Source organism: Pseudomonas sp. HD6422, assembly GCF_025377065.1.
GTDB lineage: Bacteria > Pseudomonadota > Gammaproteobacteria > Pseudomonadales > Pseudomonadaceae > Aquipseudomonas > Aquipseudomonas putida_U.
Genome location: NZ_JAHWIW010000028.1, coordinates 1 through 92,746, shown reverse-complemented (window position 1 = coordinate 92,746; position 92,746 = coordinate 1). Strand labels below are relative to the sequence as shown.

Genomic DNA, 92,746 nt, shown 5'->3' with positions numbered 1-92,746 from the left:
AAGCGGTTTTGTGCAACTTTTTCCAAGAAAAAAGTTGCCCGCCGTAAAGGCGGAAGGGGCCAGTAGCGCCGCTACACCCCTCGGATCAGCCACCCAGCCCCAAGCCCCAAGCCCCAAGCCCCAAAGCCCAGCCCCACTAATCCGTAAGCCACGAAAAAGCCCCGGCAAATATGCCGGGGCTTCTTTTACATCGGTGGCCAAATCCATCTGGCCGGCTGGACGTTCCTTATTCGGCTTTCAGGCCGTCAGACATGACGCTCTTGACGCCCTTGATGTTCTTGGTGATGCGTACGGCTTCTTCTTTCTGCGAAGCGGTGACCTTGACGTCCGAGGACAGCGAGACGACGCCCTGGCTGGTTTCAACTTTGATGTCGCTGCCTGGAATACCTTTCTCGGTCAGCAGGTCTGCCTTGACCTTGGTGGTGATCCAGGTGTCGGAGCCTTCTTGCTGAACTTGGTCCACTGTATCGTTAGCAGCCAGCATGACCGGAGCTTGGGTTGGCTGTTGCGCGGCGAAGGCGCCGTTGGCCAGAGTCAGGGTCAGGGCGGTAGCAGTAGCGGCAGCAATGGCAAACTTCTTCATGTGGGTCACTCCTGTTTTTCGAAAGGTCTGCGCCGTGGTTCCTGGCGTCAGGTACAAGAGTAATTGCACGCCCTGTGCCAGCTTTTCCGTTTCGCCTGAAGCCTTATAAATCAATGGGTTAGGCCATTACCGAGGAAGACTCCATCGTGCAATCTGCAATGGCGGCGGAAAAACCCTATGCAAGATGCATGTTCGCAACGTCGCAATTCATTGCAGGAGCAACCATTGCGCCATTCACCAGGCACAAAAAAGGTTCTTCACGGAATTTTGGGTAAGACTGGCTGTGATGGGTCTAGCGGCAGACTGGTGGGAGCCACCAAGTGCTTGGCTTGGGGGTGGAGGCGGCGCTCGATCTCACAGGCGCCAAATACCTTACGGCATTGAAAAAGGGCCCCGAAGGGCCCTTTTCACTACTGCAGTCGCTTAGACGCCGGAGGCCTTGGCCGCAGCTACGTCTTTGATCGACAGCTTGATACGGCCGCGGTTGTCCACGTCCAGTACCAGCACTTCGACTTCCTGACCTTCTTTCAGCACATCGGTCACTTTCTCTACGCGAGCATCGCTCAGCATCGAGATGTGCACCAGGCCGTCTTTGCCAGGCAGGATGTTGACGAAGGCACCGAAGTCGACGATGCGCTCGACCTTGCCCACGTAGATCTTGCCGATCTCCGCCTCGGCGGTGATGCCCAGGATGCGCTGCTTGGCAGCTTCCGCCGCTTCCTTGGTTTCGCCGAAGATCTTGATCGAGCCGTCGTCTTCGATATCGATCGAAGCCTTGGTCTCTTCACAGATCGCGCGGATGGTGGCACCACCTTTACCAATGACGTCACGGATCTTGTCGGTGTCGATCTTCATCGCGATCATGGTCGGTGCGTTGGCCGACAGCTCGCTGCGCGATTGAGCGATGATCTGGTTCATCTGGCCGAGGATGTTCAGGCGCGCTTCCAGGGCCTGGCCCAGTGCGATTTCCATGATCTCTTCGGTGATGCCGTTGATCTTGATGTCCATTTGCAGCGCGGTAACGCCTTTGGCGGTACCGGCGACCTTGAAGTCCATGTCGCCCAGGTGGTCTTCGTCACCGAGGATGTCGGTCAGGACCGCGAACTTGTCGCCCTCCTTGACCAGACCCATGGCAATACCGGCAACCGGCGCTTTCATCGGTACACCGGCGTCCATCAGGGCCAGAGAAGCACCGCAGACCGAAGCCATGGAGCTGGAGCCGTTGGATTCGGTGATCTCCGACACCACACGGATGGTGTAGGGGAACTCGCTGTCGCTCGGCAGCATGGCTTGCACGCCACGACGGGCCAGACGGCCGTGGCCGATTTCACGGCGACCGGCGCCACCCATGCGACCACACTCACCGACCGAGAACGGCGGGAAGTTGTAGTGCAGCATGAACGGATCTTTTTTCTCGCCTTCGAGGGTGTCCAGCAACTGGGCGTCACGCGCGGTACCCAGGGTCGCGACGACCAGGGCCTGGGTTTCGCCACGGGTGAACAGGGCCGAACCGTGGGTCTTGGGCAGTACACCGACTTCGATGTTCAGCGGGCGCACGGTGCGGGTGTCACGGCCGTCGATACGCGGCTTGCCGTTGACGATGTTCTCGCGGACGGTGCGGTATTCCAGCTCGCCGAAGATTTCCTTGATGGCGCCGGCCGATGGACCGGTCTCTTCGTTGGCCAGACGGGCGATGGCTTCGTCACGCAGCTGGCCCAGACGGTTGTAGCGGTCGGCCTTCTGGGTGATGGTGTAGGCCTGCGAAATGGCCTCGCCGAACTCGGCACGTACCAGATTCAGCAGTTCGGTGTTGGCAGCAACCGGCTGCCAGTCCCAAGTCGGCTTGCCAGCTTCGGCAGCCAGTTCCTTGACGGCCTGGATAACGGCCTGGAACTCGTCGTGGGCGAACAGTACAGCGCCCAGCATCTGGTCTTCGGTCAGCTCCTGGGCTTCCGATTCAACCATCAATACGGCCGACTCGGTACCAGCGACGACCATGTCCAGGCTCGAAGCCTGCAGCTGTTCGTAGGTCGGGTTCAGCAGGTAGCCGGTGCTCTCGTGGAAGGCAACGCGGGCTGCGCCGATCGGGCCTTCGAACGGAATGCCGGAAATGGCGAGGGCCGCCGAGGTACCGATCATCGCGGCGATGTCCGGATCGGTCTTCTTGCTGGTAGAGACGACGGTGCAGACGACCTGCACTTCGTTCATGAAACCTTCTGGGAACAGCGGGCGGATCGGACGGTCGATCAGGCGCGAGGTCAGCGTCTCTTTCTCGGAAGGACGGCCTTCACGCTTGAAGAAGCCACCAGGGATCTTGCCGGCAGCGTAGGTTTTTTCCTGGTAGTGGACCGACAGCGGGAAGAAGCCCTTGCCTGGATCGGCCTGCTTGGCGCCGACCACGGTCACCAGCACGGTGACGTCGTTATCGACGGTGACCAGTACGGCGCCGGTCGCCTGACGGGCGATTCGGCCGGTTTCGAGCGTTACGGTCGACTGACCGAACTGGAATTTCTTGATTACCGGGTTCACGGTTTCCTACCTTTTCAGTGGCTCTTGGGGGAACTGGTTTCTTGCGAATTCTTGGGCAGAACGGGGAATCGGCCCCGTTGACCGTCCAGATACAACACGAGGCTGGGAGCCTGGCGCCAAGCGGAAAAACCGCTCAGCACTGCCAGGCTGCCAACCTCGGAGATACGCGTGGCGTGTCCAACCCAAGCGCTGCGAAACCGCGCTTGCGAAGCCTGCGACACGCCATGCACACCACTGGCCAGGCCGCTATTAGCGACGCAGACCCAGGCGACCGATCAGGGCGCTGTAACGAGTGGTGTCTTTGCCCTTCAGGTAATCCAGCAGCTTACGACGCTGGTTGACCATGCGAATCAGACCACGACGGGAGTGGTGGTCTTTGTCGTTGGCCTTGAAGTGGCCTTGCAGCTTGTTGATGTTGGCGGTCAGCAGAGCAACCTGCACTTCCGGGCTACCGGTATCGCCGGCGGCTTGCTGGTATTCGGCAACGATCTGAGCTTTTTCTTCAACGCTGAGGGCCATTTGGCTTCTCCTGATAAACGGATCCCGCAAGCGGGTCCAATAGGCCAGGGACAAATCCCTGTATTAATAAAAAAGGCGTGACCGTGCCTACTAACAGCCACCCTTGGTTCCGCAGGCCTTGGGGTTAGCCTCGGCCTGAGGTTTCGATCATTCCGATCGAATCAGTCGACGTGGCGCAATACGCCCGTCTTCGCTCACTTCACCGATACCGATGAAGCGACCATTGTGATCCTGTACCCGGACCATGCCGAATTGCGGCGCGTCCGGCGCCCGTACTGCCTGCCCATGCAGCCAGTAAAAGGCACTGTGTTCCGACAGGCACACCAGGGGCCAGTCTTGCAGGCCGCTGTCTGCTGGCATCAGGAAGCGATCGAGCGCTTCGTTGCCGCCTTCGGCGTGGGCCTGCTCGAGTTCCTCGAGGGTGACCGTCTGGGCCAGTTCGAACGGCCCAGCTTGGGTTCTACGCAGCTCGGCGACGTATGCGCCGCAGCCCAGAGCCTCGCCGATATCCTCCACCAGGGTGCGGATATAGGTGCCTTTGCTGCAACCGACCGACAACCGCGCACGGGTGCCTTCGCACTCGAGCAACTCCAAGCGGCCAATAGTAACAGAACGCGCCTCGCGCTCCACTACCTCTCCTGCACGTGCCAGCTTGTACAGCGGTTGGCCATCACGCTTGAGCGCCGAGTACATAGGCGGTACCTGGCTGATCGGACCGCGAAAACGCGGCAGCACAGCTTCGATATCGGCGCGACCAACGGTCACCTCGCGGGTCTGCAGCACTTCGCCTTCGGCGTCCGCGGTGGTCGTAGTCTGCCCCAGTTGCATGACCGTCTCGTAGCCCTTGTCGGAATCGAGCAGGTACTGCGAAAACTTGGTCGCCTCGCCGAAGCACAGCGGCAGGACGCCGGAAGCCAGCGGGTCGAGGCTGCCGGTATGACCGGCCTTCTCGGCGTTGAGCAACCAGCGGACTTTCTGCAGCGCTGCGTTGGAGGTGAACCCCAGGGGCTTGTCGAGCAGGATGATGCCGCTGACATTGCGGCGGATACGTTTGACCTGGGCCACCGCTTACTCCTTGGTGTCCGGCTCGTCGGCATCCTTGTGCAGGCGGTCTTCGGCCACCGCACGCTCGATCAGCGCCGACAGGTGGGCACCGCGGCTGACGCTTTCATCGAAATGGAAGTGCAACTGCGGCACGCTACGCAACTGCATGGCGCGGCCCAGGTGCAGGCGCAGGAAGCTCGCGGCGCTGTTGAGGGCCTTGAGGGTCTGCGGCACGGCATCTGCGTCGTCCTGGCCCATGACGGTGATGAACACCTTGGCATGGCCCAGGTCGCGGCTGACGTCGACGGCGGTGATGGTCACCAGGCCGACGCGTGGGTCTTTGACTTCACGGCGGATCAGCTCGGAAAGCTCACGTTGCATCTGATCGCCGATGCGTTGGGTACGGCTGTATTCTTTTGCCATTCTTGCTACCTGTAACGTAAAGCGGCAAACGCCCGGTCAAGCTGAAGCCTGACCGGGCGCTACCTTCAGAGGCGCAGCCAACTGCCTTGCGGCGGGGCCTGCACCACGACTCGGGCCCCTTACAGGGTACGAGCCACCTGGACTTTCTCGAAGACTTCGATCTTGTCGCCGACCTTGACGTCGTTGTAGCTCTTGACGCCAATACCGCACTCCATGCCCGAACGCACTTCGGCAGCGTCGTCCTTGAAGCGACGCAGCGACTCCAGCTCGCCTTCGAAGATGACCACGTCCTCGCGCAGTACGCGGATCGGACGGTTGCGGTACACGGTACCCTCGATGACCATACAGCCAGCGATGGCGCCGAACTTCGGCGAACGGAACACGTCACGTACTTCGGCGACACCCAGGATGTTCTCGCGAACATCGCTGCCGAGCATGCCGGTCAGGGCCTTCTTGACGTCTTCGATGATGTCGTAGATCACGTTGTAGTAACGCATATCCAGACCTTCCTGCTCGACGATCTTGCGCGCACCGGCATCGGCACGCACGTTGAAGCCGAACAGCACCGCGTTGGACGCCAGCGCCAGGTTGGCGTCGCTTTCGGTGATACCACCGACGCCGCCACCGATCACGCGAACCTGAACTTCGTCGTTGCCCAGGCCCGACAGCGAACCCTGCAGTGCTTCCAGGGAACCGCGCACGTCGGTCTTGAGGACGATGTTGAGGGTCTTCTTCTCTTCCTGACCCATGGTCTCGAAGATGTTTTCCAGCTTGCCGGCATGAGCACGGGCCAGCTTGACCTCGCGGTACTTGCCCTGACGGAACAGAGCCACTTCGCGGGCCTTCTTCTCGTCGGCAACCACGGACAGCTCGTCACCGGCTTCCGGAGTACCGTCCAGGCCGAGGATCTCGACCGGGATCGACGGGCCGGCTTCCTTCACAGGCTTGCCGTTCTCGTCGAGCATGGCGCGCACGCGACCATAGTTCGAGCCGCACAGGACCATGTCGCCCTGACGCAGAGTACCGTCCTGAACCAGGATGGTCGCCACTGGACCGCGGCCCTTGTCCAGGCGCGATTCGACGACCACACCACGACCAGGAGCGGTCGGCGTTGCGGTCAGCTCGAGGATCTCGGCCTGCAGCAGGACAGCTTCGAGCAGTTCGTCGACACCGGTACCCATCTTCGCGGAAACCTTGACGAACGGCGTGTCACCACCCCAGTCCTCGGAGGTCACGCCTTCGACGGCGAGTTCGTTGCGGATGCGATCGAGGTCGGCACCCGGCTTGTCGATCTTGTTGACCGCGACCACCAGTGGAACGCCAGCTGCCTTGGCATGCTGAACGGCCTCACGGGTCTGCGGCATCACGCCGTCGTCCGCTGCCACCACGAGGATGACGATGTCGGTGGCCTTGGCACCACGAGCACGCATCGCGGTGAACGCGGCGTGGCCCGGGGTATCGAGGAAGGTGACCATGCCGCGGTCGGTTTCCACGTGGTAGGCACCGATGTGCTGGGTAATACCACCGGCTTCGCCAGCGGCAACCTTGGCACGACGGATGTAGTCGAGCAGCGAGGTCTTACCATGGTCGACGTGACCCATGACGGTCACGACCGGAGCGCGCGATTCGACTTCACCTTCGAACTTCAGCGATTCGGCCAGGGAATCTTCCAGGGCGGTATCGCTGACCAGGGTCACTTTGTGGCCCAGTTCTTCGGCGACCAGCTGAGCGGTTTCCTGGTCGAGCACCTGGTTGATGGTGACCGGGGTACCCAGCTTGAACATGAACTTGACCACCTCAGCGGCCTTGACCGACATCTGCTGGGCCAATTCCGAAACGGTGATGGTCTCGCCGATGGTCACGTCACGGATGACAGGACCGGTCGGGTTCTGGAAGCCGTGCTGATTGCGTTTCTTCAGCTTGCTCTTGCCACCGCGGCCACGGCGTACGCCATCGCTCTCTTCATCGGTGGTGCGCGGTGCGGCGCGAGGAGTCGGAGCCTTTTCCTTCTCCTTGACCTTGACCTTGATCGACACGCGCGGCGCCTCGCCACGACCGCCACGACGGTCTTCGTCGCGGGCACGGCTTTCGTTGCGACGGGTCTCGTCCTTCTTGCGCTCGGCGGCACGGGCAGCGGCATCTTCCGATGCCGGAGCCTCGGCGACGACTGGAGCGGCGGCCTGGGCAGGCGCGGCTTCGGTCGGCGCAGGCGCAGCGGCAGGCGCGCTGGCAGCCGCTTCGGCAGCCTGACGACGAGCCTGTTCCTCGTTGCGCTGGCGCACTTCGGCCTCGACCTTTTCGCGAGCGGCGTTTTCGGCCGCGCGGCGCTCTTCCAGCTCACGCTTCTGCTCAGCCTGGATTTCTTCCGGGCTGCGCTGAACGAATACTTTCTTCTTGCGTACTTCTACGCTGATGCTTTTGCTACCGGCGACACGCAGCGTGCTGGTGGTCTTGCGCTGCAAGGTAATCTTGCGCGGCTCTTCCGCCTTGCTCTTGTGGCTGCTCTTCAAATGGGTCAGCAGCGTCTGCTTTTCATTGTCGGTCACTACCTGACCGGCGTCGGTGTGCGGCAGACCTGCCTCACGCATCTGCTGCAGCAGGCGCTCTACCGGTGCCTCGACCTCTTGGGCCAGTTCTTTCACCGTGACTTGCGTCATGCACTTCTCTCCTCAGGCCGCGCCTAATTACTCGAACCAATGGGCTCGGGCGGCCATGATCAACTTGCCGGCACGCTCTTCGTCGATGCCGTCGATGTCGAGCAGGTCGTCAATCGACTGCTCGGCCAGGTCTTCGCGGTTAACCACGCCGCGCACCGCCAGTTCAGCCGCCAGGTCCTTGTCCATACCCTCCAGGGAGAGCAGGTCTTCGGCCGGGTGGGCGTCTGCCAGTTTTTCTTCGGTAGCGATGGCCTTGGTCAACAAACGATCCTTGGCACGAGCGCGGAGCTCGTCGACGATTTCCTCGTCAAAGCCGTCGATGTTGAGCATTTCTTCCAACGGTACGTAGGCAATCTCTTCGAGGCTGGTAAAGCCTTCGTCGACCAGCACTTGGGCCAGCTCCTCGTCGACTTCCAGTTCCTCGATGAAGTTGCGCAGGATGTCGCCGGTTTCAGCCTGTTGCTTGGCTTGGATATCCTTCTCGGTCATCACGTTCAGGGTCCAGCCGGTGAGCTGGCTGGCCAGGCGAACGTTCTGACCACCACGGCCAATGGCCTGGGCCAGGTTGTCCTCGGCGACGGCGATGTCCATGGCATGGGCATCTTCATCAACGATGATCGCCGCGACTTCAGCCGGCGACATGGCGTTGATGACGAACTGCGCCGGGTTCTCGTCCCACAGGACGATATCCACACGCTCGCCGCCCAGCTCGCCGGATACGGCTTGGACGCGCGACCCACGCATGCCGATACAGGCACCTTGCGGATCGATGCGCTTGTCCTTGGAGCGGACGCCGATCTTGGCGCGCGAACCCGGATCACGGGATGCGGCCATGACCTCGATGAGGCCTTCAGCGATTTCCGGCACTTCGATGCGGAACAGTTCGATCAGCATCTGCGGCGCGGTGCGCGACAGGATCAGCTGAGGACCGCGGTTCTCGGTGCGGATTTCCTTGAGCAGTGCACGCAAGCGTACACCGACACGGAAGGTCTCACGTGGAATGATGTCTTCGCGGGCCAGCAGCGCTTCAGCGTTGTTGCCCAGGTCGACGATAACGTTGTCGCGGGTGACCTTCTTGACGGTGCCGGAGATGATCTCACCCACGCGTTCGCGGTAGGCGTCGACCACTTGGGCACGCTCGGCCTCGCGAACCTTCTGCACGATGACCTGCTTGGCAGTCTGGGCGGCGATGCGGCCGAATTCGATCGATTCGATCTTCTCTTCGATCACGTCACCGACCTTGGCTTCCGGGTGCGTCTCGCGGACCTTGCTCGGCCAGACTTCGATCGCCGGGTCGTCGAGGTCGTCTTCTTCGACCACGGTCCAACGACGGAAGGTCTCGTAGCTACCGGTGTGGCGGTTGATTTCCACACGCAGGTCGACTTCGTCCTCAAAACGTTTCTTGGTCGCAGTGGCCAGGGCCACTTCCAGCGCCTCGAAAATGACGCCGGGCGGTACACCTTTTTCGTTGGATACCGATTCAACAACCAGCAGTACTTCTTTGCTCATCGTACGCCTCGCCTTGCGCAAGCCATTGGGCCCGGATAGTCCGCCGGGCCCGGCACGTCTCAGTCAAAACTGGGAATAATATTGGCCTTGTCGATCGAGTCGATCGGCAACAAGAATTCGTGATTGTCCACCTGGACCACCACGTCCTGCTCCTCCACACCGCGGAGAAGGCCCTGGAAGTTACGACGACCTTCGAAGGGCGTACGCAGCTTGATCTTCACCTGCTCGCCGGCATGCGAGGCAAACTGTTCAAGCGTGAACAGTGGGCGATCCATGCCAGGAGAGGACACCTCAAGGGTATATTCGGAGCTGATCGGATCTTCCACATCGAGGATGGCACTGGCCTGACGGCTGACCGCTTCGCAGTCGTCCACCAGGATCCCGCCTTCCTTGTCGATGTAGATACGCAGTACCGAATGCTTACCTTGGGAGATGAATTCGACCCCCCAGCATTCGTAGCCCAGACCCTCGACAACCGGGGCCAACAAGGCCTGCAACTGTTCTAGCTTGCTCGACACCTGAACCCCCTCGTGCATGCTGTGCAAATAAAAAATGGGCGAAGCGCCCATCCCTGAAAGCGCCGTTGGACAACGACGCCGATAACTGTTCGGCTAGCAAAAAGCCCCTGAAAAGGGGCTCCGCTGAAGCTGGTTGCGGGGGCTGGATTTGAACCAACGACCTTCGGGTTATGAGCCCGACGAGCTACCAAGCTGCTCCACCCCGCGACAAAGCTGGGGCGAAAGTATAAGACCGAACCCTCTGCAGGGTCAATCCGAGACCTCCACCTGCAAGAAAGCCCGCTAAAGCGGGCTCTCAAGCTTTAATTGGTACCGAGAAGGGGACTCGAACCCCTACACCCTATGGGCACAACCACCTCAAGGTTGCGTGTCTACCAATTCCACCACCTCGGCAATACTACTACTTGAAACCCGTTACTTCTGCTCTTCAACCGGAGGAGGTACATCACCTTGAGGGGTGGTTTCACTCTTCTGTTGCTGGAGCACCGGTACATCATCATTTACTGCCGGCTTCTGCTCTTTCACTTCCAACACTGCTGGATCTGGCAGACCTGCTTGAGTCAGCTCGTGAGCTTTCTCCTTTGCGAAGTATCCTAACCCAAGTGCTGTCAAAAAGAAAGTGGCAGCGAGTATAGCAGTAAACTTACTTAGGAAGGTAGCAGAGCCCTGGCTTCCGAACACAGTATTTGAAGCACCTGCGCCGAAAGATGCACCTGCTTCCGCACCTTTACCCTGTTGCAGCAACACCAGCACTACCAGCGAGAGCGCTGCCAACAGATGAAAAATAACGATAACTGTTTCCAGCATTTGTTCAGTTTCCTGCGGCGCGACAAATTGCACCGAATTCGTCTGCGTTCAGGGACGCTCCACCAATGAGCCCCCCATCGATATCCGGCATGCCGAACAGTTCGGCCGCATTGGCCGCCTTCACGCTGCCGCCGTAGAGAAGCTGCACGCACTCGGCAACTTCGGCGTCCTGCGCCGCCAACTGGGCACGGATGGCTGCATGCACATCCTGCGCCTGTTCAGGCGAGGCCGTCAAACCTGTACCAATGGCCCAAACAGGCTCATAGGCAATAACTGCATTGGCAAAAGCGGCAACACCGAACGCGTCGATGATACTGCTTAGTTGACGCCCTACAACTTCCAGCGTCTTGCCTGCCTCGCGCTCTTCGAGAGTTTCCCCTACACAGAGCACCGGCTTCAAACCACTTGCCTGAGCGGCTGCAAACTTGCGATTGAGCACTTCGTTAGTTTCACCAATAACCTGGCGACGTTCCGAGTGACCGATCAACACCAACTTGCACCCTGCTTCGGCCAATTGACTCGGAGCAACTTCCCCGGTCAACGCACCCTGATCGGGCTGTACAGCAGAATTCTGTGCGCCGACGATAATTTCCGTTCCAGCCAGGGCATCGACGACATCGTTGATGAACAAGGCAGGCGGGAACACCGCGACTTCCACTCCGCTCGGCAGGGCCAGATTGCTCAGGCCTCGGGTCAGCTCAGCGACGCTGGCGCGGGTACCGTGCATCTTCCAGTTACCAGCTACCATGGGGCGACGCATGCTTTACCTCGTCGGTCAAAGTGGGCGCAGATAGTACCCAACCCTATCTGCGCTGGCAAGGCCCTTTCAGACACAAACTTCAGCAACCAGTTTGGCCAGGGCTTCAGCATGGCCACGTACCTGGGTTGCGTCGTCGCCTTCGACCATGACTCGCACCAGCGGCTCGGTGCCCGACTTGCGCAGCAGCACCCGGCCGCGGCCCGCCATGTCCTCGGTGGCCTTGGCACTGGCTTCCTTGACCGCCGGATGCTCGAGCGGGTCGACGGTGCTCGCGCCGAAGCGCACGTTGATCAGCACCTGCGGGCACTTGCGCACGGCCTGACGCGCCTGGGCAAGGGTCTCACCGCGGCGCTTGAGGCCCATCAGCACCTGCAGTGCAGCGATAATCGCATCACCCGTCGTGGTGTGATTGCAGCAGACGATGTGGCCGGAGTTCTCACCACCGATCTGCCAGCCACGCTCGAGCAACTCGGCCATCACGTACCGGTCACCGACCTTGGCGCGCACGAATGGGATATCCAGCTCCTTCAAGGCCAGCTCCAGCCCCAGGTTGCTCATCAGGGTACCCACCGCCCCGCCGTCGAGCTTTCCACGCTCGTGCAGGTCGCGGGTGATGATGTACAGCAGCTCGTCACCGTCGACTATAGCGCCGGTGTGATCGACCATCAGCACCCGGTCACCGTCGCCGTCGAAGGCGATGCCCATGTCGGCATGCCCCACCAGCACGGCGGCCTGGAGCGATTCGATATGGGTCGAGCCGCAGCTTTCGTTGATGTTCAGACCGTCGGGCTGGGCGTGCAGCACGGTCACCTCGGCACCCAATTCGCGGAACACGCTCGGCGCGACCTTGTAGGTAGCGCCGTGGGCACAGTCGACCACCAGCTTGAGCCCCTCGAAACTGGTGCTACTGGGCACGCTGCTCTTGCAGAACTCGATGTAGCGGCCGGCCGCATCGTTGATACGCGAAACTTTGCCCAGCTTGCTCGACTCGACCACGGTCATCGGCTGGTCGAGCAGCTCTTCGATCATCAACTCGATCTCGTCGGGCAGCTTGGTGCCCTGCCCCGAGAAGAACTTGATGCCATTGTCATCGTGCGGATTGTGCGAGGCACTGATGACGATACCGGCTTCGGCGTGGAAGGTACGGGTGAGGTAGGCGATGGCCGGCGTCGGCATCGGCCCGAGCAGGAGCACGTCGGCGCCTGCAGCGGACAACCCGGCCTCCAGCGCGGATTCGAACATGTAGCCGGAAATCCGCGTGTCCTTGCCGACCAGCACCTGGCACTTGCCCTGCTTGCGGAAGGCCATGCCCGCTGCCCAGCCGAGCTTGAGCATGAAGTCCGGGGTGATCGGGTATTCGCCGACGCGGCCACGGATGCCGTCGGTACCAAAGTATTTTCTGCTCATAACGACTCCAATGTGCTTATTCGGCGTTCTGGACCGCGGCGATCATGCGCACCACGTCGACCGTCTCGGCCACGTCGTGGACCCGCAGGATGCTCGCGCCCTTGGTCATCGCCAGGGCGGCCAGGGCCAGGCTGCCATACAGCCGCTCAGCCACCGGGCGATCCAGGGTGAGGCCGATCATGCTCTTGCGTGAGACGCCCACCAGCAGCGGGCGGCCCAGGCGATAGAGCGCTTCCATGTGTTTGAACAGGCTCAGGTTGTGCTCCAGGGTCTTGGCAAAACCAAAGCCCGGGTCGAGAACGATGCGCTCGGCACCGATTCCTGCAGCGGCACAGGCAGCCATGCGCTGTTCAAGATAGCGTGTAACGTCGACCGTCACATCGTCATAGTGTGGAGAATCCTGCATGTTGCCCGGCTCGCCACGCATGTGCATCAGGCACACCGGCAGGCCAGTGTCGGCGGCGGCATCCAGGGCGCCATCACGCTCCAGGGCGCGCACGTCGTTGATCAGCCCGGCACCCAGGCGGGCGGCCTCACGGATCACAGCGGGCGTGGAGGTGTCGACCGAGATGACCACGTCCAGACGACCGTTGATCGCCTCGACCATGGGCGCCACGCGCTCAAGCTCTTCGGTGACCGAGACCGCGCGCGCACCTGGGCGCGTCGACTCGCCGCCGATATCGATCAGCGTGGCACCTGCGGCAACCATGGCCTCGGCATGGCGAAGGGCCTCGTCGCGCCGATTGAAGCGCCCGCCGTCGGAGAAGGAGTCGGGGGTGACATTGAGGATACCCATGACATGGGTTCGGGAAAGATCAAGAACCCGGTTGCCGCAAGGCAACCGGGTCGGGTACTGCTTAGAGCTCATAGATGCCCTTAGTGTTGAGCCGCTGGGCCGCCAATCGGCGATTCCGGGCGATCACCCTGGGGTGCCGAGGTGCCCGAAGCGGAATCGTCATCCCAGTCGCGAGGTTCGCGAGGGGTACGGCCGGCCATGATATCGTCGATCTGCTCGGCGTCGATGGTTTCGTACTTCATCAGCGCTTCGGCCATGGCATCGAGCTTGTCGCGGTTGTCGGTGAGCAGTTGCTTGGCCGTGGCATAGCACTGGTCGATGATGCTGCGCACTTCGACGTCGATCATCTTGGCGGTTTCACCGGAAACGCTGGCGTGCTGGCTGCCGGCACTGCGCCCCAGGAACACCTCGCCTTCTTCCTCGGCATACATCAACGGGCCAAGCTTTTCGGACAGGCCCCATTTGGTGACCATGTTCCGGGCGATCTGGCTGGCACGCATGATGTCGTTGGAGGCGCCGGTGGTCACACCATCGAAGCCCAGGGTCATTTCTTCGGCGATACGACCGCCGTACAGCGAGCAGATCTGGCTGATCAACGCGCGCTTGGACAGGCTGTAGCGGTCTTCCTCAGGCAGGAACATGGTCACGCCCAGGGCTCGGCCACGGGGAATGATCGACACCTTGTAGACCGGATCGTGCTCGGGCACCAGGCGACCGACGATGGCGTGACCGGCCTCGTGATAGGCAGTGTTCTGCTTCTCTTTCTCGGACATGACCATGGTCTTGCGCTCGGCACCCATCATGATCTTGTCCTTGGCCAGTTCGAATTCCTTCATCTCGACCAGGCGTTTGTTGGAGCGAGCGGCGAACAGCGAAGCCTCGTTGACCAGGTTGGCCAGGTCGGCACCGGAGAAGCCTGGGGTACCACGGGCAATCACGGCGGCGTTGACGTTGTCGCCTACCGGCACCTTGCGCATGTGGACCTTGAGGATTTGTTCACGGCCACGGATGTCCGGCAGCCCTACCACCACCTGGCGGTCGAAGCGACCGGGGCGCAGCAGCGCCGGGTCGAGCACGTCAGGGCGGTTGGTGGCGGCGATGACGATGATGCCGTCGTTCATCTCGAAGCCATCCATCTCGACCAGCAACTGGTTGAGGGTCTGCTCGCGCTCATCGTGACCGCCGCCCATGCCGGCGCCACGGTGGCGACCAACGGCGTCGATCTCGTCGATGAAGATGATGCACGGCGCGTGCTTCTTCGCCTGCTCGAACATGTCACGGACACGGCTGGCACCCACGCCGACGAACATCTCGACGAAGTCCGAACCGGAAATGGTGAAGAACGGCACCTTGGCTTCGCCGGCGATGGCTTTGGCCAACAGGGTCTTACCGGTACCTGGTGGGCCGACCATCAGCACGCCACGCGGGATACGGCCGCCCAGGCGTTGGAACTTGCCCGGATCGCGGAGGAACTCGACCAGCTCGCCGACTTCTTCCTTGGCTTCGTCGCAGCCTGCGACGTCGGCCAGGGTAGTCTTGACCTGATCCTCGGACAGCAGGCGCGCCTTGCTCTTGCCGAAGCTCATGGGGCCGCCCTTGCCACCTGCGCCGCCTTGCATCTGGCGCATGAAGAACATGAACACGGCGATGATCACCAGGATGGGGAAGCTGGCAACCAGCAACTGGGTCCAGATGCTCTGCTGCTCAGGCTGCTTGCCCTCGACGGTGACGTGATTGTCGACCAGATCGCCGATCAGGCCATTGTCGGTGATGGCCGGACGCACGGTCTTGAAGTTGTCGCCATCGGTGCGCTTGCCGGTAATGATGTAGCCGTCGACGGTCACGCGCTCGACTTTCCCGTCTTTTACCTGCTGGATGAAGTCGGAGTAGTTGAGGGTCTGCGGCTCGTTAGGGCTGGAGAAGTTGTTCATCACCGTCACCAGGACAGCTGCGATGATCAACCACAGGATCAGATTCTTTGCCATGTCGTTCAATTCGCTACCCTCTGAGGCCGGCGCACGACGCAGCCGTTCCTCGCATGATATTCATCGCCCTAACTTACTACATTACCTACGCATCCGCAGGCACCGTCTGTAACCCTTTGTGAAACCTAGACTACACGAAGATCGGACGATCCTGACGGCGTAGCCGATTGGAAATAACTATCGGCCACCCCGCTACACGCCTCATGCTCCCTTGTATCCCCGGGCCAGCAGATACTGCTCGCGAGAGCGATCCCGCGATGACGAAGGCTTGCGCATCTGCACCTTGTCGAACTTGCTACGCACGTCCTTGAGGTACACATCGAAGCCTTCGCCCTGGAAAATCTTGATCAGGAAGTCGCCGCCGGGCTTGAGCACGCGGGTCGCCAGATCGAGGGCCAGCTCGCAGAGGAACATGGCACGCGGAATGTCCACCGCGGGCGTACCACTCATATTGGGGGCCATGTCGGAAATCACAAGGTCTACGTGCGAATCGCCGACCGCTTCGAGAATGCGTTGCAACACCTCATCCTGGGTGAAGTCCCCTTGAATGAAGGTCACATCAGCGATCGAGTCCATTTCCAGGATATCGGAAGCGATCAGACGACCCTGCCCACCAATCAGACGACTGGTCACCTGGGACCACCCGCCTGGGGCCGCACCGAGGTCGATTACGCTCATGCCGGGACGGATCAGGCGGTCTTTCTCCTGAATCTCCAGCAGTTTGTAGCTCGCACGCGAGCGGTAGCCATCCTTCTGTGCCTGTTTCACAAAAGGATCGTTGAAATGTTCTCGCAGCCAATTTGCGCTGCTTTTGGAACGTTGTACCACGGGGCACCTCGATGATATGCGTCGTGATTGACTGGGCGGAGCCGGTGGCCCTCGGGTAAAATGCCGGTCAATTTTACAGAATCAGACGGAAAGGGTCAGATTATGCCGCTCAATAACGAGCAGAAGAAGCAATACAAGTCCATTGGTCATGACCTGAAGCCGGTCCTGATCGTTGCTGGCAATGGTTTGAACGAAGGCGTGATCGCCGAATTGGAGCGCGCACTGGCCGACCACGAGCTGATCAAGGTCGAGATTCGCTCGGAAGACCGCGAAGAGCGTGCCGCCGCCATTGCCGAACTGTGCAAGGCAGGCCGTGCCGAGCTGGTACAGACCATCGGCAAGAAGGCACTGATCTACCGCAAGAACCCACAGCCGAACAAGCAGCTGTCCAACATCCACCGCTACAAGTGACGGTGACTCCGCTCAGTGGCGCGCCTGGCGCGCCCTGACCGGGACCGGTTGGGCCACCAGCACGATGCCGGAGAAGCCCAGCACCAGGAAGCAGAACATCTGCCAACGCTCGCCGACCGAAATACCGTAGCGCAGCGTGTAATACCCCACGCAGGCGCCAAAGCCGAGCAACAGCATCTGGCCGCGGAACTGTCGCCACCAGGCCGCCAGGCCATCCACCCTCGCCAGCACCGCCAGCTGGGTCAACAGCCCGAGCATGGCCACACCGATCAACCAGCGGTCGATCTGCCCGGCCACGTCCTGCACCAGCAATGGCGCCAGCCCGCTGACCTTTAGCGCCGGCACCAAGCCCACGTGGAACACCCACAAGCCCCCGACCCAGAAAACCTGGGCCAGTTGCCAGAGGATGCCCTCGAGGGATGGCGCCCGCAGGCGCCGATCAGATGTGCTTGACTTCGACAATCTCGTACTCGACCGTACCGCTTGGCGTCTTGACGACAACGGTATCACCTTCTTCCTTGCCGATGATTGCACGTGCGATCGGGGCGCTGTTGGAGAGCTTGCCCTGTTTCACGTCGGCTTCATCCTCGCCGACGATCTGATAGGTCACCTCATCATCGGTTTCGGTGTTGGCCAGCACCACGGTGGTGCCGAAAATCACCTTGCCGGTATGGGCGATGGTGGTGACGTCGATCACCACCGAGTTCTGCAGACGGCCTTCGATGTCGCGGATACGCGCCTCGACCATGCCCTGCTCCTCGCGGGCAGCATGGTACTCGGCGTTTTCCTTGAGATCGCCCAGCTCACGCGCTTCGCCAATGGCCTGGCTCAGGCGCGGGCGCTCGGTCTTGCTCAGAAAGGTCAGCTCGTCCTCCAGGGCGCGAGCGCCCTGGACGGTCATCGGGTACTTGGTAATGCTCATGCTTTGAGTCCTGCATGCAGATCCTGCAAGCGACGAACGGTCTTCTCAGGGCCGAATTTCAGCGCTTCGCAGATGGCTTCACCGGCCGCAATGGTAGTGGTGCAGTAGATCTTGTGCTGCAACGCATTGCGACGAATCGAGTACGAATCAGCGATCGACTGGCGGCCTTCGGTGGTGTTGATGATCAGCGACACTTCGTCGTTCTTGATCATGTCGACCACGTGCGGGCGACCTTCGGTCACTTTGTTCACACGGCGCACTTTCAAGCCGGCCGCTTCGATGACCTTGGCGGTACCGGCAGTGGCGACCACTTCGAAGCCCAGGGCGATCAGGTCGCGGGCAACGCCAGCCACTTGCGGCTTGTCGTCGTCGCGCACGCTGATGAAGGCGGTACCGCCGGTCGGCAGCACTTCGCTGGCACCCATCTGGGCCTTGGCGAAGGCTTCACCGAAGCTGTCGCCGACACCCATGACTTCACCGGTCGATTTCATCTCAGGGCCGAGGATCGGGTCAACCCCTGGGAACTTGGCGAACGGGAAGACGGCTTCCTTGACGCTGTAGAAGTTCGGGATGATTTCCTCGGTGAAGCCCAGCTCCTTGAGGGTTTTACCGGCCATGACACGGGCCGCGATCATCGCCAGGGAGGTGCCGATGCACTTGGAGACGAACGGCACGGTACGCGAGGCGCGCGGGTTGACCTCGATTACGTAGATCTTGTCGCCCTGCAGGGCCAACTGCACGTTCATCAGGCCGACAACGCCGAGCTCCAGGGCCATTTTCTTGACCTGTACACGGACTTCGTCCTGCACTTCCTTGCTCAGCGAGTAAGGTGGCAGCGAGCACGCCGAGTCACCGGAGTGAACACCGGCCTGTTCGATGTGCTGCATGATTGCGCCGATGACCACGTCGGTGCCGTCGCAGACCGCATCCACGTCCATCTCGATGGCGCAGTTGAGGAAGTGGTCGAGCAGCACCGGGCTGTCGTTGGACACCTGGACCGCTTCACGCAGATAGCGCTTGAGCTCGTCCAGCTCGTAGACGATCTCCATCGCGCGGCCGCCCAGAACGTAGGACGGACGCACCACCAGCGGGTAACCGATGTCGCCAGCGGCGCGGATGGCTTCGTCTTCGCTGCGCACGGTGGCGTTCGGCGGCTGACGCAGGTTCAGGCGCTGAACCATCTGCTGGAAGCGCTCACGGTCTTCGGCGCGGTCGATCGCGTCTGGGCTGGTGCCGATGATCGGTACGCCGGCTTCTTCCAGGGCGCGGGCCAGTTTCAGCGGGGTCTGGCCGCCGTAGTGGACGATCACGCCTTTCGGTTTCTCGACGCGGCAGACTTCCAGCACGTCTTCCAGGGTCAGCGGCTCGAAGTACAGGCGGTCGGAGGTGTCGTAGTCGGTGGAGACGGTTTCCGGGTTGCAGTTGACCATGATGGTCTCGTAACCGTCGTCACGCAGCGCCAGAGCAGCGTGTACGCAGCAGTAGTCGAACTCGATCCCTTGGCCGATACGGTTCGGGCCACCACCGAGGATCATGATCTTGTCACGGTTCGACGGGTTGGCCTCGCACTCTTCCTCATAGGTCGAATACAGGTAGGCTGTGTCGGTGGCGAACTCGGCGGCGCAGGTGTCGACGCGCTTGTACACCGGGAACACTTCCAGCTTGTGGCGGTGACGGCGCAGGTTCTTGTCGGTGATGCCGAGAAGCTTGGCCAGACGCTGGTCCGAGAAGCCCTTGCGCTTCAGACGCAGCATGTAGTCCTTGTCGATGGCCGACAGGGCGAGGGTCTTGACCTTCTCTTCTTCCTTGATCAGATCTTCCATCTGCACCAGGAACCACAGGTCGATGCCGGTCAGTTGGAAGATCTCTTCGATGGTCATGCCCGAACGCATGGCGTCGGCGACATACCAGATACGCTCGGCGCCCGGTACGGTCAGCTCGCGCTTGAGGATGCTGCTGGCATCGGCGCTGGTCAGGTCGACTTTCGGATCGAGACCGCATGCGCCGACTTCCAGGCCGCGCAAGGCTTTCTGCAGGGACTCCTGGAAGGTCCGGCCGATGGCCATGACTTCACCCACAGATTTCATCTGGGTAGTCAGGCGGGCGTCGGCTTTCGGGAATTTCTCGAAGGCGAAGCGCGGCAGCTTGGTGACGACGTAGTCGATCGACGGTTCGAACGAAGCCGGAGTGCGACCGCCGGTGATGTCGTTCTGCAGCTCGTCGAGGGTGTAGCCGACGGCCAGCTTGGCGGCGATCTTGGCGATCGGGAAGCCGGTAGCCTTGGAGGCCAGGGCCGAAGAGCGCGACACGCGCGGGTTCATCTCGATCACGACCATCCGGCCGGTGTTCGGGCAGATACCGAACTGCACGTTGGAACCACCGGTTTCGACACCGATTTCACGCAGCACCGCCAGCGAGGCGTTGCGCATGATCTGGTATTCCTTGTCGGTCAGCGTTTGCGCGGGGGCAACGGTGATCGAGTCACCGGTGTGCACGCCCATCGGGTCGAAGTTCTCGATGGAGCAGACGATGATGCAGTTGTCCTTCTTGTCGCGGACCACCTCCATCTCGTATTCCTTCCAGCCGATCAGCGATTCGTCGATCAGCAGCTCCTTGGTCGGCGACAGGTCGAGGCCACGGGCGCAGATTTCTTCGAACTCTTCACGGTTGTAGGCGATACCGCCACCGGTGCCGCCCATGGTGAAGGACGGACGGATGATGCACGGGAAGCCCAGGCGCTCGAGAACGGCGTTGGCTTCTTCCATGCTGTGAGCGATACCGGAGCGCGGGCACTCCAGGCCGATGGCCTTCATCGCCTTGTCGAAGCGCGAACGGTCTTCGGCCTTGTCGATGGTGTCGGCATTGGCGCCGATCATTTCCACGCCGAACTTCTCCAGCACGCCGTGGCGCTCGAGGTCCAGGGCGCAGTTCAGGGCAGTCTGGCCACCCATGGTCGGCAACAGTGCGTCAGGACGCTCTTTTTCGATGATCTTGGCCACCGATTGCCACTTGATCGGCTCGATGTAGGTGGCGTCGGCCATGGCCGGGTCGGTCATGATGGTGGCCGGGTTGGAGTTCACCAGGATGACGCGGAAACCTTCCTCGCGCAGTGCCTTGCAGGCCTGGGCGCCGGAGTAGTCGAATTCGCAGGCCTGGCCGATCACGATCGGGCCAGCGCCGAGAATCAGGATGCTTTTGATGTCTGTACGTTTTGGCATGGTTGTCACTCAAATCCGCGGGTCAGTCGGCAAGCCGTCTTGAACAATCTGGGTCAGGCGCTTCCGGGCGCAGCACATGCCGCCCCGGGGCCTTGATGCAGGATGCTCAGCGGCGCTTGGCCATGGCATCGATGAAACGATCGAACAGTGGCGCGACGTCGGTCGGGCCTGGGCTCGCTTCAGGGTGGCCCTGGAAGCTGAACGCGCTCTTGTCGGTGCGCTCGATGCCCTGCAGGGTACCGTCGAACAGCGACTTGTGGATGGCGCGGACGTTGCCCGGCAGGGTGGCTTCGTCGACGGCGAAGCCGTGGTTCTGGCTGGTGATCATGACCACGCCGGTGTCCAGATCCTGGACCGGGTGGTTGGCACCGTGGTGGCCGTGGCCCATCTTCACGGTCTTGGCGCCGGAGGCCAGGGCCAGAAGCTGGTGGCCGAGACAAATACCGAATACCGGGATCTCGGTCTCGAGGATTTCCTTGATCGCCTGGATGGCATAGTCGCAAGGCTCGGGATCACCTGGGCCGTTGGACAGGAACACACCGTCCGGATTCAGCGCCAGCACTTCGCTGGCCGGGGTCTGCGCCGGTACCACGGTCACGCGGCAGCCACGGGCGACCAACATGCGCAGGATGTTCAGCTTGACGCCATAGTCGAAGGCGACCACGTGGTAAGGCAGGTCGGCTGCGTCGATGGTCGGGTGGCTGTCGGTTTTCAGTTCCCACACGCTGGAACGCCATTCGTAGCGCTCGGTGGTGGAGACGACCTTGGCCAAGTCCATGCCCTTGAGGCCTGGGAAGGCCCGGGCGGCGGCGATGGCCTGCTCTTCGGTGATGTCGTCACCGGCGAGGATGCAGCCGTTCTGGGCGCCTTTTTCACGCAGGATACGGGTCAGGCGACGGGTGTCGATGCCGGCGATGGCAACGACGTTGTTGGCCTTCAGGTACTCAGGCAGCGACTGGGTATTACGCCAGTTGCTGGCCAGCAGCGGCAGGTCGCGAATGACCAGACCAGCGGACCAGACTCGGTTCGACTCAGCGTCTTCCGGGGTGGTGCCGGTGTTGCCAATGTGCGGGTAGGTCAGGGTAACGATTTGCTGGGCGTAGGAAGGGTCTGTAAGGATTTCCTGGTAGCCGGTCATAGCAGTGTTGAACACCACCTCACCAACGGTCTGACCGTCGGCACCGATGGCTTCACCGCGAAAAATACTGCCATCGGCAAGGGCGAGTATGGCTGGCTTTGTCAAGAAGACCTCCCGTAAATCAAGCATGAAAGGGCGATCGCAGGTTGCAAAAAAGCGGAGTGACGTATGGACACGTCACCCCGCTTTCATGTGCTGAATTCAATTCGCTGCGCGCTTTTAGTGGACACACTAAAGCTGTAGCTTACAGAAAAGAGCGTTTCCGGTCTACCGCAAATGCGACAGAGGGTTACTGCGCCAACCCTCAACGCAGCTCGAGCACGTCCTGCATGTCGTACAACCCCGGCTCACGACCATCGAGCCACAGCGCCGCACGCACGGCGCCCTTGGCGAAGGTCATGCGACTGGAGGCCTTGTGGGTGATCTCCACGCGCTCGCCTTCGGCAGCGAACAGCACCGTGTGGTCGCCAACCACATCGCCGGCACGCACGGTCGCGAAGCCGATGGTCTGACGATCACGCGCTCCCGTCTGCCCTTCACGGCCATATACGGCCACTTCGCGCAGATCACGCCCCAGCGCCTGGGCAACCACTTCACCCATACGCAGCGCCGTACCCGACGGCGCATCGACCTTGTGCCGGTGGTGCGCTTCGAGAATCTCGATGTCCACATCGTCACCCAGCACCCGCGCCGCCGTATCGAGCAGCTTCAGGCACAGGTTGACGCCGACGCTGAAGTTGGCGGCGAAGACGATCGGGATTTCCTTGCCAGCCTCGACCAGTTGCTCTTTCTCTTCCGGCGTGAAACCGGTGGTGCCAATGACCATGGCCTTGCTCGCCTTGCGGCAGAACGCCAGGTTCTTCAGGGTGACCGAGGGGTGGGTGAAGTCGATCAGCACGTCGAACTCGTCGGCGACCTTGGCCAGGTCGTCGGAGATCGGCACGCCGATACGGCCCAGCGCCGCCAGCTCGCCGGCATCGGCACCGACCAGGGTACTGTCCGGGCGGTCGATCGCCGCCGTCAGGCCTGCCTGGGGCGCTTGTTGCTGCACAGCCTCGACGAGGGTCTTGCCCATCCGCCCGGCCGCGCCCATCACTGCAATACGTCGCATAACCTGTTCCTTGTCAGAGATCGCCAAAGAAGCGCTTCACACCTTCGAACCAGCCACTGGCCTTGGGCGAATGGGAACTGTCGCTGTCCAACGAGTCGCGGAACTCTTCGAGCAGTTCGCGCTGGCGACGACTGAGATTGACCGGGGTTTCCACCGCCACGCGGCACAGCAGATCGCCCGCAGCCCCGCCACGCACAGGGGCTACGCCCTTGCCACGCAGACGGAACTGCTTGCCGGTCTGGGTACCTTCGGGAATTCTGAGCTTGACGCGACCATCGAGGGTCGGGACCTCGAGCTCGCCACCCAGGGCAGCATCGGTGTAGCTGATCGGCACTTCGCAGTACAGGTGCTTGCCGTCACGCTGGAAGATGGCGTGCTCGCGCACGTTGATGACCACGTACAGGTCGCCGGTCGGGCCACCATGGGTCCCCGCCTCGCCTTCGCCGGACAGGCGAATGCGATCGCCGGTATCGACACCGGCCGGCACCTTGACCGACAGAGTCTTGTACTCCTCGACACGACCTTCGCCATGGCACGAAGTGCAAGGGTCGGTGATGATCTTGCCCTGGCCATGGCAGCGCGGGCAGGTCTGCTGCACTGAGAAGAAGCCCTGCTGCATACGCACCTGGCCGATGCCGCCGCAGGTCGGGCAAGCCGCCGGGGACGAGCCTTTCTTGGCGCCGGAGCCGTCGCACGGCTTGCATTCGACCAGCGTGGGAACGCGGATATTGACCGTCGTGCCACGCACCGCCTCTTCCAGGTTCAGCTCCAGGGTGTAGCGCAGGTCGCTGCCGCGCTGGGCGCCGCCACGCGAGCCGCCACGGCCACCACCGAAGAAATCGCTGAATACATCGCCGAAGATGTCGGAGAAGTTGGCGCCACCGAAACCGGCACCGCCGCCACCCATGTTCGGATCGACGCCGGCATGGCCGTACTGGTCGTAGGCCGCGCGCTTGCTCGCATCGGACAGCACTTCATAGGCCTCGTTGGCCTCCTTGAAATGCTCTTCCGACTCCTTGTCACCGGGATTGCGGTCGGGGTGGTACTTCATCGCCAGGCGGCGATAGGCCTTTTTGAGATCACCTTCACTGGCGCCACGCTCGACACCCAGCACCTCATAATAATCACGCTTTGCCATAGGTCATTTGCACTCTTGAGGGCGTTCGGCATACCTCTGCGCTATGCGCTGTGCCGCAACACCTGCCAACCTCCGAGAGGCTCTGACAGATGCTGTAAAAATTCTCGTATTCCAGACACACCAACGCGGGAGCAAGCCCCCGCGCGGCGACATCCTACCAGCTCACCGCCAAACGGCGGTGGCTGACCGACAACATGCAGGCATTACTGCTTGTTGTCTTTCACTTCCTCGAACTCGGCGTCAACCACGTCATCGTGCTTGGCTTCCGGCTCGGCCTGCTGGGCGCCGCCCTGAGGCTGTTCGGCCTGCTGCTCGGCGTACATCTTCTGGGCAACCGGCGCGGAGACTTTCGACAGCTCTTCGACCTTGGCGTCGATGGCGGCCTTGTCGTCGCCTTTGACAGCCGCTTCCAGGGCAACCACGGCAGCCTCGATGGCGGTTTTCTCTTCCGCGGTGACCTTGTCACCGGCGTCAGCGACCATCTTGCGGGTCGAGTGAACCAGCGCGTCGCCTTGGTTACGGGCTGCGGCCAGCTCTTCGAACTTGCGGTCTTCCTCGGCATTGGCCTCGGCGTCACGCACCATGCGCTCGATTTCGTCATCCGACAGGCCGGAGTTGGCCTTGATCACGATCGACTGCGACTTACCGGTAGCCTTGTCTTTCGCGCTGACGTGCAGAATGCCGTTGGCGTCGATGTCGAAGGTCACTTCGATCTGCGGCACACCGCGTGGAGCCGGCGGAATGTCGGCCAGGTCGAACTTGCCCAGCGACTTGTTCTGCGCAGCCTGCTTACGCTCACCCTGCAGCACGTGGATGGTCACGGCGCCCTGGTTGTCGTCGGCAGTCGAGAACACCTGCGACTTCTTGGTCGGGATGGTGGTGTTCTTCTCGATCAGCGGGGTCATCACGCCGCCCATGGTTTCGATACCCAGGGTCAGCGGGCTGACGTCCAGCAGCAGTACGTCTTTCACGTCACCGGCCAGGACCGCGCCCTGGATGGCTGCACCCATGGCGACAGCTTCGTCCGGGTTGACGTCCTTGCGCGCTTCCTTGCCGAAGAAATCGGCAACCGCTTTTTGCACCAGCGGCATACGGGTCTGGCCACCGACCAGGATCACGTCGTCGATCTTGCTGGCGTCGATGCCGGCGTCTTTCAGGGCGATGCGGCATGGCTCGATGGTACGCGAGACCAGGTCTTCGACCAGCGACTCCAGCTTGGCGCGGGAAATCTTCACGTTCAGGTGCTTAGGACCGGTGGCATCTGCAGTGATGTACGGCAGGTTGACGTCGGTCGACTGAGCGGAGGACAGCTCGATCTTGGCTTTCTCAGCGGCTTCTTTCAGACGCTGCAGAGCCAGGGGATCGTTCTTCAGGTCCATGCCGGACTCTTTCTTGAACTCGTCGACGAGGTAGTCGATCAGGCGCATGTCGAAGTCTTCGCCACCCAGGAAGGTGTCGCCGTTGGTGGCCAGTACTTCGAACTGGTGCTCACCGTCGACTTCGGCGATTTCGATGACCGAAACGTCGAAGGTACCACCACCGAGGTCATAGACGATGACGGTGTGGTCGCCCTTGGCCTTGTCCATGCCATAGGCCAGCGCAGCGGCGGTCGGCTCGTTGATGATGCGCTTGACGTCGAGACCGGCGATGCGACCGGCATCCTTGGTAGCCTGGCGCTGGCTGTCGTTGAAGTAGGCCGGAACGGTGATGACCGCTTCGGTGACAGGCTCGCCGAGGTAGTCTTCGGCGGTCTTCTTCATTTTCTTCAGGACTTCGGCGCTGATCTGCGGCGGAGCCATCTTCTTGTCGCTGGCCTCGACCCAAGCGTCACCGTTATCGGCCTTGACGATCTTGTAGGGCACCAGCTTGATGTCTTTCTGCACGACGTCTTCTTCGAAGCGGCGACCGATCAGGCGCTTCACTGCGAACAGCGTGTTGTGCGGGTTGGTGACGGCCTGGCGCTTGGCCGACTGGCCGACCAGGATTTCGCCGTCGTTGGCGTAGGCCACGATCGACGGAGTGGTACGCGCGCCTTCGGCGTTTTCGATGACCTTGACGCTACCGTTTTCCAGGATGGAGACGCACGAGTTGGTGGTCCCCAGGTCGATACCGATGATTTTACCCATGTTAACTCTCCCGAAACTTGAATGGGGTGGCAGCCGCTACTTTGGGCAACTGCGGTAATACTTGAACGCTTGACACCTAGATGGGGATGCCCCGAAGGATTTCAAGCCTGCTCGTCGATAGAAGGTTGCGGAGCAACCGGCGCCTTGCTGACCACCACCATCGCGGGGCGCAGCAGGCGACCATTGAGCAGGTAGCCCTTCTGGAACACCTTGAGCACGCTGTTGGGCTCGACCTCTGCGCTTTCCTGCATGGCCATGGCCTGGTGGTGCTCGGCGTTGAATGGCTCGCCGTGCGGATCCAGCGGCTCGAGGTTGTAGCGCTTGAGGGTGTCGTGGAACATTTTCAGGGTCAGCTCGATGCCTTCACGCATCGGCTTGATGTTCTCGTCGTCGGCGCTGGACAGCTCCAGGCCACGCTCCAGGCTGTCGATCACCGGCAGCAGGTCACCGGCGAACTTCTCCAGGGCGAACTTATGGGCTTTCTCGACATCCTGCTCGGCGCGGCGACGCACGTTCTGCAGGTCGGCGACAGCGCGCAGGGATTGATCCTTGGCCGCGGCCAGCTGCTCCTCGAGCTCTTGAACGCGGGCATCGGTGTTGTCTGCGCCAGCTTCTTCGGCGTTAAGGTTCTTCTCATCCAGCTGTTCGTCAGCCATTGGGGTTCTCCTTCGCAATTTCTGTAGGGCGAGCCAAGCTCGTCGTGTCTGCCGGCTATATGGGGTCGGAAAAATCAGGTTCAAGGGCTGACCGCCCGACGACGGCCCAGGAGATTCTCCGGACGGGCCTTGGCAGAGTCGAAAAAACTACTGTATAAATAACCAGACACGATCTTCGGGAGCCGCCCTCATGCTGGTGCACCTGTCCATCCATAACTACGCCATCGTCGAACACCTCGATCTCGAACTTGACCGCGGCATGTCCGTCATCACCGGCGAGACCGGTGCGGGCAAGTCGATCATGCTCGACGCCCTCGGCCTCGCCCTCGGCGACCGTGCCGACAGCGGCGTGGTGCGCCCCGGCGCGGACAAGGCAGACATCCTCGCCACCTTCGACCTCGCGGACATTCCCGAGGCAGGCACCTGGCTGGCCGAGCGCGACCTGGCCAACGACGGGCCGTGCATCCTGCGCCGGGTGATCACCGCCGAAGGCCGCAGCCGTGGCTACATCAACGGCACCCCCTGCCCACTGGGCGACCTGAAGGCGCTGGGCGAGCTGCTGATCGACATCCACAGCCAGCACGAACACCAGTCGCTACTGAAGACCGACACCCACCGCCGGCTACTGGATGAGTACGCCGGTGCCATCGACCTCGCGCGTCAGGTGCAACTGGCCGCCAAGCGCTGGAACCAGACGCGCCTGGAGCTGGAACGGCTGACCAACTCCGGTGACGAGCAACGCGCCCGTCATCAGTTGCTCAGCTATCAGCTCGAAGAGCTCGACAACCTCGGCCTGGGCGAAAACGAGCTGGAACAGCTCGAACAGGAGCACAAGAACCTGACCAACGCCGAGGCCCTGTTCGGCATTTGCCGACAGGTCATCGACCAGTGCAGCGAAAGCGATTCGGGCAACGTGCTAAGCGCCCTCACCTCAAGCCTCAATCGCCTGGGCGCCGCAGCCAATGCGCCCAAGGCACTCGGCGAAGCGGCCAACATGATTGCCAGCGCGCAGATTCAGGTCGAAGAGGCGGTCGGCGAACTCAACCGCTTCCTCGACAATTTCGACGCCGATCCCATGCGCCTGCAGGCCCTGGAAGAGCGCCTCGACACGATCTACACCCTTGCCCGCAAACACCGGGTGCACCCGACCGAGCTGCCACACCTGCAACAGCAGTTGATGGATGAACTCGAAGGCCTCAACGCCAGTGACGAAGCGCTCGAACGCCTGGCCGATGAGCAAGCGGCTTTCGCCCAGCATTACCAGGCCAAGGCCGCCGAGCTGAGCGCCTTGCGCCGACAGGCCGCCCAGCAACTGGCGGTCGCCGTGGAGCAGGAGGTGCAGCGCCTAGGCATGCCGGGCGGTCGCTTCTGCATCGAACTCACGCCCAACGAAGGCACCGATCTCTCCCCTCACGGCCTGGAGCAGATCGAGCTGTTGGTCAGCGCCAACCCGGGGCAACCGCTGAAGGGCCTGGCCAAGGTCGCCTCCGGCGGGGAACTGTCGCGTATCAGCCTGGCGATCCAGGTCATCACCGCGCAGACTTCACGCATCCCGACCCTGGTGTTCGATGAAGTGGATGTGGGCATTGGTGGCCCCACGGCGGAAATCGTCGGCCAACTGCTGCGTCGACTGGGCGAGCGTGGTCAGGTGCTGACCGTGACCCATTTACCGCAGGTAGCCGCCCAGGGACATCACCACCTGTTCGTGCACAAGGTACGCAACAGCGATACCACGCACACCGCCGTGGCAAGCCTGGGCAAACGCGAGAGGGTCGAAGAGGTGGCAAGGATGCTGGGCGGCATCGACCTGACCAAGGAATCACTGGCCCATGCGCGCAAGATGGTGGTGAGCAGCAAGGTATAGAGCCAGCTCGAACACCAACGCAGAAAGCACAAAGGCGACCCGAAGGTCGCCTTTGCTATTTATAACGATTTAATCGTTACTTTTTCTTACGCACATAGAGGACCAGATTGTGGTCCACCAGTTCGTAGCCATGCTCGGCCACGATCTCTTTCTGACGACGCTCGATTTCAGCATCCATGAACTCGATGACCTCGCTGGTCTCCACGTTGACCATATGGTCGTGGTGACCGCCATCTGCCAGCTCGAACACCGCATGGCCGCCGTCGAAGTTGTGGCGAACCACCAGGCCTGCCGCCTCGAACTGGGTCAGAACGCGGTAGACGGTTGCGAGACCGACGTCCTCGCCAGCCTCCATCAGCGCCTTGTAGACATCCTCGGCACTCATGTGGCGTTGCTCGGTCGAATCGAGCATTTGAAGGATCTTGACTCGAGGCAGGGTCACCTTGAGACCGGCTTTGCGCAATTCGCTATTTTCAACCATGGTCAGCTTTCTCGCCGATGCTGCTTCGCAGCTTCTCTTAATACGGGTATGATCGGTGTTTACGTTGTCCAGCCAAGATAGTGGAAGTCGCCCACCGATGCAAAACACCAAGCTCTTGCTAACCAGCCTCACGTTCGTGGGACTGCTCGCACTCGCCGGTTGCTCGTTTCCCGGGGTTTACAAAATCGACATCCAGCAGGGCAATGTCGTCACGCAAGACATGATAGACCAATTACGCCCCGGAATGACCCGTCGGCAAGTAAGGTTTATCATGGGTAACCCCCTCCTCCAGGACACCTTCAACACCAATCGGTGGGACTACCTGTACAGCCTGCAGCCAGGCGGCGGCAAACGCCAGCAGGAGCGCATGAGCGTGTTCTTCAACGACAGCGACCAACTGGTCAGCCTGTCGGGCGACTTCATGCCGGGCGTGAGCCGCGACCAGGAGATCCTCGGCGGCAGCGGCGACACTACCGTCAGCCCAGCAACCGAAGGCCAGGCGCCAGCTCAACCGGAAGAAAAGCCGGCCAAGCCAGGCTCCACCGAAGAGTCGATCCAGCGCGAGATCGACACCATCGAGACCACCCCTGTCCCGACGCCGGCACCGCTGGAAACTTCACCGCAGTAATTGCAGCCGTATACAGAAAAAGCCCGGGCCATGGCCCGGGCTTTTTTGTGGATGCTGCTGAAACCTCAGCCGTGTAGCTGCTTGGCGCGCTGACAGAAGGCATCGACCAGGGTATTGGCCGCCTGATTGAACAGCGGACCGAGGGTAGCGCGCACCAACGGGCCTGCGTAATCGAACGACAGGTCCAGGCTGATCTTGCAGGCCTTTTCGCCCAGCGCCTTGAATACCCACACCCCATGTAACTGGGTGAAAGGCCCCTCCTCCAGGTTCATCTCGATCGATTGCCCAGGCACCAGCGAGTTGCGCGTGACGAACTGCTGGCTCATTCCGCCCTTAGCCACTTCAAGCTTCGCGCGCATGTGCGCGTCGCTGGCTTCGAGCACCGTGGAGTCCGAGCACCAAGGCAGAAACTGCGGGTAGCTGGCCACATCGTTGACCAGATCGTAGAGCGCCTGGGCGGGGTACGGCAGCAGGGCGGAGCGTTGAATATGGGTAGTCATCCAGGCATCACTTCCAAGGCTGGGTGGCGGCGCTTCGCAGCGTGCCGAAAACAGGTTCTGTACATGTGACAGGTTTTGTATTGTCCGGTATTCATTGCAGTGGCTCAAGCACACTGAAATCCCGTAGCCGACGACGCGGCGACTGCCTATAATGCCGCCCCTATGGCTAAGCAAAAGAAACATCCGACCGGGACCATCGCGCAAAACAAGAAAGCGCGACACGATTACTTCATCGAACACAAGTTCGAGGCCGGACTGGTCCTGTCCGGTTGGGAAGTAAAGAGCCTGCGGGCCGGCAAGGCGCACCTGACCGACAGCTACGTGCTGCTCAAGGATGGCGAAGCCTGGCTGTTCGGCAGCCACATCACCCCGCTGACCACCGCCAGCACCCACGTCATCGCCGACCCGATCCGCACCCGTAAGCTGCTGCTGAACAAGCGCGAACTCGAGCGCCTGGAAGCGGCTGTCGCGCAGAAGGGTTATACCTGCGTGGCACTGGCGCTGTACTGGAGCAAGCACCTGATCAAGTGCGAAATCGCCCTTGGCAAGGGCAAGAAGGAGTTCGACAAGCGCGATGTCGTGCGCGAACGCGACTCCAACCGCGAGCTGCAGCGTGCGGTGCGCAACAAGGGCAAGGAAGACTGAGTCTTCTCTAGCCTGCTGCGGCCCTTTCGCGGGACAAGCCCGCTCCCACAGGATCTGCGCTGACCGACGCTCGGCACAGATCCTGTGGGAGCGGGCTTGTCCCGCGAATGACCCAATACAGCTTTCAGCGCCCGCTGCGCCGCTCCGCCCGCGCCACTCGCTGGGCCTCGTCCTGGGCTTCCTCGAGCACTTCCTGCACATACAGAATGTGCCGGCTCGACACCTCCCGCGCCTCCTCTGCCCGACCCTCGACGATCGCCTGATACAACTCGCGGTGCTGACTGATCAGCATGTCGCGCGTCTCCGCGCGCTGTTGATACATGCCGCCGATGTTGGTCACCACATTACGCTTGAGCAAATCGAACAACCCGCGGATGGTGTGCAACAGCACCGCGTTATGGCTGGCCTCGGCAATCGCCAGGTGGAAGCGTGCATCGGCTGCGCCTTCCTCTGCCCGAGTGACTTCGTCGGCCCTGGCGTAACAATCCTGCAGGGTGTCGAAGGCTGCCTTCAGGCGCGCGCGGTCAGGCTCGGTAGCGCGCAGCGCGGCGTAGTAGGCGCAGGAGGCTTCCAGGGTATGGCGAAATTCCAGCAGGTCGCGCTGGGCCTCGGCACTGTGCTCCAACAGCTGCAGCAGCGGATCGCTGAACGTCGAGCCGAGCGACTCGGCGACAAAATTGCCACCCCCTTGGCGACTGACCAGCAAGCCCTTGGCCACCAGCTTCTGGATCGCCTCACGCAGTGACGGGCGGGACACGCCGAACTGCTCGGCGAGGACGCGCTCGGCCGGCAGCCGCTGTCCCGACGTCAGCGTGCCTTCCAGAATCATCCCTTCCAACCGGTCGACGATATCGTCCGACAGGCGCCGTTGGCGGACCTGATCAAAAACCATCACATGCTCTCCACAAACCCCTGCTGAATTCGGGGTCGGCCATTCTCACTGATTCGGGCCGTGCCAGCACCCATCAGTTAGGTTTTTTTGCAGCCGTTCAGCCACCGCTCATCGCCGCTCGACCAAAGTTTCAGCCAGGACAAATTGACACAGGCATCAGCGCGCTTTTAACCTAGCGTCCAGCCATTGTAAATTGGTCTTACCAATTATCCAATGCCAGTGCTGACCAACAACAATTAGGGGCTACCCCATTATGCAAACCTGGCAACAACTCTATACCCCCCTTGGTAGTCTGGGCCTGTCTGCCCTGGCAGCCGTCATCCCGATCGTGTTCTTCTTCCTCGCCCTGGCCGTGTTCCGCCTCAAAGGCCACGTGGCCGGCAGCATCACGCTTGGCCTGTCGATCCTGGTGGCGATCTTCGCCTTCCAGATGCCTGTCGACATGGCCCTGGCTGCCGCGGGCTATGGCTTCCTCTATGGCCTCTGGCCAATTGCCTGGATCATCGTCGCGGCGGTGTTCCTGTACAAACTCACGGTCAAGAGCGGCCAGTTCGAAGTGATCCGCAGCTCGGTGCTGTCGATTACCGACGACCAGCGCCTGCAGGTGCTGCTGATCGGCTTCTGCTTTGGTGCCTTCCTCGAAGGCGCGGCCGGCTTCGGCGCGCCGGTGGCGATCACCGCCGCCCTGCTGGTGGGCCTGGGCTTCAACCCGCTGTACGCCGCGGGCCTGTGCCTGATCGCCAACACCGCGCCCGTGGCTTTCGGCGCCCTGGGCATCCCGATCATCGTGGCCGGCCAAGTCACCGGCATCGACGCCTTCCACATCGGCGCCATGACCGGTCGCCAACTGCCGCTGCTGTCGCTGTTCGTGCCGTTCTGGCTGGTGTTCATGATGGACGGTCTGCGCGGGGTGAAGGAAACCTGGCCTGCCGCCCTGGTGGCCGGCCTCAGCTTCGCCGTGACCCAGTACTTCACCTCGAACTTCATCGGTCCGGAGCTGCCGGACATCACCTCGGCGCTGGCCAGCCTGATCTGCCTGACCCTGTTCCTCAAGGTCTGGCAACCGAAGCGCTCGTTCGCCGAGGCCAAGGGCAGCGTAGGCGCCGCCGTGGTCCAGCCAAGCGGCAGCCAGCCGAGCCCATACAGCTTCGGCGAGATCTTCAAGGCCTGGTCGCCGTTCCTGATCCTCACCGTACTGGTGACCATCTGGACCCTGAAGCCGTTCAAGGCGGCCTTCGCCCCAGGCGGCGCGATGTACAACTTCGTGTTCAACTTCGCCATCCCGCACCTGGACCAACTGGTGGTCAAGACCGCGCCGATCGTCGCGACACCGACCGCCATGCCTGCAGTGTTCAAGCTCGACCCGATCTCCGCCACCGGTACCGCGATCTTCCTCTCGGCGCTGATCTCGATGGCGGTGCTCAAGATCAACTTCAAAACTGGTCTGACCACTTTGAAGGAGACCTTCTGGGAGCTGCGCTGGCCGATCCTGTCGATCGGCATGGTCCTGGCCTTCGCCTTCGTCACCAACTATTCCGGCATGTCCTCGACCATGGCGCTGGTCCTGGCCGGCACCGGCGCGGCGTTCCCGTTCTTCTCGCCGTTCCTTGGCTGGCTGGGGGTGTTCCTGACCGGCTCCGACACCTCGTCCAATGCCCTGTTCAGCTCGCTGCAGGCGACCACCGCGCACCAGATCGGGGTCAACGACACCCTGCTGGTGGCTGCCAACACCAGCGGCGGCGTGACCGGCAAGATGATCTCGCCGCAGTCGATCGCCGTGGCCTGCGCCGCCACCGGCCTGGTCGGCAAGGAATCGGACCTGTTCCGCTTCACCGTCAAGCACAGCCTGTTCTTCGCCACCATCGTCGGCCTGATCACCCTGATCCAGGCCTACTGGCTGACCGGCATGCTGGTTCAACACTAAAGTGAAAGGGGCCGGGCGCTCGGGCGCCCGGCATCTCCTTCAACCCACGCTGCGAGAATCCATGATCATTTCCGCCTCCACCGACTATCGCGCCGCGGCCCAACGCAAGCTGCCCCCTTTCCTCTTCCACTACGCCGACGGCGGCGCCTACGCCGAATACACCTTGCGGCACAACGTCGAGGACCTGGCGAGCATCGCCCTGCGCCAGCGCGTGCTGAAGAACATGTCCGAGCTGAGCCTCAAGACCGAGCTGTTCGGTGAAACCCTGAACATGCCAGTGGCCCTCGCTCCGGTCGGCCTCACCGGCATGTACGCCCGCCGTGGCGAAGTGCAGGCGGCACGCGCAGCGGCAGCCCATGGCATTCCGTTCACCATGTCCACCGTCTCGGTGTGCCCGATCGAGGAAGTCGCTCCGGCCATCGACCGGCCGATGTGGTTCCAGCTGTACGTGCTCAAGGACCGCGGCTTCATGCGCAACGCGCTGGAGCGGGCCAAGGCCGCCGGCGTGAAGACCCTGGTGTTCACCGTCGACATGCCAGTGCCCGGTGCCCGCTACCGCGACGCCCACTCCGGCATGAGCGGCAAGAACGGCCCGATGCGCCGTGTGCTGCAGGCCATGACCCACCCTGAATGGGCCTGGGACGTCGGCGTCATGGGCCGTCCGCACGACCTGGGCAACATCTCCACCTACCGCGGCAACCCGACTGGCCTTGCCGACTACATCGGCTGGCTGGGCGCCAACTTCGACCCGTCGATTTCCTGGAAGGACCTGGAGTGGATCCGCGACTTCTGGGATGGCCCGATGATCATCAAAGGCATCCTCGATGCCGACGACGCCCGTGACGCAGTCAAGTTCGGCGCCGACGGCATCGTCGTCTCCAACCATGGCGGGCGCCAGCTCGACGGCGTGCTGTCCAGCGCCCGGGCCTTGCCGGCCATCGCCGACGCGGTCAAAGGCGATCTGAAGATCCTCGCCGACTCGGGTATCCGCAGCGGCCTGGATGTGGTGCGCATGATCGCCCTGGGTGCCGACAGCGTGCTGATCGGCCGCGCGTTCCTATGGGCCCTGGCGGTGCATGGCCAGGCCGGAGTGAAGAACCTGCTCGAACTGTTCGAGAAGGAAATGCGCGTGGCCATGGTGCTCACCGGCGCCAAGTCGATCGGCGAAATCACCCGCGACTCGCTGGTCCGCGAACTGGGCGCTTGAGCGCGCCTACCTTGAGTAACACCGCCTGAATGACCGGGGCACAACGGCGCACCAGACGCCGTGGCCCCGCGAGGAGATTGCATGAGCCTGCCCGCCGCGTTCCTGCGTGATGTCGAGCGCCTGATACCCGCCGAACGCCGTTTCGACGACCCCACTTCGACCCTGGCTTTCGGCACCGATGCCAGTTTCTACCGGCTGATTCCGAAGCTGGTAGTACGGGTCGAATCCGAGGACGAGGTGGTCGGGCTGATCCACCTGGCCCAGCGCGAGCGCGTGCCGGTTACCTTCCGCGCCGCCGGTACCAGCCTTTCAGGCCAGGCCATCAGCGACTCGCTGCTGATCGTGCTCGGCGACAACTGGAATGGCCGCGAGATCCGTGGCGCTGGCGAGCAGATCCGTCTGCAACCCGGCGTGATCGGAGCCCAGGCCAATGCCTGGCTGGCCCCCTTCGGGCGCAAGATCGGCCCTGACCCCGCTTCGATCAATGCCTGCAAGATCGGCGGTATCGTCGCCAACAACGCCAGCGGCATGTGTTGCGGCACGGCGCAGAACACCTACCACACCTTGGCCGGCATGCGCCTGGTACTGGCTGACGGCACCCGCCTGGACAGCGAAGACCCGGCCAGCGTCGCCGCCTTCGAGCGCAGCCATGCCGACCTGCTCGAGGCGCTTGCCCGGCTTGGTCGCGAAACCCGCGCCAACACCGAACTGGCCGACCGCATCCGGCATAAATACCGCCTGAAGAACACCACTGGCCTGTCGCTGAATGCACTGGTGGACTACGACCAGCCGCTGGATATCCTCCAGCACCTGATGGTCGGGTCCGAAGGCACGCTGGGCTTCATCAGCGCGGTGACCTACGACACCGTGCCCGATCACCCCCATAAGGCCAGCGCATTGCTGGTGTTTCCCAGCGTCGAGAGCTGCTGCCGCGCGGTGACCGTGCTCAAGCGCCAGCCGGTGTCGGCGGTGGAGCTGCTCGACCGCCGCAGCTTGCGCTCGGTGCAGGACATGCCAGGCATGCCGCTGTGGGTGAAAGGCCTGTCGGCCAATGCCTGCGCGTTGTTGATCGAGTCCCGTGCCGCCAGCCAGAGCCTGCTGCACGAGCAGTTGGGCCAGGTCATGGCGTCGATTGCCGACTACCCGCTGGAGCAGCAGGTGGACTTCAGCGAAGACCCGCTGGTGTACAACCAGCTGTGGAGAATCCGCAAGGACACCTTCCCGGCAGTCGGCGCGGTACGCGAGACCGGCACCACGGTGATCATCGAGGACGTCACCTTCCCCGTCGAGCAGTTGGCCGAGGGCGTGAATCGCCTGATCGAGCTGTTCGACAAGCACCGCTACGACGAGGCGATCATCTTCGGCCACGCCTTGGAGGGCAACCTGCACTTCGTCTTCACCCAGGGCTTCAACAGCCCCGAGGAAGTTGCCCGCTATCAGGCATTCATGGACGACGTGGCGCAGTTGGTGGCCGTGGAATTCGGCGGGTCGTTGAAGGCCGAACATGGTACCGGGCGCAACATGGCGCCGTTCGTGGCGCTGGAGTGGGGCCAGGATGCCTACCAGCTGATGTGGGCGCTCAAACGCCTGCTCGACCCCAATGGCATTCTCAATCCCGATGTGGTGCTGAGCGAAGATCCGGACATCCACCTGAAGCACCTCAAGCCGCTGCCGGCTGCCGACGAGATCGTCGACAAGTGCATCGAGTGCGGCTTCTGCGAACCGATCTGTCCGTCCAAGGGGCTGACCCTAAGCCCGCGTCAGCGCATCGTCATGTGGCGCGATATCCAGGCCAAAAAGCGCGCTGGCATCGACACCCGAGAGCTGTTGCAGACCTACCAGTACCAGGGCATCGACACCTGCGCCGCCACCGGCCTGTGCGCTCAGCGCTGCCCGGTGGGCATCAACACCGGCGAGCTGGTGAAGAAACTGCGCAGCCAGGCCGCCAAGCAGGAAAAGACTGCCGACTGGCTGGCCGAGCATTTCACCACGGCTTTGGGCGGCGCACGCCTGACCCTGACGGCCGCCGACACCGCGCGCAAGCTGCTCGGCGCCCCCCGCCTGGCGCGGGTGAGCGCGGCTTTGAGCAAGGCCAGCAAGGGCCGCCTGCCACAGTGGACACCGGCGATCCCGCAACCGGTACGCGGCCTGACCTTCGGCCCGGCGAGCAACGATGCCCGGCCACGCGTGGTGTACCTCGCCGCCTGCGTGTCGCGGGCGATGGGCCCAGCCTACGCCGACCGCGAACAGAGCACGCTACTGGACAAGACCCGTGCGCTGCTGGAAAAAGCCGGCTATCAGGTGGTGTTTCCGGACAACGCCGACAGCCTGTGCTGTGGCCAGCCGTTCGCTTCCAAAGGCTATCCCGAGCAGGCCGAGCACAAGCGCCAGGAGTTGATCAACGCCCTGCTGCAGGCCAGCCGTGGCGGCCTCGACCCGATCTACTGCGACACCAGCCCCTGCACCCTGCGCCTTGTGCAGGACATGGCAGACACCCGGCTCGACCTGTACGACCCGGTGCGGTTCATCCGCACTCATCTGCTCGACCGGCTGGAGTTCACCCCTCAGGACGAGCCGGTGGCCGTGCATGTGACCTGCAGTACCCAACACCTGGGCGAAAGCCAGGCGCTGATCGACCTGGCGCGGCGCTGCAGCAAGCAGGTGGTTGTACCCGAAGGAATTCATTGTTGTGGGTTTGCCGGGGACAAGGGGTTCACCACGCCGGAGCTCAATGCCCACTCGCTGCGTAGCTTGAAGGATGCGGTGCAGCATTGCAGCGAGGGGATTTCGACCAGCCGGACCTGCGAGATCGGGCTGTCGAGCCACAGTGGGATCGATTATCACGGGTTGGTTTATCTGGTCGATCGGGTGACGCGGCCGCGGAGTATTTGAGGGTTGAGTGGGAGGCAGAGTGCTCGCCGATGTTGTTGTAGTGGCGCGGATATCGAGCGCCGCCCGCGCAAGCAACACAGGCCATATCCCTCGCCGCTCTCAGATTCATCTTACCCACCGATACTAGCGATCCCGCGCCCAGCGAAATACCCTACAACCCAAGTCGACACGCGTCTGATTGTCCCGGAAATCCTGGCCCCCTAGGCTGTCCGAGTCGCTGATGTTCAGCGATCGGGTGTGGAGCCCCGGCCTAGCATTCTGGAGCGTGTCGTTAATGGCGGCTGTACGCGGGAGGCCTCGTGCCTACCGAGTACTCCTGAATGCACTCGGGTTCCACCCCGTGTACAGCTGCCACCCTTCCTGTGGAACGGAAGCGGCAGTCCTTCAGCATTCAGGAGGCTGCATGAAAAAAATCGTCCCCGACCCACCGCATTTCTACCAAATCCCCGACGGCACCACCCTCTGCAACGCCATCATCGAGCGTCATGTACCCTTAAACCATGTGGTGATGAACGTCACCCATTACCTGATGATCGCCTATAACCGATGCCGCTATGCCGTCGACAGCATCGAAGATGAAGCCATGCGCGAATCGGTCGAGAACGGCCTGCGCGCCATGCAAATCACCTGGGCTCAGGCGGATGCCCTGCTGTTGGCATTGGAACGCAAACCAAGTCTGCATTGATAGCGGCCTAACCGGCCTCTTCGCGGGTAAACCCGCTCCTACAGGGGAATCGCCAACTTCGAGCTCGGCGCTGTACCTGTGGGAGCGGGCTTGCCCGCGAACACCGGCTACGCCGGTGCCATCCCCCACCGAATTCAGGAAACCAATCCCATGGACACCACCGACCCCACCCACGCCACCACCGCCGGCATCGAAACCTTCGACCTGTTCCGCCTGCAGCCGGGCATCCCCTTTGACCACGCCTTCAGCCAACTCTCGGTCCTGCTCGGTTGCATCCGCCACCTCACCACCGAAGCCGAAATGGAAAACGACCGCAAGGCCGGCAGCGCCGCACGCATCCTCAGCGAAATGGCCAAGGCGCTGATCGACGACATCGAACTGGGTCTGAACAAAACCAACTGACCCATGAGGAGCAGCCCTGTCTCGACGCAAGGGCGCTCCCGCCCGCAACATCTCGCCACACTCCATCATGCCGCCCCGCCATCATCCCGATTGAACCCCCGCAAATCCGCCACAGTCAATCGTTACAGGCCCACCCTCCAGAGGCCCTAAAAGGAGATACCCATGAAAGGCACCGCACTCTCGGCCCTCTTCGCGGCCGCTACCCTCCTGGCTTCCCCGGTATTCGCCGCCGAAGACCTGTGCGCCATCAACCTGCAGAAAATCGATGACAGCATGGCCACCGCCGGCGCCACCTCCGAAGGCCTGGACAAAGCCGTCACCGAGCACATCGACAAGGCCAAGGCAGCCCAAGCGTCGGGCGACACCAAGGAATGCATCGCCATTACCTCCAAGGTGCTCGAGCGCCTGGAAAAAACCGACAAAGGCAGTGGTTCGGCAGGCGGCAGCGGCGGTGCTTGAGCCTTCGCGGCGGGAGCGAGGCGGCATGTTGTCGACGCCGCCCGCGCAATCACGTATACTGCCCGTACGTGCCGACAGGTACGTGAGCTAGAGCTGTAGCGTGGGGCCGATTAGGATTCGACGCCGGTTGCGAAACTCTAGGTGCATGCCGAGTTGGTAACAGAACTCGTAAATCCACTGTTGCAACTTTCTATAGTTGCCAATGACGAAAACTACGAGGGCTACGCTCTCGCTGCGTAAGCAGCTGAGCCCGCTCTCCTGGTAGCTTCGGCTCCAGCAATCACCAGGGGATGCCTGTAAACCCGAAGTGATTGTCATACAGAACAGGATCGTCGTGTAGCACGTTGGGGGCAAAGCGACTAAAACTTACCCAACTCGTCCAAAGCACCCTGCCCGTCGGGCGGCTGCGGATTAACTCAGTAGACACGGCTAAGCATGTAGTACCGACAGCGGAGTACTGGCGGACGGGGGTTCAAATCCCCCCGGCTCCACCAAATATCCTTTACAAATCAGGCACTTAGCGAACAGCTACAGTGCCTTTTTTGTGTCTTTTTGGGCCGTTATGGTTGGGTAATGCCAGCTTTATGACAGCCTCCCTTCCCGTGAAGCCCCTCCCCGGCTACCGCCGTTACCTCAACAACCGAAAAAACGTTTTCTGTCGCTTTTCCGGTTTGAAAACGCGCCACAGCGATCTTTCAGGAGTATTAAATCTGTGTCGGCTTACACACAGAGACCCGCACATGCCGACACATGCCCCCAAGAAGTACCTGATCAGCCATACCTCTCTGCAGCAATGCTTTGACAAGAGCCGCTCCGGCCTCGAGAAGCTGCGAGAAAACGATCCCAGCTTCCCTCGCCCCATCAAATTTGGCTCAACCAAACAGGCTGGCGTTTACTTCGTCGTCGCGGAGGTGGAAGCCTGGCTGGAGGGCAAGATCAGCGAGCGTGATGGAGTCACTCGGGCTCTCTCTGAGAGAGCTGAGCAATGACCACACACGAGCAGATACCGTCGTTCTTGGCGGAAATGCCCGAGGCAGCACGTGCTTCGTATCTGAATCCAAGCATCGTGCCAAAGCCACTGCCGAGCGGATTGGCCAGGGTTATGCCCTGGCGTGGAGAGCTACTGCCTGCTGTTCTTCAAGAATACGTGCTGGATGTCGCCGAGCGCACTCAGTGCCCACCGGATTTCGTTGGGGTCGCGCTTGTGGTTGCTGTTAGCGCCGTAGTCGGACGCAAATTCACCATCCACCCGAAGCAACATGATGATTGGACTGTCGTTCCCAACCAATGGGGAGTCATCATTGGAAGGCCGTCTGCAATGAAAACACCAGCGCTCAAGCAAGCGCTTCGTCCCTTGGACGCATTGGAGACAAGAGAGCGAAATCAGCACTCCATGGCGTTGGAGGAGTACAGGACCAACACTGAGCTGCTCGACATCGAGCGCAAGGCTGCTAAGAGCAAGGCCACAAAACTTGTAGGCAGCGGTGACAAACTTGGAGCGCGGGAGGAACTCACCAAGGTTTCGAGTAATGTGCTGCCCCCAGTGCAGCGTCGTTACACCGTCAACGACTCAACAGTAGAAAAGCTCGGTGAGCTGCTCAACGAAAACCCAAACGGCCTGCTGCTAGTACGTGACGAGCTCGGGGGCTGGCTCGCAACAATACAGAGTGAGGACGGCTCAGTGGCACGCGCTTTCTACTTGGAGTGCTTCGATGGCAACGGCTCATTCACCTACGATCGTATTGGCCGAGGAACCCTGTTCATCGAGTCATGTTGTTTATCGCTGATAGGCGGAATTCAACCCTCACGAATCGCATCCCTCGTGAACGCCTCGATCAGCGGCGAGGTGGATGACGGCCTGATTCAGCGCCTACAGCTCGCCGTCTATCCCGACGATATCCGTCAGTGGCGTCTGGTCGATCGCTGGCCAAACCAAGCTGCTGCTGAGCAAGTGAAACAGGTTATTGACTACCTCGATCAGCTACCATCCGAGCCCCGTACTACGCTCAGGTTCAGCCCAGAAGCACAGGAAATGTTTAACGCCTGGTATACGCGTCATATGCAACAAAGCCGGAGCGAAGAATTTCACCCAGCATTGCAATCCCATTATCTAAAAATGCCGCAGACCATTGCGGGGTTGGCCCTATTGTTCGAACTGGTCGAAGGTGGTCAGAGAGCCGTGGGCATAGAGTCCACATCACGCGCCATTAACTGGGCGAGCTACCTGATGAGCCATGCCTTGCGACTCTACGGCGCAGCTATCAACGCCCCACTACTCGGTGCCAGGCTGATCCTGGAGCGTCAGCAGAAATTACCCGAGCCGTTTACCCCACGCGAGGTGCGTCAGAAGGACTGGATGGGATTAGGCTCACAGGACGCTGTGAACAACGCACTCGCAGTTCTGGCTGAACACGACTTAATCATTGGCTACGAGGTGGCCGGAGAAAAAGGTGGCCGCCCATCAACACGCTACATCTGGCGAAAAACGTAGCCTCGCCCCAACCTGTTTATCAAAAAGGCCGGTAGCGCAGCCTACAGAACCTACGAAACTAAGTTCTGTAGGTTTTGTAGGCACTCTTTTCCTGGTTGGGATAAGTAATCAGCGCCCAAATGGACGTACCTGAGCGCTTGGGGCAGCTGCCAGTGCTTGCGAAGCGGCGCTCTGAATCTGTCGAATCAGGCCGGAATCGGCCAATAGCGGACTCTCGACAACGATCAGGGCTGCACTTGGCAGTGGTTCGGCCCAGGGCCAGGCCATGGGGGTGTTGGCCGCGAAGGCGCGCAAAACCTTGCTCCTGACCGGGACCTTGATGGGTGGCTACGCCGACGACCTGTTCTACCTCCTGTTCCGCATCCTCACCAGGCGCATGATCGAGGACGGCTATCGACCAAACGCACGTGGTAGCATGGCTCCTGCAGCCATGTCGTTCATGCGCGATCACGGCGTGCTCAAGGACATCTACACCGAGCGCGATGGCGATTCGCACAAGACCGCCAAGGGCAAGAAGCTCTCCGTCCGTACCGTGAAAGCCCCAGGCTTCGGCCCTAAAGGCATTCACCGGTTCGTGCTGCCGTTCACCGTGTTCCTGAAGCTCAAGGATATCGGCGGCAATGTGCTGCCCAGCTATCAGGAGGAGTTCGTCGACGTGCCCATGGCGCCGGAGCAGGACTCGGCCTACCAGCGCCTGGCTGGAACATTGACCACGGCACTCCGGCAAGCCTTGGCGCGTCGCGACACTACCTTGCTTGGGGTCGTGCTCAATGTGCTCCTGGCCTGGCCAGACTGCTGCTTCCGACCGGAGATGGTCAAACATCCCCGTACCCGCGACACGCTGGCCTTTGTGCCGGCGCTTTTCGGCGACGATGAGCTGATGCCCAAGGAGCAGGCGCTGCTGAACCTGTGCCTCGAGGAGAAAGCGAAAGGCCGCAAGGTCCTCGCCTACACCGTCTACAGCGGGACGCGAGATACCACGTCCCGATTGAAGAAGGTCCTCGAGCAGGCGGGCCTGCGCGTGGCGGTACTGCGGGCCACGGTTGAAACGGCGCGGCGAGAGGATTGGATTCTCGACCAGGTCGACCGCGGCGTCGATGTGCTACTCACCAACCCGGAGCTGGTTAAGACCGGGCTGGATCTGCTGGACTTCCCGACCATCGCGTTCCTGCAGACGGGGTACAACGTGTACACCCTGCAGCAGGCAGCGCGGCGGTCATGGAGGATCGGACAGAAGCACCCGGTGCGCGTGATTTTCTTCGGCTACGCCGGCAGCTCGCAGATCACCTGCCTGCAGCTGATGGCCAAGAAGATCGCAGTGGCGCAGAGCACTTCGGGTGATGTACCGGAATCAGGGCTCGACTCCCTGAACCAGGACGGAGACTCGGTTGAAATGGCGCTAGCTAGACAGCTGATCGCGGCATAGCATATGGCCACCTTCGGGTGGCCTTTTTTCCCGCCTGCGGATATGACATTTTGACGAGAGTTTGACCATTGATGGAAATATCGATGAAAGGACAACTGCAACGATGCTCGACAATCTTACAATGCTTGCCTGCTAGAGCGGACTTGTCGATCCGGCTTTTGGAGAAACTATAGGCATCTATTATTCATGTACTCATGAAATTTAAAGATGGCTCATTACCACTCACTTTCTTCTATATGCCCTAGTAACCCTCAACCAAAATCAATTATCGTTGAATTCATAATTTAAATTATATATTAATAACGCCCTATTAAGTAGATCTATAATTTCAACCAAGGAGCTCGCCTCAAATTCGGCCTCTCCGATTTTTAATCGTAGTGATCGTTGAGCATTTGCCGCCAGCCAAATAGCAATGATCTTCCAGATCTCAGGTACTACTGCTTGAGAAAATGGCATGAAAATATGGTTTTGGGTCGAGGTAAAAACAGCCATATCATTACGATTCGCAGGACTGCAAAAGCATCTATCATTTGCGCTTAGCGCATTAAAAATATCGACCCAATCCGACGAGCCGGTTGTTTCGACACCAGACTCCATTAACACCAGGAAAACACCACTTAACTTTTCCACACATCCCACCGCTTCGAATTATAAAGCATAATCAAAAACATCGGAGTCGTACAGCCATGTATATACAAGCGCGCTTTCAAAATTTTCGCACAACACGAAACCTCAGGACAAAAACCGCAACGACATAGCCCATTCGTACATGATTACGCAAATGATGAATTTTCGCAGTAATTCTCCCTCTTTATAACCAGCAAGTTTTTTAACTTGGGTAGCGGCAAGGGTTCTGCATACCAATAACCTTGGCCATAGGTGCAACCATTTTTCTGCAAAAAATCTAGCTGCTCTGCATTCTCAATTCCTTCAGCCACCACTTGCATACCAATGCTCTTGGCCACTATGAGCGTGGCCTGAACAATTGCACGATCAAATTCATTGTGCGGCAGTTCACCAATAAATGTTCTATCAATCTTCAAACGATCTATTGGCAGCCTTTTAAGTATTCCAGGAGAAGAATAACCAGTACCAAAATCATCCATGGAAACCTCGACGCCAAGATCATGCAATGCCAATATAGTCTTAATCGCAAGAGATATATCGTGAATTGCAATGCTTTCAGTTATCTCTATCTCCAAGCGACTAGGAGGGAGCCCGACGCGCCTAAGGGTAGCGCTCACCTGCCCAATAAAGTCACTCTGCAAGAATGAATTACTACAAATATTGACTGCCACCGGCACATCAAGTAAACCTTCAGAGATCAGCTCCTTGTTATCGCTACATGCACGCTCAAGTACGAGGCGGCTGATCGCCGGCATTAGTCCATACTCCTCGGCCAGCGGAATAAAATTGGCTGGCGATATTGTCCCATGACAACCATCATTCCATCTAATCAAGGCTTCGAGACCAGAAGGCCGATAAGGTGGCACCAGCTCAAACTGTAGCTGATAGTGCAGTTCAAATTGATTTAGCTCAATTGCTTTTCGTAGACGGCCGACAGTCCGGAAAGTACTTTCCATCTTATCGCGTAGATCAAGACGGAAGAAACGTATACAATTCCCACCTTCTGCCTTAGCCTGATACATAGCTATGTCCGCATCATTAATCAGTTGATCGCTGTTTTGGCTATGCCCTGGGGATAGGCTAATACCGATACTTGCGCGAACTCTAATCTCAATACCTTTAATATTAAAAGGTGTTGAAAGGCAGTCTAGCAGGCGCTGACCTAACCTACGAGGCGCATTACGCTCACGTGGCTGAATCGAGGCTATGAGAAACTCATCACCCCCCATCCGCGCCAACAGGTCACTCTTACTCAGATTCTTTTGAAGTCTCTGCGCCAGATCGCTAAGCAAACGATCACCAACATCATGATCATAATGATCATTAATTTGTTTAAATCCATCCAGATCAATAAAAAGTATGACTAACTGCCACTCACCACCCTGACAAAAAAGTATGAGATCCCGCAACCTTTCATGAAGACTATTTCGATTTACACATCCCGTCAGACTATCATGAGTTGCCATGTATGTTATTTTTTCAATCATTTCTTTACGAACAGTTATATCATGACAAATCCCAACATATAGCTTCTGCTCGCCAACACTTAGTTCACCAATGCTCAAGTGCATTGGAAATAAGCTACCATCCTTTCGTTTGCCTACAACCTCTCGCCCTTTGCCGATAATCTTCTTTTCACCGGTTTTGGTATAGGCGCGCAGGTAGTCATCGTGTCTACTAGAGTCCGGATCCGGCATGAGGGTCGAGACATTCCTTCCGATAAGCTCTGTGCGGAGGAATCCAAAAATTGTTTCTGCCGCTGGATTAAGGGCACAAATTATACCGGCCGTATCGATAACGATCATCGCATCTACAGCTGCTTCGAAAATGGCATGAGATAGATCCCCCAAAGAGAGCTCCTGGGATGTAGACTCATTTGATGTAATGAAGGTTTTCATTGACGTGATCTATCCCTTAAAGCGTTCAACTAGTACATGTAGAGCATGCGCTGTACCCTCTAATTCTTTGCCTGTGCTTGAGGACTGTTTAGCAATGTCAGCGTTTTGGTCAGATACCTCTGCAATTGATGTAATCTGGCGTGAGATATCCTCAGCAACGTGAGCCTGCTCCTCGGAAGCAGATGCCATCTGCTCGCTCATCTGATGGATATTATTAACAGCCAAACTAATTCCATGCAGTGCCCGCTGCGTATCAATAACTTGCTCGACCCCTATTCGTGCCTCTTCACTCCCTTGGTGGGCAATACTTACTGCTTGGCTAGCGACTTGCTGGAGAGAGCTGATTATCTGCTGGATGGTCTGTGTTGATTCTTGTGTTTTTGATGCGAGTGCTCTCACTTCGTCTGCCACAACGGCAAAGCCCCTACCTTGTTCACCAGCCCTTGCCGCCTCAATGGCAGCATTCAATGCCAGTAGGTTCGTCTGATCGGCGATTGCTCGAATCATGTCAGCGGCCTGCTGGATGGAGGATGTTTCTAATGCTAAGCGCTCTACCGATTGACTAATCGCCTGTACGGTCGATGCAAGCTTCTCAATTATCTGCCTTGTTTTCTGTGCCTGGTCTGCCCCAGTCTGGCTGAGAATATTGACCTGATTGGCCTCATGCGCAGTATTGTGTATGTGTACTGATACTTCACTGATTGAGGCTGCCATTTCATTCATCGCAGTCGCAGCCATATCTGCTTCATCTCGTTGAAGCTGCAACGCGGCATCAGCCTGTTGAGCTAAACCTCCACTTTTCGACGCTAAATTAGCGGTTTGATTGGCATAATCGCTAAGCCGATTAAGTGCTGTGCGAATCCTAGCACTCTCACTAATCAAAATCATGTGAAGTTGAGCCACAGAACCAACTTTGTCGGTGTATGTACGCGCAATTAGCTCACTATCAAAACTGCCATCCGCTATATTGCGAAGCCCATCCAGAGTTTTCCTTTCATGACGAGTAGCCAGAGCCTGAAAAGCAAAAAACAACAGACTGATAGCACCTAGATTAATCCAGTAATTTCCGCCAAACAAAATCGCAGCAGCTAATCCAGAAGCCAAGATCGGCATACTAAAAATGCCAGCCGCAATTTGAAAGCGCTCCGTCCAAGCCACATTAGACTGACCTGCACTCAAGCGCTGGTAGAGCTTAATAGCACGTTCAACCTGTTCTATATCAGGCTTTACGCGAACTGATTCATACCCAACTGTTCTTCCATTTTCTAGAATCGGAGTAACGTAAGCATTGACCCAGTAGAAATCGCCATTCTTACATCTATTTTTGACGATACCCATCCAGCTTTTGCCGGATTTCAGGTATGACCACATATGTGCAAAGACGGCCTCGGGCATATCGGGATGGCGAACAATGTTATGTGGACTACCTATTAATTCGTCCCGACCAAACCCACTCACAGCAATAAACTCGTCATTGCAATAGGTCAAATTCCCATTACTATCCGTCGCAGAAATAAGACGTTGCTCTACCGGAAACTGGCGCTCCCGACTGGTAATTGGTAGATTCTTTCTCACGAGCATACCCTGGGGAAATTTAATTTTTTTTGACTATCAATAACTGACCAACTCTGCGGTTCTAGAAACCAAATAGTCCATTACAACCCTGGCGCAACTGGATAGCGCATGGTGATTCGAGTAAGCTGCAATAAGCGGCTCCCCAATCGAAACATAGTCTGGCAAAACTCTTAATAGAGATGAACCCTCGACTGAGGCACATGCAGTATTTATAACCGCAATACCTACTCCTTGTTCCGCAGCACTAATTAAGGCTGGGATGGACTTGCTAAAAAACCTGGCACGCAATTCAATGACATTGAGATCACTACCATCGAGCCGATTAATAGATAATGAATCTTTAAGTGTATGATGCATACAGGTATGCCCCCTCAAGTCAGCAGGGTGCTCAGGAACCCCATTGCGAGAAAGGTACTCAGCACTTGCATAAAGCCCTAATATTGAGCTACATAGCTTCCGAACAATGTAAGTCCCTCTCTTTAACTCCCCAAAATAGAGAAGAAGATCAATACCATCTTTTACAAGGTCTGGCTCTTCGTCAGACACAACAATCTCAACCTCAAGCTTTTGATGGATTGCTAGTAGCTTGTAGAAAAAATCATTGCTCGGGCAATCAAAAAAACCCGATGGCACTTGAATTCTAACCTTGCCAGCAATGCCAGTTATTGCCGACTGCAATGAGTCAATGGATAGATTTAAACTGTCTATACTAGTACAGCACTGCTCAAACAAACGTTCGCCGTCGGCTGTACAGCGTAGCGATTTAGTTGAGCGAAGTATTAGAGAGGTTCCAAGCTGCCTTTCGAGGCTTATCAGCCTCCGACTCAACGTGTTTGCTGGGATGGATAGTTTCTTGCTTGCCTTTGAAAGGCTTCCAGAGCGTACGATCTGAACGAAAAGCGATATATCATTGAGCATCAAAGCGCGCTCTCCGGACGGTTGGTCTCATGCCTAAGAGGGGGACAGGCCGACATTGTGTGACTCCGTACGCAAAACTTCTTATCAGTTGGGATGTGTCCCATTAATGTCACTATGATATCGCGCCCTAAATTTTGGCGGAATACGCACCAGTGGATAGGAGACGTCCATTTATGGATGACTAGCATTAGTGAATGCTGACATCGACAGGAATTGGATCCGATAAGCCTATGTAGCTGCACTGAATTTAGATCCTCTTTTGTGAATCATTAGCATTTAACCTTGACATGGATTACAACCAGAACTTTATAGGACTTCACACTAGCCCTACCGCTCTCTTTTCCAAAGCGCAGCATCCATGCCAAATAGCCATTTCAGTTTATTTTTATAATATTGTGGCGAGCAGATATTTGTTATGAAACCAGAGATAAGCAGTGCGCATAATTTATTATCAGTGCGAAACTACCCAGCACCAATAACCTCGGGAATATTGACATCACAAAATGAGAGCAGCTTGCCCATAGCACTATGACCGACCAATAATGACTAATACTCTCGGAAGTCAATAGATCCCTTTGAAATACGATACGAGTATTTCCGCAAACAAATATCCAAGATGACACTACCAAGATCAGCCTTACTTCAAGCGCATGATGAGCCGTCAACTGTTGCCTGTACAGACCCTGAAGGAAATATGAGTGCACCGCTTGTCGTTTTTTAAGGTGGTAACTCAATGGCGAAATACTCATTCTCATTGCCAAGTGCCACCTAAGCCGCTTGAGGATGATGATGGGTATTTTTACTTAGTAGATTGTGAAAGCTCAGCCCCGGCACCGGCGTGTCTAGCTGATCATTTCAATACGCCACTTCATGACAACGCACACTTAAACACCAGTCAAACATTAGCGAATCACCACAGAGCTCTTTATAACGCATCATTTTGCGTTAACAACTCTGCTGACAGCTATGCCCGTTGATTTTTACGGTTGCCACAACATAATTTTTTCTTTGGTGTCGAGCCATTTATCTCTAGCATGAGTTTGAAAAACATCGAAGCAATTGATCTAGATCAATGCCACAATCCATTTTTTTCACAATCTGGTTACCGTACGTCGTACTGCGTTAGGAAGACCATTCCTGAATTGTAATTTTCGTAAGTACGCATAGATCGCATCGGACTAATTGAACGAGCAATAGTGTTCATGGCCTGCTCCCAATTTTGAATGCCGCAGAGACATCGATCACCTCTGCCGATGATTTCATTGCGCCACTATGATCCACGAAGATTTCCGCACTTTTCAAGAGGCAGAACAGAATTTTGACAACCAGTTTCGTGATGGCTCGATATGACTTATTTTTGACGCCACGTTTTAGTGGGTCATGGATCATGAAGGTTGGGCGCTTTCCAGCGAGCCATTTACGCCATTAACACCAAACCTACAACGATCGCCAAGCTAGGCGCATGGAACGAGCGATGGCCGGATCGAATTCGACCTGAACGAAGACACCAATCGAAAGAGCTCATCAAGCGCCATCTATCTGATGGTTTCTTCGTCCTGCTGGTTGTAGAAAAGCGGTTCGGCCCAGGGCCAGGCAATGAGAGTGCTGACAGCGAAGGCACCTAAAACCGTGCTGTTATCCAGGCCCATGATAATGGGCTATTCGCGGGCAGATAAGTGACGGGGTATTCCTCGTCAGTGGCGGATATCAACGAATACAGGATGGTCGATGGCATTCTGGGTCTCTTCGTCGACTGGTACTCGGCCTTAAAAAAATCCATACGCTCCGGCTAAGCATCACTCAGCGCTGTGCCCGAAGGAGTAAACCGTCATTGCTTCTTCGGGTCAGGCTTGGGGATCCTCGACATCAACACTTCGGGGTAGGCGACCTCCTGTTTCACGCGCTGCCACTCAGCTTTTAAGATAGCTTCCGTGTGTTTTTGCGCTTCACTGACCAAGCGAAGTGTTTCGTCAAGGAGCGTCTTGGCTTCAGCTACCGTGTTCGCACTTTGGGTCTTGTTCAGCGCGACTCGGATGAAATCGAGGCACTCCCGAAGCTTGATGTGCAAGTCCTTCTTCGGATTCAGCCGGAACATAATGCGAATGTGTCGCTCTTGGTGCTCGCGGTCACGCGCACCGTTTTCCGGTGAAAAGGCGTCAGCAGCGTCCTGCCAAATCTTGCCGGCCTTTGTCATATCGACCTTCCCTGCGACATCTAAAGCCTCCTCCTGAACTCGGAGTGCCGTGCGGGAACGCATACCATCCCACTTCCAGACGATCTCCTGCGACAAGGCTAGGTGGAAAGCCATGTCCATACGCAGCTCATCAATCCACTTCTGGCGCTTATCCGCAACGAAAGTCGCCGTTGCGCGATGGGATACCAAGTGTTGGAGATCAAGCTGCTTCGTAATCTGTCGTCGAGAGAGATGGGCAATCAAGAACTGGGTTGCTACGCCGCCGGCCGCAATAATCGCAGTCCACTCAGGCATTGTTAGAGTCATTGGAATTCATTTTCAGAAGTGGCGAGAACGCAAGATTGTAATCGTTCAGATGTGCAACCGCTCTACAGCATCATTGAAGTGCCTTCGGGCGGCGTCAGCGCTCTACGTTCAGTTGAATAGATGAATGAATAGCCTCCGAATTTGTCGATATGCGATGACCGCTTCTGGCCGCAAGCAGCCACCTTCGGCGGCCATTCTTGACCGGCTCGGTCTACCGATCACTATCTGACTATTATGAACACACTTCACCGTCGTCATTCGTTGCCCATTCTCCGTACTGGCCCTGCGCTCGGGAAGACGCACCGTCATCTGCCGTCCGTTTCTCGTCGCAGCCGGAGCCCTGTACTTACACCTTTGATGCAGGATCGTCATCTGACGCTGGTTTGTTGCTACCACTGAGGCTCCCTTGCGAACAGATTACTCCCTCAGGAGCGGCATCATACTGACATCACCCGCTCACAACGCTAATTGCCTGGAAAAAGCCCGTGAAAACGCTGAAGCCTGGTATTCATGCGGCTTGCGGCCCCCCCCCCCTTCACGACACCTCTTAACGACACCCCTTCACAACGCCAATTACCCAGCTAGAACCAGTGAACACGCTGAAGCCCAGTATTCATGAGGCTTACAGCGGCAACACCCCTTCACAACACCTCTTGACGACACCCCTTCACAACGCCAATCGCCCAGCTAAAGCCAGTGAATATGCTGAAACCCAGTATTCATGCGGCTTGCAGCCGCAACACCTCTTCACGACACCCCTTCGGTCATAATCGGCAGATTCTTTCTATGTGAGGTGAACCGTCAGACTCCCATAAGCAAGTGATGGGAGGTGAGCCCTGTTTTTACGATGTGTCGCGAAGCGGATGTCAGGGCCATCCAAAGCATCAGATCAGCCACTTGGGTTTTCCGAGATCGAGGGGAGACTGGACTCACCTACACCGAGGAGCACCAACATGAATTTGCTCGCCACCATTTCCAATCTGATGGCCTCAATCGCCCAACCCAAAAAACCGCTGTACACCACAGTAATCTATCCCAGCCAAGGGAAAGCAGTCGTGTTGCATGACGGTCTCAACATCTGCAGTGAGCGCACGTGGTACCAGCATCCCGATTCGCTGACTGGCGAAGAAGAGAGGTCAACCGATCCGCTCAATCTTCATATCGAAGATAACGCCGTCTGGATCGAGCCCGTCATGCAGACTCAGGCTGACAATTACAGCCTGCTGAGCAGCTTCATGGATCAGATGGACAACACTTGGGTCAACCCGGCCAACGGGCTGCCGATGATGGATGGCTGCGTCGATGTCGTGGGAAATGCGTACGGCATCGACTCGATGAGCGACGGTCTGTGGTTCGATCACGGCGGCACGTTCGCAGACTGAATCAGTGCCCGCCAGTTGTCGGCGCTAGAACGCTGAACCAGCATGCGAATTTGCTGTGAGTTTCTGTACAGTGAACTAGTCGTTTAGACTCTGATGGCCACCAGCACGGGAGAAGAACATGGACCGGTTTGAGCTACTGATCTACTCAGTGTTCGGCGTGCTCTGCGCCCTGGGGATTACCGCTGCGATTGGTTACAAGATTGCCGCTTACCTGGACAAGCAACACGACAACAGCAGACACAACGGAACACACCCAAACTCGACTGCCGAGTAATTGGATGAAGTGAGCGATCAGGTCACGTTAAAGCACGTGCCCAGTCAGGGAGGATGGCATCGTGAGCAAAGTTGAATGCCAGTGCTGTAGAAAGATGATAGTTCCGAAGGTGATCACCAGCGCGCCGTTCTATGTGAGCGGAGTTCCCCTAGGCCGTGGTGATCCCGAGTCATCTGTATGCCCCTTCTGTCTGTCGCCGAAATGGATGCTCACCGAGCACCAGGCTCTGGCCGCTGGCAAGGCCAATGCAGAGTTCTACGGCATTATGGTTCTTGCCCTAGTAAACATCGTTGCCTTCGTACGCCTCGGAGAGTTGGGGGGCGGGATAGTGCTTGCTGTATCGGTCGCAGCTTTCTTCCTACGCAGCAGAATTATCAGCGCGCTAAAGCAGCGCTTGAGCCGCTAAACCGGCTCGTCTCGCCTCCCTTCAAACTACATTGCTGCTGGTCATCTGATCGCGAACTTTAAGCACCGTCGTGGTACTGCAACCTGCATGGCGAGCAGTCGCGCGAATACCCAGGCCAGCGCCCAGTAGTTCACCGATGCGCTGATGCAGGTTCTTGTCAGCCGGCCGCCCCTTGTAAGCACCGGAAGCTTTGGCTCGATGAATTCCCTGGGCCTGACGCTCACGACGCTGCTCGTAATCCTTGCGCGCGATAGCTGCCATCATCTCGATCATCATGCCGTTGATCGCCGCCTGCATTCGGTCAGTGAATTCGTCACCAGCCTTATCTCTCATGCTCTGATGGCTGGTCGGAAGATCCAGGGCGACAATACGCAGCCCTTTGGAATCAATCGCAGCCTTGAGTGCCTGCCAATCAGCAACCGGCAATCGAGAAAGCCGGTCGATGCTTTCCAGGAGCAATACGTCTCCCGCATGGGCATCTGCTATCAGTCTCAACAGCTCTGCTCTGTCAGTTCTGGCACCACTGGCGTTCTCAACGTATTGCGCAGCAATGGCCCTGCCATGGTCGGCAGCGAACTGCTGTAGAGCCTCCCGGGCACGATTGGCGTCTTGCTCGGCAGTTGATGCACGAAGGTAAGCGCGTACGAACATCAGATTTCCTTTCGCGTATCAGTTTGGGTGGTGTTTTTCAGGCGTATCAGTTAGACCGTTACTTACAAATTCGAGCGCCAGGGAAACTGTGCTCTCGGACGTATCAGCTAAGGCATACCCAAAAAGATCGCCGCAGATTTGCGAAAACCCACAGCGATACATCCCAGTAGAATTATTTCCCTACGAAGTAGAACACTCTGCCCTGATTGAAGATTGCCGCAGGGATCGAGTTTTTCCTCAGCCGCTGGCCAGGGTGGTAGATGTAGATCCACTCAGGCAGATGCTGCGATACTAGCAGCATGGCTTCCGACGTCGTAATGTCGTTCTTGTGGGCATCTAGCGTGAACTGGTTGTCACGTATGAATATCGGCCCGTAGCTGAGTGGCGATCTCAGAAAGCTCGGCGATTTAGCAATCTCTTCCCTGTATGCAATCGACCGCTCCGCATAGCTATCTGCCAGGGATGCATAGCTGAGGTGATGACCATCAGGATATTTACCGGTCTGCATTCGCAACTTCGATAGGCCATTGGCAAAAACTCTCTTGCGAGCATCTTCGACCTTACGCAATGCAAGAGCAGACGCAGCCTCCGGCGAGCTTGCCTGGTCAGCAGGTACCCACGCTACAACCTGAGTTGCACGCACCGGATCGCTCGCCCCACCCAACAGCATCAAGCCCAAGCCAATTCCCGCTGCTGCGCCACCACTCAAGCTTGTAGGGGGCGAAGCGAAGCTAACCGCGCTTAATCCAGCATCCCCGAGCACTGTTCCAGAGCCGCTGGCTGGGCTCACCCTTTCAACTGCCCCTGCCAACTCGATTGGAACGTCACGCTGCCCTGAAATCCCCATGGCGGTCAGAACATGCATAGCATCCGACCATTTTTCCTTCGGTACATCTCTCGGCTCAGGAAGCTGCGCAGTGCTAGTCCCCCGGGTGCCAGAACACCCGACCAGAAGAGCTACTGTCGCGGCCAGCAAGCCGATTCGGATCGTTGTTGATTTGTTACCCATGGCGCCACTCCCTGTTTTGATTGCCACAGCTTATGAAGGCCCTCTGGAAACCCAACTGCATCTGTACGCGATTTGTGCCGGCTTGGGTTTTCCATGACCTGGCATAGGGTGCTATGCAACTCAATGCATCGGAGATCCACCATGGAATTTCGTCACCTCGGTAACGGGCAGACTTTCCCACCCATAGCGCCGAATGGCCGGGTTTACGCCGTACCTATTACACAGGAAAACCAAGTAGAAATTTTCTGCCTGACGTCTGACGGAGTTGTTGGATGCGGTGTTACCGCTAACTGGGCTGATATCTCGGGCGCCTACTACGACGATGAGTCTTGGGAAATCATCCTTCGCAATTACATCGGCAGGGGAATGCGCTTCCGGCGGGGAGTGCCCTGCGGACTCGTCGAAGACGGCCACGAAACTCTCAAAACCAGTATCCAAGGGTTCGCAATCCCAGTTTGTGTAATGAACCGCATCGCATTTGAGCAGAAAAAGCTGCATCCGATCTGACTATGGTCTTTGGGCTTTAAGAGCAGCCAGCAAACTGATTGCGTCATGCGGCTTGTGTATGCCCCTGGTAGGGGGATTTCCAGACTTCTAATTTCCGTCGATTTTGTTGCCTGAAAGCGAAACACAAGATTGGGAGCCGTCCGTAGGCTGTATCCGAGTAGTCAAAGGGAGTCGGATATGAGCAACAGTACCGTTACAAGCCGCTTACGCGAGCAAGCCGAGAACGACAAATCGATACGAGGCCTCTGCTCACTCGCTACCCCTGAATAACCAGGACTGACGACACATGCGCTACGTAACCGTCAGGAAATTTGCTGCCGAGTCTGGCTACAGCGAGGACGCGATCCGCTCCAAGATCCGCGATGGCGTATGGCGGCTTGGTGAGATTTGGTTTAAAGCGCCGGACGGCCGGACGCTTATCGATATGGAAGGATATGAGACATGGGTAGAGGCGGGAGTGGGGTCAGGGCAGTCTCAGACTCGAGCATCGAGATCACGTTCATGTACAGGGGTGTTAGGTGCCGCGAGCGCGTCTCACTCAAGCCCACCGCCACTAACCTGAAAAAGGCCCAGCTGCACAAGGCGGCGATCGAGCATGCCATCGCCCAGGGGACGTTCGACTATTCCGTCACGTTCCCGGGCTCCCCCAGGGCTGCCAAGTTCGCCCCGGAAACCAGCCAGGAAACGGTTGGTGGCTACTTAACCAGGTGGCTGGATGCAAAGAAGAAGCACATCTCCAGCAGCACTTTCGAAGGCTATCGAAAAATCGTGGAGTCGCGGCTTGTACCTGCCCTGGGCCACCACCTTGTCCCAGCGCTCAAGCGGAAGACGATCAAAGACTGGCTGGACAAGCTACAGGTCGGCAACAAGACCCTGAGCAATATTCAGAGTTGCCTGCGATCAGCTCTCAACGACGCGGTCGACGAGGAGCTGCTCGACACCAACCCACTGGCCGGCTGGACATACGCCCGGAAGGAAGCGCCGCCGAAGGATGACGACGTTGACCCATTCACACCCGAAGAGCAGCAGGCGATTCTTGCGGCCCTCAGCGGCCAGGCCAAGAACATGGTGCAGTTTGCGCTGTGGACAGGTCTCCGGACAAGCGAGCTTGTCGCCCTAGATTGGGGAGATGTGGACTGGGTGCGGGGACAAGTGATGATCAGCCGGGCAATGACCCAGGCGGCAGGTGGTGAGGCGGAGGCGACCAAGACGACGGCCGGTAGACGGTCAGTGAAGCTGCTACGCCCTGCCCTTGAAGCATTGAAAGCGCAGAAAAAGCATACCTTCCTGGCCGATAAGGAGGTCTTTCAGAACCCGCGCACGCTGGAGCGGTGGGCCGGAGATCAGCCGATCAGGAAGACGATGTGGCACCCGGCAATGAAGAGAGCCGGTGTAAGGTACCGTCGCCCGTACCAGACCAGGCATACTTATGCATCCATGATGCTGTCGGCGGGCGAGCACCCAATGTGGGTGGCTAAGCAAATGGGGCACAGCGATTGGACTATGATAGCAAGGGTATATGGCAGATGGATGCCCGCTGCGGATGAGACTGCAGGAAATCGAGCTGAAGCCGTCTTCGAGCAAGTAGGCAATCAAAAATCGCTTACTGATCAAATAGATACCGCAGAATAAAAACTAATGCTTTGACGCCCTCATGCGGCCGATAGAAAATGCGCGCCAAGTCACAATGCCACCATCGGATACCGCTTTATGCCAACAAATGGATTTGATTTTCTCGAGCCCCTGCCTGATAGCTGCCCGCCTGCGAACGTGACGGTGCCAAGCGAACCTACGCTATGGAGACTCCTGAGGGCGCCAAACCACACGGCGAGCGATTTCGACTCACAGCGTAAACGCTCATCTACCCATAAGTACCCGGACGAATGTTCAGCCAGATCAGTTTCGCTAATGACCTCGCTGGCCGCATGTCGAGCAGCCGTGAAAAGCCCTCGAATGGTTAAGATGAAGTTTACTCATGCTGTGGAGGTTCCGTTTAGTAAGGACTATGGCGTCTGGCACAAAGACCAACCTACGCATGTGAATTGGTGGCCATACAAATCAGTTGACCCGACAGCGATCGTGGGGAAAGTCGAGGCTCTCAATGGCTAAGCTAACAGTTGAAAAAATTCTGCTTAGCTACGATGTCCCCTTGATCGCGCTCGCCAGAGCGAACAACGGAGATAAATATTTAGGCGTTAACTACGACGACGGCGAAACCGCATTCAAATTTTATTTCTCCAGGATAAAAACTGAACACCTTAAGCAACTGTATGCTGAAAAAATTGATGTTCACTATGCCGTGACCAAGCTACATAAAGGAAAGTATCAGCTTGGAGAAGTTTGGGGTACTGTCGGAGAAGAATTCAAAACGAAAAGCGCAGAAGAGCTACCAGCCGATGCTCTACCAGAGCCGGGAATGTTTATTCCTGGCCATGCTGAAGAAAGCTTAAACAGCGATTTCAAAGTAGTAGATATAGATGGTCGCTGGGAAATCAGCGACCTGAGACGCTTTTCCGACTTGGTACAGGATTGCTATTCGTTCGGCTTTGCTCTTCTCGGTGCAACTGGCCAAGCGGCCACAAAAAAAATAAATGCACTTTTTCACAAGCATCCGTGGAGAGGTGGCTTTAGCTCTGTAAACTTCTTCAAAGAACTGTATAGAAACATCCCAAACCAAGATAGGGCTGCAATACGTAAAATCGATTACGCGTCACCAGGGGAAATAAGATTTTACATGAACGGAGATGTCGCAGACTCTATCCGCGAACTAGTGAACGAGATCAATGACAAAGATAGCCCGGCTCGCGAGGCTTACAAAAAAGCATATGGTCACCTTCAGAACCTAGGCTGGCTTAGCAAGTCAGATACAGATATCAAGCTATCGGACCAAGATATCATTGATCTTGTTGAATTACTGGACGATACGTGTGAGGCGTTCGGATTAGACGACTGCGCTGCGCATATTCTGGAGCTGGCGAGTATGGACCCACTGTCAGCCATAAAAATTGTTCTGGCATACTACAGACGACTTCAAGGTTTAGCGGACTACGTGGCGACAGGAAAGGCCCAAGACATTTTCCACGATGCATAAAATGACAGCTTAATGCCAGCTTCCAGGCTGTAGGCAAGCAAAATCAGGGGTCAGACGCGGGTTCAAATCCCCCCGGCCCACCAAATAATCATCTAAAGACGTCCTCGGACGTCTTTTTTTGCGCCTGAAATTCGCTCCTTACCCACACCCCAATCCATGCCTGCCCCCCACCAGTGCATCAGCCGCACCAATTTGGCTCAACAAAAGCGCCAACCGCCGACCTTCTAACGCTCTGCCCCTGCTACACCCCGCACAATCGTTAGCACGCTTACGACCTGGCGCACAAATTGCTGTCAATTTGCCATCTAACTAGAGGATGGAGATGACAATGACCCTCGCCAGTACCTCCATGCAGTTATCCTCAAGCGAAAAGCGCTGGTTACCCTGGTTCGGCAAGACCGGAAAAGTCGCCATGGGCTGGGCCTGCCGTCTTAACCAGACCACCTACCCCGTCATCGAACAAACCTTCGAAGCGATCGCTCAAACCCGCGTGCGCCTTCTGCAGAGCTGGGCCCGGGAACAGTGGGAACACCTGGCCGAAGTGGCCGAGCATTTCAGCGACGATCTGACCCAGCTCGACCGTGCACTGCTGATGGACAAGCTCAATCAAGCTGAAGACTTTTCCGAACTGTTCGTCGTCGACAGCACCGGCAGCGTCATCACCTCGACCTGGGAGCATCGCCCCGATCAGGCCCAAGCGCCAACCAAGGCCCTGGCCCAAGGCCTGAAAGCGCGTTTCCTCCACGGCCCCTACAGCGACCCCCTGACCGTGACGGTCGGTCCTTCATCGTCGCGCTTCCACGATGCCGTAACTTTGATGTTCTACCTGCCACTGAACCTCGCCGGAAAAACCCTCGGCTGCCTCTGCGGTCGAGTGCCCAACGATGTCCTGGGCGACCTCATTCAGCGCGAGGCCGGGCACATCTTCGCCGAGTCGGGCGACAACTACCTGTTCATGGCCAGATCGCATTTCGACCCGACCCTGGAGCCCGGCACCGCGCTGTCACGTTCGCGCTTCGAGGATGGCACCTTCACCCACGGCGAGAACCTCAAGAGCGGCGTGCACACGCCCTGGTCCACGGTAAAGGTGCAGCAGCACACCGAACTGGAATTACGCTTCACCGACCCGGCGACGCAGCAACTTCACCCCGGTGTCCGCGAGACCATTCGCCACGGCTCGAACCTGTTCGTGACCTACCCTGGCTATTCCGACTACCGCCACATCCCGGTAATCGGCAAGGGCATCACCTTCCAGCTACCGGGCTCGCCTGACCTTTGGGGCATGATGTGCGAGGCGGACCTGGAGGAAGTCTATCGCCGCCGCTCGCTCACCCATGGGCTGATGAAACCCTACGTGGCCACCATGGCTGCATTGCTCGGCTGCAACGTGGCCGTGCAGCACTATGCCGGTCTGTCGCAGGGCATGAACGACGTGGTCATGCTGCTGAGCATGCTCTGTGCGGCTGTGCTGTTCAGCCGCCTGGGCCCAAAGCGCCTGGCCGCGCGCTTGAATGGCATGACCAATGTGCTGCGTACCATCGCCGAAGGTGAAGGCAACCTGCGTCAGCGGCTGGACGTCACCGCCATGGCCAATGATGAAACGGGCGACATGGGGCGTTGGATCAACAGCTTCATCGACCGTCTCGACTCGGTGGTGGGCCAAGTGGTCAAGGCCAGCCGCAACGTCGGCGTCACCAACCAGATGATGCTCGGACGCAGCCAACAGGCCAGCCTGACCTCCACCGAGGTGGCCGACGCGGTGCACCAGATGATGATCATCGTCGAAGACCAGTTGGGCGAGATCCAGCAGGCCTCGGCCAGCGCCGAGCAGATGAAACAGGCCATGGACGAAGTCGTCAGCCGCGCTCGCGAAGAGTTCGCGGCGGTACAGGCAGGTACGCAATCGATACGCGATGTCGTGCAGCGCTCGTCTTCGAGCGTGCAATTGCTCGACAGCCGTATGACGCAGATCGGCAACATCACCGGGTTGATCAGCGATATCACCAGCCAGACCAACCTATTGGCCCTGAACGCGGCGATCGAAGCCGCACGCGCCGGCGAGCACGGGCGCGGCTTCGCCGTCGTCGCGGAGGAAGTGCGCAGCCTGGCGGCGCGCACTTCGCGTGCGGCCGACGACATCCGCAGCATGGTCGAAGGCCTGCAGAACGAGACTCAAAAGGCTGTGGGCTTCATGCAGGAGGGCGTCAAGAACGTCGATGAAAGCCTGCGCCTGGCCGAGGATGCCTCATCGGAGAACGTCCAGTTGCATCAGGCGGTGGAGAGCATGTTCGCGATCATCCAGCAGCTCAACGCGCACAGTCTGGCCTGCGGCAAGACCATCGAGAAGGTCGACCAGTCCTCGGCCGAGATGCGCCAGACAGTGGTGGTACTGCAGAGCAGCGCAGAGACGGTGAAGGTCAACGCCAACAAGCTGGAAAAACTGGTGGGTCAGTTCGAAGTCAGCGGCGGCACGAATCGGGCAGCGGCCTGAGACTGGCGATGGTCTGGGAGCGCCAGCCGACCGGAGGGCGCAACCACCCTCACCCCACCCGCACGACCGCTTGCCGCACCCGGTCGAGCAGCTCGGACAGCTTGAACGGCTTGATCAACATGTCCATGCCCGTACCCAGAAACGCCTGACGGTCCAGCGCGGCATCGGCATAGCCGGTCATGAACAATACCGGCAACCCCGGCCGGTGGGTCCGGGCGATGTCGGCCAGTTCGCGTCCACTCAACGTCGGCAAGCCGACATCTGTCAGCAGCAGGTCGATGGTCTGCTCGCTGCGCAGATGCTCCAGCGCTTCTTCGATGGTCGAAGCCAAAGTGCAGCGGTAGCCACCCTCGGTCAGCGCTTCAGCCACTGACAGGCGCACCGAAGCCATGTCCTCGACGATCAGTACACGCTCGCCCTGGCCCTGCTGATCATCCCCCACCTCGCGCTCCACGGCTACCGCCACCTGGTCGCTCGCCGGCAGCAGCAACGTTACCTCGGTGCCCTTGCCGACCACGCTGCGCAACTCTACATGGCCGCCCGACTGGCGGGCGAAGCCGTAGATGGTGGATAACCCCAGGCCTGTACCCTGCCCCAGTGGCTTGGTGGTGAAGAACGGATCGAAGACCTTGTCCAGCAGCTCGGCCTGGATGCCGCTGCCATTGTCGCGCACGGTCACGACCACATAGGGCCCATCGGCCAGGTTGGGGTCGCCGTGGCACCAGGCCGCCGACGTGTTCACCCAGATCTGCCCGCCCTTGGGCAGGGCATCACGGGCGTTGATGACCAAGTTGAGTACCGCGCTTTCCAGTTGCACCGCGTCGACCAGGGCGATGACGGGAAGACTGGACAATTCGAGGGTCAGCGTGATCCTTTCGCCGATGGTGCGGGTGACCAGCTCCTCCAGCGAACGCACGTGCTGATTGACGTCCACCGGGCGTGTGTCGAGCGGCTGCTGGCGGGCGAAGGCCAACAGACGGTGGGTGAGCACCGCGGCGCTGTTGGCCGAGCTCAGTGCAGCCTCGGCATAGCGGGGCACGTTTTCGACGCGGTTTTCCGCCACCCGCTTACGGATCAGCTCAAGGCTGGTGATGATGCCGGTGAGCAGATTGTTGAAGTCATGGGCGATACCGCCAGTGAGGCTGCCCAGCGCATCCATCTTCTGCAACTGCAACAGTTGCGCCTCGGTGCGTACGCGCTCGGCCACTTCCTTGGCCAACTGGCTGTTGGCGTCGTCCAGGCGGGCCAGGTGCGAGCGCTCACGGTGGCGGTGCTCGGTGATGTCCTCGACGAAGACCAGGCACAAGCCGGGCGCCTGGTAGGGCGACAGCTGCCACTCGGTGTCGCGTGGCTGGCCGTGCAGACGCATGCCCAAGGTGCCCTTCCAGCGTTGGCCAGCTACCAGATGCTGGCGCAGTTCTTCGAGCGCCGCCTCCTGGCCATCGGCGAAGCATTCACTCAGCCGCTGCGGGTCGCGGTTATCCTGCACCAGGTGAGCGAAGGCATGGTTGCACTCGTGTACCTTGAGTTCGCCGTCGAGCACGGCAATCGGCGCCGAAACGCCACGAAAGATCTCCTGAAAGCGCGCTTCGCTCTGGCGTAGCGCGCGCTCGGTGTCACGCACCCGCAACAAGGTGCGCAAGGTGGCGAGCAGCACGTCCGGGTCGACCGGGTGAATCAGGTAGGCATCGGCCCCGGCGTTGAGTCCGGTGATGATATCGCCGCTCTGGATCGACGCCGCCGATACGTGGATCACCGGTAGCAAAGCGGTGCGACTGTCCTGGCGTAACAACCGGACGATGTCGAAGCCGCTCATGTCCGGCAGATTGACGTCGAGGATCAACGCATCCACCTGTTCATCGCGAATCAACGCCAGCCCTTCGCCGCCGGTACCGGCCTCCAGCACCTCATAGCCATGGGCGTCCAGACGGCGGCGCAGTGCATAGCGGGTGGCGGCGTTGTCATCGACGATGAGCAGGCGCACGTCAGCTTTCATCAGCGCTCTCCTGGGCCAGGGCCAGCGGAATGATCACGAAGAAAGAAGAGCCTACTCCAGGCGTACTGTCCACCCCAACCTCGCCACCGAGCAGCATGGCGAAACGCTTGCACAGTGACAGGCCCAGCCCGGTACCGCGCAGACGCTTCTGCAGCGGCGAATCGACCTGGGCGAAATCTTCGAACAGCGTCCCCAGCAGCTCTTCGGCGATGCCGATGCCGGTATCGCTGACAGCGAAGCGGACCTGGTCGGTGCCAAACAGCCGCGCGGAGACTCGCACCTCGCCCCGGGTGGTGAACTTGAGGGCATTGGAGATGAAGTTGCGCAGGATCTGCGCGAGCTTCTTGTCGTCGGTATACAGCCGTGGCAGCCCCACCGGCTCTTCGAAGATCAGATCGACCGCCGAAGCGTCGACAATCGGCCGGAACATGCCACGCAGCGCGGCGAACAGGTCGAACATATCGAACCAGGCCGGCGAGATGGTGATGCGTCCGGCTTCGATCTTGGCCAGGTCGAGCAGATCGTCGACCATGTCGGACAGCTCGCGGGTAGCGGTGCTGACGAATGCCACCTGGCGATGCTGTTCTTCGGACAACGGCCCGTCCAGTTCGTCGGCCAGCAAACTGGTGATGCTCAGGATCGAACCGAGCGGCGTGCGAAACTCGTGGCTCATGTACGACAGGAAGCGGCTTTTCAGATCGGACGCCTGGCGCAGTTGCTCGGCCTGGATGTCCAGCTCCGCGTACAGGGCCAGCACGCCCTGGTTGGTTTCATCGAGCTCGGCACGCAGGGCCTCGTTGTCGGCCTGCAGGCGGGCGATCAGGGCGGCCTGATCGTTGGAGGTGGGTTCAGCCATGGCTAGGCTCCAGGTCGATGACCAGCACTGTCACGTCGTCCCGCCCTCGGCAGAAATCGCGGTGCAGTACGGTGGCGATCACGGCCGGGTGGCGGTGCACCAGGCCTGGATAGTCTTGTAGGTTCCAGCGCGACTGCAGGCCATCGCTGTAGAGGATCAGCAAGTTGCCGGTGACGTCGGCATAATCGAACACCTGCACCTTGCGGTACTGACCGCCAACGATACCCGGCAGTGAGGCCAGGCCACGGTAGCAGTTGCCGGAGACCAGGGTCGCGCCGATGTTGCCGATGCCGGTGTAGGCCAACCGGTCATTGTGGGCGTCGTGCTGGGCGATGGCCACGGCACCGCCACGGGTTCCGCCCATGGCCTGGTGCAGGTGCTCGATCAGCAACAACGGGTCGCGCATAGGGTGCTGGGCGAAGGCGTTGGCAGCGGCCAGGGCCGCTTGCTCAGCCTCGGGGCCATGACCCAGGCCATCGACCAGCAAGGCGCTGAGACGGCCGTCGGCGAGCGTCACGTGCCAAGTGTCGCCACAGGCCGGGTCATCGTGCAAGGCATGGTGACTGACGCCGATACGCAGGTCGGCACACGGGATATCGCGCCGATACAGCCGCGCCAGGATCACCGAGCCACGAGCGTCGGTGTACATGTCGAACACCTGGGCCAGACGGGTCACCGCCCCCAGGCCAATGCCCTGGGTACCTAGCGTCGAATAACCATCGGTCAGGCAGACATCGGCATCGAAGCCCTCGGCGCGATCGACGGCCAGCATCTCGATACCCGGCCCATCGGCACCTGGCACGCTGCGCAAGTGCAAAGCACCATGACCTGCATGCTTGAGCACGTTGCTGGCCAACTCGGTGGCGAGCAGCGCCACGCGGCCGGCGTCCTCGCTGTCGAAGCCTTGGCGCTCGGCCAGTTGTTGCGCTGTGCGCCGGGCATGTCCGACCTGACTTGCGTCTTCCAGGGGAAGTACCAGCGTTCTGCTGGCGGGGATATTCATGCCCATCGCGTGATCGTCACGCGGGTGCCCTCGCCTGGGGCGGTGTCGAGCTCGAACTCGTCCACCAGGCGCCGGGCGCCGGTCAGGCCAAGCCCCAGGCCGTTGCCGGAGGTCCAGCCATCGGTGAGGGCCAGCTTGGTATCGGCGATGCCGGGGCCTTCGTCGCGAAACACCAGGCGCAGTCCAGTGCGTCCGGCTCGATCGAGCACCTCCCAGTCCATGTCGCCGCCGCCACCATAAACCACGGTGTTGCGCGCCAGCTCGCTGACCGCGGTCACCAGCTTGGTCAAGTCCACCAGGCGCATGCCGCAGTCGCTGGCCAGCTTGCGCGCCAACTGCCGTGCCAGCACCACGTCCTGTTCGATACGCACCGGCAGGCTGCCGCTGTGTTCGCCACTCATAGGGGCCTCACATGCTGGCTGAGCCGCTGCATGCCGCGCTCCACATCGAGGGCGGTGCTCACCCCAGGCAGGGTCAGGCCCAGTTCCACCAAGGTGATGGCCACGGCCGGCTGCATGCCCACCACCATCACCTGGGCGTCCATCAGTCGGGACAGGCTGGCGATATCGGCGATCATCCGGCCGATGAACGAGTCGACCATGTCCAGTGCCGAGATATCGAGCAATACACCCCGGGCGGATGTCGCGCTGATGCGGTCGGTGAGGTCGTCCTGCAGACGCATGGCGAGCTTGTCATGCATGTCCACCTGAATGGTCACCAACAGAAATTCGCCCATGCGAAGAATCGGTATGCGTTCCATCGGCTCAATCCCGTTCGCTCATGCTGACACCCAGGCGGCTCAGCGCCAGCTTCAAGGCATCGGCGAGGTTGGCCTTGGTGGTCAGGTTGCCCAGGTCCAGGCCAAGGTGCACGATGGTCTGCGCGATCTGCGGACGTACCCCGCTGATGATGCAGTCGGCGCCCATCAAGCGGATCGCGGTAACGGTCTTGAGCAGGTGCTGAGCGACCAGGGTATCCACGGTCGGAACGCCGGTGATGTCGATGATGGCAATTTCCGAACCAGTATCGACGATGCGCTGCAGCAAAGACTCCATCACGGTCTGGCTACGCTGCGAGTCGAGGGTACCGATCAGCGGCAGCGCGAGCACGCCATCCCACAGCTTGACCACCGGCGTGGACAGCTCCAGCAGCTCTTCCTGCTGACGCTTGATCACCGCTTCGCGGGTCCTCTGGTAGGTGCGGATGGTGTGCATGCCCAAGTTGTCGAGCAGCCCGGAGATCTCCCACAGTTGCTCGGCAAGACGGGCTGGCTCATCGCTCAGTTGCGTCTGCAGCAAGCTGAACAGCGGGCCTTTCAGGGCGAAGATGAAATACGCCGTCTGGTGCGAGTCATGGCCCAACTGGGCGCGGCTGGCAGAAAGCTTTTCCAGGAAGCGGCGGACATCTTCCCAACCAGCGGAGCCAATATCGCTTTCGCCGCCCACTTGCAGGGCATCGACGAACAGTTGCAGGAAATCGCGGGTTTCCTGCAATACGGTTTGTTCCTTGATATTGCGAGTGGCGCCGTTGGCCTCCAGGGCCGCCGTCCATTGCGCCAGCAATTGCGACTGATTGTGCTTGATGCTGTCAACGGTACGGTCTTGCAGTGCTGCCATTTGTCTTCGCTCCTATGCAGGTGTGCCGGCAGCTCCATAAACGGCCGACCCTCAAAGAATGACATTTGGCGGTAAAAATAGTTGTGACGTCAAAAAGATAATTGCAATGGGCCATCCAAGCTGCAGCGCAAGGGCTTGGGATGGCCCCCGCCGGCAGTCTTGAACAAGTATTTCAAAAAGCAAAGGGCACCCATCCACAGGTGCCCTTCGCTCTATCGCAAGGTGAACGGGTTCACCCCATCGAACGCGCACCCACCACCTGCGCATGGCCCCGTGAGGTGACGATGCCGAGGAAGGAGATCACGATCGCCAGGCCCAGGGTAGAGCTCACTTCCGCGCGGTGCTCGGGCGTGTACATCATCACCGCCAGCGCCCCACCGATGAACAGGATCACCGCCCAGGTCAGGTACGGGAACAGCCACATGCGGAACTTCAGTTCGGTGTTCTCGCGCTCCAGGCGGCGGCGCATGCGCAGCTGGGAGATGGCGATGACCAGGTACACCAGCAGCGCGATGGCGCCTGAGCTGGCCAGGAGGAACTCGAACACCCCCTTCGGCGCGAAGTAGTTCAGCACGGCGATGGCGGCACCGATCAAGGTACTGCCGAAGACGGCCGCACGCGGCACGCCAACCTTGGAGGTCTTGTTGAGCATGGCCGGCGCGTCGCCACGCTTGGCCAGCGAGTACATCATCCGCGAAGCGATGTAGATCGACGAGTTCATGCAACTGGTCACCGCCACCAGCACCACCAGATCGACCATGAAGGCGGCATTGGGGATGTTCATGATCTCCAGCGCTCGCTGGTAAGAGCCCACCACCGCCAGTTGCGGATCGTTCCACGGCACCACCGAGATGATCACGAAGATCGACAGGATGTAAAAGGTGCTGATCCGCCAGATCACCGAGCGCGTGGCCTTGGCGATGTTGCGCGACGGGTCGCTGGACTCGGATGCCGCGATGGTCACCGCCTCGGTACCGATGAAGCTGAACATCACGGTAATGAAGGCGCCGATCACCGCCGACCAGCCCTTGGGCGCGAAGCCGCCGTGCTCGGCCATCAGGCTGCTGAGGCCGCTGACCTCCCGATTGGGCAACCAGCCCATCAGCGCGGCGAAGCCCAGGCCGATGAAGCCCAGAATGGCCGTGACCTTCAGAATGGCGAACCAGAACTCGAACTCGCCGTACTTGGCCACGCTGAACAGGTTGGTACCGGCCAGCAGCACCACCGAAGCCAGAGCGAAGATCCAGCTTGGGATGTCAGGGAACCAGGCGTTGAGCACGTGTCCGGCGGCCAGTGCTTCGATCGGGATGACCAACACCCAGAACCACCAGTACAACCAGCCGATGGTGTAACCGGCCCAACGGCCGATGGCCTGGTCGGCATAGGTGGAGAACGAACCGGTGTCGGGGTGCGCCACGGCCATTTCGCCGAGCATGCGCATGACCAGCACCACCAGGGTTCCGGCCACGAAATAAGAAACTATGGTTGCAGGCCCGGCTGCCGCGATGGCGTGCCCGGAACCCACGAAAAGTCCTGCTCCGATGATGCCCGCGATGGACAGCATCGTTACATGACGCGGCTTGAAACCTTGTGCAAGGTTGCCATCAGATCCCACGGTGTTCATTGATCTTGTTCTCTTTTTGCTGACACAAGGAAAGACGGGCAGGCGTAGGCGAAAATTGCTCCTGGAAGATGAGGGAAAAATGACACGTCGCTCACGCTCTGTTGTTGACCTTCTGCACGCTTTACAGAGCAACGCACCGGCAAATGCGGGGACCATTTAAGCCCCGCACGGCGCCGGGAATTTACACGAGAACGTCCCACAGGTGCGCGATCACGACAACGCATTTCCAATCGCGCCAGATGTCGCCAATGGCATGTCTGGATGCGTCATCGGGGCGTCTGGAGGTGGTGCGTAAATCGAGCGCCGCGCGGGCGGCGCTCGATCTCACAGGCGCCAAACAACGTACGGCAGGCATTAAAAAAAAGCCCCGGTCTCCCGGGGCCCTGTTGCTCAGGCGTCTGCCTACGCCTGTCCGGTACGCTCGAAGCGTCGGGCCAGCAACAGGTAAGCGAGGATTCCCAGCACGCCATGGGCGGCCACGAACCAGAGTGCGTTGTGGAATGAGCCGGTGGAGGCCACCACGTAACCGATCACCAGCGGGGTGACGATGCCGGCGATGTTGCCGATGCCGTTGAACACGCCACCACACAGGCCGACCATCTTCTTCGGCGCCACGTCCGACAGCACCGCCCAGCCTACCGCCGCCAGGCCCTTGCCGAAGAACGCCAAAGTCATCAAGCCGATCACTGCAGCGTTGCCGTCGACATAGTTGGCCAGCACCAGGCTGGTCGACAGTGCCATGCCGATCACGAACGGGGTCTTGCGCGCTTTCGAAGGATGCACGCCACGACTGATCAACCAGTCGGACAGCAACCCACCGAGAATGCCGCCGGTGAAGCCGCAGATCGCCGGCAGCGCAGCGACCCAGCCGGCCTCCATGATAGTCATGCCACGGCCTTTGATCAGGTAGATCGGGAACCAGGTGATGAAGAAATAGGTCAGCGCGGTGATGCAGTACTGGCCCAGGTACACCGCCCACAGGTTGCGACTGGTGAACAGTTGCATCACTTCGGCGCGGGTCGGCTTGCTCTTGGCTGCCTTGCGTTCTTTTTCCAGATCGACCAGTGCGCCACCCTCACGCATGTAATCGAGCTCTTCGCGGCTGAGTCGCGGTGCGCTGTGGGGTTCATGGTAGAGGCGGAACCACACCAGGCTCAGCAGCAACCCCAGCACACCCATCCAGATGAATACCTGCTCCCAACTCAGGGTGTGGGTCATCCACGCCATCAACGGGGCGAACACCACCACCGCCATGTACTGCGCCGAGTTGAACAAGGCCGATGCCGTGCCGCGTTCGCGGGTGGGGAACCAGCAACTGACCACCCGCGAGTTGGCCGGAAATGCCGGCGACTCCACCAGGCCGAGCATGAAGCGCATGGAGAACAACGCCACCGCCGCCGATGCGCCGGCCAGGCCCATCCAGCCCACGGTGCCCTGCAGCAGGGTGAACAGCGACCAGAGGATCAGGCTGACGCCGTAGACCCGACGGGCACCGAAGCGATCGAGCAGCCAGCCGCCCGGCACTTGACCGAGGGCATAGGCCCAGGCGAACGCGGAAAACACCATGCCGAGCATGACCGGGTCCATGCCCAGATCCTTGAGCACTTCGGTTCCGGTGATCGACAGGGTGGCCCGGTCGGCGTAGTTGATGACAGTGATGACGAAGATCAGCGCCAGGATCAGGAAGCGATGGCGACCGACCCCAGCCAGTGCCTGTGGTGCGGCGACGGCGGATTTGCTGTTCATGTGACCCTCTTGCTTCTCGATGGAAGCGATTGTTCTTGTGAAGAGAAGGTGTGGCTTTTGGGCTGTGTGGTGTGTGTACGGGCCTGTAGAAGCCGGTGTTGGCAGCTAGGCGCAATTGGGCGGTATTTCGCCCCGGAAACAGGCAGCCAGGTTGTCGAGCACCATCTGCCCCATCTCCAGCCGGGTCTGCAGCGTAGCGCTGCCCCGGTGCGGTTGCAGGCTGGCTTGGTTGAGGTCGAGCAATGCCGCAGGCACATGGGGCTCGTCGACGAACACGTCCAGCCCGGCACCGGCGATACGACCTTCCCGCAGCGCCTCGACCAGCGCCGGTTCATCCACCAGCTTGCCCCGTGCGACGTTGATCAGGTATCCCTGCGGCCCGAGCGCTTCGAGCACATCGGCCGTCACCAGAACCTGACCACCATCAGCGGAAGCGGCGACCACCAGCACGTCGACCGAGCGCGCCAGTTCGACCAGGTCGGCGGCGTAGCGGTAACCGCAATCCGCCTGCTCGCGACGTCCGTGATAGGCGATGCGCATGTCGAAGGCGGCGGCGCGGCGGGCGATGGCCTTGCCCACCTGGCCAAGGCCGACGATGCCCAGGTCGATGCCGCTGACCTTACGCGCCAACGGCAGGTTGACCGTGCCCCACAAGCCATCGCGCACCAACCGCTCACCTTCGCCCAGGCGGCGCAGGGTGCTGATGATCAGGCCCAGGGCCAGGTCGGCAACGTCGGCGGTGAGCACACCCGGCGTGGTGGTGACATGAATGTTGCGGCTGGCCGCATGGCGCAGGTCCACGGCGTCGGTACCGATGCCGCTGATGGCGATGATTTCCAGGGCAGGCAGCTGGTCCATCAAGGCGTTGGAAAGCCCCTTGGCGCCACCGGTAACCACACCGCGAATGCGCGGACCGACTTGGTCGAGCAGCTGTTGCGGGTTGGCCTGCTGATACAGCCTGTGCACCTGATAGGCAGCGACCAGCTGGGCGTCGATGGCCTCTGGCACGGGCTGGGTCAGCAGCACGTCGATGGTGTTGTGGTTCATCGTGGGTATCCGGCAGTTCGAAGACATAGGTCGATGCTAGGCCGGCATTTGATACAGGTCTAATATAGATGCTGGATCGAATAATTCAGGAATTGAATCATGGAATTGCACCAGCTGCGCTGTTTCGTCGCCGTTGCCGAAGAACTGCATTTCGGCCGTGCGGCCACTCGCCTGCACATGACGCAACCGCCGCTGAGCCGGCAGATCCAACTGCTGGAACATTCGCTCGGAGTGCTGCTGCTCGAGCGCAACAACCGCCAGGCGCGGCTGACCCTCGCCGGCCAGAGCTTCTTGGAAGATGCCCGACGCATCCTGCACATCGCCGAGACCGCCAGCCACTCGGCCCGGCGTATCGCCCACGGCGAGGCCGGTCGATTGACCCTGGGTTTCACTGCGGTGGGCGCCTACAGCATGATTCCGCGTTTGCTGGTCCATGCCGGCAAGGCTCTGCCGGATATCGAGCTGATGCTCAGCGAAAGCGTGTCCAGCACCCAGGTGCATGACCTCGAAGCCAGCCTGATCGACATCGGTCTGGTACGCCAGGTACTGCCCAGCGCGCGGGTCGAGTACGTGCCGATCCACCGCGAGCCTTTCGTCGCGGCGCTGCCGGCAGGACATCCATTGAGCAGCCGCGAGCGGCTCAGGCCGGAGGACTTCCATGGGCAGCCGTTCATCATGTACAGCGCCGGCGAAGGGCGCTACCTGCATGACCGCATCACCAATCTGTTCGCCCGGCACGAGGTGCAGCCGCGATACCTGCATCGGTTGGGGCAGACTCACTCGGTGCTGGGGTTGGTCAATGTCGGCTTGGGTTGCGCGGTGGTGCCGGCCTCGGCGCAGGCGTTGCGCCTGGAGCAGGTGGTGTTCAGGCCGTTGCTGGGAATGGAGCAGCAGGCGGAGATCTTTCTGGCGTATTGCCGGGATAACCCGAACCCGGTGTTGGGCGCGTTCGTGGCGATGGCGCGGGGGTTTTTCGAAGCCGGATAAATGGCGCTGGCCCCTTCGCGGGACAAGCCCGCTCCCACAGGCTGTGGGAGCGGCGGTTCGGCGCCCCGGCTTACCCGCGAAGAGGCCCTATGGCTCACCGCACCAGGCAAGGCCGCTTGTTATCGAACTGCCACCCCGGAATCAGGAACTGCATCGCCACGCTGTCATCCCGTGCCCCCAGCCCCATGTTGCGGTAGCACTCATGGGCCTTGGTCAACTGGTCTTCATCGATCTCCACACCCAATCCCGGGCGCTCCGGTACGCGCACATGGCCATCGACGATTCGCAGTGGTTCGCGGGTCAGGCGCTGGCCGTCCTGCCAGATCCAGTGCGTGTCGATCGCCGTGATCTCACCCGGCGCAGCCGCTGCCACCTGAGTGAACATGGCCAGGGAGATGTCGAAATGGTTGTTCGAATGCGAACCCCAGGTCAGGCCCCAGTCGTTGCACATCTGCGCCACCCGTACCGAACCTTGCAAGGTCCAGAAGTGCGGATCGGCCAGTGGAATGTCCACCGACTGCAACTGGATCGCGTGGCCCATCTGCCGCCAGTCGGTGGCGATCATGTTGGTGGCCGTCGGCAGGCCGGTGGCGCGGCGGAACTCGGCCATCACCTCACGGCCCGAGTAACCGTTCTCGGCGCCGCACGGGTCCTCGGCATAGGCCAGCACATCGTGCTTGTCGCGGCACAGGGCGATAGCCTCCTTGAGCGACCAGGCACCGTTGGGGTCGAGGGTGATGCGCGCTTCGGGGAAGCGTTCGGCCAGCGCGGTCACCGCTTCCATCTCTTCTTCGCCGCGCAGTACACCGCCCTTGAGCTTGAAGTCGCTGAAGCCATAACGCTGCTTGGCGGCTTCGGCCAGGCGCACTACCGCCTCGGGGGTCAGCGCCTTTTCGTGACGCAGGCGGAACCAGTCGTCGTCGGCATCGGCTTCATTGCGGTAGGCCAGGTCGGTCTGCTGGCGGTCACCGATGTAGAACAGGTAGCCCAGCATCTTCACCGCATCGCGTTGCTGGCCTTCGCCGAGCAACGCCGCCATGGGCACATTCAGGTGCTGGCCGAGCAAGTCGAGCAAGGCCGACTCGATGGCGGTCACCGCATGCACGGTGATACGCAGGTCGAAGGTCTGCAGACCACGGCCTGCGGCATCGCGATTGGCAAAGGTCTGGCGCATGGCGTTGAGCACGCGCTGGTAATGGCCGATGGGCTGGCCGACCACCAGGCTGCGAGCGTCTTCAAGGGTCTGGCGGATCTTCTCGCCACCCGGCACTTCGCCCAGGCCGGTGTTGCCAGCGCTGTCGCGCAGCACTACGACGTTACGGGTAAAGAACGGGCCATGGGCGCCACTGAGGTTGAGCAGCATGCTGTCGTGGCCAGCCACCGGGATCACGCGCAAGTCGGTGACCACGGGCGTTTGGGTATGGAGCGCGGGTGTCGTGTGCATGTTCATGGTTGTTGTCTCGCAGTCATCAGTGGGTCTGGCCCAAGGCCGACGGAGCCTTGAGGTCATGGGAGGGAGCGCCCTTGGGGCGGATACGGACGAAGAACACGGCGATGGCCGCCAGTACCGAGGTCACGGCCAGGCCATAGAGCCCACCCTGGATCGAGCCGGTCTGTTGTTCGAGCAGGCCGAACGTGGTGGGGGCGACGAAGCCGCCGAGGTTGCCGACCGAGTTGATCAGCGCGATCACCGCCGCGGCGATGCGTGCATCCAGGTAGCCCTGGGGAATCGGCCAGAACAGTGAGGACGCCGACTTGAAGCCGATGGCGGCAAAGCAGATGGCGATGAAGGCGAACACCGGTCCGCCGGTGGTGGACATGAACATACCGATCGCGGCGATCACCAGGGCGCTTGCCACCCATGCCTGCTGGAACCTCCAGCGGGCGGAACCGGCGGCGAAGGCGTACATGGCCAGGATCGAGATCAGCCAGGGAATGGAGTTGAAGAAACCGACCTGCAGGTCGCTCAGCTCGCCCATGCGCTTGATGATGCTCGGCAGCCAGAAGGTCGCTGCATAAATGGTCAGCTGAATGCAGAAGTAGATCAGGCAGAACAGCACGATCTGGCGGTCCTTGAGCAGGCTCCAGGCCGAAGGCCTGACTACGCCGGACGCTTCGCGCTCACGCTGCTCGCGGTCGATGGTCTCGACCAGCGCAGCCTGCTCGGCCTGGCTCAGCCACTTGGCATCCTGGGGTTTGGAGTCGAGCCAGAAGAACACGAAGAAGCACAGCGTCACCGAAGCCATGCCTTCGATGAACAACATCCATTGCCAGCCGTGAAGGCCCAGGCCCTGGATCTGCATCAGGGCACCGGCCAAGGGACCGGAGATCAGCGACGCCAATGCCGATCCGCTGAGGAAGATGGCGATCGCCTTACCGCGCTCGGCCGCTGGCAGCCAGCGGGTGAAGTAGTAGATCACGCCAGGGAAGAAGCCCGCCTCGGCCACGCCCAGCAGAAAGCGCAGCACATAGAACTGAGTTTCGTTCTGGACGAAGGCCATGGCCGTGGCCACCAGGCCCCAGGTGAACATGATGCGGGTCAACCACAGGCGCGCGCCCACGCGTTGCAGGAGCATGTTCGACGGCACCTCGAACAGTGCATAGCCAATGAAGAACAGGCCTGCGCCAAAGCCGTAGGCTGCAGCGCTGATGCCCAGGTCGCTTTCCAGGTGAGGGCGGACGAAGCCGATGTTGACGCGGTCGAGATAGTTGACGATGAACATGATGACGAACAGCGGCAGGACATGGCGCTTGACCTTGGCCACGGCGCTGGCCAGGGCATTGCCGTCATTGCGCGCAGGCGCAGCGAGGGTGTCGTTCACTTGTGAATCTCCCACTAATTGTTTTTGTGCGGGTTGGCTTGTCGGGCAGGACAGTGGGACGGAGCATATGCCCCGCAAGGTTGTACGACAAGATGGGAAATACAACTCAAATGGCAAAATACAAGCATATAACTAGCAAACTTGCGGTCATCTAGTAGCTAACGTGTCAACATGCGCATGAGCCGTGCGGGGAAAATCGAGCAGAAACTATTTTTATCGTTTAACTTGTCATACAAGCATGTACATCCCCGGAATCCTTCCATGTCCTCTTCGAACGTCAAACGTAGCCACAGCCGTGCTCATGATCTGGTGTCGAGCCTGACCCAGCAGATTCTGCTCGGCACCTTCAAGCCAGGCGACAAACTGCCCTCGGAAAACACCTTGGTGCGCGAGCATGGCGTCAGCCGCACTGTGGTGCGCGAAGCCTTGTCCAAGTTGCAGGCATCAGGGCTGGTCGAGCCGCGCCACGGCATCGGCACGTTCGTGATCGAGCGCCTGGGCCAGGGCACTTTGCGGGTGGGTGCGGAGAATGCCGCGAGCGTGCGTGATCTGCTGGAAATGCGCATTGGCCTGGAGGGCCAGGCCGCCGCTTTGGCCGCAGTACGCCGGGATGATCAGCACCTGGCACGCATGCGCCAGGCGCTGGACGACTACCAGGATCTGGCAGCCGCCGGAGACAGCTGCATCGAAGCGGACCGGCGCTTTCACCTATTGATCGCCGAAGCCACCGGCAACCTGTACTTCAGCGAAATGATGGCGCAACTGGGCAATGGCCTGATCCCGCGCAACCGCATGGCCCTGGCCGAGCGCGCCGGGGCCAACCTGGCGCGGCACGCCTACCTGGCCAACCTGGAGCACGAGGCGATCCTCAACGCCATTCGCCGCCAGGACCCCGATGCGGCGCGGGCGGCTATTTGTCTGCACCTGTCCAACAGCCGCGATCGGTTGTTGCCCGACTAGCGGCGCCATTACACCGCTGGCGGCCTTACCAGGTCAGGCAGATCTTGCCGAAATGCCGGTTGCTCTCCTGGTAGCGGAACGCATCGACGATCTGTTCCAGCTCGAAGTGTTTGTCCACCACAGGTCGCAGGCCATTGGCATCGATGGCCCGCACCATTGCCTGCTGCTGAGCGCGACTGCCGACCAACACCCCTTGCAGGCGGATCTGCCGGACCAACGCCTGCACCAGCGGAAACTCCCCGGCCACGCCGGTGAGGATGCCGATCAGCGACACATGCCCGCCGATCCGGGCAGCGATCATCGATTGCTCCAGGGTTGCCGGCCCACCGACCTCGATCACATGATCGACGCCGCGATTGCCGGTGAGCTCGCGCACCTTCTCGCCCCAGGTCGGGATGCTGCGGTAGTTGATCAGATGGTCGGCGCCCAGGGCCTTGAGGCGCTCGAGCTTGGCATCGCTGGACGAGGTGGCGATCACCGTGGCGCCAGCCAGCTTGGCGAACTGCAAGGCGAAGATCGACACCCCGCCGGTGCCCTGCACCAGCACGGTATCGCCCGGTTTCAGGTGATCGTCGCTCATCAGCGCGCGCCAAGCAGTGAGGCCGGCGGTGGTCAGAGTGGCAGCCTCGGCATGGCTGAAGCCCTCGGGCGCCAGGGTGAAGGAGGTAGCGCGGGCAGTGACCTGTTCGCGGGCATAGCCATCGATGCCGTCACCGGGCACGCTGGCGAAGCCTTCGAGCTGAGTCTGGCCGTCGAGCCAGTCGGGGAAGAAGGTACTGACGACGTGGTCGCCGACCTTGAATTCGGTCACGCCGGCACCGACCGCAACGACCTCGCCGGCCCCATCGGCCATGGGAATGCGCCGCTCGCTCGGGCCCCACATGCCGCTGACCACGGCGAAGTCGTGGTAGTTGAGGGAGCTGGCATGCAGGCGCACGGTGATCTCGCCGGCCTGCGGCGCGGGGGCCTCGCAGGTGCCGACTTCGACCTTGTCGTAACCGCCACCGGGTTGCAGGTAGATGGCCTTGTGGGTCATGGCAGGGGGTTCCATTCACGGGGAAGACAAGGGTTCAGCATAGTCAGTGGCGGACCTTTCGCGGCGGTTCGGCGCGAAAGGTCCAGCACTGACACGGTGAAGTCAGCCCAGCATCCCCTGCAACGCCCGACAGTCCGCCGCATGCCAATCCGCCAACTGCGGCCAGGGATTGTCCGGCAGGTTGACCAGTACCGTGCGCGCCCCTGCCGCACGCCCGCAATCGAGGTCGAAGCGGTAGTCGCCCACCATCACCATCTCGCCGGGCGGCACACCCCAGGCATCGGCGATCTTCAGCAAACCATCCGGGCTCGGCTTGGGTGCGGCTTCGTCACGGCCGAGAATGTGCTCGACCGGAAAACAATCCGCCAGACCGATGGCCTCCAGGGTGACATGCGCCAGCTCCCGGGCATTACGGGTGAGGATGCCCAGCCGGCAACCGCGCCCGGCCAACTCACGCACCAGCGCCACGGCACCTTCGGCAGCGGTGGACGCCACGGCCAGGTCGCGCTCGTGTTCCAGCAGCCAGGCATGCTTGGCCGCCGCCTGCTCGGCAGGCAAGGCGGCCAGATGGGTAAGGATGTCGTCTTCGGGCGGAATGCCCAACGCCACGCGAATGGCGGCGAAGTCATGCACCGCCACGGTCAGGGTGCCGTCCATGTCGAACACCCAGTTGCGGATCTGGCCGAGGCTCATGCCCAGTCCTTGCGATGACGGATCAGGCCTTCCTGGGTCGACGAGGCCACCAGTTTGCCGGCGCGGTTGAAGATGCTGCCACGGCAGAAACCGCGGGCATTGCCGGCCCAAGGGCTGTCGGTGGCATACAGCAGCCAGTCGTCGGCACGCAGGTCGCCGTGGAACCACAGGGCATGGTCGAGGCTGGCGATCTGCATGTCGCGGTGCCAAACCGACTTGCCATGGGGTTGCAGCGAAGTGGTCAGCAAGCCGAAGTCGGATGCGTAGGCCAGCAGGTACTTGTGCAGCGCCGGTACATCCGGAAGCACGCCGTCGGCGCGGAACCAGGCGTACTTCACCGGGTCGCCAGGCTTGGGGTTGTAAGGGTCGCGCTCGGTCACCGGGCGGATCTCGATCGGCTTGGCGCACAGCACTTTGTCGCGGATCCGCTCGGGCAGCAGGTGGGCCATGGGTTGGGCCAGCTCAACCTCGGTCGGTAAATTTTCCGGGCCGACCACGTCGGGCATTTGCGCCTGGTGCTCGAAGCCCTCTTCGTCGTACTGGAACGACGCGCTGAGGGTGAAAATGGTCTGGCCCTTCTGGATCGCGGTCACCCGGCGGGTGCTGAAGCTGCCGCCATCACGCACGCGGTCGACCGAGTACACCACCGGCAAGGTGGCATCGCCAGGGCGCAGGAAATAGCCGTGCAGCGAATGCACATGGCGCGCATCCTCGACTGTCTGACTGGCCGCCGACAGCGACTGGCCCAGTACCTGACCACCGTACAGTTGGCGGAAGCCCAAGTCCTGGCTGCGCCCACGGAACAGGTTTTCCTCGATCGACTCCAGGCTCAACAGGTCGACCAGGTCGTCCAGCACATGACTCATTGGAAATTCTCCTCGCTAGGCATCACAGCTCTACTGCGCTCACAGAAACGAATGATACAGAATTTGTCATTGGCGCCACGCATGGTGGCTCATTCAGTGCGCAGGGTCTGTTCCCAGTGCGGGCGTCCATTCGATAGAGCACATGGGGGCGCAGCGGATGGCCCGTGGGCAGGCGCGGGTGCTCGAAGCTGCCATCGGGGTCCTGGACCATGCCAATGGCCTGCATGACTTTCTGCGAGGGAAGGTTGCTCTGGGTAGTGAACGACACCACTTGGTCCAGGCGCAATTGGGCGAAAGCACAACGCAGGCAGGTCCAGGCCGCCTCGCTGGCGAAGCCAAGGCCCCAGTGGCGCCGGGCCAGACGCCAGCTGATTTCCACCGCCGGCGCGAACGGCGCGTCGAAGTTGACGTTGAGCAGCCCGGTCATGCCGATGAAGGCGCCGCTGTCGGTCCGCTCCAAGGCCCACAGACCGAAACCGTACTCGCTGAAATGACCGCGGATGCGACCGATCAGCGCCGCCGCTTCCAGGCGCGTCAGAGGCGCTGGAAAATACCGCATCACCTGCGGATCGGCGCACATTGCCGCGAACTCCCGCAGGTCGTCATCCTGCCATTGGCGCAGCAACAGGCGGGCACTGTGCAGTTCGAGGATGGGGCTCATCGGGCGTGCTCCGATTTTACGGTGGCTCAGTCTACAGCGTAGGCGCACGCCGCACTTTCACCCAACCCTGCCAATGCAATGCAATTTTCACAGGGCCTTCACCGGGCTCCGACAGCAGCCTTCTCACAATGCCAGCCAATCATTGCCTGCCATTGGAGTCCTGCATGCTACCAAGCACCACCCTGGGTCATTCGGCCATCCGCCTGCGGCGCAAGCGACGGCTGTCACGCAAGGCCCTCGGTGCCGTCCTCGGCCTGTGCATGGTCGTGGCGGCGTTGACCACCTGGCTGGCGACGAGGACGCACATCGTGGACCTTGGCAACGAACAGCAATTGAGTGACAGCGGCCTGTTGCAGGACTGGGCCGAGGGCGCGGTGATCGTGATGATCCGCCATGCCGAGCGCTGCGACAGCGCACCGGGCCCCTGCCTGGACGACGCCACCGGCATCACCGTGGCCGGCAGCCAAGCGGCATCGCGGGTCGGTCAAGGCTTGCAGCAACTCGGGCTGTCCGGCGCCGACCTGATCAGCAGCCCGAAACTGCGTACCCGGCAAACCGCGCACTTCATCCTCGGCCAGCACGTGGCGAGCGAAGACTGGCTGGAAAACTGCGACCGCCAGTTCGCCAGCGAAGCCCTGGCGCACAAACGGGCCGGGCATAATCTGGTGCTGGTGACCCACAACGGCTGCATCGATCACTTCCAGCGCTCCCAGGGCGTGGCCGGGGGCGAGCGTGAAAGCGGCTATGCCAGCGCCCTGTTCGTCTCCGTCGATGCCACCGGCAAGACGCGGATTCTCGGCCGCCTCAACGAGCCCGACTGGCGGCGGGTACTGGCCAGCGTCGGTCGCTAGGCTGCCCGCACCAGCGAACCGATGCCTGCCATCATGCAGTTGGCAGGCTATACCGCGACCATGGCAAGATCAGCGCTGGCCCCACGTTGCGAACACCCCATGCCGTTGCCGCTGATCTACCACGACGACTACAGCCCGGAGTTCCCCGCCGAGCACCGCTTCCCCATGGACAAGTTCCGCCTGCTGCGCGACCACCTGGTCGACAGCGGGCTGGTCAGCGACCAGGACTTGCTGCGTCCGGAAATCTGTCCCAACGACATCCTCGCCCTGGCCCATGACCGCGACTACATCGAGCGCTACATGAACGGCGAGCTCTCCCGCGAGGACCAGCGCCGCCTCGGCCTGCCCTGGAGCGAGGCGCTGGCCCGGCGCACCGTGCGCGCGGTAGGTGGCTCGCTGCTGACCGCAGAGATGGCCCTGCAGCATGGCGTCGCCTGCCATCTGGCTGGCGGCACTCATCACGCCCACTACGACCATCCGGCCGGCTTTTGCATCTTCAACGACCTGGCGGTGATCAGCCGCTACCTGCTCGAAGCCGGACGGGTGCACCGGGTACTGATCTTCGACTGCGACGTGCACCAGGGCGACGGCACCGCGCGCATTCTCCACGACACGCCGGAGGCGATCACCGTGTCGCTGCACTGCGAGCAAAACTTCCCGGCACGCAAGGCCGACAGTGACTGGGACATACCGCTGCCACGGGGCATGGACGATGCCGCCTACCTGAAGGTGGTGGACGATGCCTTGAATTACCTGCTGCCGTTGTACCGCCCGGACCTGGTGCTGTACGACGCCGGTGTCGACGTGCACAAGGACGATGCCCTGGGCTACCTGCAACTGACCGACGAAGGTCTGGCCGCACGTGACGAACAGGTGCTGCGCCATTGCCTGGGCCGGGATATCCCCGTGGTCGGCGTGATCGGTGGAGGCTACAGCAAGGATCGCCAGGCATTGGCCCGGCGTCACGGCATTCTCCACCACAGCGCGGCACGGGTCGTCGGTTGTTCACAATGACTGTGGAACCGCTTGTGGATAACCTCTGTGAAAGCTCCTGCAGCCCTCGTCCAGCCTGGCCTGCGGGGATGTGATCGTTTTTTGACCAGTGCTTCCGACGGCTGCGCTAGGCTAGAATGTGCGGTCTTTTCCACAGCCTGTCGCCCCCATGTCCGAAATTCACCGCGCATCCCCTCCCCTGGCCGTCGTCATCGGTGGTGGCCCGGCCGGCCTCATGGCCGCCGAAGCATTGGCCCAGGCGGGCCTGGCGGTACAGGTGTTCGACGCCATGCCATCGGTAGGGCGCAAGTTCCTGCTGGCCGGTGTAGGCGGCATGAACATCACCCATTCGGAAGGTTATCCACAATTCAAGGCGCGCTACGCCGGGCGTCAGGATGAGATCGACGCTCTGTTGCGCGACTTCGATGCCGATGCCCTGCGCCAGTGGATTCATGGTCTCGGCATCGACACTTTCGTCGGCACTTCCGGCCGGGTGTTTCCCACCGACATGAAGGCGGCGCCGCTGCTACGCGCCTGGCTCAAGCGCCTGCGCGACAGCGGCGTGGTTATCCACACCCGCCACCGCTGGCTCGGATGGAATGCCGACGGCAGCTTGCGGATCAGTTATCCACAAGGCGAACTGCAGGTGCGGGCCGACGCCGTAGTCCTTGCTTTGGGCGGCGGCAGTTGGGCGCGATTGGGCTCCGATGGCGCCTGGCAGCCGCTCCTGACCGAACGCGCTGTGGATATCTCGCCATTGCGGCCCAGCAACTGTGGCTTCGAAGTCCAGGGCTGGAGTACTGTGCTGCGCGACAAGTTCGCCGGGGCGCCGCTGAAGAACATCGCCTTGGGCATGCCCGGTATGCCTGCGCGTAAAGGAGAGTTCATCCTCACCGCCCAAGGCGTCGAAGGCAGCCTGGTGTACGCCTGGTCGGCGCCGCTGCGCGATGCCATCGCCCGCGATGGGCATGCCACGCTGCTGCTCGATCTGTTGCCGGACAAGCCTGTGGACAACATCGCCAAGGCGCTGGCCAAGCCACGTGGATCACGCTCGATGGCCAAGCATCTGCAAGGCCAGTTGGGGATCGACGGGGTCAAAGCGGGGTTGCTGCGCGAGCTCACCGATGCACCGACCTTCGCCGACCCGCAGGCGCTGGCACGGGCGATCAAGGCGCTGCCGATCACTTTGGTGCGCACGCGTCCCCTGGACGAAGCGATCAGCAGTGCCGGCGGAGTGCGCTTCGAGGGGCTGGATGCGGGGTTGATGGTGAAGGCGCTGCCGGGCGTGTTCTGTGCTGGCGAGATGCTCGACTGGGAAGCGCCGACCGGTGGCTATCTGTTGACCGCATGCTTTGCCAGTGGATTGCGGGCGGGGCGAGCGGCGGCAGAGTGGTTGGGATCCACAAGCTGACGCGATCCAGTTGGATCAACAGCCTTGCTCCCACAGAGCCAAGCGCTTATGGCTTGCGCTTGCGCGGCCCGCTGTTGAAGCTCGGCACCTTGCGCACCGCCTTGATCGGCGCTGGGGCAGCGTTTTCTTCACTGTCCATCCAGCGCCCCAGACCGCGCTTGGCGCTGTTTTCCTTTGGCTTCTTGGGCTTTTTCGGCTTCTTGATCACCTGACCACTGGCGTCGGTCATCGGCACCCGATGGTCGGGGATGAAGTCCGGCTCTTCATGGCGCGGCAGGGTCTGACGAATCAGGGTCTCGATCGCTGCCAGCAGTTGCACTTCATCGGCACACACCAGCGAAATCGCCTCACCCTTGTTGCCCGCCCGGCCTGTACGGCCAATGCGGTGCACGTAGTCCTCGGCGACGATGGGCAGGTCGAGGTTGACCACCAGCGGCAGATCGTCGATGTCCAGGCCACGGGCCGCTACATCGGTCGCTACCAGTACCTGCACCTCACGCGCCTTGAAGCTGTCCAGGGCGCGCTGGCGCGTGGCCTGGGGACGGTCACCATGGATACCGTCGGCATTCACGCCCTCGCCCAGCAGGCGCTCGACCAGTTGGTCGACGCCGTTGCGGGTCTTGGCGAATACCAGCACCTGTTGCCAACGCTGCTTGCGCAGCAAGTGACAGAACAGGTCGGCCTTGCGCTTCTTGTCCACCGGTACCAACCATTGCTTGACCGTCGTGGCTGCGGCATTGCGCGGGCTGACTTCGACGCTCAGCGGGTCATTCAGGGCAAGCCCGGCAAGCATGCGGATCTGCTCCGAGAAGGTGGCCGAGAACAACAAGGTCTGGCGCTTGCGCGGCAAGGCCGCGTACACCGCCTGCAATTCCTCGGCAAAGCCCAGGTCGAGCATGCGGTCGGCTTCATCGAGAACCAGCATCTGGACCTGGTTGAACTTGATGGCGTTCTGCCGGAACAGGTCGAGCAGCCGGCCTGGGGTTGCCACCAGCAAATCGACACCGCGACGCAAGCGCATCATCTGTGGGTTGATGCTGACACCACCGTATACCGCGTAAGTGCTCAGCGGCAGGTTCTCGGCGTACTCGCGGACGTTGGCATGGACTTGCTCGGCCAATTCCCGAGTCGGCACCAACACCAGGGCGCGGATCGAGTTGCTGGCGACCTTCTCGCCCTCCAGCGCCAGACGTTGCAACACCGGCAGGGCAAAGCCGGCGGTTTTGCCGGTGCCGGTCTGGGCCGCGGCCATCAGGTCGCGGCCGGCCAGCACGGCGGGGATAGCCTGGGCCTGGACCGGGGTCGGGGTGGTGTAGCCCAACTGCTGCAAGGTCTGCAGCAGGGGTTCGATCAGGCCGAGTTTGGCGAAATTCATGTCGGTACCGTCAGGGGGTTCAGCGAAGCCCGCAAGTTTACCGCAATGCCCTGCCCTACTTGCAGATTTCCCCTTCCAGCGGCTGCGGCGGCCGGCGCCATTGCGGCAGACCGATCAACACCACCGCGCTGATGATCACGGCCATGGCCAGGCATTCCTCGGCGCCGATCTGCTCACCGGCAAAAATGATCCCCAGCAGGACCGCGACCGCCGGGTTGACGTAGGCATAGCTGGTGGCAGCTGCCGGGCGTACGTGCTTGAGCAGGTACATGTAGGCGCTGAACGCCAGGATCGAGCCGAACAGCACCAGATAGGCCAGCGCGCCCCAGCCAGCGGCACTGGGCATCTGAGTCATGCGCTCGCCCGAAACGGCACTGCCCAGCAGCAGCACCGCGCCCCCGACAAGCATTTCCGCGGCGCTGGCCATGGGGCCGGCGGGCAGCGGCAACGATTTGCTCCACACCGAACCAAAGGCCCAGGACGCGGCGGCGAACAGGATCAGTGCCGCGCCGATAGGGCTGGCCTGCAGGTTCGAGCCCAGGTTGAGCAGGCCGATGCCGACCAGGCCCAAGGCGATACCTGCCCATTCCAAGGGCGAGTTGCGGTGGCCGAACAACAGACCGAACAGCAAAGTGAACAGCGGTACGGTGGCGATGGCCAGGGCCGCCACACCCGAGGCGACCCCGGCGTGTTCGGCCACCGTCACGCCACCGTTGCCGCAGCTCAGCAGCAGAAAGCCGATCGCCCCCGCTGCCCGCCATTGCCGCCAGGTCGGCGCCGGCACCCCGCGCCAGCGCAGAAAGCCATACAGCAGACCGCCGGCAATCATGAAGCGCACACCCGCCATGAGCATCGGCGGCCAGGACTCCACGCCGATGCGGATGAACAGGTAGGTGGAGCCCCAGATCAGATACAGGGCCAGAAAGGCACCGATGAGCAACAGCGGGAAGCGGCGGGAGGCAGGCATGGCAGGGGCACTCTAAGTCCGTTTACAGGTGCCCCAGTTTAGTGCGGAGGTTGCTTGGGAATAAGTTACAAAACTGGGCAAAAACACCGAAACACTTTGCCGGAGTGTGGGGCCATCATTGGCACAAGAGAGCTCAATGCCGCAACAACAATCGCCCCTCGATCGGCACATAACGGCTGGCCGCACGTATCAACGACAACGCCGTCAGCCCCGGCACGCCATACACCACTGCCTCGGTGCCGTGACGCTGAATCACCCGCTCGAGCAACAGGTCGAAATCACCATCGCCGGAGGCCAGCACCACCTGATCGACACGGCTGGCCGCATCGATCACATCCAGCGTGATTCCAACGTCCCAATCGCCCTTGGCCGAGCCATCGCTACGCTGGATGAACGGCTTGAGCCGCACCTCGAAGCCCAGGTTGCGCAATATCTGCTGGAACTGCTGTTGCTTGCTGTCACCGCGGTCGATGGCATAGGCGAAGGCCTCGACGATCTGCCCTTCACGGCTGACGTCGGCCCACAGTGCGGTGTAGTCGAAATGGCAACCGTGCGCCTGGCGCACGGTGTAATAGAGGTTCTGCACATCGGCGAACAACGCGATCTTCTTCACGACCCAACCTCGGCAGAAGGGGCGCGTCGCACCCCTGAAAATGACCGCAGTATGCCAGAGCTATCAGACGTAGGAGTCGTCGTCGGAGAAGAAGCCGCCATCGTCGCCATCATAGCCAGCGTCGTAGCCGCTGTCGGCATAGCCACCCTGGTCGCCCCAGCCACCATTGTCGGCGACCTGCTGCTGGCCGCTCTGGTCCTGCCAGCCACCGCTATCGCTGGCCGGCGCGGGTTCTTCCTTGATCACCTCGACCACTTCCTCGGGCTGCGAGTGGTGGTTGAACAAGCTGCTGATCCCCTGCGCCAGCAACACACCACCGGCCACGCCAGCCGCAGTCTGCATGGCACCGCCGAGGAAGCTGCTGGCACCGCCACGGGCTGGCGCGGCGGCGAAGCCCGGCTGCTGTGCCTGGGGCGCGGTGTAGCCTGGGGCCGAGGGTTCGCGCCAGCCGCCGCCAGTAGCCTGGGGACGCGGCGGCGGGGCCTGGAACTGGGATTGCGGCTGGGGCGCAGGTGCCGGGCTGCGCGAGCCCGAACCGAACAGACCGGAGAGGAAACCACCCCCACCACTGCTGGCCTGCCCCCGGCTGGCCTCGGCCTGGGCACGGGCCTGCTCCAGTTCGGCCTGAAGCTGCTTGTTCTGTTCGTCCAGGCGCTTGAGCGCAGCTTCCTGCACCAGAATCGCCTGGGCCATGTAGTACGGCGCGGCCGGTTGCTGACGCAGGTGTTCTTCGATGCGCGCCTGGGCCTGGGCGTCACGCGGCTGGCTCGGATCCTCGGCTTGCTTGATGCGGCCGAACAGGCCGTCGATCAGGGTTTGTTCTTCAGTGTTCATGGGGCTACCTCATGGGGAGCAGGACATCGGACAGTGTCAAGATGGGGCGCTTGGGCACCGGATTCAATCAACCGAAGGGTGAAAGTTTTTTCAGCAAATGACCGCCCTGGGCTAAAGTTAGGCCCCTGTTTTGACTGTCATGTGATGTCTACCCATGAACCCGCTTAGCATTTTGCGCGACTCCTTCAATTTCTTCAGCCGCCACCTGACCCCCATCATCACCCTGTGCCTGCCGCTGATCGTGCTCGAGTCCCTGCTCGCGCAACTGCTGCAAGGCCAACTGAGCGATCGCGCGGCGATGGCGGCCGCGACCTTGGTCGGCCTGGCGTTGTACCCGCTGTACAACGCCGCGCTGATCCTCTATCTCGACACCCGCAGCAACGGCCAGGACATCGCCAAGCGCGACCTGCTGGCACGCGCGGCCCAGCTCTGGGCGCCGTTGGTACTGCTGCTGGTGATCAGCTTCCTGTTGATCCTCGCTGGCCTTGCCCTGCTGATCATTCCGGGCATCTGGATCATGATCAACCTGGTGTTCGCCGAATATCTGGTCGTGCTGCGCGGCTTGCCGGTGGTACAGGCGATGCGCGAAAGCGCACGGATGACCACCGGTCACTTCCTGCGCATCCTGGTCTGCCTGCTGGCAGTGCTGGCGCCGCTGTGGCTGATCGATGCCCTGCTGATGACGCTGTTCCCCGAGCCTGCTACCGGTATCGAACTGCTGCTCAACAGCCTGAACGGCTTCCTCAGCCTGTTCATCACCGTGGTGCTGTACCGCCTGTTCATGCTGCTGGAGAACGAAGCAGGCGCTTGAACTGGCCTGCCGACGAACGGCTCGGTTATGCTGGCACCACCCGCACCGACAAGCCGAGCCGATGACCCGACTACTGCGCAACGTCCTGCTCCTGATTATCCTGCTGCTGGCCCTGCTGTGGTTGCTCGCCCACCACCTGAGCTGGCAGCCCGCGCAGCGCGAGGCAGTGCCGGTGGCCTGCCAGGGCAACCCGGCAGCACTGCAACCGGGGCAGACCCTGAAGGTCATGACCTGGAACGTGCAGTACCTGGCCGGCAAGCGCTATGTGTTCTGGTACGACCAGGGCCGTGGTGACGACACCCGCCCCAGCGCCGAAGACCTGGCGTTCAACCTCGATGAAGTGGCCCGTGTCATCCGCACGCAAAAGCCGGACGTGGTACTGCTGCAGCAGTTGGACAAGAACACCAAGGCCACCGACTACCAGGACCAGCTGGCGCTGCTGCGCGAACGCCTGGCCGACCTCTACCCCTGTGCTGCCCAGGCCTACGACTGGCAGGCCGGGCTGGTACCCGACCGGCACATCCTCGGCAGCGTCGGCCGCACCCTGGCCACCCTCAGCCGCTACCCGATCGGCAAGGCCGAACGCCTGGCACTGCCCAACGATGCCGACACGGTCCTGCAGCGTCTGTTGCGACCGCAGCCAGGGCTTCTGGTCAGCTACCTGCCCATCGCCGGCGGTGGCCGCCTGGCAGTGCTCAACACCCGCCTCTCGCCCTACCAACCCGGCAGCGACGTGCAACGCCGCCAGGTCGCCCATGTGGCCAAGGTGCTCGATCGCCTGGAAGGCCAGGGCACGCCCTGGGTGATCGGCGGCGACTTCAACCTGCTGCCCCTGGGTCAGTACCGGCGCCTGCCGCCGGCCCTGCGCGGCACCTACTCAGCCGACAGCGACCTGCACCTGCTGTGGGACAAGTACCCGCTGATACCCAGCAACGCCGAAGCCAGTGGCGCCGAGCGCGATGCCTGGCTGACCCACTTCCCCAACGACCCGGCGGCCAACGGGCCGGACCGCACGCTGGACTACCTGGTGCACAGCCCTAGGCTGCTACGCCAGGATGCCCAGGTACTGCAGCAGGACACCCTGCAGATCTCCGATCACCTGCCGGTGCTCGCCCGCCTGCAAATCCCTGGGCGTCCCTGATGCCTCTGGGCCTCCCTGGGGCTTCGAGCAGCCCCGCCAGGACCTCCAGCGGCTGGTGTATGAGCGGTGCAGCCCCTCAAAAAATGTTGTTTTTTCTGGTTGATCGGCTATCCCTTAGATGGCTCTAAGGCGTAAGGCAGCTGGCCGAATGCGAGCGGCCCCAAGCCCCCATCAAAACGGACAAGACTGGAGCCCCTGATGAGCCTCTCCCCTTTCCACCTGGCAATCCCTGTATACGACCTCCCGGCCGCTCGTGCTTTCTATGGCGATCTGTTCGGCCTGGCCGAAGGCCGCTCCAGCACCCATTGGGTCGACTTCGATTTCTATGGCCACCAACTGGTCATCCACGAGCACCCTAAGACCGCCAGCCAGGAGTCGGCCCACACCAACGCCGTCGACGGTCACGACGTACCGGTGCCGCATTTCGGCATCATTCTCGACTGGGACGAGTGGGAAGCCCTGGCCGAGCGCCTAAAGGCGCGCGAAACCAAGTTCGTCATCGAGCCCTACGTGCGCTTCAAGGGCCAGGTCGGCGAGCAGGCCACCATGTTCCTCTTCGACCCGTGCGGCAATGCCCTGGAGTTCAAGGCGTTCAAGGATATGAGCCAGCTGTTCGCCAAGTGACCGACCAGACCGCGCCCTGCGAGGTTGGGCGGGGGGCGCTACAAGCCTCTACAAAAGGCCCTGTTCGCTCTCGATGATCTGGGTGATGATCGGCACCGGCGTCAGCAGGTGATCGAGCATCATCTTGCTGGCCTTGTCGGCGTCGCGCCCGATGATCGCCTCGACCAGCGCCGCGTGCTCGGCGCGCTTGAGGCGCAGCGCATCTTCCGATAGCACCGTGCGCTTTAGCCAGATCTGGCGATAGCGTTCGGCCTGGTCCTGAAGGAACGCCCGGGCCTGCAGCAAGCTCTTGGACCCGCATCCACTGGCGATGGCGCTGTGGAACGCCTTGTGCCGGGCATCCCAGATCTCGACCATTTCCTGGGGGCTGTGCAGCTCCACCACCTTCGACAACACATGCGAGCGGGCGATGATCGAGGCCTCCCAGGCCTCGTCGCCGCGCTCGACAGCCAAGCCGACGATCATCGCTTCGAGATGCGCCCGGGCCTCGTACACGTCGCGCATTTCTTCCAGCGACATGCTCGCCACGCGGTACCCCTTCTGGTTGACCGAACTCACCAGGCGCTCGGCGACCAGCCGCGCCAGCACCTCGCGCATCGGGCCAACGCCCAGCGCGTAGCGCTCTTTGAGGCTGCTCATCAACAGCTTTTCACCCGGCCGATAGGCGCCTTGGAGAATGTCGGCCTTCAGGCGCGCGTAGGCGGCATCCGAGGCGGGTTCAGCCAGAGAAAGGTCATCCATAGAGGGGTTCCATTGCTAGATAGCGCCGATCATACCGGAAATGGCGCCACCTCCGCTTTGCGTCTACCTCAATGCGTTTTAACTACATAAATTAAAAATGTAGACATTTTGTTAAAGTGACGATAATTTTCCCTCACAGCCGCACATCACCGACATTCCCGACTGGCCCGCCCAGGAGACGCCATGAACGCTTTCACCCAGATCGACGCCCCCGCCGTTCCCCAGCCCGTAGCCCTGCAAGGCTTCACCCTGCAGGCCAGCGAACAGTCCGACCGCCTGCTGGAGCTGCGCTTGCCGAAAGCCACAGTCGATGCCTTCGTCGCGGCAGTGGCGCAATGGCCGGTACAGGCACTGGAATACAAGTCGTTCCTGCGCTTCCAGGTCGGCAAGATCCTCGATGACATCTGCCAGGGCACCCTGCGCCCGGTCATCATCAACACCCTGCTCGACCGCAGCACCGGCGGCCTGCTGGTGATCCCGGAAGGGCTGGACGATGTGAGCCAGGCCGAAGACATGGTCAAGCTGTCGACCGCCGTTGCTCACCTGTTGGGCCGCTCGAACTTCGACGCCATGAGCGGCCAGTTCTACGCACGCTTCGTGGTCGAGAACGTCGACAACTCCGACAGCTACCTGCGCCAGCCGCACCGGGTCATGGAGCTTCACAACGACGGCACCTTCGTCAACCAGATCACCGACTACGTGCTGATGATGAAGATCGACGAGCAAAACATGGAAGGCGGCAACTCGCTGTTGCAGCACCTGGACGACTGGGCCGACCTGGATACCTTCTACAAGCACCCGCTGGCCCGCCGCGTGATGCGCTGGACCGCGCCGCCCAGCAAGAACACCCGCGAGGATGTGTTCCACGCAGTGTTCGACACCGACGCCGCCGGCCGCCCGACCATGCGCTACATTGATCAGTTCGTGCAGCCCGAGAACTTCGAGGAAGGCACCTGGCTGTTCCAGCTGGGCGAGTCGCTGGAAGGCAGCGCGAGCAAGGTCTCGATCCCGGTGCCGGTGGGTTCGTTCCTGCTGATCAACAACCTGTTCTGGCTGCACGGTCGCGATCGTTTCACCGCTCACCCGGGCCTGCGCCGCGAGCTGATGCGCCAGCGGGGCTACTTCAGCTTCCCGAAAATGCAGCACCACCGCGGCCAGACCTCCAACTGATACGCGACACGCCAGCGGCCGGATCCCCGGTCGCTGGCGTGTCGAAGGAACAGACTCATGTACGATTTCGTGATCATCGGTGGCGGCATTGTCGGCATGTCCACTGCCATGCAGCTGGCTGACCGCTATCCAGGGGCACGCATGCTCGTGCTGGAGAAGGAAAGCGGCCCGGCCCAGCACCAGACCGGCCACAACAGCGGCGTGATCCATGCCGGCGTGTACTACACCCCCGGCAGCCTCAAGGCCAAGTTCTGCCTGCAGGGCAACATTGCCACCAAGCGCTTCTGCGATGAGCACGGCATTCGCTACGACGAGTGCGGCAAGCTGCTGGTGGCCACCAACGAACTGGAAATGGAGCGCATGCGCGCCCTGTGGGAACGCACCGCGGCCAATGGCCTGGAGCGCCACTGGCTGAGCGCTGGCGAGCTGCGCGAGCGCGAGCCGAACATCGTCGGCCTGGGCGGCATCTTCGTGCCCTCCAGCGGCATCGTCAGCTACGCCGAGATCACCGCGCAGATGGCCAAGGAGTTCCAGAAGAAAGGCGGCACCATCGTCTTCGGCAGCGAGGTCACGGCCCTGACCGAGCGGGCGGACTCGATCGTGGTGCAGACCGCGGGCGACACCTACACCACCCGCTACCTGGTGTCCTGTTCCGGGCTGATGGCCGACCGTGTGGTACGCATGCTGGGCGTCGAGCCGGGCTTCACCATCTGCCCGTTCCGCGGCGAGTACTACCTGCTGCCGCCGCAGCACAACCAGATCGTCAACCACCTGATCTACCCGATTCCGGACCCGTCGATGCCGTTCCTCGGCGTGCATCTGACGCGGATGATCGACGGCACGGTCACCGTGGGGCCGAACGCGGTGCTGGCGATGAAGCGCGAGGGTTACCGAAAGTCCGACGTTTCGCTGTCCGACCTTGCCGGCATGCTCGGCCACAAGGGCATTCGCAAGGTGCTCAAGGACAACCTGCGCCCGGGCCTGACCGAGATGAAGAACTCGCTGTTCAAGGGCGGTTATCTCAAGACCGTGCAGAAGTACTGCCCGAGCCTGCGCAAGGAAGACCTCAAGCCCTACCCTGCTGGCGTGCGGGCCCAGGCGGTGTCCAATGAAGGCAAGCTCATCGACGACTTCCTGTTCGTCAACACCGCCCGCAGCGTGAACGTGTGCAACGCGCCGTCGCCGGCGGCCACTTCGGCGATTCCGATTGGGGCGTATATCGTGTCGAAGGTGGAGGAGCAGGTGGGGGATAGCTTGGCGAAGGTGGTGGTGCAGGTGGCGTAGGTCAAGGTGGGGTGATTTAGGCGCGGGGCGTGCGCTTGAGTCTTGCAGCGGCGCAGATACCGAGCGCCGCCCGCGCGGCGCATCGCGAGCTGCGCTCGCTCCTATGTTTGTTTCAGGCCAATGAGGTCTATAGGATTTGCGCGCGACCGCCTTGGTGCCTGCCACGAAGTCGCGTCATGAGAGCGAGAGGAAGCTTGGCGTCAGCCGCAATGGCTACCTGGGTTTCTACAAAGTCGCCGCGGTCACCGATCCCTGGTTGATCGAGCCTCTGACGGTGGATGGCGATGGTCTCGTTTGTCGACTCAAGGACCACCGGGGGCATGTGGTGAAGGCCGAGTTGGGCACAAGTGACCAGTACCTGAATGTAGAGACAGGCACTTCGCTCGAGTTCGCGATCGTTCATGCGCCAGATTGACGCTTGGTGATTCGATCTCACGCCTGTGGGAGCGGCCTTGCGTCGCGAAAGGGCCGCAAAGCGGCCCCGGCAATCCCACAGCGACGGGACTGTCAGTTTTTTTGTGTTCGGGCCGGTAATGGCCTGCCGCCAGGCAGGCCCTGATTTTCACCAGGTTGGCCTGATGAACCGATCTCCGTACAGAATCGCAAATTGATTCATCGCGCTTTTCCAATCATGGGCCGGTTTTCCCCAATTGGCTGTTATGTTGCGCAATCCCAGCCAAATCAGTTTGGTCGCTGCGTCATCATTCGGGAAATGCCCGCGAGTCTTGATGACCTTGCGGAGTTGGGCGTTGATGCTCTCGATGGCGTTGGTGGTGTAAATCACCTTCCTGATGGCAGGAGGGAAGACGAAGAATGGAATCACTCGATCCCAGGCGCGTCTCCAGGCAGCCACCACCGTTGGATATTTCTCGCCCCACGGCCCGCTTTCAAACTCATCGAGTGCTTGCTCAGCCGCTTCAGCATTGATGGCTTGGTAAATCGGCTTCAGCTCCTTGGCCAGAGCCCGCCGCTTGTCCCAGGCCGCGAAGTCGAGGCTGTTGCGGATCAGGTGCACGATGCACGTCTGCAGAGTCGTCTCTGGAAACACAGCGCTGAGGGCCTCTGGCATGCCTTTGAGGCCATCGGTCACGGCAATTAGCACATCTTC

Annotated in this window: 81 protein-coding genes, 2 tRNA genes, 1 other RNA gene and 3 pseudogenes; 32 read left to right on the top strand and 55 right to left on the bottom strand. The window is 60.5% G+C overall.

The window, feature by feature from the left end; genetic code table 11:
- Positions 1-226: 226 nt before the first annotated feature.
- From KY379_RS20030 to rlmE, 16 genes are all read right to left on the bottom strand, one after another.
- A complete protein-coding gene (locus tag KY379_RS20030) occupies positions 227-583 on the bottom strand; it encodes a BON domain-containing protein (protein WP_133330444.1) in 357 nt (118 codons plus the stop codon).
- A gap of 423 nt (positions 584-1,006) precedes the next feature.
- Positions 1,007-3,112 carry a polyribonucleotide nucleotidyltransferase gene (gene pnp / locus KY379_RS20025; RefSeq protein WP_133330442.1) on the bottom strand — a complete coding sequence of 702 codons (2,106 nt, stop codon included), beginning with the start codon at positions 3,110-3,112 and terminating at the stop codon, positions 1,007-1,009.
- A 249-nt stretch (positions 3,113-3,361) separates the two neighbouring features.
- On the bottom strand, positions 3,362-3,631 hold the full coding sequence (gene rpsO, locus KY379_RS20020) for a 30S ribosomal protein S15 (RefSeq protein WP_003249971.1): 270 nt from the start codon (positions 3,629-3,631) through the stop codon (positions 3,362-3,364).
- A gap of 147 nt (positions 3,632-3,778) precedes the next feature.
- The gene (gene truB / locus KY379_RS20015; RefSeq protein ID WP_133330438.1) at positions 3,779-4,696 is read right to left on the bottom strand and encodes a tRNA pseudouridine(55) synthase TruB; all 918 of its coding nucleotides are present in this window, start codon (positions 4,694-4,696) and stop codon (positions 3,779-3,781) included.
- A 3-nt stretch (positions 4,697-4,699) separates the two neighbouring features.
- Entirely contained in the window at positions 4,700-5,098 is a 399-nt protein-coding gene (rbfA, locus tag KY379_RS20010; RefSeq protein WP_133330436.1) for a 30S ribosome-binding factor RbfA, read from the bottom strand.
- Positions 5,099-5,217: 119 nt separating this feature from the next.
- Positions 5,218-7,755 (bottom strand): translation initiation factor IF-2, encoded by a 2,538-nt coding sequence (gene infB, locus KY379_RS20005; RefSeq protein WP_133330434.1) that lies wholly within the window; start codon positions 7,753-7,755, stop codon positions 5,218-5,220.
- Between the two features lie 27 nt (positions 7,756-7,782).
- On the bottom strand, positions 7,783-9,264 hold the full coding sequence (nusA, locus tag KY379_RS20000; RefSeq protein WP_133330432.1) for a transcription termination factor NusA: 1,482 nt from the start codon (positions 9,262-9,264) through the stop codon (positions 7,783-7,785).
- 59 nt (positions 9,265-9,323) lie between these two features.
- A complete protein-coding gene (rimP, locus tag KY379_RS19995; RefSeq protein WP_165976091.1) occupies positions 9,324-9,782 on the bottom strand; it encodes a ribosome maturation factor RimP in 459 nt (152 codons plus the stop codon).
- Between the two features lie 130 nt (positions 9,783-9,912).
- A tRNA-Met gene (locus KY379_RS19990) sits at positions 9,913-9,989 on the bottom strand.
- A 100-nt stretch (positions 9,990-10,089) separates the two neighbouring features.
- A tRNA-Leu gene (locus KY379_RS19985) sits at positions 10,090-10,175 on the bottom strand.
- Positions 10,176-10,196: 21 nt separating this feature from the next.
- The gene (gene secG / locus KY379_RS19980; RefSeq protein WP_261241163.1) at positions 10,197-10,589 is read right to left on the bottom strand and encodes a preprotein translocase subunit SecG; all 393 of its coding nucleotides are present in this window, start codon (positions 10,587-10,589) and stop codon (positions 10,197-10,199) included.
- Between the two features lie 4 nt (positions 10,590-10,593).
- The gene (tpiA, locus tag KY379_RS19975; RefSeq protein WP_133330426.1) at positions 10,594-11,349 is read right to left on the bottom strand and encodes a triose-phosphate isomerase; all 756 of its coding nucleotides are present in this window, start codon (positions 11,347-11,349) and stop codon (positions 10,594-10,596) included.
- Positions 11,350-11,415: 66 nt separating this feature from the next.
- Complete coding sequence (gene glmM / locus KY379_RS19970) at positions 11,416-12,756, bottom strand: phosphoglucosamine mutase (RefSeq protein ID WP_133330424.1); 1,341 nt, start codon at positions 12,754-12,756, stop codon at positions 11,416-11,418.
- A gap of 16 nt (positions 12,757-12,772) precedes the next feature.
- On the bottom strand, positions 12,773-13,624 hold the full coding sequence (gene folP / locus KY379_RS19965) for a dihydropteroate synthase (protein ID WP_133330422.1): 852 nt from the start codon (positions 13,622-13,624) through the stop codon (positions 12,773-12,775).
- An 8-nt stretch (positions 13,625-13,632) separates the two neighbouring features.
- Positions 13,633-15,537 (bottom strand): ATP-dependent zinc metalloprotease FtsH, encoded by a 1,905-nt coding sequence (gene ftsH / locus KY379_RS19960; protein WP_133330420.1) that lies wholly within the window; start codon positions 15,535-15,537, stop codon positions 13,633-13,635.
- A 201-nt stretch (positions 15,538-15,738) separates the two neighbouring features.
- The gene (gene rlmE, locus KY379_RS19955; protein ID WP_133330418.1) at positions 15,739-16,365 is read right to left on the bottom strand and encodes a 23S rRNA (uridine(2552)-2'-O)-methyltransferase RlmE; all 627 of its coding nucleotides are present in this window, start codon (positions 16,363-16,365) and stop codon (positions 15,739-15,741) included.
- Between the two features lie 102 nt (positions 16,366-16,467).
- On the opposite strand from rlmE, the gene yhbY reads away from it, so the two are divergent.
- Entirely contained in the window at positions 16,468-16,776 is a 309-nt protein-coding gene (gene yhbY, locus KY379_RS19950) for a ribosome assembly RNA-binding protein YhbY (protein WP_054892619.1), read from the top strand.
- Between the two features lie 12 nt (positions 16,777-16,788).
- On the opposite strand, the gene KY379_RS19945 is transcribed toward yhbY, so the two are convergent.
- The 8 genes from KY379_RS19945 to grpE form a co-directional block, all read right to left on the bottom strand.
- Positions 16,789-17,238 carry an MFS transporter gene (locus KY379_RS19945; protein ID WP_133330416.1) on the bottom strand — a complete coding sequence of 150 codons (450 nt, stop codon included), beginning with the start codon at positions 17,236-17,238 and terminating at the stop codon, positions 16,789-16,791.
- Complete coding sequence (greA, locus tag KY379_RS19940) at positions 17,216-17,698, bottom strand: transcription elongation factor GreA (protein ID WP_165976090.1); 483 nt, start codon at positions 17,696-17,698, stop codon at positions 17,216-17,218. The genes KY379_RS19945 and greA overlap by 23 nt, the downstream gene beginning before the upstream one ends.
- The gene (gene carB, locus KY379_RS19935; protein ID WP_261241164.1) at positions 17,695-20,916 is read right to left on the bottom strand and encodes a carbamoyl-phosphate synthase large subunit; all 3,222 of its coding nucleotides are present in this window, start codon (positions 20,914-20,916) and stop codon (positions 17,695-17,697) included. Before carB ends, greA begins: the two co-directional genes overlap by 4 nt.
- A 106-nt stretch (positions 20,917-21,022) precedes the next feature.
- Entirely contained in the window at positions 21,023-22,159 is a 1,137-nt protein-coding gene (gene carA / locus KY379_RS19930; RefSeq protein ID WP_133330412.1) for a glutamine-hydrolyzing carbamoyl-phosphate synthase small subunit, read from the bottom strand.
- A gap of 199 nt (positions 22,160-22,358) precedes the next feature.
- Positions 22,359-23,165: a 4-hydroxy-tetrahydrodipicolinate reductase gene (gene dapB / locus KY379_RS19925; protein ID WP_261241165.1), complete on the bottom strand. Its 807-nt coding sequence runs from the start codon at positions 23,163-23,165 to the stop codon at positions 22,359-22,361.
- 13 nt (positions 23,166-23,178) lie between these two features.
- Positions 23,179-24,303 carry a molecular chaperone DnaJ gene (gene dnaJ / locus KY379_RS19920; protein ID WP_133330408.1) on the bottom strand — a complete coding sequence of 375 codons (1,125 nt, stop codon included), beginning with the start codon at positions 24,301-24,303 and terminating at the stop codon, positions 23,179-23,181.
- A 203-nt stretch (positions 24,304-24,506) separates the two neighbouring features.
- Complete coding sequence (gene dnaK / locus KY379_RS19915) at positions 24,507-26,429, bottom strand: molecular chaperone DnaK (RefSeq protein ID WP_133330406.1); 1,923 nt, start codon at positions 26,427-26,429, stop codon at positions 24,507-24,509.
- Between the two features lie 101 nt (positions 26,430-26,530).
- A complete protein-coding gene (gene grpE / locus KY379_RS19910) occupies positions 26,531-27,085 on the bottom strand; it encodes a nucleotide exchange factor GrpE (protein WP_133330404.1) in 555 nt (184 codons plus the stop codon).
- Positions 27,086-27,275: 190 nt separating this feature from the next.
- On the opposite strand from grpE, the gene recN reads away from it, so the two are divergent.
- Complete coding sequence (gene recN, locus KY379_RS19905) at positions 27,276-28,949, top strand: DNA repair protein RecN (protein ID WP_133330402.1); 1,674 nt, start codon at positions 27,276-27,278, stop codon at positions 28,947-28,949.
- A 76-nt stretch (positions 28,950-29,025) separates the two neighbouring features.
- Here the strand turns inward: recN and fur are convergent, their stop codons facing one another.
- On the bottom strand, positions 29,026-29,430 hold the full coding sequence (fur, locus tag KY379_RS19900) for a ferric iron uptake transcriptional regulator (RefSeq protein ID WP_008096237.1): 405 nt from the start codon (positions 29,428-29,430) through the stop codon (positions 29,026-29,028).
- A 97-nt stretch (positions 29,431-29,527) separates the two neighbouring features.
- Here fur and KY379_RS19895 point away from each other — a divergent pair, with 97 nt between their 5' ends.
- Positions 29,528-30,058, top strand: a complete 531-nt coding sequence (locus tag KY379_RS19895) for an outer membrane protein assembly factor BamE (protein ID WP_133330400.1) — start codon at positions 29,528-29,530, stop codon at positions 30,056-30,058.
- A 65-nt stretch (positions 30,059-30,123) separates the two neighbouring features.
- On the opposite strand, the gene KY379_RS19890 is transcribed toward KY379_RS19895, so the two are convergent.
- Positions 30,124-30,558 (bottom strand): type II toxin-antitoxin system RatA family toxin, encoded by a 435-nt coding sequence (locus tag KY379_RS19890; RefSeq protein ID WP_133330398.1) that lies wholly within the window; start codon positions 30,556-30,558, stop codon positions 30,124-30,126.
- A gap of 162 nt (positions 30,559-30,720) precedes the next feature.
- Here KY379_RS19890 and smpB point away from each other — a divergent pair, with 162 nt between their 5' ends.
- On the top strand, positions 30,721-31,203 hold the full coding sequence (gene smpB, locus KY379_RS19885; RefSeq protein ID WP_133330396.1) for an SsrA-binding protein SmpB: 483 nt from the start codon (positions 30,721-30,723) through the stop codon (positions 31,201-31,203).
- Positions 31,204-31,327: 124 nt separating this feature from the next.
- Here smpB and KY379_RS19880 read toward each other — a convergent pair whose 3' ends face one another.
- Entirely contained in the window at positions 31,328-32,095 is a 768-nt protein-coding gene (locus KY379_RS19880; protein ID WP_133330394.1) for an FCD domain-containing protein, read from the bottom strand.
- A gap of 253 nt (positions 32,096-32,348) precedes the next feature.
- On the opposite strand from KY379_RS19880, the gene KY379_RS19875 reads away from it, so the two are divergent.
- The 10 genes and pseudogenes from KY379_RS19875 to KY379_RS19830 form a co-directional block, all read left to right on the top strand.
- Positions 32,349-34,019, top strand: a complete 1,671-nt coding sequence (locus tag KY379_RS19875; RefSeq protein WP_196171915.1) for a lactate permease LctP family transporter — start codon at positions 32,349-32,351, stop codon at positions 34,017-34,019.
- Between the two features lie 61 nt (positions 34,020-34,080).
- The gene (gene lldD, locus KY379_RS19870) at positions 34,081-35,226 is read left to right on the top strand and encodes an FMN-dependent L-lactate dehydrogenase LldD (RefSeq protein ID WP_133330390.1); all 1,146 of its coding nucleotides are present in this window, start codon (positions 34,081-34,083) and stop codon (positions 35,224-35,226) included.
- A gap of 81 nt (positions 35,227-35,307) precedes the next feature.
- Positions 35,308-38,118: an FAD-binding and (Fe-S)-binding domain-containing protein gene (locus tag KY379_RS19865; RefSeq protein WP_261241166.1), complete on the top strand. Its 2,811-nt coding sequence runs from the start codon at positions 35,308-35,310 to the stop codon at positions 38,116-38,118.
- A gap of 403 nt (positions 38,119-38,521) precedes the next feature.
- Positions 38,522-38,803: a hypothetical protein gene (locus KY379_RS19860; protein ID WP_261241167.1), complete on the top strand. Its 282-nt coding sequence runs from the start codon at positions 38,522-38,524 to the stop codon at positions 38,801-38,803.
- A gap of 150 nt (positions 38,804-38,953) precedes the next feature.
- Positions 38,954-39,205, top strand: coding sequence for a DUF3077 domain-containing protein (locus KY379_RS19855; protein WP_133330476.1), 252 nt, complete (start codon positions 38,954-38,956; stop codon positions 39,203-39,205).
- 162 nt (positions 39,206-39,367) lie between these two features.
- Positions 39,368-39,664, top strand: a complete 297-nt coding sequence (locus KY379_RS19850; RefSeq protein WP_196171917.1) for a hypothetical protein — start codon at positions 39,368-39,370, stop codon at positions 39,662-39,664.
- A gap of 102 nt (positions 39,665-39,766) precedes the next feature.
- Positions 39,767-40,158: a transfer-messenger RNA gene (ssrA, locus tag KY379_RS19845) on the top strand.
- Positions 40,159-40,404: 246 nt separating this feature from the next.
- Positions 40,405-40,653: a helix-turn-helix transcriptional regulator gene (locus KY379_RS19840; protein WP_013974306.1), complete on the top strand. Its 249-nt coding sequence runs from the start codon at positions 40,405-40,407 to the stop codon at positions 40,651-40,653.
- Positions 40,650-42,155, top strand: a complete 1,506-nt coding sequence (locus KY379_RS19835) for a YfjI family protein (protein WP_028699669.1) — start codon at positions 40,650-40,652, stop codon at positions 42,153-42,155. Before KY379_RS19840 ends, KY379_RS19835 begins: the two co-directional genes overlap by 4 nt.
- Positions 42,156-42,396: 241 nt before the next feature.
- Positions 42,397-43,581: pseudogene (locus KY379_RS19830) on the top strand (helicase-related protein); the annotation flags it as partial.
- A 261-nt stretch (positions 43,582-43,842) separates the two neighbouring features.
- On the opposite strand, the gene KY379_RS19825 reads toward KY379_RS19830, so the two are convergent.
- The 4 genes from KY379_RS19825 to KY379_RS19810 form a co-directional block, all read right to left on the bottom strand.
- A complete protein-coding gene (locus KY379_RS19825) occupies positions 43,843-44,211 on the bottom strand; it encodes a hypothetical protein (protein WP_155418818.1) in 369 nt (122 codons plus the stop codon).
- A 143-nt stretch (positions 44,212-44,354) separates the two neighbouring features.
- Complete coding sequence (locus KY379_RS19820; RefSeq protein WP_208209484.1) at positions 44,355-46,106, bottom strand: putative bifunctional diguanylate cyclase/phosphodiesterase; 1,752 nt, start codon at positions 46,104-46,106, stop codon at positions 44,355-44,357.
- Between the two features lie 9 nt (positions 46,107-46,115).
- The gene (locus tag KY379_RS19815) at positions 46,116-47,681 is read right to left on the bottom strand and encodes a methyl-accepting chemotaxis protein (protein ID WP_047934862.1); all 1,566 of its coding nucleotides are present in this window, start codon (positions 47,679-47,681) and stop codon (positions 46,116-46,118) included.
- Positions 47,682-47,717: 36 nt separating this feature from the next.
- Positions 47,718-48,599 (bottom strand): LysR family transcriptional regulator, encoded by an 882-nt coding sequence (locus KY379_RS19810; protein WP_080963551.1) that lies wholly within the window; start codon positions 48,597-48,599, stop codon positions 47,718-47,720.
- 1,438 nt (positions 48,600-50,037) lie between these two features.
- Between KY379_RS19810 and KY379_RS27290 the strand changes: the two are divergent.
- Positions 50,038-50,264, top strand: a pseudogene (locus tag KY379_RS27290) (hypothetical protein); the annotation flags it as partial.
- A gap of 163 nt (positions 50,265-50,427) precedes the next feature.
- Here KY379_RS27290 and KY379_RS19805 read toward each other — a convergent pair.
- Complete coding sequence (locus KY379_RS19805; RefSeq protein WP_141745107.1) at positions 50,428-51,087, bottom strand: hypothetical protein; 660 nt, start codon at positions 51,085-51,087, stop codon at positions 50,428-50,430.
- 965 nt (positions 51,088-52,052) lie between these two features.
- Here KY379_RS19805 and KY379_RS19800 point away from each other — a divergent pair.
- Both KY379_RS19800 and KY379_RS19795 read left to right on the top strand, forming a co-directional pair.
- Positions 52,053-52,481 carry a hypothetical protein gene (locus KY379_RS19800; protein ID WP_028700101.1) on the top strand — a complete coding sequence of 143 codons (429 nt, stop codon included), beginning with the start codon at positions 52,053-52,055 and terminating at the stop codon, positions 52,479-52,481.
- Positions 52,482-52,816: 335 nt separating this feature from the next.
- Positions 52,817-53,161 (top strand): hypothetical protein, encoded by a 345-nt coding sequence (locus KY379_RS19795; RefSeq protein WP_028700102.1) that lies wholly within the window; start codon positions 52,817-52,819, stop codon positions 53,159-53,161.
- Between the two features lie 21 nt (positions 53,162-53,182).
- On the opposite strand, the gene KY379_RS19790 is transcribed toward KY379_RS19795, so the two are convergent.
- Together KY379_RS19790 and KY379_RS19785 are read right to left on the bottom strand one after the other, a co-directional pair.
- A complete protein-coding gene (locus KY379_RS19790) occupies positions 53,183-53,812 on the bottom strand; it encodes a recombinase family protein (RefSeq protein WP_196171924.1) in 630 nt (209 codons plus the stop codon).
- A 172-nt stretch (positions 53,813-53,984) separates the two neighbouring features.
- Positions 53,985-54,821, bottom strand: a complete 837-nt coding sequence (locus KY379_RS19785) for a hypothetical protein (RefSeq protein WP_261241168.1) — start codon at positions 54,819-54,821, stop codon at positions 53,985-53,987.
- A gap of 141 nt (positions 54,822-54,962) precedes the next feature.
- On the opposite strand from KY379_RS19785, the gene KY379_RS19780 reads away from it, so the two are divergent.
- The 4 genes from KY379_RS19780 (at position 54,963) to KY379_RS19765 (ending at position 60,910) form a co-directional block, all read left to right on the top strand.
- Positions 54,963-55,328 carry a hypothetical protein gene (locus KY379_RS19780; protein WP_261241169.1) on the top strand — a complete coding sequence of 122 codons (366 nt, stop codon included), beginning with the start codon at positions 54,963-54,965 and terminating at the stop codon, positions 55,326-55,328.
- 441 nt (positions 55,329-55,769) lie between these two features.
- Positions 55,770-56,960: a site-specific integrase gene (locus KY379_RS19775; protein ID WP_261241170.1), complete on the top strand. Its 1,191-nt coding sequence runs from the start codon at positions 55,770-55,772 to the stop codon at positions 56,958-56,960.
- Between the two features lie 469 nt (positions 56,961-57,429).
- Positions 57,430-58,419 carry a hypothetical protein gene (locus tag KY379_RS19770; RefSeq protein ID WP_031285043.1) on the top strand — a complete coding sequence of 330 codons (990 nt, stop codon included), beginning with the start codon at positions 57,430-57,432 and terminating at the stop codon, positions 58,417-58,419.
- A gap of 316 nt (positions 58,420-58,735) precedes the next feature.
- Complete coding sequence (locus KY379_RS19765) at positions 58,736-60,910, top strand: methyl-accepting chemotaxis protein (RefSeq protein WP_409977287.1); 2,175 nt, start codon at positions 58,736-58,738, stop codon at positions 60,908-60,910.
- Between the two features lie 49 nt (positions 60,911-60,959).
- Here the strand turns inward: KY379_RS19765 and KY379_RS19760 are convergent, their stop codons facing one another.
- From KY379_RS19760 to KY379_RS19720, 9 genes are all read right to left on the bottom strand, one after another.
- A complete protein-coding gene (locus KY379_RS19760; protein ID WP_261241172.1) occupies positions 60,960-62,906 on the bottom strand; it encodes a response regulator in 1,947 nt (648 codons plus the stop codon).
- Positions 62,896-63,762, bottom strand: a complete 867-nt coding sequence (locus KY379_RS19755) for a sensor histidine kinase (RefSeq protein ID WP_133330336.1) — start codon at positions 63,760-63,762, stop codon at positions 62,896-62,898. Before KY379_RS19755 ends, KY379_RS19760 begins: the two co-directional genes overlap by 11 nt.
- Positions 63,755-64,765 (bottom strand): ATP-binding protein, encoded by a 1,011-nt coding sequence (locus KY379_RS19750; RefSeq protein ID WP_196171930.1) that lies wholly within the window; start codon positions 64,763-64,765, stop codon positions 63,755-63,757. Before KY379_RS19750 ends, KY379_RS19755 begins: the two co-directional genes overlap by 8 nt.
- On the bottom strand, positions 64,762-65,166 hold the full coding sequence (locus tag KY379_RS19745; protein ID WP_196171931.1) for an ATP-binding protein: 405 nt from the start codon (positions 65,164-65,166) through the stop codon (positions 64,762-64,764). The genes KY379_RS19750 and KY379_RS19745 overlap by 4 nt, the downstream gene beginning before the upstream one ends.
- Positions 65,163-65,525: an STAS domain-containing protein gene (locus tag KY379_RS19740; protein ID WP_133330330.1), complete on the bottom strand. Its 363-nt coding sequence runs from the start codon at positions 65,523-65,525 to the stop codon at positions 65,163-65,165. The genes KY379_RS19745 and KY379_RS19740 overlap by 4 nt, the downstream gene beginning before the upstream one ends.
- A 4-nt stretch (positions 65,526-65,529) precedes the next feature.
- The gene (locus tag KY379_RS19735; protein ID WP_261241173.1) at positions 65,530-66,381 is read right to left on the bottom strand and encodes an STAS domain-containing protein; all 852 of its coding nucleotides are present in this window, start codon (positions 66,379-66,381) and stop codon (positions 65,530-65,532) included.
- Between the two features lie 232 nt (positions 66,382-66,613).
- Positions 66,614-68,005, bottom strand: coding sequence for a GABA permease (gene gabP, locus KY379_RS19730; RefSeq protein ID WP_133330326.1), 1,392 nt, complete (start codon positions 68,003-68,005; stop codon positions 66,614-66,616).
- A 402-nt stretch (positions 68,006-68,407) separates the two neighbouring features.
- Positions 68,408-69,751, bottom strand: coding sequence for an MFS transporter (locus KY379_RS19725; RefSeq protein WP_261241174.1), 1,344 nt, complete (start codon positions 69,749-69,751; stop codon positions 68,408-68,410).
- Positions 69,752-69,856: 105 nt separating this feature from the next.
- Positions 69,857-70,798, bottom strand: coding sequence for a 2-hydroxyacid dehydrogenase (locus tag KY379_RS19720; RefSeq protein ID WP_261241175.1), 942 nt, complete (start codon positions 70,796-70,798; stop codon positions 69,857-69,859).
- 99 nt (positions 70,799-70,897) lie between these two features.
- On the opposite strand from KY379_RS19720, the gene KY379_RS19715 reads away from it, so the two are divergent.
- Positions 70,898-71,785: a LysR substrate-binding domain-containing protein gene (locus KY379_RS19715; RefSeq protein ID WP_261241176.1), complete on the top strand. Its 888-nt coding sequence runs from the start codon at positions 70,898-70,900 to the stop codon at positions 71,783-71,785.
- 94 nt (positions 71,786-71,879) lie between these two features.
- Here KY379_RS19715 and gudD read toward each other — a convergent pair whose 3' ends face one another.
- A complete protein-coding gene (gene gudD, locus KY379_RS19710) occupies positions 71,880-73,235 on the bottom strand; it encodes a glucarate dehydratase (protein WP_261241177.1) in 1,356 nt (451 codons plus the stop codon).
- A gap of 19 nt (positions 73,236-73,254) precedes the next feature.
- Positions 73,255-74,607, bottom strand: a complete 1,353-nt coding sequence (locus KY379_RS19705; RefSeq protein ID WP_133330316.1) for an MFS transporter — start codon at positions 74,605-74,607, stop codon at positions 73,255-73,257.
- Between the two features lie 261 nt (positions 74,608-74,868).
- Between KY379_RS19705 and KY379_RS19700 the strand changes: the two genes are divergently transcribed.
- Positions 74,869-75,567, top strand: a complete 699-nt coding sequence (locus tag KY379_RS19700; RefSeq protein WP_261241178.1) for a FadR/GntR family transcriptional regulator — start codon at positions 74,869-74,871, stop codon at positions 75,565-75,567.
- Between the two features lie 25 nt (positions 75,568-75,592).
- On the opposite strand, the gene KY379_RS19695 is transcribed toward KY379_RS19700, so the two are convergent.
- The 4 genes and pseudogenes from KY379_RS19695 to KY379_RS19680 all read right to left on the bottom strand — a co-directional run bounded on the left by KY379_RS19695 (position 75,593) and on the right by KY379_RS19680 (position 78,823).
- A complete protein-coding gene (locus KY379_RS19695) occupies positions 75,593-76,603 on the bottom strand; it encodes a zinc-dependent alcohol dehydrogenase family protein (RefSeq protein ID WP_133330312.1) in 1,011 nt (336 codons plus the stop codon).
- Between the two features lie 102 nt (positions 76,604-76,705).
- Positions 76,706-77,296, bottom strand: coding sequence for an HAD family hydrolase (locus KY379_RS19690; RefSeq protein WP_133330310.1), 591 nt, complete (start codon positions 77,294-77,296; stop codon positions 76,706-76,708).
- Complete coding sequence (gene tesB / locus KY379_RS19685; RefSeq protein ID WP_133330308.1) at positions 77,293-78,162, bottom strand: acyl-CoA thioesterase II; 870 nt, start codon at positions 78,160-78,162, stop codon at positions 77,293-77,295. The genes KY379_RS19690 and tesB overlap by 4 nt, the downstream gene beginning before the upstream one ends.
- 89 nt (positions 78,163-78,251) lie before the next feature.
- Positions 78,252-78,823 (bottom strand): annotated as a pseudogene (locus tag KY379_RS19680) (GNAT family N-acetyltransferase).
- 164 nt (positions 78,824-78,987) lie between these two features.
- On the opposite strand from KY379_RS19680, the gene KY379_RS19675 reads away from it, so the two are divergent.
- From KY379_RS19675 to KY379_RS19665, 3 genes are all read left to right on the top strand, one after another.
- On the top strand, positions 78,988-79,674 hold the full coding sequence (locus KY379_RS19675) for a histidine phosphatase family protein (protein WP_133330304.1): 687 nt from the start codon (positions 78,988-78,990) through the stop codon (positions 79,672-79,674).
- 99 nt (positions 79,675-79,773) lie between these two features.
- The gene (locus tag KY379_RS19670; RefSeq protein ID WP_196171958.1) at positions 79,774-80,688 is read left to right on the top strand and encodes a histone deacetylase; all 915 of its coding nucleotides are present in this window, start codon (positions 79,774-79,776) and stop codon (positions 80,686-80,688) included.
- Between the two features lie 148 nt (positions 80,689-80,836).
- Complete coding sequence (locus KY379_RS19665; protein ID WP_196171934.1) at positions 80,837-82,078, top strand: TIGR03862 family flavoprotein; 1,242 nt, start codon at positions 80,837-80,839, stop codon at positions 82,076-82,078.
- A gap of 46 nt (positions 82,079-82,124) precedes the next feature.
- Here the strand turns inward: KY379_RS19665 and KY379_RS19660 are convergent, their stop codons facing one another.
- From KY379_RS19660 to KY379_RS19645, 4 genes are all read right to left on the bottom strand, one after another.
- On the bottom strand, positions 82,125-83,453 hold the full coding sequence (locus KY379_RS19660; RefSeq protein WP_196171935.1) for a DEAD/DEAH box helicase: 1,329 nt from the start codon (positions 83,451-83,453) through the stop codon (positions 82,125-82,127).
- A gap of 55 nt (positions 83,454-83,508) precedes the next feature.
- Entirely contained in the window at positions 83,509-84,420 is a 912-nt protein-coding gene (gene yedA / locus KY379_RS19655) for a drug/metabolite exporter YedA (RefSeq protein WP_196171936.1), read from the bottom strand.
- A gap of 133 nt (positions 84,421-84,553) precedes the next feature.
- Complete coding sequence (locus KY379_RS19650) at positions 84,554-85,033, bottom strand: NYN domain-containing protein (RefSeq protein ID WP_133330296.1); 480 nt, start codon at positions 85,031-85,033, stop codon at positions 84,554-84,556.
- 63 nt (positions 85,034-85,096) lie between these two features.
- A complete protein-coding gene (locus KY379_RS19645; RefSeq protein WP_261241179.1) occupies positions 85,097-85,867 on the bottom strand; it encodes a DUF2076 domain-containing protein in 771 nt (256 codons plus the stop codon).
- A gap of 154 nt (positions 85,868-86,021) precedes the next feature.
- Between KY379_RS19645 and KY379_RS19640 the strand changes: the two genes are divergently transcribed.
- The 3 genes from KY379_RS19640 to KY379_RS19630 all read left to right on the top strand — a co-directional run bounded on the left by KY379_RS19640 (position 86,022) and on the right by KY379_RS19630 (position 88,443).
- On the top strand, positions 86,022-86,678 hold the full coding sequence (locus KY379_RS19640) for a YciC family protein (RefSeq protein WP_261241180.1): 657 nt from the start codon (positions 86,022-86,024) through the stop codon (positions 86,676-86,678).
- A 61-nt stretch (positions 86,679-86,739) separates the two neighbouring features.
- Entirely contained in the window at positions 86,740-87,819 is a 1,080-nt protein-coding gene (locus tag KY379_RS19635) for an endonuclease/exonuclease/phosphatase family protein (protein WP_133330290.1), read from the top strand.
- Between the two features lie 198 nt (positions 87,820-88,017).
- On the top strand, positions 88,018-88,443 hold the full coding sequence (locus tag KY379_RS19630) for a VOC family protein (protein WP_261241181.1): 426 nt from the start codon (positions 88,018-88,020) through the stop codon (positions 88,441-88,443).
- A gap of 48 nt (positions 88,444-88,491) precedes the next feature.
- Here KY379_RS19630 and csiR read toward each other — a convergent pair whose 3' ends face one another.
- A complete protein-coding gene (gene csiR / locus KY379_RS19625) occupies positions 88,492-89,184 on the bottom strand; it encodes a DNA-binding transcriptional regulator CsiR (RefSeq protein WP_133330286.1) in 693 nt (230 codons plus the stop codon).
- Positions 89,185-89,367: 183 nt separating this feature from the next.
- On the opposite strand from csiR, the gene glaH reads away from it, so the two are divergent.
- The 3 genes from glaH (at position 89,368) to KY379_RS19610 (ending at position 92,053) form a co-directional block, all read left to right on the top strand.
- On the top strand, positions 89,368-90,354 hold the full coding sequence (gene glaH / locus KY379_RS19620; RefSeq protein WP_133330284.1) for a glutarate dioxygenase GlaH: 987 nt from the start codon (positions 89,368-89,370) through the stop codon (positions 90,352-90,354).
- Positions 90,355-90,411: 57 nt separating this feature from the next.
- Positions 90,412-91,638 (top strand): L-2-hydroxyglutarate oxidase, encoded by a 1,227-nt coding sequence (gene lhgO, locus KY379_RS19615; RefSeq protein WP_261241182.1) that lies wholly within the window; start codon positions 90,412-90,414, stop codon positions 91,636-91,638.
- Positions 91,639-91,774: 136 nt separating this feature from the next.
- Positions 91,775-92,053, top strand: a complete 279-nt coding sequence (locus tag KY379_RS19610; protein ID WP_261261839.1) for a hypothetical protein — start codon at positions 91,775-91,777, stop codon at positions 92,051-92,053.
- 147 nt (positions 92,054-92,200) lie between these two features.
- Here KY379_RS19610 and KY379_RS19605 read toward each other — a convergent pair.
- A partial coding sequence (locus KY379_RS19605) for an IS256 family transposase (protein WP_261241184.1) occupies positions 92,201-92,746 on the bottom strand: 546 nt, incomplete at its 5' end.

What these genes read in the sequence shown, in the direction of transcription:
- KY379_RS20030 (WP_133330444.1), bottom strand. Translation starts at nt 583, where the DNA reads ATGAAGAAGTTTGCCATTGCTGCCGCTACTGCTACCGCCCTGACCCTG.
- rpsO (WP_003249971.1), bottom strand. Translation starts at nt 3,631, where the DNA reads ATGGCCCTCAGCGTTGAAGAAAAAGCTCAGATCGTTGCCGAATACCAG.
- rbfA (WP_133330436.1), bottom strand. Translation starts at nt 5,098, where the DNA reads ATGGCAAAAGAATACAGCCGTACCCAACGCATCGGCGATCAGATGCAA.
- infB (WP_133330434.1), bottom strand. Translation starts at nt 7,755, where the DNA reads ATGACGCAAGTCACGGTGAAAGAACTGGCCCAAGAGGTCGAGGCACCG.
- nusA (WP_133330432.1), bottom strand. Translation starts at nt 9,264, where the DNA reads ATGAGCAAAGAAGTACTGCTGGTTGTTGAATCGGTATCCAACGAAAAA.
- secG (WP_261241163.1), bottom strand. Translation starts at nt 10,589, where the DNA reads ATGCTGGAAACAGTTATCGTTATTTTTCATCTGTTGGCAGCGCTCTCG.
- tpiA (WP_133330426.1), bottom strand. Translation starts at nt 11,349, where the DNA reads ATGCGTCGCCCCATGGTAGCTGGTAACTGGAAGATGCACGGTACCCGC.
- glmM (WP_133330424.1), bottom strand. Translation starts at nt 12,756, where the DNA reads ATGAGCAGAAAATACTTTGGTACCGACGGCATCCGTGGCCGCGTCGGC.
- folP (WP_133330422.1), bottom strand. Translation starts at nt 13,624, where the DNA reads ATGAGCTCTAAGCAGTACCCGACCCGGTTGCCTTGCGGCAACCGGGTT.
- ftsH (WP_133330420.1), bottom strand. Translation starts at nt 15,537, where the DNA reads ATGGCAAAGAATCTGATCCTGTGGTTGATCATCGCAGCTGTCCTGGTG.
- yhbY (WP_054892619.1), top strand. Translation starts at nt 16,468, where the DNA reads ATGCCGCTCAATAACGAGCAGAAGAAGCAATACAAGTCCATTGGTCAT.
- greA (WP_165976090.1), bottom strand. Translation starts at nt 17,698, where the DNA reads ATGAGCATTACCAAGTACCCGATGACCGTCCAGGGCGCTCGCGCCCTG.
- carB (WP_261241164.1), bottom strand. Translation starts at nt 20,916, where the DNA reads ATGCCAAAACGTACAGACATCAAAAGCATCCTGATTCTCGGCGCTGGC.
- dapB (WP_261241165.1), bottom strand. Translation starts at nt 23,165, where the DNA reads ATGCGACGTATTGCAGTGATGGGCGCGGCCGGGCGGATGGGCAAGACC.
- dnaJ (WP_133330408.1), bottom strand. Translation starts at nt 24,303, where the DNA reads ATGGCAAAGCGTGATTATTATGAGGTGCTGGGTGTCGAGCGTGGCGCC.
- dnaK (WP_133330406.1), bottom strand. Translation starts at nt 26,429, where the DNA reads ATGGGTAAAATCATCGGTATCGACCTGGGGACCACCAACTCGTGCGTC.
- grpE (WP_133330404.1), bottom strand. Translation starts at nt 27,085, where the DNA reads ATGGCTGACGAACAGCTGGATGAGAAGAACCTTAACGCCGAAGAAGCT.
- recN (WP_133330402.1), top strand. Translation starts at nt 27,276, where the DNA reads ATGCTGGTGCACCTGTCCATCCATAACTACGCCATCGTCGAACACCTC.
- fur (WP_008096237.1), bottom strand. Translation starts at nt 29,430, where the DNA reads ATGGTTGAAAATAGCGAATTGCGCAAAGCCGGTCTCAAGGTGACCCTG.
- KY379_RS19895 (WP_133330400.1), top strand. Translation starts at nt 29,528, where the DNA reads ATGCAAAACACCAAGCTCTTGCTAACCAGCCTCACGTTCGTGGGACTG.
- KY379_RS19890 (WP_133330398.1), bottom strand. Translation starts at nt 30,558, where the DNA reads ATGACTACCCATATTCAACGCTCCGCCCTGCTGCCGTACCCCGCCCAG.
- smpB (WP_133330396.1), top strand. Translation starts at nt 30,721, where the DNA reads ATGGCTAAGCAAAAGAAACATCCGACCGGGACCATCGCGCAAAACAAG.
- KY379_RS19880 (WP_133330394.1), bottom strand. Translation starts at nt 32,095, where the DNA reads ATGGTTTTTGATCAGGTCCGCCAACGGCGCCTGTCGGACGATATCGTC.
- KY379_RS19875 (WP_196171915.1), top strand. Translation starts at nt 32,349, where the DNA reads ATGCAAACCTGGCAACAACTCTATACCCCCCTTGGTAGTCTGGGCCTG.
- lldD (WP_133330390.1), top strand. Translation starts at nt 34,081, where the DNA reads ATGATCATTTCCGCCTCCACCGACTATCGCGCCGCGGCCCAACGCAAG.
- KY379_RS19865 (WP_261241166.1), top strand. Translation starts at nt 35,308, where the DNA reads ATGAGCCTGCCCGCCGCGTTCCTGCGTGATGTCGAGCGCCTGATACCC.
- KY379_RS19860 (WP_261241167.1), top strand. Translation starts at nt 38,522, where the DNA reads ATGAAAAAAATCGTCCCCGACCCACCGCATTTCTACCAAATCCCCGAC.
- KY379_RS19855 (WP_133330476.1), top strand. Translation starts at nt 38,954, where the DNA reads ATGGACACCACCGACCCCACCCACGCCACCACCGCCGGCATCGAAACC.
- KY379_RS19850 (WP_196171917.1), top strand. Translation starts at nt 39,368, where the DNA reads ATGAAAGGCACCGCACTCTCGGCCCTCTTCGCGGCCGCTACCCTCCTG.
- KY379_RS19840 (WP_013974306.1), top strand. Translation starts at nt 40,405, where the DNA reads ATGCCGACACATGCCCCCAAGAAGTACCTGATCAGCCATACCTCTCTG.
- KY379_RS19835 (WP_028699669.1), top strand. Translation starts at nt 40,650, where the DNA reads ATGACCACACACGAGCAGATACCGTCGTTCTTGGCGGAAATGCCCGAG.
- KY379_RS19820 (WP_208209484.1), bottom strand. Translation starts at nt 46,106, where the DNA reads ATGAAAACCTTCATTACATCAAATGAGTCTACATCCCAGGAGCTCTCT.
- KY379_RS19810 (WP_080963551.1), bottom strand. Translation starts at nt 48,599, where the DNA reads ATGCTCAATGATATATCGCTTTTCGTTCAGATCGTACGCTCTGGAAGC.
- KY379_RS19805 (WP_141745107.1), bottom strand. Translation starts at nt 51,087, where the DNA reads ATGCCTGAGTGGACTGCGATTATTGCGGCCGGCGGCGTAGCAACCCAG.
- KY379_RS19800 (WP_028700101.1), top strand. Translation starts at nt 52,053, where the DNA reads ATGAATTTGCTCGCCACCATTTCCAATCTGATGGCCTCAATCGCCCAA.
- KY379_RS19790 (WP_196171924.1), bottom strand. Translation starts at nt 53,812, where the DNA reads ATGTTCGTACGCGCTTACCTTCGTGCATCAACTGCCGAGCAAGACGCC.
- KY379_RS19785 (WP_261241168.1), bottom strand. Translation starts at nt 54,821, where the DNA reads ATGGGTAACAAATCAACAACGATCCGAATCGGCTTGCTGGCCGCGACA.
- KY379_RS19780 (WP_261241169.1), top strand. Translation starts at nt 54,963, where the DNA reads ATGGAATTTCGTCACCTCGGTAACGGGCAGACTTTCCCACCCATAGCG.
- KY379_RS19775 (WP_261241170.1), top strand. Translation starts at nt 55,770, where the DNA reads ATGGGTAGAGGCGGGAGTGGGGTCAGGGCAGTCTCAGACTCGAGCATC.
- KY379_RS19770 (WP_031285043.1), top strand. Translation starts at nt 57,430, where the DNA reads ATGGCTAAGCTAACAGTTGAAAAAATTCTGCTTAGCTACGATGTCCCC.
- KY379_RS19765 (WP_409977287.1), top strand. Translation starts at nt 58,736, where the DNA reads ATGGAGATGACAATGACCCTCGCCAGTACCTCCATGCAGTTATCCTCA.
- KY379_RS19760 (WP_261241172.1), bottom strand. Translation starts at nt 62,906, where the DNA reads ATGAAAGCTGACGTGCGCCTGCTCATCGTCGATGACAACGCCGCCACC.
- KY379_RS19755 (WP_133330336.1), bottom strand. Translation starts at nt 63,762, where the DNA reads ATGGCTGAACCCACCTCCAACGATCAGGCCGCCCTGATCGCCCGCCTG.
- KY379_RS19750 (WP_196171930.1), bottom strand. Translation starts at nt 64,765, where the DNA reads ATGAATATCCCCGCCAGCAGAACGCTGGTACTTCCCCTGGAAGACGCA.
- KY379_RS19745 (WP_196171931.1), bottom strand. Translation starts at nt 65,166, where the DNA reads ATGAGTGGCGAACACAGCGGCAGCCTGCCGGTGCGTATCGAACAGGAC.
- KY379_RS19740 (WP_133330330.1), bottom strand. Translation starts at nt 65,525, where the DNA reads ATGGAACGCATACCGATTCTTCGCATGGGCGAATTTCTGTTGGTGACC.
- KY379_RS19735 (WP_261241173.1), bottom strand. Translation starts at nt 66,381, where the DNA reads ATGGCAGCACTGCAAGACCGTACCGTTGACAGCATCAAGCACAATCAG.
- gabP (WP_133330326.1), bottom strand. Translation starts at nt 68,005, where the DNA reads ATGAACACCGTGGGATCTGATGGCAACCTTGCACAAGGTTTCAAGCCG.
- KY379_RS19725 (WP_261241174.1), bottom strand. Translation starts at nt 69,751, where the DNA reads ATGAACAGCAAATCCGCCGTCGCCGCACCACAGGCACTGGCTGGGGTC.
- KY379_RS19720 (WP_261241175.1), bottom strand. Translation starts at nt 70,798, where the DNA reads ATGAACCACAACACCATCGACGTGCTGCTGACCCAGCCCGTGCCAGAG.
- KY379_RS19715 (WP_261241176.1), top strand. Translation starts at nt 70,898, where the DNA reads ATGGAATTGCACCAGCTGCGCTGTTTCGTCGCCGTTGCCGAAGAACTG.
- gudD (WP_261241177.1), bottom strand. Translation starts at nt 73,235, where the DNA reads ATGAACATGCACACGACACCCGCGCTCCATACCCAAACGCCCGTGGTC.
- KY379_RS19700 (WP_261241178.1), top strand. Translation starts at nt 74,869, where the DNA reads ATGTCCTCTTCGAACGTCAAACGTAGCCACAGCCGTGCTCATGATCTG.
- KY379_RS19695 (WP_133330312.1), bottom strand. Translation starts at nt 76,603, where the DNA reads ATGACCCACAAGGCCATCTACCTGCAACCCGGTGGCGGTTACGACAAG.
- KY379_RS19690 (WP_133330310.1), bottom strand. Translation starts at nt 77,296, where the DNA reads ATGAGCCTCGGCCAGATCCGCAACTGGGTGTTCGACATGGACGGCACC.
- tesB (WP_133330308.1), bottom strand. Translation starts at nt 78,162, where the DNA reads ATGAGTCATGTGCTGGACGACCTGGTCGACCTGTTGAGCCTGGAGTCG.
- KY379_RS19675 (WP_133330304.1), top strand. Translation starts at nt 78,988, where the DNA reads ATGCTACCAAGCACCACCCTGGGTCATTCGGCCATCCGCCTGCGGCGC.
- KY379_RS19670 (WP_196171958.1), top strand. Translation starts at nt 79,774, where the DNA reads ATGCCGTTGCCGCTGATCTACCACGACGACTACAGCCCGGAGTTCCCC.
- KY379_RS19665 (WP_196171934.1), top strand. Translation starts at nt 80,837, where the DNA reads ATGTCCGAAATTCACCGCGCATCCCCTCCCCTGGCCGTCGTCATCGGT.
- KY379_RS19660 (WP_196171935.1), bottom strand. Translation starts at nt 83,453, where the DNA reads ATGAATTTCGCCAAACTCGGCCTGATCGAACCCCTGCTGCAGACCTTG.
- yedA (WP_196171936.1), bottom strand. Translation starts at nt 84,420, where the DNA reads ATGCCTGCCTCCCGCCGCTTCCCGCTGTTGCTCATCGGTGCCTTTCTG.
- KY379_RS19645 (WP_261241179.1), bottom strand. Translation starts at nt 85,867, where the DNA reads ATGAACACTGAAGAACAAACCCTGATCGACGGCCTGTTCGGCCGCATC.
- KY379_RS19640 (WP_261241180.1), top strand. Translation starts at nt 86,022, where the DNA reads ATGAACCCGCTTAGCATTTTGCGCGACTCCTTCAATTTCTTCAGCCGC.
- KY379_RS19635 (WP_133330290.1), top strand. Translation starts at nt 86,740, where the DNA reads ATGACCCGACTACTGCGCAACGTCCTGCTCCTGATTATCCTGCTGCTG.
- KY379_RS19630 (WP_261241181.1), top strand. Translation starts at nt 88,018, where the DNA reads ATGAGCCTCTCCCCTTTCCACCTGGCAATCCCTGTATACGACCTCCCG.
- csiR (WP_133330286.1), bottom strand. Translation starts at nt 89,184, where the DNA reads ATGGATGACCTTTCTCTGGCTGAACCCGCCTCGGATGCCGCCTACGCG.
- glaH (WP_133330284.1), top strand. Translation starts at nt 89,368, where the DNA reads ATGAACGCTTTCACCCAGATCGACGCCCCCGCCGTTCCCCAGCCCGTA.
- lhgO (WP_261241182.1), top strand. Translation starts at nt 90,412, where the DNA reads ATGTACGATTTCGTGATCATCGGTGGCGGCATTGTCGGCATGTCCACT.